The 115,343-nt window shown below is 31.9% G+C and carries 86 protein-coding genes and 1 CRISPR repeat array (2 of these 87 running past the window's edge); of the genes, 51 read left to right on the forward strand and 35 right to left on the reverse strand.

Going from position 1 to position 115,343, the window contains the following annotated elements; all coding sequences use genetic code 11:
- The 4 genes from Q4Q40_RS00810 to Q4Q40_RS00825 form a co-directional block, all read left to right on the forward strand.
- Positions 1-413, forward strand: the 3' end of a protein-coding gene (locus Q4Q40_RS00810) for a TonB-dependent receptor (RefSeq protein WP_303299770.1). The gene continues 2,443 nt to the left of window position 1, outside the view; 413 of the gene's 2,856 nt are visible here — the last part of the coding sequence; the start codon falls outside the window, past its left edge; the stop codon is at positions 411-413.
- 1 nt (position 414) lies between these two features.
- Positions 415-1,530, forward strand: a complete 1,116-nt coding sequence (locus Q4Q40_RS00815; RefSeq protein ID WP_303299771.1) for a metallophosphoesterase — start codon at positions 415-417, stop codon at positions 1,528-1,530.
- Positions 1,531-1,593: 63 nt separating this feature from the next.
- Entirely contained in the window at positions 1,594-2,919 is a 1,326-nt protein-coding gene (locus tag Q4Q40_RS00820) for a helix-turn-helix transcriptional regulator (protein WP_303299772.1), read from the forward strand.
- A 211-nt stretch (positions 2,920-3,130) separates the two neighbouring features.
- On the forward strand, positions 3,131-4,918 hold the full coding sequence (locus Q4Q40_RS00825) for a YCF48-related protein (RefSeq protein ID WP_303299773.1): 1,788 nt from the start codon (positions 3,131-3,133) through the stop codon (positions 4,916-4,918).
- A gap of 438 nt (positions 4,919-5,356) precedes the next feature.
- On the opposite strand, the gene Q4Q40_RS00830 is transcribed toward Q4Q40_RS00825, so the two are convergent.
- Genes Q4Q40_RS00830 through Q4Q40_RS00840 form a run of 3 tightly spaced genes read right to left on the reverse strand, consistent with a single transcriptional unit; the run spans position 5,357 to position 10,186 of the window.
- A complete protein-coding gene (locus tag Q4Q40_RS00830) occupies positions 5,357-6,616 on the reverse strand; it encodes a T9SS type A sorting domain-containing protein (RefSeq protein WP_303299774.1) in 1,260 nt (419 codons plus the stop codon).
- Positions 6,617-6,646: 30 nt separating this feature from the next.
- Positions 6,647-8,044: an HmuY family protein gene (locus Q4Q40_RS00835; RefSeq protein WP_303299775.1), complete on the reverse strand. Its 1,398-nt coding sequence runs from the start codon at positions 8,042-8,044 to the stop codon at positions 6,647-6,649.
- Positions 8,045-10,186 (reverse strand): TonB-dependent receptor plug domain-containing protein, encoded by a 2,142-nt coding sequence (locus Q4Q40_RS00840; protein ID WP_303299776.1) that lies wholly within the window; start codon positions 10,184-10,186, stop codon positions 8,045-8,047. It abuts the gene before it with no gap.
- A 94-nt stretch (positions 10,187-10,280) separates the two neighbouring features.
- On the opposite strand from Q4Q40_RS00840, the gene Q4Q40_RS00845 reads away from it, so the two are divergent.
- The 6 genes from Q4Q40_RS00845 (at position 10,281) to Q4Q40_RS00870 (ending at position 16,326) form a co-directional block, all read left to right on the forward strand.
- On the forward strand, positions 10,281-11,186 hold the full coding sequence (locus Q4Q40_RS00845) for a DUF6607 family protein (protein WP_303299777.1): 906 nt from the start codon (positions 10,281-10,283) through the stop codon (positions 11,184-11,186).
- 42 nt (positions 11,187-11,228) lie between these two features.
- Positions 11,229-12,719, forward strand: coding sequence for an ankyrin repeat domain-containing protein (locus Q4Q40_RS00850; RefSeq protein ID WP_303299778.1), 1,491 nt, complete (start codon positions 11,229-11,231; stop codon positions 12,717-12,719).
- A 37-nt stretch (positions 12,720-12,756) separates the two neighbouring features.
- Positions 12,757-13,221: a DUF2271 domain-containing protein gene (locus tag Q4Q40_RS00855; RefSeq protein ID WP_425555889.1), complete on the forward strand. Its 465-nt coding sequence runs from the start codon at positions 12,757-12,759 to the stop codon at positions 13,219-13,221.
- A gap of 12 nt (positions 13,222-13,233) precedes the next feature.
- Entirely contained in the window at positions 13,234-15,426 is a 2,193-nt protein-coding gene (locus Q4Q40_RS00860) for a PepSY domain-containing protein (RefSeq protein WP_303299779.1), read from the forward strand.
- Positions 15,427-15,604: 178 nt separating this feature from the next.
- Complete coding sequence (locus tag Q4Q40_RS00865) at positions 15,605-15,958, forward strand: DUF6686 family protein (protein WP_303299780.1); 354 nt, start codon at positions 15,605-15,607, stop codon at positions 15,956-15,958.
- Between the two features lie 5 nt (positions 15,959-15,963).
- Complete coding sequence (locus Q4Q40_RS00870; protein ID WP_303299781.1) at positions 15,964-16,326, forward strand: hypothetical protein; 363 nt, start codon at positions 15,964-15,966, stop codon at positions 16,324-16,326.
- Between the two features lie 130 nt (positions 16,327-16,456).
- Here the strand turns inward: Q4Q40_RS00870 and Q4Q40_RS00875 are convergent, their stop codons facing one another.
- On the reverse strand, positions 16,457-16,813 hold the full coding sequence (locus Q4Q40_RS00875; protein ID WP_303299782.1) for an arsenate reductase family protein: 357 nt from the start codon (positions 16,811-16,813) through the stop codon (positions 16,457-16,459).
- Positions 16,814-16,976: 163 nt separating this feature from the next.
- Between Q4Q40_RS00875 and Q4Q40_RS00880 the strand changes: the two genes are divergently transcribed.
- On the forward strand, positions 16,977-17,441 hold the full coding sequence (locus Q4Q40_RS00880; protein WP_303299783.1) for a DinB family protein: 465 nt from the start codon (positions 16,977-16,979) through the stop codon (positions 17,439-17,441).
- Here the strand turns inward: Q4Q40_RS00880 and Q4Q40_RS00885 are convergent.
- Entirely contained in the window at positions 17,421-18,092 is a 672-nt protein-coding gene (locus Q4Q40_RS00885; RefSeq protein ID WP_303299784.1) for a DUF3298 and DUF4163 domain-containing protein, read from the reverse strand. The genes Q4Q40_RS00880 and Q4Q40_RS00885 overlap by 21 nt on opposite strands.
- Before the next feature lie 136 nt (positions 18,093-18,228).
- Here Q4Q40_RS00885 and Q4Q40_RS00890 point away from each other — a divergent pair, with 136 nt between their 5' ends.
- Positions 18,229-19,368 carry a cystathionine gamma-synthase gene (locus Q4Q40_RS00890; RefSeq protein ID WP_303299785.1) on the forward strand — a complete coding sequence of 380 codons (1,140 nt, stop codon included), beginning with the start codon at positions 18,229-18,231 and terminating at the stop codon, positions 19,366-19,368.
- 140 nt (positions 19,369-19,508) lie between these two features.
- Here the strand turns inward: Q4Q40_RS00890 and Q4Q40_RS00895 are convergent, their stop codons facing one another.
- A complete protein-coding gene (locus Q4Q40_RS00895; protein WP_425555890.1) occupies positions 19,509-20,276 on the reverse strand; it encodes a THC0290_0291 family protein in 768 nt (255 codons plus the stop codon).
- Between the two features lie 409 nt (positions 20,277-20,685).
- Between Q4Q40_RS00895 and gdhA the strand changes: the two genes are divergently transcribed.
- The gene (gdhA, locus tag Q4Q40_RS00900) at positions 20,686-22,029 is read left to right on the forward strand and encodes an NADP-specific glutamate dehydrogenase (RefSeq protein ID WP_303299787.1); all 1,344 of its coding nucleotides are present in this window, start codon (positions 20,686-20,688) and stop codon (positions 22,027-22,029) included.
- Positions 22,030-22,208: 179 nt separating this feature from the next.
- Here gdhA and Q4Q40_RS00905 read toward each other — a convergent pair whose 3' ends face one another.
- Complete coding sequence (locus Q4Q40_RS00905; protein ID WP_303299788.1) at positions 22,209-23,630, reverse strand: FAD-dependent oxidoreductase; 1,422 nt, start codon at positions 23,628-23,630, stop codon at positions 22,209-22,211.
- Positions 23,631-23,869: 239 nt separating this feature from the next.
- The gene (locus Q4Q40_RS24185) at positions 23,870-24,580 is read right to left on the reverse strand and encodes a hypothetical protein (protein ID WP_425555840.1); all 711 of its coding nucleotides are present in this window, start codon (positions 24,578-24,580) and stop codon (positions 23,870-23,872) included.
- 739 nt (positions 24,581-25,319) lie between these two features.
- On the opposite strand from Q4Q40_RS24185, the gene porZ reads away from it, so the two are divergent.
- The 3 genes from porZ to Q4Q40_RS00925 are packed head-to-tail and all read left to right on the forward strand — an operon-like array spanning position 25,320 to position 30,791.
- Positions 25,320-27,656, forward strand: a complete 2,337-nt coding sequence (gene porZ, locus Q4Q40_RS00915) for a type IX secretion system anionic LPS delivery protein PorZ (protein WP_303299790.1) — start codon at positions 25,320-25,322, stop codon at positions 27,654-27,656.
- Positions 27,656-28,375, forward strand: a complete 720-nt coding sequence (gene recO / locus Q4Q40_RS00920; RefSeq protein ID WP_303299791.1) for a DNA repair protein RecO — start codon at positions 27,656-27,658, stop codon at positions 28,373-28,375. Before porZ ends, recO begins: the two co-directional genes overlap by 1 nt.
- A 4-nt stretch (positions 28,376-28,379) precedes the next feature.
- Positions 28,380-30,791, forward strand: a complete 2,412-nt coding sequence (locus tag Q4Q40_RS00925; RefSeq protein WP_303299792.1) for a TonB-dependent receptor — start codon at positions 28,380-28,382, stop codon at positions 30,789-30,791.
- A 2-nt stretch (positions 30,792-30,793) separates the two neighbouring features.
- Here Q4Q40_RS00925 and Q4Q40_RS00930 read toward each other — a convergent pair whose 3' ends face one another.
- Positions 30,794-33,070, reverse strand: a complete 2,277-nt coding sequence (locus Q4Q40_RS00930; RefSeq protein WP_303299793.1) for a DUF8693 domain-containing protein — start codon at positions 33,068-33,070, stop codon at positions 30,794-30,796.
- A gap of 84 nt (positions 33,071-33,154) precedes the next feature.
- Between Q4Q40_RS00930 and Q4Q40_RS00935 the strand changes: the two genes are divergently transcribed.
- Complete coding sequence (locus Q4Q40_RS00935) at positions 33,155-33,631, forward strand: regulatory protein RecX (protein WP_303299794.1); 477 nt, start codon at positions 33,155-33,157, stop codon at positions 33,629-33,631.
- 689 nt (positions 33,632-34,320) lie between these two features.
- Here the strand turns inward: Q4Q40_RS00935 and bioB are convergent.
- From bioB to Q4Q40_RS00975, 8 genes are all read right to left on the reverse strand, one after another.
- Positions 34,321-35,415, reverse strand: coding sequence for a biotin synthase BioB (bioB, locus tag Q4Q40_RS00940; RefSeq protein WP_303299795.1), 1,095 nt, complete (start codon positions 35,413-35,415; stop codon positions 34,321-34,323).
- A 309-nt stretch (positions 35,416-35,724) separates the two neighbouring features.
- Positions 35,725-37,152: a flotillin family protein gene (locus Q4Q40_RS00945; RefSeq protein ID WP_303299796.1), complete on the reverse strand. Its 1,428-nt coding sequence runs from the start codon at positions 37,150-37,152 to the stop codon at positions 35,725-35,727.
- Entirely contained in the window at positions 37,121-37,753 is a 633-nt protein-coding gene (locus Q4Q40_RS00950; RefSeq protein ID WP_303299797.1) for a hypothetical protein, read from the reverse strand. The genes Q4Q40_RS00945 and Q4Q40_RS00950 overlap by 32 nt, the downstream gene beginning before the upstream one ends.
- A 41-nt stretch (positions 37,754-37,794) precedes the next feature.
- Positions 37,795-39,024 (reverse strand): beta-ketoacyl synthase N-terminal-like domain-containing protein, encoded by a 1,230-nt coding sequence (locus tag Q4Q40_RS00955; RefSeq protein WP_303299798.1) that lies wholly within the window; start codon positions 39,022-39,024, stop codon positions 37,795-37,797.
- A gap of 22 nt (positions 39,025-39,046) precedes the next feature.
- Positions 39,047-40,312 (reverse strand): adenosylmethionine--8-amino-7-oxononanoate transaminase, encoded by a 1,266-nt coding sequence (gene bioA, locus Q4Q40_RS00960; protein ID WP_303299799.1) that lies wholly within the window; start codon positions 40,310-40,312, stop codon positions 39,047-39,049.
- Positions 40,313-40,397: 85 nt separating this feature from the next.
- Complete coding sequence (gene bioD / locus Q4Q40_RS00965) at positions 40,398-41,006, reverse strand: dethiobiotin synthase (RefSeq protein WP_303299800.1); 609 nt, start codon at positions 41,004-41,006, stop codon at positions 40,398-40,400.
- On the reverse strand, positions 41,003-41,416 hold the full coding sequence (locus tag Q4Q40_RS00970; RefSeq protein WP_303299801.1) for a putative signal transducing protein: 414 nt from the start codon (positions 41,414-41,416) through the stop codon (positions 41,003-41,005). The genes bioD and Q4Q40_RS00970 overlap by 4 nt, the downstream gene beginning before the upstream one ends.
- Positions 41,413-42,558 carry an aminotransferase class I/II-fold pyridoxal phosphate-dependent enzyme gene (locus Q4Q40_RS00975; protein WP_303299802.1) on the reverse strand — a complete coding sequence of 382 codons (1,146 nt, stop codon included), beginning with the start codon at positions 42,556-42,558 and terminating at the stop codon, positions 41,413-41,415. The genes Q4Q40_RS00970 and Q4Q40_RS00975 overlap by 4 nt, the downstream gene beginning before the upstream one ends.
- Positions 42,559-42,668: 110 nt before the next feature.
- On the opposite strand from Q4Q40_RS00975, the gene Q4Q40_RS00980 reads away from it, so the two are divergent.
- From Q4Q40_RS00980 to Q4Q40_RS01005, 6 genes are all read left to right on the forward strand, one after another.
- Complete coding sequence (locus tag Q4Q40_RS00980) at positions 42,669-43,196, forward strand: DUF2975 domain-containing protein (protein WP_303299803.1); 528 nt, start codon at positions 42,669-42,671, stop codon at positions 43,194-43,196.
- Between the two features lie 3 nt (positions 43,197-43,199).
- Positions 43,200-43,406: a helix-turn-helix domain-containing protein gene (locus Q4Q40_RS00985; RefSeq protein WP_303299804.1), complete on the forward strand. Its 207-nt coding sequence runs from the start codon at positions 43,200-43,202 to the stop codon at positions 43,404-43,406.
- A gap of 53 nt (positions 43,407-43,459) precedes the next feature.
- Positions 43,460-43,909, forward strand: a complete 450-nt coding sequence (locus tag Q4Q40_RS00990) for a DUF3157 family protein (RefSeq protein ID WP_303299805.1) — start codon at positions 43,460-43,462, stop codon at positions 43,907-43,909.
- Positions 43,910-44,011: 102 nt separating this feature from the next.
- Positions 44,012-45,268, forward strand: coding sequence for a Y-family DNA polymerase (locus Q4Q40_RS00995; RefSeq protein ID WP_303299806.1), 1,257 nt, complete (start codon positions 44,012-44,014; stop codon positions 45,266-45,268).
- A complete protein-coding gene (locus Q4Q40_RS01000; protein ID WP_303299807.1) occupies positions 45,265-45,705 on the forward strand; it encodes a LexA family protein in 441 nt (146 codons plus the stop codon). Before Q4Q40_RS00995 ends, Q4Q40_RS01000 begins: the two co-directional genes overlap by 4 nt.
- A gap of 11 nt (positions 45,706-45,716) precedes the next feature.
- The gene (locus Q4Q40_RS01005; RefSeq protein ID WP_303299808.1) at positions 45,717-46,271 is read left to right on the forward strand and encodes a GNAT family N-acetyltransferase; all 555 of its coding nucleotides are present in this window, start codon (positions 45,717-45,719) and stop codon (positions 46,269-46,271) included.
- Positions 46,272-46,484: 213 nt separating this feature from the next.
- Here Q4Q40_RS01005 and Q4Q40_RS01010 read toward each other — a convergent pair whose 3' ends face one another.
- The 7 genes from Q4Q40_RS01010 to Q4Q40_RS01040 all read right to left on the reverse strand — a co-directional run bounded on the left by Q4Q40_RS01010 (position 46,485) and on the right by Q4Q40_RS01040 (position 57,540).
- Positions 46,485-46,763 (reverse strand): F0F1 ATP synthase subunit delta/epsilon, encoded by a 279-nt coding sequence (locus tag Q4Q40_RS01010; protein WP_303299809.1) that lies wholly within the window; start codon positions 46,761-46,763, stop codon positions 46,485-46,487.
- Positions 46,764-46,835: 72 nt separating this feature from the next.
- Complete coding sequence (gene atpD / locus Q4Q40_RS01015) at positions 46,836-48,344, reverse strand: F0F1 ATP synthase subunit beta (protein ID WP_303299810.1); 1,509 nt, start codon at positions 48,342-48,344, stop codon at positions 46,836-46,838.
- 167 nt (positions 48,345-48,511) lie between these two features.
- Positions 48,512-50,008: an SGNH/GDSL hydrolase family protein gene (locus tag Q4Q40_RS01020; protein ID WP_303299811.1), complete on the reverse strand. Its 1,497-nt coding sequence runs from the start codon at positions 50,006-50,008 to the stop codon at positions 48,512-48,514.
- A gap of 11 nt (positions 50,009-50,019) precedes the next feature.
- The gene (locus tag Q4Q40_RS01025) at positions 50,020-52,860 is read right to left on the reverse strand and encodes a TonB-dependent receptor (RefSeq protein ID WP_303299812.1); all 2,841 of its coding nucleotides are present in this window, start codon (positions 52,858-52,860) and stop codon (positions 50,020-50,022) included.
- A gap of 205 nt (positions 52,861-53,065) precedes the next feature.
- Positions 53,066-54,913, reverse strand: coding sequence for a glutamine--fructose-6-phosphate transaminase (isomerizing) (gene glmS, locus Q4Q40_RS01030; RefSeq protein WP_303299813.1), 1,848 nt, complete (start codon positions 54,911-54,913; stop codon positions 53,066-53,068).
- 132 nt (positions 54,914-55,045) lie between these two features.
- On the reverse strand, positions 55,046-56,704 hold the full coding sequence (gene bamH, locus Q4Q40_RS01035) for a BamH family beta-barrel-assembly machinery protein (protein WP_303299814.1): 1,659 nt from the start codon (positions 56,702-56,704) through the stop codon (positions 55,046-55,048).
- Between the two features lie 26 nt (positions 56,705-56,730).
- Entirely contained in the window at positions 56,731-57,540 is an 810-nt protein-coding gene (locus Q4Q40_RS01040) for a glycogen/starch synthase (RefSeq protein WP_303299815.1), read from the reverse strand.
- Positions 57,541-57,738: 198 nt separating this feature from the next.
- Between Q4Q40_RS01040 and panC the strand changes: the two genes are divergently transcribed.
- The 9 genes from panC to Q4Q40_RS01085 all read left to right on the forward strand — a co-directional run bounded on the left by panC (position 57,739) and on the right by Q4Q40_RS01085 (position 71,990).
- On the forward strand, positions 57,739-58,590 hold the full coding sequence (gene panC / locus Q4Q40_RS01045; protein ID WP_303299816.1) for a pantoate--beta-alanine ligase: 852 nt from the start codon (positions 57,739-57,741) through the stop codon (positions 58,588-58,590).
- 13 nt (positions 58,591-58,603) lie between these two features.
- A complete protein-coding gene (gene panD, locus Q4Q40_RS01050) occupies positions 58,604-58,954 on the forward strand; it encodes an aspartate 1-decarboxylase (RefSeq protein ID WP_303299817.1) in 351 nt (116 codons plus the stop codon).
- A gap of 4 nt (positions 58,955-58,958) precedes the next feature.
- On the forward strand, positions 58,959-59,927 hold the full coding sequence (locus Q4Q40_RS01055; RefSeq protein WP_303299818.1) for a lysylphosphatidylglycerol synthase transmembrane domain-containing protein: 969 nt from the start codon (positions 58,959-58,961) through the stop codon (positions 59,925-59,927).
- A gap of 88 nt (positions 59,928-60,015) precedes the next feature.
- Entirely contained in the window at positions 60,016-61,164 is a 1,149-nt protein-coding gene (locus Q4Q40_RS01060; RefSeq protein WP_303299819.1) for an alpha/beta hydrolase, read from the forward strand.
- A 45-nt stretch (positions 61,165-61,209) separates the two neighbouring features.
- Positions 61,210-62,568, forward strand: a complete 1,359-nt coding sequence (gene radA, locus Q4Q40_RS01065) for a DNA repair protein RadA (RefSeq protein WP_303299820.1) — start codon at positions 61,210-61,212, stop codon at positions 62,566-62,568.
- Between the two features lie 519 nt (positions 62,569-63,087).
- Positions 63,088-66,993 carry a DUF8693 domain-containing protein gene (locus Q4Q40_RS01070; RefSeq protein ID WP_303299821.1) on the forward strand — a complete coding sequence of 1,302 codons (3,906 nt, stop codon included), beginning with the start codon at positions 63,088-63,090 and terminating at the stop codon, positions 66,991-66,993.
- Between the two features lie 466 nt (positions 66,994-67,459).
- Entirely contained in the window at positions 67,460-70,885 is a 3,426-nt protein-coding gene (gene ileS / locus Q4Q40_RS01075) for an isoleucine--tRNA ligase (protein WP_303299822.1), read from the forward strand.
- A 6-nt stretch (positions 70,886-70,891) separates the two neighbouring features.
- On the forward strand, positions 70,892-71,272 hold the full coding sequence (locus Q4Q40_RS01080; protein WP_303299823.1) for a TraR/DksA family transcriptional regulator: 381 nt from the start codon (positions 70,892-70,894) through the stop codon (positions 71,270-71,272).
- 61 nt (positions 71,273-71,333) lie between these two features.
- Positions 71,334-71,990 (forward strand): lipoprotein signal peptidase, encoded by a 657-nt coding sequence (locus tag Q4Q40_RS01085; protein WP_303299824.1) that lies wholly within the window; start codon positions 71,334-71,336, stop codon positions 71,988-71,990.
- A gap of 23 nt (positions 71,991-72,013) precedes the next feature.
- Here Q4Q40_RS01085 and Q4Q40_RS01090 read toward each other — a convergent pair whose 3' ends face one another.
- From Q4Q40_RS01090 to rimK, 5 genes are all read right to left on the reverse strand, one after another.
- Positions 72,014-72,577, reverse strand: coding sequence for a 5-formyltetrahydrofolate cyclo-ligase (locus Q4Q40_RS01090; protein ID WP_303299825.1), 564 nt, complete (start codon positions 72,575-72,577; stop codon positions 72,014-72,016).
- A gap of 69 nt (positions 72,578-72,646) precedes the next feature.
- The gene (locus Q4Q40_RS01095; RefSeq protein WP_303299826.1) at positions 72,647-73,057 is read right to left on the reverse strand and encodes a response regulator; all 411 of its coding nucleotides are present in this window, start codon (positions 73,055-73,057) and stop codon (positions 72,647-72,649) included.
- 1 nt (position 73,058) lies between these two features.
- On the reverse strand, positions 73,059-74,492 hold the full coding sequence (locus Q4Q40_RS01100; protein WP_303299827.1) for a PAS domain-containing sensor histidine kinase: 1,434 nt from the start codon (positions 74,490-74,492) through the stop codon (positions 73,059-73,061).
- 241 nt (positions 74,493-74,733) lie between these two features.
- The gene (locus Q4Q40_RS01105; RefSeq protein WP_303299828.1) at positions 74,734-75,708 is read right to left on the reverse strand and encodes a succinylglutamate desuccinylase/aspartoacylase family protein; all 975 of its coding nucleotides are present in this window, start codon (positions 75,706-75,708) and stop codon (positions 74,734-74,736) included.
- Entirely contained in the window at positions 75,708-76,586 is an 879-nt protein-coding gene (gene rimK, locus Q4Q40_RS01110; protein ID WP_303299829.1) for a 30S ribosomal protein S6--L-glutamate ligase, read from the reverse strand. The genes Q4Q40_RS01105 and rimK overlap by 1 nt, the downstream gene beginning before the upstream one ends.
- Positions 76,587-76,672: 86 nt before the next feature.
- On the opposite strand from rimK, the gene uvrC reads away from it, so the two are divergent.
- From uvrC to Q4Q40_RS01165, 11 genes are all read left to right on the forward strand, one after another.
- The gene (uvrC, locus tag Q4Q40_RS01115) at positions 76,673-78,466 is read left to right on the forward strand and encodes an excinuclease ABC subunit UvrC (RefSeq protein ID WP_303299830.1); all 1,794 of its coding nucleotides are present in this window, start codon (positions 76,673-76,675) and stop codon (positions 78,464-78,466) included.
- On the forward strand, positions 78,463-80,691 hold the full coding sequence (locus Q4Q40_RS01120; protein ID WP_303299831.1) for a patatin-like phospholipase family protein: 2,229 nt from the start codon (positions 78,463-78,465) through the stop codon (positions 80,689-80,691). Before uvrC ends, Q4Q40_RS01120 begins: the two co-directional genes overlap by 4 nt.
- 253 nt (positions 80,692-80,944) lie before the next feature.
- Positions 80,945-82,099 (forward strand): homogentisate 1,2-dioxygenase, encoded by a 1,155-nt coding sequence (locus Q4Q40_RS01125; RefSeq protein WP_303299832.1) that lies wholly within the window; start codon positions 80,945-80,947, stop codon positions 82,097-82,099.
- A gap of 113 nt (positions 82,100-82,212) precedes the next feature.
- Complete coding sequence (hppD, locus tag Q4Q40_RS01130) at positions 82,213-83,373, forward strand: 4-hydroxyphenylpyruvate dioxygenase (protein ID WP_303300706.1); 1,161 nt, start codon at positions 82,213-82,215, stop codon at positions 83,371-83,373.
- A gap of 637 nt (positions 83,374-84,010) precedes the next feature.
- Positions 84,011-84,790, forward strand: a complete 780-nt coding sequence (locus tag Q4Q40_RS01135; protein WP_303299833.1) for a DUF3108 domain-containing protein — start codon at positions 84,011-84,013, stop codon at positions 84,788-84,790.
- A 10-nt stretch (positions 84,791-84,800) separates the two neighbouring features.
- Positions 84,801-85,718, forward strand: coding sequence for a tryptophan 2,3-dioxygenase family protein (locus tag Q4Q40_RS01140; RefSeq protein WP_303299834.1), 918 nt, complete (start codon positions 84,801-84,803; stop codon positions 85,716-85,718).
- Positions 85,676-86,998 (forward strand): M23 family metallopeptidase, encoded by a 1,323-nt coding sequence (locus Q4Q40_RS01145; protein ID WP_303299835.1) that lies wholly within the window; start codon positions 85,676-85,678, stop codon positions 86,996-86,998. The genes Q4Q40_RS01140 and Q4Q40_RS01145 overlap by 43 nt, the downstream gene beginning before the upstream one ends.
- Positions 86,999-87,001: 3 nt before the next feature.
- Complete coding sequence (gene pgi / locus Q4Q40_RS01150) at positions 87,002-88,639, forward strand: glucose-6-phosphate isomerase (protein WP_303299836.1); 1,638 nt, start codon at positions 87,002-87,004, stop codon at positions 88,637-88,639.
- Between the two features lie 170 nt (positions 88,640-88,809).
- Positions 88,810-91,365 carry a TonB-dependent receptor gene (locus Q4Q40_RS01155; RefSeq protein ID WP_303299837.1) on the forward strand — a complete coding sequence of 852 codons (2,556 nt, stop codon included), beginning with the start codon at positions 88,810-88,812 and terminating at the stop codon, positions 91,363-91,365.
- 334 nt (positions 91,366-91,699) lie between these two features.
- Complete coding sequence (locus Q4Q40_RS01160; RefSeq protein WP_303299838.1) at positions 91,700-94,387, forward strand: TonB-dependent receptor; 2,688 nt, start codon at positions 91,700-91,702, stop codon at positions 94,385-94,387.
- Between the two features lie 97 nt (positions 94,388-94,484).
- Positions 94,485-94,922 carry a hypothetical protein gene (locus tag Q4Q40_RS01165; protein WP_303299839.1) on the forward strand — a complete coding sequence of 146 codons (438 nt, stop codon included), beginning with the start codon at positions 94,485-94,487 and terminating at the stop codon, positions 94,920-94,922.
- A 481-nt stretch (positions 94,923-95,403) separates the two neighbouring features.
- On the opposite strand, the gene Q4Q40_RS01170 is transcribed toward Q4Q40_RS01165, so the two are convergent.
- Positions 95,404-96,408, reverse strand: a complete 1,005-nt coding sequence (locus tag Q4Q40_RS01170; protein ID WP_303299840.1) for an endonuclease/exonuclease/phosphatase family protein — start codon at positions 96,406-96,408, stop codon at positions 95,404-95,406.
- Positions 96,409-96,564: 156 nt separating this feature from the next.
- Here Q4Q40_RS01170 and Q4Q40_RS01175 point away from each other — a divergent pair, with 156 nt between their 5' ends.
- The 3 genes from Q4Q40_RS01175 (at position 96,565) to Q4Q40_RS01185 (ending at position 102,129) form a co-directional block, all read left to right on the forward strand.
- Positions 96,565-99,387 carry a carboxypeptidase-like regulatory domain-containing protein gene (locus Q4Q40_RS01175; protein ID WP_303299841.1) on the forward strand — a complete coding sequence of 941 codons (2,823 nt, stop codon included), beginning with the start codon at positions 96,565-96,567 and terminating at the stop codon, positions 99,385-99,387.
- Positions 99,388-99,395: 8 nt separating this feature from the next.
- Positions 99,396-100,829, forward strand: coding sequence for a DUF5689 domain-containing protein (locus Q4Q40_RS01180; protein WP_303299842.1), 1,434 nt, complete (start codon positions 99,396-99,398; stop codon positions 100,827-100,829).
- 319 nt (positions 100,830-101,148) lie between these two features.
- The gene (locus tag Q4Q40_RS01185; protein WP_303299843.1) at positions 101,149-102,129 is read left to right on the forward strand and encodes an IS110 family RNA-guided transposase; all 981 of its coding nucleotides are present in this window, start codon (positions 101,149-101,151) and stop codon (positions 102,127-102,129) included.
- 305 nt (positions 102,130-102,434) lie between these two features.
- On the opposite strand, the gene Q4Q40_RS01190 is transcribed toward Q4Q40_RS01185, so the two are convergent.
- Both Q4Q40_RS01190 and Q4Q40_RS01195 read right to left on the reverse strand, forming a co-directional pair.
- A complete protein-coding gene (locus Q4Q40_RS01190) occupies positions 102,435-102,701 on the reverse strand; it encodes a sigma factor (protein ID WP_303299844.1) in 267 nt (88 codons plus the stop codon).
- A gap of 1 nt (position 102,702) precedes the next feature.
- The gene (locus Q4Q40_RS01195) at positions 102,703-103,038 is read right to left on the reverse strand and encodes a hypothetical protein (RefSeq protein ID WP_303299722.1); all 336 of its coding nucleotides are present in this window, start codon (positions 103,036-103,038) and stop codon (positions 102,703-102,705) included.
- A 965-nt stretch (positions 103,039-104,003) separates the two neighbouring features.
- Here Q4Q40_RS01195 and Q4Q40_RS24025 point away from each other — a divergent pair.
- On the forward strand, positions 104,004-104,246 hold the full coding sequence (locus tag Q4Q40_RS24025; protein WP_367892775.1) for a helix-turn-helix domain-containing protein: 243 nt from the start codon (positions 104,004-104,006) through the stop codon (positions 104,244-104,246).
- A gap of 111 nt (positions 104,247-104,357) precedes the next feature.
- On the opposite strand, the gene Q4Q40_RS01200 is transcribed toward Q4Q40_RS24025, so the two are convergent.
- Entirely contained in the window at positions 104,358-104,777 is a 420-nt protein-coding gene (locus Q4Q40_RS01200) for an avidin/streptavidin family protein (protein ID WP_303299845.1), read from the reverse strand.
- A gap of 426 nt (positions 104,778-105,203) precedes the next feature.
- On the opposite strand from Q4Q40_RS01200, the gene cas9 reads away from it, so the two are divergent.
- Positions 105,204-109,490 (forward strand): type II CRISPR RNA-guided endonuclease Cas9, encoded by a 4,287-nt coding sequence (gene cas9 / locus Q4Q40_RS01205; protein WP_303299846.1) that lies wholly within the window; start codon positions 105,204-105,206, stop codon positions 109,488-109,490.
- Positions 109,491-109,597: 107 nt separating this feature from the next.
- A CRISPR array of direct repeats spans positions 109,598-110,948; the repeat unit is 36 nt; unit sequence GTTGTGGTTTGATCAAAAATTGGAAAACACGATATT.
- Positions 110,949-111,053: 105 nt separating this feature from the next.
- Here the strand turns inward: cas9 and cas2 are convergent.
- On the reverse strand, positions 111,054-111,383 hold the full coding sequence (cas2, locus tag Q4Q40_RS01210; protein WP_303299847.1) for a CRISPR-associated endonuclease Cas2: 330 nt from the start codon (positions 111,381-111,383) through the stop codon (positions 111,054-111,056).
- Positions 111,374-112,258, reverse strand: a complete 885-nt coding sequence (gene cas1, locus Q4Q40_RS01215; protein WP_303299848.1) for a type II CRISPR-associated endonuclease Cas1 — start codon at positions 112,256-112,258, stop codon at positions 111,374-111,376. Before cas1 ends, cas2 begins: the two co-directional genes overlap by 10 nt.
- Before the next feature lie 698 nt (positions 112,259-112,956).
- On the opposite strand from cas1, the gene Q4Q40_RS01220 reads away from it, so the two are divergent.
- From Q4Q40_RS01220 to Q4Q40_RS01230, 3 genes are all read left to right on the forward strand, one after another.
- Entirely contained in the window at positions 112,957-113,823 is an 867-nt protein-coding gene (locus Q4Q40_RS01220; RefSeq protein ID WP_303299849.1) for a hypothetical protein, read from the forward strand.
- Positions 113,824-114,055: 232 nt separating this feature from the next.
- Positions 114,056-115,078 (forward strand): hypothetical protein, encoded by a 1,023-nt coding sequence (locus Q4Q40_RS01225; RefSeq protein ID WP_303299850.1) that lies wholly within the window; start codon positions 114,056-114,058, stop codon positions 115,076-115,078.
- Positions 115,079-115,138: 60 nt separating this feature from the next.
- Positions 115,139-115,343: the 5' end (the start) of a DUF1444 family protein gene (locus tag Q4Q40_RS01230; protein ID WP_303299851.1), read on the forward strand. Its footprint extends 518 nt past the window's final position; only the first 205 of its 723 coding nucleotides appear in the window; its start codon is at positions 115,139-115,141; the stop codon falls past the right edge of the window.

The following is a 115,343-nucleotide window of genomic DNA, read 5'->3' on the forward strand; positions in this document are numbered from 1 at the left end:
ATGTTACCTTGTTGGATTCTGAATTATCAAACTTCACGACGAGTTTAAGTAATACAGTAAGTACAAATTTAAGAGGCAACGAAAAGAGGAATTTAGCAGACACAGCAGATTTTACTTATAATGTGTCTTTAAGTTACAAGGCTAAAAAGGTTGAAGTAACAGCTTCATACAACTCAACCTCCGAATTTATTGATAGCTATGGTATTATTGCGATACAAGATGAATATGAGGATAAAAAGTCGTTTTTAGACCTTAATGCCAGTTACAGTATAAACTCCAATTTAAATATTTTTTTAGAAGCAAAAAATCTAACCAATCAAGCCCTACGAGAATATGTTGGGGAAAGACAAATTTTACAAAGAGAAGAATATTATGGCGCTCAATATGTACTTGGATTTAATTACAAATTTTAAAATGAAAAAGAAAATACTTAATAGCCTCATAGTCTTGTTTTTTGTGAGCTCGATAGCTATAGCACAAACTACCGATGGCCCGTATTTGTTTTATAAGAACGATAGCATTAATACAATAAACATTGTTAATGTTGTACCTAAGGACTCTCTCAATAAAGATTTTGATATTCAGTTTAGACAAGTTCAAAATCTAAAAAAAAATGAAGTGCTATCTTTTACAGTTGTACCTTTTTCATCTAATGAAAAGGACTCCTTCAAAGTACAAACGCAAGCACAATTTGTAAAGCAAAAATCGATATATCCAGAGCCTAAAAAACTTGTTGCCATATCTGATATAGAAGGTAATTTTTATGCTTTTAAAAAAATATTGATTGGTGCTAAAATAATGAACAACAACTACGAATGGATTTTTGGAGAAGGTCATTTGGTATTTGTTGGCGATATTTTTGACAGAGGTAACAATGTAACACAGTGCTTATGGCTTATTTATGAATTAGAACGTCAAGCTGAGTTAAATGGAGGAAAAGTGCACTTCGTCATGGGAAATCATGAAAATATGAATTTAAGAGGTAGCACAAAATACGTTAAGGATAAGTATCTGGACCTTTCCAAAAAATTGAAATTGCCTTATAAAGAAATGTTTGGGAACAATACAGAATTAGGACAATGGTTAAGAACTAAAAACACAGTTGTGAAAATTGGATCAACCCTTTATGTTCATGCAGGTATAAGTATAGATATCATAAACGAAAAATACACTTTGGATGACATTAATAGTATTGCGAAAAAATATTATGGCAACCCTAATAGAAAAGAAATACGAGAATCTTCATTAGTATTTGACACCAAGAGGGGCCCATTATGGTACCGGGGGTATTTTAAAAATGATATAGGAAATAAAGGAATCTCAAAGATTCTTGAGCACTTTAATTCAGAAACCATTGTGGTAGGTCATACGGTACAAAATAAAATTAAAACGTTCTTTAAAAATAGAATCATTGCTATTGATTTAAAACATCCTAGAAACTCTAGAGATGGTGTAGTAAAGGTTTTATTGAAGGAGAATAATATTTTTTACATTGTTGATGAAAATAACAATCATGAAAAATTATTTTAATAATGATCATGAGGGTTCTTTAATTATTTTTTATCTTTAGTTCCTAACTCAATGTCATTCTAAATGATTAATTCTCTCTTTAAATTAATATTTAGCCTAACTTTCTTTACACTCTATTTAACCCTATGTCATACAAGCCAATTATATGCTCAAGAACAAAAAGATATTAAACAAAATATCATAAGTAAAGGAGATGAGTGGAGTTATCACGATGAAAATTATTTAGATAATAAAGATTGGATCGAACAACAATTTCTTCCAGTATCCGACTGGAAAACGGGTAAAGCACCGTTAGGTTATAGTATGGACGATTTAGGTACCATTATAGGCTTTGGGAAAGACTCTGTAAATAAAACGCTTACGTCTTATTATCATAAAACATTTTTCATAGAAAGGGCATCAGATTTTTATGCTTATAATCTAAATATAAGAAGAGATGATGGTGCTATTGTATACCTTAATGGTAAAGAAGTGTGGCGAACTAACATGCCTAATATTAATAAAATAGAGAATACAACAAAAGCAGCAGAAAGGGTAGAAGGAAGTAGTGAGCATGAATTTCATAATAAAGTTTTATTTCCAAATAATTTCTTAAATGGCATAAATATTATTGCAGTAGAAATTCATCAAATAAAAGGAAGGACATCAGATTGTGTTTTTGATTTAGAATTATCTGGAACCAATGATATAAGTTATTTAAAAGCGTTTTTATCCAATCAAGACAACCAAAATATAGAACTTAAAAATGAAATAAAAGACCTCAATTATAAAATTGAGATTGAAAAACAGGATAAAGAACTAAATAGCTTAAAAACAAGAAAAACTATAATAGATATCATACTTATTATTGCCATAGTAGTATTGCTAATTGGAGCTATATTTATAATATTATTAATTAAAGATAAAATTAAAGCTAAAGACAATATCCGAGATTTAAAAGAATCAGTCATGCTTAAAGAGAAAGAATTATTAAACCTGTCTTTAACTAATATTCAAAGTAAACAACAATTAGAACTCATACACGAAGATTTAAACGCAATCATAAAAAAGAATGAAACCCTTGATAATAAAAATGTGATATCTGGTTTAAAAACCTTAAACAAAATGATCGATCAGAATTTAAATCAAGAAGATGAGTGGTTAGAATTACAAAGACATTTTAATTTAGTGCACTCAGGTTTTTTTGATCGCTTAAACAAAGAATATCCTTCATTAGCACAGAGCGAACTAAGGCATTGTAGTTTGATAAAACTGCATCTTTCAACTAAAGAAATAGCAAAGTACCTTCATGTGAGTCCAAAATCTGTACAAGCTTCAAGATATAGGATAAAAAAGAAAATGCAGCTTGATGAATCTGAAGATTTAAAAAGCTATTTACTAAACTATTAAGCCACTAATGTACCGATACATAAAAGGTGTTTCTTATAGGTTTTAAAATAAAATTCTTTATATAATCCTGTTTTATTTACATAATTTTATAAGACGAGTAGCTTAATAGTACTAAAATAAAAACTGATAGGAGTTATATAACCCATATTGCAACCTTGTTATTTGCATTTAGTTCGACATTTGTAATTGACTCACTAAAAATCAATACAATATGAAAAGTAATAAAATACAATTAGGGTTTATAGCAATAGGAGTGTTCCTTTTTGCTTCAATTTTGTTTTCTTGTTCAGACGACAATAATGATTTTGTCCCAATACCTGTTATATTAGATTTTGCTCCCGATGCAATTACTCTAGGTGATACAATTAATCTGATAGGAGGCAATTTTAAGCAAAATATATCTGAAAATAAAGTAAGCTTTTCAAGTGCATTAAATGGAACGTCATATACTATAGACGCGGTTGCAGAAGTATTAGAAGCACAAGCTAATGTGCTAACAGTTATTGTTCCTATTGATGCAATATCTGGCCCTGTTACAGTAACAGCAGGCGGTAAAACAGGAACAAGTAATATATTAAATATAGACATTCCTAATTTAACTATAACATCTATAAACCCACCTGCAGCTAACAGAGGTGATACCGTAACAATCTCTGGTGTAGATTTTGGCGATACAATAGATGATAATACCATTTTATTTGGTACAGAAGCCGCAACTATTGTATCTGCTTCATCAACTGAAATAGAAGTTATTGTACCAGAAAATATTTCAGTTGGACCAATAACAGTAACATTAACCGTTGCAAGTATAAATCAAGAAACTACAGTAGACTTTGAAGTCACTGATATTGTTGCAGTAACTGTAACATCATATAATCCACCAGCAGAAAGCATAGGTGCAGAAATCACCATTTTTGGAACAAATTTCAGCGAAGTAATTTCAGAAAACCAAGTGTCTTTTAATGGTGTAGATGCCACTATTTCGGTCGCTACATCAAATGCGTTAACAGTTATTGTGCCTGATGGAGCTACAACTGGACCTATAAGTGTGACTGTTAATAGTGAAACCGCAACTGGTCCTGATTTTACAATTTTATTTGGTTTTACAGAGTTACTTACTATACCTGGCGTGGATTCTGGTGCAGATTTTACTAGAGTGTTTTGGGTAGATAATTCAGTTGTATACATCACTGGAGAAGATGGAATTTTAATAAAATCTACCGATGCTGGTGCAACTTGGACGTCGATAACGACACCATTAGCCGAAACTTTATGGGATTCTTTTTGGATTAATGAAATGACTGGTTGGATTGGGCAAAGAGATGGAACCATTCATTCTACAACAGATGGTGGAAATTCTTGGAATAGTTGGGTAGATGTAGGAGGCATAGCTAATGGAACATACATAGGAGCCCTGTCATTTGTTGATGCCAATACAGGTTGGGCTTCTGGAGATAATGGAATTATCTTAAAAACAACTGATGGAGGTGCTAATTGGTCTCTCCAAGCTGGTGGTCTTTATAACACTATAGATTTTGATAATATTTATTTTATGGATGCGAATAATGGATGGGCTGTTGGAGAACTTGGTACAGTTATAAGTACAACTGACGGTGGTAATACCTGGACCGACCAAACAATAACTGATTTGCAAACTGCTGGAATTGATTTAAAGAGAATTAGGTTCTCAGATAGTATGAACGGTTGGTTAACTGGAGAAGGGCTAACAATATACAAAACCACAGACGGAGGAGCTACTTGGAACTCAGCAGCAATTTCTGGCACTTATTCTGATGATTTAAATGATTTAGTAATCGTTAACGATCAATTAATAATTGCTGTAGGAGATGATGGCGGAATAGTTAGAAGTGTTGATGGTGGAGCATCTTTTACTGCTTCAGTATCTACTTTTACAGCTGAAAACTTTGATGGCGTTGGAGCTTCACCAGATGGGACAAAAGTTATTGCCGTTAGTGATTTGGCAACTATACTTAGGTAACACTATAAATCTACATGCTTATTAATAAGTGCTAAATCATTTTTTTGATACCCTGTAGTCCTCGTATACACTAGCGCTACGCCTTTGAAGAGTGCTGTGTCGAGTAAGCTATGAAAACTAATGGAAGCCACATTTTAGAGATAGAATGTGGCTTTTTAGTGGGTCTATTTTTAATCATGCACAAAAGTTGTATTTAAGCAAAAGTCTAGTTAATCTGAAGAAGAAGAATTCTATATTTTTGACACTTCTGTATTGGGCATTCAAGACTTTAATTGACCATAGAATAACTGTTTTTACTTCAATTAAAACAGTTTCGGAGTTTTAGAAAACATATTAAATGTTTTCTCTTTAAAGAATCAATGATACTAAGAAAAAAGAGGCTGTATGAAAAGTCAAGACAGCCTCTACAAGTAAAAATAGATTACTTTCTTTTATATTTTAATTCAAAACCAATCTTTTAGTTACAGAATAGTTACCAGAACTAAACTTTAAAAGATAAATGCCATTTGATAAAGATGATAAATCAAGGTTTTTATTATGAAAGCCTGAATTTTTATTTAATGAATTATGAAACACTTTTTGTCCTGTTATTGAGTAAATAGAAACTTGATTATTGGCAGCATCTAATTTATTTATATCATAAATTAAATTAATTTGTTTATCTGTTGAAGGGTTAGGATAAATTCCAAAAGACACAGCATCAGACACATCATCAATACTTAATGAAGCTGTTACATTTTCAAATTTGAATGTTAAATCTCCAGAGGTACTTCCTGAAAAATCTGTAAAATATAATCTGTAAATAGTACCATCTTCATATTTCACATAAAACGCTTGGGTTTGATCTACATCGTAATCAATGGTGTTAAAGGTTTTCCAATCGTGACCAATAGTATTGATTTCATCAGAATAGGTTAAACTTGGATTTGTTGGCATGCCAGAAGATTCTTCGTTTTGGGCAACAGAAACTTCATCACTGTGTAACACACCTGTAACTAGGTAGTATAAAGAACCATCGCCATGAATATCTGTAGTATATCTTGTGAATTTTAAATCCCAATTTCCTATTCCTGGTTCTACAACAACAGCTTGATTATTCTTTAATGAATAATAATTAAATTTATTGTTTGCGTTATCTGAATTCGGAATAATTACTGTAGTATCTGCGCTCCAGGTAGTCCCACTCCAACTAGAATATTTAAAAGTGTAACCATTAAAATAATCTTCACAAAAGAATTTAATGTAAGTTCCATCCAGATATTTTAAAACAAACACGACATCTCCAGTAATATGATGATCAGCAAAGCTATAATTACCCCAACCATAAGGATAAGCACCATCTGCCGAACCTGTATCGAAAGCGCCAGTATCCCAGCTAGTTTCATCATTTTGCAATTTGGTCCAGCCATTTCCATTTGTTACATCAACAGAATTCCAGTCAGCTGGGTCATTTGATACATCAAATACTTGAATTCCAGCACCACCATTAGCTCTTAACGAAAAAGACCTTGCGTCGGTTCTTAAAAAAGCAATATCCCAATCATTTCTTGAATACGTATTGGTAGCTCCATTACTTAATTTGTAAAATACATCATTAGCATAACCTGTGCCCATACTAATATTTGCTGTTGTTTCTTGTGCATAAACTATAGATACGGTTAGCATAAAAGCGATTAATAAATGTAATTTTGTTTTCATTGTATTTTGGATTAAAAAATTTATAAATAATTATTGTAAAAGTTTGTATTCAAATTCTGGATAACCGCGTTCACCATTATCATTTGTTATGGCTAAAAATTTTATTTTGTAAATATTTCCGTTTGGATCTTTAAGGATATAAAACCTGTCAGAAAATGTACTTCGGCTAAATACATCACGCCAATTGCTTCCAATTGTAGTTTGATCTAATGAGAAATTAGATGCGTTTACATTATCAAGAGAAAAATCATCATAATCAAAAGCACTTGTATCTACTTGATAGGTTTGCGTATTTGCTTTTCTGTTTTGGGTAACATAATCTGAAAAACCATAGCTCCCTGCGCCATCAATAAAATTGGTAAATACTGTAAAACTAATGTCCCATTTTTCTTTTTCTGGTTCTATATTTACCAGACTATTTGAGTTAAAACTGAAATGATTGAAATTATAATTAGTGTTTTTTGTAATGGTTTTTTCTTGATATGTAGTATCATCTAAATTGGCATATTGCAATACGTAATTGTCTCCATCTTTTAAGATTCTAATTTTTTTCCAACCTCTGTGATTTCCAGCAATAGCAGCACTACCTATAGTTGGTGTAGATGTACCAACTTCATACCCAAGATTTACAAGATATACTGGGTTTTCATTATCATTATCTGAAATTTCAGCAATAGCGGTTTCTAAAATATTGCCATTTGGGGCATCAATATAAGCAACATTATCAGGGTTAAAAGTTCCTACAGCTACCTCGGTTTTTAAACTTTCTACACTGGTTTCTGTAACCTCATTAATATTATAAACATCTAGAGCTTTAGTGGCCATGTAAATAGACCCATTTATAGCTACTCTAAAGTCATTACCATTGTAAAAGCCTAAATCCCAAGAGTCTCTTTTTGCAAATGATGTAGTTTGCATGCTTAAATCCACAAATACTTGATTGCCTTGATTTGGTCCACCAACTTCAACTTGAATACTAGTACCTCTTGCGGCAGATGAATTAATTAAAAAATTACTATAGCCTTGAATGTTAGAATTTATATAATCTATAGATGTAATACCAAATTCAATATTTGTAGTTTCAAATAAATTTGCGTTTAATTTTAGAAATGTAATAGCGTTTTGCAGTTCTCCATTTAAGATTGGAAGTGTAATTATATTACCTATAGCTTCTGGAACAGTTTTAAAATCTTGACCATAAATCGCATTTTCAGATTTTATTTGAATGGAAACCGAACCATTTTCTAATGCCATTTCAGAATAAACCAAATCAATTGAAGTCTCATTTTCAATATCCATTAAGTTTTTAGATAAACTTTCAAAAGCAACAACAAAAGGGTCGCTTATTAAAATTTCATCTTCACTACAAGAATTAAATAGTATTATAAATGCACTAAAAAGTATGATAGTATGTTTTATTTTCATCATTTATAAGTTTAAATTATAGGTCAGTTTTAAAAAATAAGACCTTCCGTAACCTAAAAGTAAATTGGTAGGAGGCCCATTATGAGCGCCGCCAGAAAAGGCAGTTGTATTAACAGAAGTAACATCCAATAAATTTCTTATGCCTATACTTGTTTCTATTCTTTTATCTAAGAATGTTTTTCTTAGAGTTAAATCAAACCAGCTAAAAGCATCTGTTACACCCCTTTGAAATTCTTGATTGCCTTCTTCATTTGTTTTTTGAACGAACTGTTGTTCTTTACCCACATGCTTAAAATTGAGAGCGAAAGTGGTATTCCAATTTGGGATGGTATAATTGATATTACTGTTTAGTTGGAAATTTAGAAGAAAGTCATCTTCAGAATTGGTTTCACTGTTTAATACTTTTGAAATACCAAGTAAGGATGCTCCTAATTGAAATCTAAATTGATTATACTGAAATGCATTTTCTGAAAACACTCCAAAAGATTTGTAAGTGTCAATATTATTATATTTATCCTCTCTAGGACTAATGTTTACAATAATGAGTTCAATACGGTTTTTTACATTAATATAAGAGCCACTTATTCTACTTTTTGCCTTTATCTTATCATTTGCTAAAGTGTATTTTTTCTTTAAATGAACAAATGCAGAAAAACCTTGTTCTGGATTTAGATTTGGATTTCCTTGAACATTATGATTTATATCAACTAATCTGCTGTAAAGCTCATTGTAATTTGGCGTTCTATTTGCAGAACCTACAACACCTTTTAATTGCCAATTGTTCTTTAAATTGAATTTAGAACTTAATGAAAATGCATACTGATTTTCAAACAGGTTAGTGAAAGACACACGAACCCCTGGTCTTAATGATAGTTTATCTGATATTGTGATTTCTGATGAAGCAAATACATCATAACTATCTAAACGTTGTTTTACTGTATTTTCATCATCAGGACTTACAGTAATTGCCAATGGCGAACCAAAACCACTTTCGTTTGTAAGCTCATAACCCGCTTGAAGATTAAATTTATTAGTATAAATTAAATTGCTAAATGTTCCTCTGGATAAAAAAGCACGTCTTGATAAATATTCAGATTCTTCAATATTTGTTTTTTCGTCTTTTCTTATGCGATAGGTATAGGTTTCTAAATCTTTAGTTTGTTCTTGATATGAGGCAGAGACATTATAACGAACTTGCACACCTAAATATCCTGTGGCGTTTAAATGATGTATGAACCTGTTGTTTTTAAATAGTCTATCTGAGCCCAAAGGGTCGTTAGTGTCGGTCGATGAATTATGGTTTAAATCAACAATAGTATCGTATCTATTAATGCGCTCGTTTAAATAATCGAATTTGTAAAATACATTATGCTTGCCTTTTTTGTGGTTCAATAAAATTTTTATGTTTTGTTGGGCTTTTGGCAACCATACATGCCCCCGTAAACCATCATCTATATCATAAACTTTGCCTTGTTTATTATCCCAAAAACCTGCAAAATCGTTCCTTAAATACGAGACCGTTCCATAAATTTCATTGGTAAAATTATGCCCTACTTTAAGAGATTGTATGTGTCTGCCTTTATCAAACCATTCATATTCAGTACCCACAGTTTCTTCTTGTACAAAGGCATTTATTTGTGTTTTATATTTAGAAGATTTTTTAGTGATGATGTTTATAACCCCTGATATGGCATTGGCTCCATACTGTACACCCATGGCACCTTCAATAATTTCAATTTGTTGTACATCATCAAGGTTTATAAGTGTTAAATCAACATTATTGCCTACACCTTCTTCATTAATAACTGGAATATTATCAATCAGTATTTTAAAGTATTGCGCATCTAAACCAAAAAGACTCACACCAGACTTGCCAGTAGAAGTATTTGGTGTAATATTTATGTTGAGACTTTGATTTAAAAGGTCGGCTAAGTTATTTACGGCACGGTTTTCAATTTCTTTTCTATTAATAACTTTTACTTCAAAAACAGATTTATTTACAGATTGCAGGTTGTATTGACCTGTAATAATCACTTGTTCAAGCCTTTCAACGGTTAAAGAATCTTTAGTAGTTTCTTGAGAAAATATCAGGCAAGAAAAAAGAATTGAAAAATAAATGAAGAAATAGTTTTTATTTAGAATCATTCTTAATTAAATTTGCTACAAATATATATCTTATTTTAATTCAGTCTAAATAAGAACAGATAAATTTTAAACAACTAAATATAAAACTCTAAAAATGAAACGATTAACTATTTTATTACTGTTGATTTTAACATTTTCAATACATGGAAATGCTCAAAACAAGAAAAAAAAAGATGCAAAAGCCATTAAAAAAATGTGTGGATGCTACGAGGTGACCTTTAATTTTGCAGAAACTTTTAATTACAGCAAAGACTCTCTTTATAAGCCATCTATAACAAAAACAGATAAAGGTTTGGAGTGGGCACAGTTGGTTGAGGACGATAAAAATAAAGTTTCTATACAACACATTCTTCAAGTAGGAAATCCGTCTAAGCCACACATTGTAAAGCATTGGAGACAGGATTGGCTTTATGAGAATACTAATTTTTACATGTTTAATGGCAACAACAAATGGAAATATGTTTCTAAGCCCAAACCTGAAGTTAAAGGGCAATGGACTCAAAAAGTATATCAGGTTGACGACAGTCCAAGATATGAAGGCACTGCAACTTGGGTGCATGTAGATGGTAAAAGTTATTGGGAAAATATAACCGATGCCCCTTTACCAAGACGTGAATATACTAAACGAAGCGATTACAATATAACTGTTAGAGGAAATCGCCATGAGATTACTAATAATGGTTGGGTACACGATCAAGATAATGCTAAAGTGATTCGAGAGGAAGGAAAGCCAGATGTAATCTTAGCAAAAGAAAAGGGTTATAATACTTATGTAAAAGTAGATGATAGTAAATGTGAAGTTGCAGCAAATTGGTGGAAAGAACATCAAGAAAAATGGGCTTTAGTTCGTGCCAAATGGTCTGAGGTTTATAACAGAAATAAAAACTTGACATTAGAACCTAAGGTTGAAAACAAACAACTTTATAAATATCTGTTTTCTGATGATTACAAGAAAGCTGATGACATCAATAAAGTTATAGAATCTTTTGTAATTAAATAGATTCCAAAAAGTAATCAATCAAATTTTAGAAATGAAAAACATATGAAAACAATTAAATTTCTTGCAATATACCTCCTGTTTGTAACTGTTTTACAAGCACAAACAGAAAATATTTTTTGGAATAGAGATTTCTGGAAAACAAATCCAACAGTAGCCTCCATAGAACAAAAAATATTAGAAGGTAATAACGCTACAACATTAAATCCTTACGGGTTTGATGCTGTTGTGTATGCCATTTTAGCTAAAACACCTAATGAGGTTATAAAGTATTTACTTTCTAAAAAAGGGAACGATGTTAATAAATTAACGCACGACAAACGAACCTATATATTTTGGGCTGCATATAAAGGTAATTTTGAGTTAATGACATATTTAATATCTAAAAATGCCAGAATGGATTTAAAAGATTCACATCATTTTTCTGTTTTAACATTCGCAGCGGTTGCAGGTATAACGAACCTAGATATTTATGATTTGTGTATTGAAAATGGGATAGACATTACTACTGATAAAAATGAAGATGGCGCTAATGCCTTGTTACTATTAATACCTCACCTTAAAAATTTTGAAATAGTTGACTATTTTACGAAAAAAGGGTTGGGTATAGATAGCCAGGATAAAGATGGTAATGGAGTATTCAATTATACGGCTAAAGCAGGAAATAAAGCCATGCTTGAAAAAATAATAGAAAAAGGGACGCCTTATAATAAGCTAAATAACAATGGGGGCAATGCCATGTTGTTAGCAACCCGAGGTTCGAGAAGCGGGTATAATTCACTAGCGTTTTTTAAATATCTGGAAAGTTTGAGAGTTACTCCTAATATTACAAATAAAGATGGTGTTACACCACTTCATAATCTGGCTTATGGAAATAAAGACTTAGGCACATTCAATTACTTTTTAAGTAAGGGGGTTGATGCAAATCAGGTTGACAAAAAAGGAAATACAGCACTCATTAATGCATCTGGTAGAAATTCATTAGAAATCATTACAAAACTTGCTTTAAACACAAAAAATGTTAGTCATGTCAATAACAACGGACAGTCTGCTTTAACAAAAGCTATAAGTAATTCCCCAAAAATCGTTAGCTTTTTGATTAAAAAAGGAGCAGACGTCCATGTTGTTGATACCAAAGGAAATAATCTTGTTTACTACCTAATTAAATCTTTTAGTGAGGAAAATCAAGAAGCATTCAACCAAAAAATAAAAGCGTTATCGAGAAACGGTCTTAATATTAAAACGGTTCAAAAAGACGGAAGTACTTTATTTCACTTGGCTGTAAATACAAATAATTTAGAATTGCTAAAATATGTAAACACGCTAGGGGTTGATGTAAATGCTAAAAATAATGATGGTTTAACAGCTTTACATTTAGAAGCTATGAAGGCTAAGCATTCTAAAACTTTAAAATATTTACTAGCTATAGGTGCTAATAAAGACATTAAAACTGATTTTGATGAGTCTGTTTATGATCTAGCTAAAGAAAACGAATTGCTACGCAAAAACAATATAGATATCAATTTTCTAAAATAATATGATGAGAAATACATTAGCTTTTAAAATGGCTCCTATGCTAGCGGTAAGCATATTTGTTTTATTTGGATTTGTAAATGAACCTGTAAATACATCATCCTATAAATGCATGATTCAAATGACTAACTATTCGGGGGAAGGTGCTTACATAAGCATTTCACTATTAAACCCAAACGGGGACTATGAAAAAACTTTATACGTACAAGGTGATGATGATGAGTGGTATTTTGATATTACTGAATGGTGGAAATTTCAAGGAAAAGTACGAACCAATATTGATGCTATAACGGGTGCAACAATAGGTGGTGGCGGGCGAGCCATAAGTATAATTCAAATAGATGATAACAAAATAGATAAAGGCTACAAAATCCGTTTTGAATCGGCAGTCGAAGATCAAGAGTATTACAAAGATGATGTTGAGTTCGAATTGACCTCAGAATCTGTAAAAAGTAAAGTAGAAGGACATGGTTTTATACGTTATGTACGTATGATGCCGCAATAAACCCTCAATATAATGACCATTTCTATATGGAGATATAGCCATCTTACATTGGCTATATTTTCTTCAATATTCATATTATTAGCTGCCTTAACAGGTGCTGTTTTAGCGTTTGAACCTATTTCAAATAAGCTACAACCTTATGCTGTAAAAAATGCTAATACGCTTTCACTTTCTAAAACCATAGAAAATCTAAAAGCGGAGTATGATGAGGTGATAAGTATAGAAACAGATAAAAATGATTTTGTGGTAGCTTCGGTTTTTACAAATGAAGGGAAAAGCGATACTTTTTATATAAATCCGTTTACCGCTAAAAAAATAGGAGATATTATTGAAAAAGCACCCGTTTTTAAGTTTGCTACCAATTTACATAGATCGTTATTTTTAAAGTCTACAGGGCGAGTTATTGTTGGTTTTGTATCCTTTTTACTCTTTTTAATGGGAATTACAGGTGTGCTTTTAATTATAAAACGACAAGGAGGAGTAAAACAATTTTTTTCAAAAATAATTAAAGAAGACTTTAAACAGTATTACCATATAATTATAGGAAGATATACTTTAATTCCTATTGTTATTGTGACCTTCTCAGGGGTTTATTTATCCTTAGAAAGATTCTCATTAATACCATCTGAAAAAAGATCACATGTTTTAATTGAAGAATTTGGAGCTGACATTCCTAAAACAAAGATTCAGGATTTTACTCTTTTTAAAACACTTACTTTAAATGACATTCGGCGTGTTGAATTTCCTTTTTCTGATGCTATGGAAGATCATTTTGTTTTAAAGTTACATGATAAAGAGTTATTCGTAAATCAATATAATGGAAATATAGTAAGTGAAAAAAAACAAGGTTTGGTTGCTTTGGCTTCAAGTTGGAGTATGGTATTACATACAGGCCAAGGTACCATAATGTGGTCTGTTGTTTTACTATTAACCTGTATTGCTATCTTATTTTTTATGTATTCGGGGTTTGCAATGACACTAAATAGGAGAAATAATAGCATAAAAATTAAAAACAAGTTTAATAAAGATACTGCTGAATATATTATTCTAGTTGGCTCGGAAACAGGAAGCACCTTTGGTTTTGCGAAAACACTGTACAAAGCACTAATGGCACAAGGTAAATCGGTTTTTGTTTCAGAATTAAATAAGTATTCGAGTTATAAAAAAGCAGAGCACCTGGTTGTATTTACATCTACGTATGGTGATGGCGAAGCACCTGCAAATGCAAAGAATTTTAAAAAATTGATTGATCATATTCCTCAACAAAATACACTTCAATATTCTGTTGTTGGCTTTGGCTCTTTAGCTTATAAAGGGTTTTGTAACTATGCCATTGTAGTTGATTCTTTGTTACAATTGCATCAAAAATTTATTCCAAATTTATCGCTTCATAAAATAAATAATCAATCTTTTAATGTTTTTAGTGATTGGGTTGCCTCATGGAGTAAAAGCAAAGGATTAGATCTAAAAATTGAAAAACATATAAACACAGCTAACACTGAAAACTCAAAATTATTTAGAGTGGTTCGTAGATCTGTAATTAATTCTGATAATTCTTTTTTACTTGAATTGGAACCTACCCAAAAATTAAAATTCACCTCAGGAGACCTGCTTAGTGTTTATCCAAAAAATGAGCAAATAGAACGCCTATACTCTATTGGTAAGGTAAATAAGAACATTGTTTTAAGTATTAAGAAACATCTGTTCGGAATATGCTCAAATTATTTTAGTGAACTTAAAGAAAACGATATGGTATTAGCAAATATAAAGCCGAATAAAGAATTTCATTTTCCTACTTCAGCAAAAGAGGTTGTAATGATATCCAACGGAACAGGAATTGCTCCGTTTTTAGGAATGATTAACAATAAAAATCCTGAGCCTGTAAAGTCATATTTATTTTGGGGAGGACGCACAAAAGATTCTTATAAAATGTATTCAGAACAAATTGATAAAGCTTTTTATAACAAAAAACTATCGGGGCTTTACATTAGTTTTTCAAATGAAGAAAGTCAAAAAAAATATGTTCAAAATTCAATTATGGAGAAGAGCGATCTAATATCTCGCGTATTAACAAATAAAGGCGTTATTATGATTTGCGGCTCAATAGCTATGCAAAATGGTGTTTTGGAAATATTAAAAAATATTTCAGCATCTAAATTAAATAGACCTTTAAACTTGAGTCAGATTAAAACAGATTGTTACTAAATAGTGTCTGGTTGGAAACACAGCACTATTAAATATGTTTCTTTTCGCACTCTTTTTATTTGTTTTTAATTGACTAACGCTAAGGCATCAACTTATAAAAAGTAACTAAAAATGATATCAAAAATAATTCAAATTATAAAAATAGTCTGTTTACATCCAGACACTAAATAGAAAACGTATGTGTAATAGTATAAAAACTATATCAAAAGTAAAAAGTGGCGAGTTGGCTATATGTTGTGAGTGTTATATGTATCATCTTGAATTCAATAATATATACCTTGAATTAAACCAACGAGAATTTGAACAATTTAGATCCTACATTCTAGATATTGAGATGGACTATTGGGAGCATAAATATGCGGATGCAAAAGTTAAAAGAAAAATACCCATCCCGTCTATGCAACAAAATTTGGTTTTAATGTTTAAACGAGAAGAAATAAAAGAATTACAAACACTTTTTACAAAGACGGCAGATGTCTTTACAACTTTGTTAAACACAAAAGATATTGACTATGCTTTAATTTTAAACTAATTATTATGAAAGATATCAGCATTATTTGCTACAATGATTTCGGTATAACTTTTAGATGGAAAAGGTGTGCTGTAGAAGATTTTAATAAAGTTCAATTAGTGTTTGAGAATATAAGATTATTTCTAAAACAAAACGAGCTAATTCAATTTTCAAAGAATGTTGAATTAGCATTAGAAAGAGCAGACCCAAGTAAAAATAACAAAGCGTATGATCCTTTAGAATTGTTTCTTTTAGAAGGCCCTAATCCGCAAGTGAGTTTTGCAATTAGTTACGTAGAATTAGAAAAAATGCAAGATTTAGTTTGTAACACTTTATTTCAATTAGGGTTGGATAGATTTTTGGGAAAACAAAAAATAAGCTATAATTAAATATTTTCCTTTTATTAATCTCAAAGGAGTTAAAACTATGCGTATTGCTTTCAGTTTCTAAAAACTTTTGACACGAATTTTATAGGAATTCATTTTTACAAATGTTTATTAGTCCAGACTTATTGTGGGTTTATTTAGAATGAATAGCTTCCTTTGCTGCTTCAACAGTGTTTTTAGAATTACCAATAAAAATCTGATTCCCATTTATTATAACAGGTCTGCTTAAAAAAGTGTAGTGTTCCAGTATATAATTCTTAAAGTCGCGCTCTTCTAATGATTGGTTTTTTAAATCCATTTCTTTGTAAAGCTTAGAACGTTTACTAAAAAGTGACTCATAACTCCCCGAGAGCTCTTTCATCTGTTCCAATTGCTTCACTGTTATTTCCTCTGTCTTAATATTTTGTAAAACAAATTCAGAAGGCAGATTTAAATCTTTTAAAATTCTAATACAAGTACTACAAGTTTTTAAATAATATACTTTTTTCATGTGTTTGTATTTGTTCTTTAGCTGTTAAATGTAAGATCCATATAGATATGCCTTTGTGTGATAATATCTTAAATTATGGATCGTTTTATTTTCTAAAATTATTTTCAGCAAAATAAAAAGAATTATATCATTTAAAACTATATTTATCCAAAAAATAAACGGCATGACATTTATATTCGAAGTATTATCCAATACAAGAAATTCTCTTAAAAATATTATAGAGAAAACAAGTTTAGAAGATTTAAATAAAATACCAGAAACATTTAACAATAATATTATTTGGAATATCGGTCATATTATAGTGAGTGAGCAACTTTTAGTTTATAAACTCTCAGGGTTACCAACTATGCTATCTAATGAAATGATTGATAAATATATAAAAAACAGTAAGCCAGAAGGTTCAGTAACAGAAGAAGAGGTTAATGAAATAAAGGAGTTATTGTTTGCCACTATAGAAAAAACAGAAGCAGATTATAAAAATAAAATCTTTAAAAGTTATAATGAATATACTGTTTCTACAACTGGTAATACTTTAACCAATGTAGATGATGCATTGCAATTTGCGTTTTTTCACGAAGGATTACATATTGGATATATTTTAGCGCTTTTAAAAGCTATTAAAATATAAAAGCGAGCTAACGGCTTCAAAAGGGATTGTAAACTCAATAATGTCTGTGGCATATGGTGCTATTTCATAAGTGTTGTAAAGTAAAATAACACCCACTTCATTGTAAGCTATATTAGCTGGTAATTTGAAGGTGGCAATATCTAATACAGCGTCTTTGTTTTTTACAGCTTCATCAAAATGAATTTTAGCTACTTTTTTAAAGCCTTTAAGGTCTTTAAATAACTTATTATTAGGGATTAGATTCCCTGTTTCAGTTTCAAAATTTAAGAAAGAAATATTTAATGTTCCGTGTGCACCACCTGTATTAACATAGGATGTAATGGCAATACTTATAATGTCTGGTGATTGATATATAACCTCTCCATCAATTTGTGCTTCCCATTGTTCTAAAGTTTTAGGAAAGTCAGTTTTAAATGTTTGAAATTCATTATTAAATAAAGTAATACTTTCTTCAATAGATTTTGAAGTGATACCATCTGAATCTCCAATGTGTAATGACGCTATTATATTTTTTGTTATTATTGAGTTTATTTGCTTAGTAACGTTTTCGTTACCACTAGCATTCTGAATGTTTACTTCAACAAGCTTGTTGTTGCTAGTTGAAACATTGATTTCTGAAAATGACAGTTGTACTTCATCTTTACAAGCCATAAAAATGAAAAGGGAACATATAATTAAAAGGTGTTTATGGTGTAACATATACTAGAGATAACAATCAGCATTAAAGATAATTATAGCATTTGAATACACCGAATTAAAACTTACCTTTGTGTTAAATTTTTTAAAAATGAAATTTAACACAAAGGTAATCCACGGAGGTCAAGAACATGATGCAGCTTATGGTGCGGTAATGCCTCCAATTTATCAAACGTCTACGTATGCTCAAACAACTCCAGGAGGGCATAAGGGCTATGAATATTCCAGAACACATAATCCAACTCGGAATGCTTTAGAAAATGCTCTTGCGAGTATCGAAAATGGAGAATATGGACTGGCTTTTGGTTCGGGATTGGCTGCTATTGATGCTATTATTAAGCTTTTGAAGCCTGGTGATGAGGTTATCTCTACAAACGATCTATACGGAGGTTCTTTTCGACTGTTTACAAAGATTTTTCAAGATTTTGGAATAAAGTTTCATTTCATAGGTATGCAAAATGCTTCGAATATTGAAACCTATATAAATACAAACACTAAGCTAATCTGGGTTGAAACACCAACCAATCCAATGATGAATATTATTGACGTTAAAGCTGTTTCTGCCATTTCAAAAAAGCATAAAATTTTGCTAGCAGTAGATAATACATTTGCTACACCATATTTACAACAACCTTTAGATTTAGGTGCAGATATTGTAATGCATTCTGCCACTAAATATTTGGGAGGTCATAGCGATGTTGTTATGGGTGCTTTAATAGTTAAGGATAAAGAACTGGCAGATAAACTATACTTTGTACAAAATGCTAGTGGTGCTGTTTGCGGGCCTCAGGACAGCTTTTTAGTGTTAAGAGGAATAAAAACATTGCATATTAGAATGCAACGCCATTGCGAAAATGGTAAAGCAGTTGCTGAGTTTTTAGCAAATCACCCAAAAATTGAAAATGTATATTGGCCTGGTTTTGAAAATCACCCTAATCATGATATTGCTAAATCTCAAATGAAAGATTTTGGTGGTATGATCTCTTTTACTACCAAAGGAAATAACATGAAAGAATCGATTAGAATTGTTGAAAATTTGAAAATTTTCACTTTAGCAGAATCTTTAGGAGGTGTAGAATCGCTTTCGGGGCATCCAGCAAGTATGACACATGCAAGTATACCAAAAGAAGAAAGAGAAAAAACTGGTGTTGTAGATTCTTTGATTAGATTAAGTGTGGGAATAGAGGATGTTGATGATTTAATTGCTGACCTGGAGCAAGCTTTAAAATAAACTACTTTATTTGTCGTCCACGCTTATTGCGTGGCAGAAAAACTCAATTTAGAGAAATTTGCAAAGCGCTTTTAAAATTGTAAGCTGAACAAATCTTTGTTTTAGTGTGTGAGATGTATTGCTTTGAGGTTTAACTTTTATTAATCTAAATAGAAAATATAACCAACATTAAGCCATAATAGCCAATCGCTGCTTTTGTTAAAATCCAATTGATGATTAAGACCGTCAACCCAATCATTAAAATAGTATTGAAATCTTAAATCAAGCATTAAATCTGAAATTTTAGTAAGCTTGTACCTTACACCTACACTAGAAACTAAAGACCATGTGCTACCTGGAGAGGCGTCTACCGACCCAGGATCCCATTCAGAATAAAAATTACTAGGCTCAAGAACATTTCCAGTTAAAAGGGGATCAGGGTTTTCGTAAGTGGTGCTAACTTCTGGAGTAAAAGCTGTATAATGAATTCCTAAACTTCCAAAAGGAGCGAATCTATAGCCAAAAGATTGAAAAGAACGAATGCTAAAAGGATAGAATTCAAGTTGTGTACCTATGTCTAAATTTTGAGAAACACCTTTATGACCTCTTAATTGATCTGCATTTACACTTGTTTTACTAGGATCAACAAACTCTCCAAAATGTTCAAGCTTGGTTTTATTCCAAGATATTTCATTTCTTAATTTAAAATGATCATTAAAAAAAGTATCAGTAGTATAGCAGTTACAATCTGATCTATAAGAGAAGTTTATATAATGAACAACTCCTATTCCAAATCCAGAATTCCCAAGATTAGTTTTTGTATCCTTTCGACTTCCAAAATCTGATCTAAATTGTATAGGGCCAGTAATAACGCCAATTTCATGAGAAAAACCTAGTTGAGCACTGACTGTTTGAAAGATAAGAAACATGCAAAAAGCAGAAACCAAATGTTTTATGTTAAGCATAGCAATGTTTTTGTTTTTTTTGAGGCATTATCGACAACAAATATAGAAAAACTCGTTAAACAAACAAATATTATCGTTAAACAAACAAAAATTAATAGATTCTTCCAGCTAAATTGAAATAAAACAAATTAATAGAGAACTAATATAGAAAAACCTGTTAAACAAACAAATATTATCGTCAAACAAACAAAAATTAATGGATTTTTCCAACTAAATTGAAATAAAACAAACTTAATAGATAATTAAATATTCCTAGAAACATGTTGGAATTATTTATTGCGAATTTCAAAAAAAAACAATGTAATTTTTAAAGATAACGTATATTTGCATCCTGAAACACCTATTTAATAAATAATAATACAATTTTGTGTGTATGAAAAGTAATATTGAATCATTTTTAGACTTAGTAAAAGAAAGAAATGGTCATGAACCAGAATTTTTACAAGCTGTAGAAGAAGTTGCAGAAACTGTTATCCCATATATTATTAAGAATGATATATATTATGGTAAAAATATTCTTTTAAGAATGGTTGAGCCAGAACGTGTTATAACATTTAGGGTTTGTTGGGTTGATGATAAAGGAGAAATACGAGTTAATAGAGGGTATAGAATTCAAATGAATTCTGCTATAGGGCCTTATAAAGGAGGATTACGTTTTCACCCGACTGTTAACATGAGTATTTTAAAGTTCTTAGCATTTGAACAAGTGTTTAAAAATAGTCTTACAACTTTACCAATGGGTGGAGGAAAAGGAGGAAGCGATTTTGACCCTAAAGGAAAGAGTGACAACGAAATTATGCGTTTTTGCCATGCCTTTATGAGTGAGCTATTTAGGCATATTGGACCTAATACAGATGTGCCAGCAGGAGATATTGGTGTTGGAGCAAGAGAAATAGGTTTTTTGTTCGGGATGTATAAGAAATTAAGAAACGAGTTTACTGGTGTTTTAACAGGTAAAGGTATGTCTTGGGGTGGTTCGTTAATTAGGCCAGAAGCAACGGGTTATGGTACTGTTTATTTCGCACAAAAAATGCTAGAGACTAAAGGAGACAGCTTTAAAGGAAAAGATGTTGTAATCTCTGGATCTGGAAATGTTGCGCAATATGCAGCAGAGAAAGTTATACAATTAGGAGGTAAAGTTTTAACACTTTCTGATTCTTCAGGTTATATCTATGATGCACAAGGCATAGATATTGGAAAATTAACTTTTGTAATGCAATTAAAAAATGAAAGACGAGGTAGGATAAGTGAGTATTTAGAAACATATCCTAATGCAAAATTCGTTAAAGGAAAAACACCTTGGGAAGTTAAATGTGATATAGCATTACCATGCGCAACCCAAAATGAACTTAAAGAAAACGATGCGAATACGCTTTTAAATAATGGCTGTATCTGTGTAAGTGAAGGTGCCAATATGCCTTCAACTAAAGAAGCAATAACTGCATTTCACAAAGCTAAAATATTATTTGCTCCAGGAAAAGCATCCAATGCAGGTGGTGTAGCTACATCTGGATTAGAAATGACTCAAAACTCATTAAGGTTTAATTGGACTAGAGATGAGGTCGATTTAAAACTGAAAGATATTATGTCTAATATCCATGATGCTTGTATAGAATATGGAAAAAATGAAGATGGATACATAGATTATGTTAAGGGAGCTAATATTGCTGGATTTGTAAAAGTAGCAGATGCTATGTTGGCACAAGGTGTTGTGTAATAAATCTATTTATAATATTATATTTTAAGAGGCTGTCTAAAAAGTGATGAGCTTTGTTATCCAGAATAAAGAAGATGCTTCATGCATTCTGAAAGACACTTTTTAGACAGCCTCTTTTTTGTGTAAATCAACCAAACATTGCTGTTTTTTGCAAACGATTATAGTCTAAGAAACAGTATTTAATAAGCTAAAACATCTTTTATTTTACCGTCTTCTTGATATTCCGTATCTGTATTGATTTGCCATAAGTCTACCTGACTATTATTCGTAATCTTATTGGCAGCTAATAGTCCCATCAAAATAGAATGGTCTTGATTATTATATTTAAAAGCACCATAACGACCTATTGGAAAAAGGTTTTTTATATTTTTTAAAAAATCTATAGTTGTATTTAGATTTTCCTGATACCCAGTTTCATATACGGGGTAGCATTTAGGGACTTTAATAATTTTAGAATTAATAATTTTAATTTCTTTAGAAATCAGATTGATATGAGAAAGTTCTTTTTTAGCTAAATCAATCGTTAAATTGTCGGTTTGAGTCCAAAGATCATCTTTTTCAAAACACCAATATTCTAATGCTAAAATTGTAGTATCCTTTTTTTTAGTAAGACTTGGGCACCAATTTCTAAAATTTGTAATTCTTCCAAGCTTTACTTCAGGAGAATGAATATATAGCCAATTATCATCGAACAGGTTTTTTTTATCAATTTCAAAATAAACTAAAACGGTATTTCTAAAATAAAGAGAATCAATTGCTTTACTAACCTTTAAAGGTGTATTCTTAATCCCTTTCACTAAATAGGTTAAAGGCATAGTAGATACAATGTGATCGGCTTTAATAATTGAACCATTATTTAATTCTACACCATGAGCATGATTATTGATATCATCAATTAAAATTCGTTGTACTGGAGTTTTAAGAAAAATTTCTCCATTTTGTTTTTTGATAGCTTCAGCAGCCTTTTCATATAATGTTCCCGTGCCGTTTTTGGGATATGCAAATTGATCAACTAATGTTTTGTGCTTATTACTTCTATTATTAAATAATGCAGAGATTACAGCTTGAATTAAGGACAACGTTTTAATTCTTTGGGCTGCCCAATCTGCATCAATTTGGGTGCATTTTATTCCCCAAAGTTTTTCGCTGTAGTTTTTAAAAAAAATAGTATAAAGTTTTTCCCCAAATCGGTTACTTATCCATTCTTCCAGATTTTTCGGATTTTTTATTGGATTAATTATTTGAATTAAGTAGTCCCAAAGAATTTGAAAAATGGTGATCAACGATAAGTTTTTCATAACATTACCAAACTTTAGTGGGTATTGAAAATACTTACCGTCATAAAAAATGCGAGTTTGCCTATTTACTAAAGTGAAATCATCTTTTACTAGCTCTTTAAAAAAAGAATTAACCTCTTTTTGTTTTGAAAAGAAACGATGGGGACCTAAATCTACTCTTTGTCCCCATAAGTCAAAACTTCTAGACATACCGCCTATTTGGTCGCTTGCTTCAAAAACAAGTACTTCTATTCCTCTTTTGCTTAACTCGTATGCACAACTAAGTCCTGCAGGTCCAGCTCCAATAACTATGACTTTTTTCATTTAATCTAAAAATTCTCCGACCCTTGGGTCGAGGTTTCCAATTTACCTCTCTCCAAAGGAGAGGTCAGAACTGCCTTTTTTTGCAGTGCTGGGTGTGGCAAAATCAAACTAACTACCCTTGCCTCGACCAGCTTGTATCCAACAAAGGCAGGGAGAGTTAGTTTCAAGATTTTTTTATTAGCTTTATCTTTATTGAGATAATAAAAATTATCAATATACAACATATATTCATTGTCAATTTAAGTAGGATAGTATTGTGGTCTTTTAAATTTAATCAAAGGCTTTTTCGTTGTATAGCCTATGGTAGAAAACAATAAGTATATAGGTAATAATGGAACTAGAAATCTTGAAGTTCCTATTATTCCTGTTAGAGCTGCGAAATAAATTATAATAAACAGCATAAACCAGCATAAACTAGATGTTGTTTTATAGTGCTTGATCCAAAACAATACAAATCCTATTATTTTAAACATATTAAATAATAATATTAAGGGAAGAAGAATAATGATAATTAGAGGCTGTTCTTTAAAATACTGGTAAGCACCTTTAATACCATCCCTATTTAGATGTTTTAAAAATCCGACTTTATGAGGGTTTTCAAATTCAAAGAAATTGTAAATATCAAATCTTCCAGGATCAAGAAACATTTTAATACTTCCTTTTAAATGAGCTATTGAATAGCTTAAAAAATCTTTTTTTATGTATTTTAATGATAAATTCCTGATCTCATTTTGCTGATCAACATAAGTGTGTTTTTTTTGGGCTTGATTTGAAATTGTAGAGTCTATTTTATGAGCATGATTTTCACCATATTTGCTCATATTAAAATAGTACAAATTGTACCCTTTTATGTTTATATTTTGAATACTAGAAAAATCAGAACTTCCCGTTCTTTGGTAGTTCCAATTCATATAAAGAGCACATGCGATTATGGGTAATAAAGAGAACATGTATGCGCGATTTATATACTTTGTAAACCAAATGCATAAAACAATATTAGGTATTACGAATAAATAAAAAACAGGTTTTGTTAAGAATAATAAGATGACTATAACTTGGAAATATAAAAGATGAGATAGTTTCTTTTTTGTAATAATCTGATGAAAAAAATAAAACAAAATAACTATTAAAAACTGAAATAGTATTTCACTCATTATATAGTTGGAATAAATAAATTGGCTTATTGAAGTCGTTAAGAAAACTATTAGAATTTTTTGATTTATCTTATTGTAATAACTTTCAAATAGTTTTATGCACAAAAAAATACTTATAACGGATAGGATGTTTTGTGCGATTAGAATTGTAATCTTTGAGTTTAATAAGAAGGAAAAAAATAGAATAAAAATACTATAAAAAGGAGGTCTTTTAGTATAATGTTCTAGATCTATGGTTGATGCATTAATATCTGCAGAATAAAATTCAAAATAGTTTTTTATGTTTTCTGCTAAACTGTAATACTCATAAGAATCTACTAAGAAAAAATTGCCTAATGACAGTTTAATGATAAAAAATAAACAGTGTATCGATGAAATAATTATTAATAATTTAATCTTAGAGCTATGTAATGTCAAACTATGTTTTAAATTAGATTAAAATTTTTTTCAATATAATGTAAAATTAGAGCATTAATATATATTATTTTGAGAATTTATCGTTAGATATAAATATATTTGAATTATAAAAATGCTTATGATTAAACGAGTCATCTTATCTATAGTATTATTAATTCCATTATCTCAATTTGCTCAAGATTTTTCTGGACTTTGGGAGGGACATTTTTCATATAACAATATAAAGGAGGTCGTAAAAGGAAATAATAAGATTTATGCTGCTTCAGGGAGTGCTGTTTTCATTTTAGATACGCAGACAAACGAAATGGAAGAACTTACCACCGTTAATGGGTTGTCTGGAGAAACAATTTCAACTATTAAATATAGTGAAGACTATGAACTTTTGATTATTGGTTACGAAAATGGGTTGCTTGAAGTTGCTTTCGATAATGATGAAGATATTTTAACTATAGTAGACATTGTTGATAAAACAACAATAGCTCCGACAGAGAGAAAAATAAATCATTTTAATGTTTTAGAGAATATTGTTTACATTTCAACAAACTACGGGATCTCGGTTTTTGATCTAGAAAGATTAGAGTTTGGAGATACCTACTTTATTGGTAATGGAGGAAGCCAAATTCAAGTGAACCAAACCGCCATTTTTGATGATTATATTTATGCTGCTTGTCAGGATGGAGGCGGGATTAGGAAGGCTCTAGCATCTAGTTCAAGCCTTATAGACTATCAAAATTGGCAAGTAGTTACTTCAGGGGATTTTTTGGCAGTCGAAGCTTTGGACAATAAATTATATGTTTTAGGAACAAATAGAAGAATCTATGAAGCTGTAAACGATGTTTTAAATGAATTGTTTTTATATAGCGATGCTCCAATTAAAATTATTGCTGTAAACGAAAATTTAGTTGTTACAACAAAAAATAATGTGTTTGTATACAATAATAACTTTAATTTAATTTCTAAGGCTGAAGTAAGCTCACTATTTGATACAGAATTTACTTCGGCAAGCATAGATTCAGAATATACTTATGTCGGAACAAAGGATTTCGGTATATTAAAAACCTCACTAATAAATCCATTAGATTACCAAGAACTACACCCTCAAGGACCACTTCTAAATACTCCTTTTTCCATTCAAGCAAGTCCAGATAATCTTTGGGTTACCTATGGAGACCACGATTTGTTTTATAATCCGTATCCATTGAATAATTTAGGCTTTAGTCATTTAAACTCCGAAGGCTGGATAAATACTACTTATAATGAAGCTTTAGAAGCTAAATGTTTAAATACTATAACAATAAACCCGTTTAATACGAGTCAAGTATTTATAAGCTCATTCTTTAGTGGTTTGTTAGAATTAAATGAAGATACTCCCCTAATTTTGCATAACGAAACAAATAGTGGTTTAGAGTCTTTAATTGTACCAGGAAGACCCAATTATGTTGATATACGTGTTGGTCCTTCAGCTTTTGATAATAATGGTTTATTATGGACAGTAACAAGCCTGGTGGATAAACCGCTTAAATCGTTTAATCCTTCAAATAATGAATGGGAGTCTTTTGATTTTACTAGTGTTATACCAGATATAAATTTAGGCTTTGGCGATATAGCAATTGAAGACAATGGTGTAATATGGATAGCAAGTTATAAGTATGGGCTTATTGGATTTAATAAAAACTCAGGAAGTCCATTATTAAAAAGCATTAAAGAAGAAGAACAAAACATACCATCAGTTTATGTAACGACATTAGCATTAGACAATCGAAATCAATTGTGGATAGGTACTTTTAGAGGATTACGTGTGTTGTATAATACGTCAACCTTTTTCGATAATGATGTTAGTGTAGAAGACATTATTATTGAAGAAGATGGCATAGCAAAAGAATTATTATTTCAGCAGCATATAACAGATATTAAGGTAGATGGTTCAAATAATAAGTGGATTGGGACTTCAGATTCAGGATTGTTTTATTTCTCCTCAGACGGACAGGAAACAATATTTCATTTCACTAAAGATAATTCACCATTACCTTCAAATAGTATTACAGATGTTTCGTTAGATAGTGCTAATGGTATTGTTTATATTGCGACAAGCAAAGGTTTGGTGTCCTTTCGTTCAGGAGGCTCTAGTTCACTTGAAAATTTAGAAAGCGCTCATGTGTATCCAAACCCAGTAAGACCAAAATTTAATGTCGTAGATGAGAAAGTTAAGATTAAAGACATCTCAGAAAATGTAAATATTAAAATAACAGATATTGAAGGGAATTTGGTAGCCGAAGCTCAATCTAATACCAATCAAAGATATGGCGGATATAACCTCGAAATAGATGGAGGAACCGCTTATTGGAATGGAAAAAATATGAGAAATAATGTTGTTGCTTCAGGGGTTTATTTAATCATGCTTTCCGATTTAGATTCGTTTGAAACTAAAGTTTTAAAATTAATGGTTGTTAGATAATGCTAATTACAACAAACGCCATCGTTTTATCTAAATTAAAATATAGAGATAACGACTTAATAGTTAGGTGTTATACGCAACAATTAGGTGTGGTTAGCTTCTTGTTAAGAGGCGTTTTGAAAAGTAAAAAAGGAAACTCTAAAGTAGCTTATTTTCAGTTGCTTTCGCAGTTGCAATTAGTTGTTGTATATAAGAATAATAGATCATTGCAAGCTATAAAGGAAACGAAGTTGAACACGATCTATACAAGTCTACATTCAAATATTTTAAAGAGTTCTATCGTTATGTTTCTATCTGAAGTATTATCGAATACATTAAAAGAAGAAGAAAAAAATGAAACACTTTATAGTTATATAGAAACGACGCTATTGTGGCTTGATACACATTCTGAATATTCAAACTTTCATTTGTTATTTTTACTTAATTTAAGTCGGTATTTAGGATTTTATCCAGACACAGAAAATATAGATTACCCTTTTTTTAATTTAAGAGAAGGTAAATTTGAAATAAAATCGCAGGGTAGATATACGATCTCCAGAGAAAATTTAACACTTTTAAAAAAGCTATTAGGCACAACATTTGATGAGCTTTCTGTTGTGGAAATTAATGCCACGCAAAGACAATCATTTTTAAGTATGATATTGCTATATTTTGAATTACATTTGGGTAGTTTTAAAACGCCAAAATCGTTGCAGATATTTAATCAAGTTTTTAATTAATCGCATGAAATTTTTTTATACTATTTTCTTCCTTTTACTTGTTTCTTTATCTTCTCAAGGTCAAAACATTAAGGTTTTTAGTGAACATACAAAAGAACCCATTTTTGGGGTCGCTATTTATAATGTAGACAAATCTGAAAGTGTTGTTACCAATTTTAGAGGTGAAGCAGATATAAGTAACTTTACGGATACAGAAATAATTTATTTTAAACATTTATCACACGTTTTAAAAAAAATAACGAAACTTCAGTTAGGAAATTCAAATAGATTGTATTTAAATTCCAACACGCAAGGGTTAGAAGAAATTGTTATTTCAGCTTCAAAGTTCGAACAAAATAAAAAAGACATTCCGCAAAGAATAGTTAGTATAAATGGTGCTAGTATTCATTTTTCAAATCCGCAAACAAGCGCCGATCTGTTAGAGAATACAGGAAAAGTATTCATTCAAAAAAGTCAACTTGGTGGAGGAAGCCCTATGATTAGAGGATTTTCTACTAACAGATTGTTAATTACTGTTGATGGTGTAAGAATGAATAATGCTATTTTTAGAGGTGGAAATTTGCAAAATGTTATTGCTATAGATCCGTTTTCTGTTCAAAACACAGAAGTTACTTTGGGTTCTGGTTCTGTAATCTATGGGAGTGATGCTATTGGTGGGGTTATGAGTTTTTATACCCAGGAACCTAAATTGTCTTACTCAGACTCATTATTATTTACATCGAATATTATAACAAGGTATTCATCGGCTAGTAATGAAAAAACAGGCCATTTCGATTTTAATTTGGGATATAAAAAGTGGGCGTTTGTAACGAATGGTAGTTATACCAATTTTGGAGATTTAAAAATGGGTAAAAACGGACCAAGTGACTATTTAAGGACAGAATTTGTTTCGATAACTAATGCAGGAGATGTTATCACAGAAAATGAAGATCCTTTGGTTCAAAGATTTTCTGGATACGATCAATTAAATATGATGCAAAAGGTACGTTATGAACCTCATGAAAATCTAATTTTTGATTTAGGACTTTACTATACTAAAACATCAGATATCCCTAGATACGACCGTTTAATAAGATATAGAGATGATACGTTGCTTTCTGCGGAATGGAATTATGGTCCCCAAGAATGGTTTATGTCTAACCTGCAGGTTACTAAACTAAGTAGTAATTCTAATTTGTACGATAAAATTAAAACAACTTTAGCATATCAAAATTTTAAAGAAAGTAGGATAACTAGAGATTTTCAATCTACTGCAAGAAGTATTAGGGAGGAAGCAGTAGATGCCTATTCCTTTAATTTAGATTTGGAAAAGAGGTTGACTTCCAGAACACAGTTTTTTTACGGACTAGAATATATTTATAACAAAGTGATGTCGCATGGAAGAGAAGAAGATATATCTAGCAATATAAGCACACCATCAGTTTCGAGATATCCAAACGGATCTAGTTGGCAATCGGCAGCGATATATTCTAGTATTAAATACAAACCAAACTCTAAGTTTGTTTTTCAATCTGGTTTGCGTTATAATCTTGTTGTTTCTAAGGCCGATTTTAAAGAAAATAATGTCTTTTTAAATTTACCTTTTGAGACGTCTGAAAACAATGCAGGAGCACTTACAGGAACAGCAGGGATAAGATGGTCGCCAAATAATACCATACAATGGAAGTTTAATGCGTCTACGGCTTTTAGAGCTCCTAATATTGATGATATTGGTAAGGTATTCGATTCCGAACCAGGCTCGGTTGTCGTTCCTAACGATAATCTTAGACATGAGTATGCCTATGGAGGTGAATTAGGAGTAAAACTAGATTTTGATAAAAAGGTGGTGTTAGATATGAGTACGTATTATACGTATTTAGACAATGCTTTAGTGCGTAGAGATTATAATTTAAATGGTGAGACAGAGATTATTTATGATGGTGAGTTAAGTAATGTGCAAGCTATTCAAAATGCATCAAAAGCCTGGATCTATGGTTTTGAAGTTGGTTTAAAAGCAGCAATTACGAATCAAATTTATTTGACTTCTCAATATAGTGTCCTTGGAGGAACAGAAGAAGAAGATGACATAGAAGTGCCTATTCGTCATGTGGCACCTAATTTTGGAAACACGCATTTGGTTTGGACATCTAAAGATTTAAAATTGGATATGTTCGCAAATTATAATAATGAACTTTCTTTTAACCAATTAGCGCCTTCTGAAGCAGAGAAAGACTATATCTATGCACTTGATGCTAATGGAGATCCGTATAGTCCTTCTTGGTATACACTTAATTTTAGAACACAATATCAAATAAGTAATTCAACCTCATTGACTGCCAGTTTAGAAAATATTACAGATCAACGCTATAAAACATATTCTTCTGGAATTGCAGCAGCAGGAAGGAACTTTATTTTGTCTTTAAAATATAGTTTGTAAAATTACTTTTTAATCGCTTTTTTAGTAATAATGGCACCGTTAGATAATGCTACTTTAGCAATGTAAATAGCACTATTAAAATTAGAAAGACTATAAGTTTCAGAATTACTAGTGCCTTTTAAACTATAAATCTGTCTTCCTAATAAATCAAAGATGTCTACCGTTTTTATGGTTAGATTATTTGATGCGTTAAACTGGACACGATTCTTACCAAGATCAACAATTTCAAGTGATTTAGAATCTAAAGTATTCGTTTCAGTAGATAAGGCGTTGGCGTTAAATACAATTTCAAAACGACTATTAAACTCACCAACTTCTGATGTAAAACTGTAATCTGATGCAGATAAATCATGTAATTTATTTAATAAATTATCCTTTAAATAAATAGGGTTATTAGTTAGAAAATCACCTTGAAAATCTGCAATAGATAATTTGTATAAAGTAGCGATATCAATACTTGTTTTAAAACCGAGTTTAATAGTTTCATCACTATCTAGACTATTTATTGCTTTTCCTTGTACAACAAAAGGTTTAGTTGAATTTTCAATTTTTGAATATAAAATAGCAGCTTCATTTGATAAAAGCTTAGGAGCATCATATTTTAAGCCATCATTTTCATTGGTTGCACCAGGAACATAACCAATTAGGATTTGGTTAAATACACCATTATCAGAGGTTAAATTAATCCATAATTTATTGGCAATTGATGAAGCGTTCTTTTTTGAATTGGAGTTCTTAAAAAACTGAGTATTACTTGTAGCATCTGCCATACGCATGGCATTTGTAAAAGTAGCATTTCCAGAGGATAGACTTGCTATAAAGAAGCCTTGTCCAGAAGGGATGTATTGAGTTGGGGTAAAGGTACTAGCTCCTGCAGTTCCACCGGTACCTACAACATATGTAGCATAATCATTGCTACTGAAATTTATATTTTGATTTCCAGGGTTTGCAGCATCTGGAGGTGAAGCTTGAGACCAAAAATAAGCAGTGCCATCAATAACGGTAGAATTTGCTGCTTGAAAAGCAATAAAATCTACAGCAGAAGGATAAGGGTTTCCAATTAAGTTCCAACTACCTGTAATGTTGGATCCATTATACGAAATACTTGTTATGATATCTCCAGTATTAAAAGGGCCTGTAAAACTTGCATTATCAGAACCAGGATACAAACCTAATCGACCAGAAGCAGCAGTGTAACCAACACCAGGACTCATAACATCACCTCCTAAGGCATAAGTCCAACCACCACCATTATCATCAACACCATCACCATTAAAGTCTTCATAATTTGAAGCATCAAACCAAAAGCGTCTATCACCATCTACATTTGGAAAAGCGTCAGCGATGGTTTCTCCAGAAACAGGAGAACTCCAATAAGTATAGTAATACCAATTTTGTTTAGTGGCAGTTGTTTTATTTACAAAAGCAGTACCAGAAGGATTTACTGTAAATGTCCCACCACTATCATTTTGTACAAAACTACCTTGGGTTTGTACTGATAGAGTCCCGTCTACTATTACATCGTTTTCAATTTCAATAAAGCCAGTATTTGCAACGTCTAAAATAAAACCAGTATTAACAGTTAAGCTACAAGCACTAAAGCTTGTTATATTATTTACACTATAGTTGCCATTTATTATAGCTGGCATTGTAATGTCTGGTGCACCGTTATCCCAAGCAGAACCATTCCAAGTTGTTGTTGTTCCTGCACACGTAGGAAGAACAACAGTTCCGTTAAAAGTAAAACTATTGATGCTAAAAGTATTGTTAGCGTCACCTGCTCCCCAAGCATAGAACCTAAATGTAATGGCAGAGGTAATATTTTGGTAGGCCGTGTCAGATAAATCTATAGTGGCTCCATTAAATAATGGTGTTCCAATATCAGAAGTGTATCCGTCAATACTAGATCTAAAGGCAAAATTAGATATGCTTGTATTACTTCTTTGAGAAGTATAAACAAAATTAGAAAAGTCAATTTCATATCCAGAGTTAGGAGTAATTGTAAATTCAAAATATGCCGTAAGATCAATTGAGCCTGAATTCCAACTACGGGCATTATATCTATTACTAGCATTATTGCCAGAAATTCCAGCACCTCGACTTATTCCCGAAACGGTAATATTCGCATCAATTGTTTGTCCTGTTGTATACGGGTTGTTAGTGTTGGGATTTGTTCCTGTAATTGGGTTTGTGAAAATGCTTTGCCCATACCCAAAAGTAACCACACAAAAACATGCAATTAAAAAAGTAAGGGATTTTAATGGAGTAATTTTTTTCATGGTGTTAAGTGCTAAAATCTAAGATTTGGTTTTTATAAATTTTTATTCTTATTGTTAATGTATCTATTGTTATTTTTGAAAACTATGCAGTCATCAAAAAAAACATATACGGTACAAGATGCTACTAGAAAACTAGAGCATTATTGTGCGTATCAAGAACGTTGTCATCAAGAAGTTCGAAAAAAGCTAGAAGGAATGCACATGATACCTGAGGCTATCGATGTGATCATGGTTCACCTTTTGGAACATAACTTTCTTAATGAAGCACGTTTTGCCAAAACATTTGTAAGCGGTAAGTTTAGAATCAAGAATTGGGGGCGACGTCGTTTAACTTATGAACTTAAGAAAAAAGACGTGGTCAAAGTTAATATAAATCAGGCACTTAGAGAAATAGGAAATGAGGAGTATATCGAGGTTTTCAATGATTTAGCCGAAAAAAAAATGAATTCAATTAAAGAAACAGACAAGTTTAAGAAAAGAAAAAAATTAATCGCCTATTTATTATATAAAGGATGGGAATCACATTTAGTGTATGAAAAGGCTAATGAGATTATACCATAATATAGCTGTTTTGTGTGTTCTTGCAATAGTTTGTTCCTTATTTTCAATCAATCTATTTTGACTAAGCTGTATCTTGGGTTTATCCTGAGGTCGAAGGGGTGATGTCGTTAAGGGTTTTTAGCACCCCAATTCCCAATTGTTTGTTCGAGCCTTTCGGTTACGTTCAAGACAGGCTAAAGTCGAGAACTCTTTATTTTTTAGAATGGTGAGTTCTCGACTGCGCTACCATTGATGGTTTTTATAAATAATTAATTTTTAGTTGTTTGTCATCCAGAGCACAGCGAAGAATCTTTATCATTAATCTCTAAAGATTCTTCAGTCGTAAGCTTCGATTATATCTTCAAACAAAATATATTTTGTTTTCGATAGCCTTCTGAGTGACACCTCAATTACGTCATTTCATCCGCTAGTTAAAATTTTTAATACAGATCTCGAACAGACATAAATTTCCTTAATGACATAGCCCGTAAGGGGTAAGATGGTCTCAAATGAACATGTAGTTAAAGCTATGTGCTTTTAGAGTATTTAGCTTTCAGCTTCTAAAAATTTTTGACACAAATTCACAAGAATTCAGTGTTACCAGGATTATTATTTTATGTTGGGTATATCACGAAGCCGACTTTCAGTCTGCCAAAGCGTACGCACGGATTTCCAGTCCAAATAGGAGTGGTTTATTTAAAAAAGTAAAATTATTTTAAAGTTTTAGCTTTTGTTTTAGCAGCTTCATTACGCTCAATAGTATGTTCTGGTCGTGTCCATTTTGGTTTTTCACCTAATGCTTCATATTGAGAGTTATTTGCTTCCACAGTTTGAGGTTGTTCCTTTTTAGTAAACGGTTTTTGTGGGTTCATACCTAGTAATTCAAACATTTTCATGTCTTCATTTACATCAGGATTAGGAGTCGTTAATAACTTGTCTCCAGCAAAAATAGAATTAGCGCCAGCAAAGAAGCACATAGCTTGTCCTTCTTGAGACATTTGGGTTCTACCTGCACTTAAGCGTACTTGTGTTTCTGGCATAACAATACGTGTGGTAGCAACCATACGAATCATGTCCCAGATTTCAACTGGTTTCTCGTCTTCTAAAGGAGTGCCTTCAACCGCGACTAAGGCATTTATTGGCGTAGATTCTGGTTGCGGATTTAGTGTTGACAGTGCTACTAGCATACCAGCACGATCTTCTACGTTTTCTCCCATACCAATTATACCACCACTACAAACTGTAATACTGGTTTTGCGTACATTATCAATGGTATCTAATCTATCTTGATATCCGCGTGTTGATATAACTTCTTTATAATATTCTTCAGATGAATCTAAATTATGATTGTAGGCATATAAACCAGCTTCTGCTAAACGTTGCGCTTGATTTTTAGTAATCATTCCAAGCGTACAGCATACTTCCATGTCTAGTTTGTTAATGGTACGTACCATTTCTAAAACTTCATCAAACTCTTCACCATCTTTTACATTACGCCATGCGGCACCCATACATACACGGGAGCTTCCTGTAGATTTAGCACGTAAAGCTTGTGCTTTTACCTGCTGTACAGACATTAAGTCATTCCCTTCAATATCTGTATGGTAACGAGCTGCTTGCGGGCAATAGCCGCAATCTTCTGAGCACCCCCCTGTTTTTATAGACAACAAAGTTGATACTTGTACAACATTTGGGTCATGATGCAAACGGTGAATGGTTGCTGCTTCGTAAAGCAATTCCATTAAAGGTTTGTTGTAGATCTCTATAATTTCTTCTTTGGTCCAGTTGTGTCTTATCTCACTCATAAATCAAGTTGATTTTCAATATCAAAAATACTAATTAAATAGGATATACTTTCAATATTTTCTAATTAATATGTCTAATTCTGAGGGCTATTTTTTTATAAAATTAATAATTCTGTATTACTCAAAAAGAACGGATCATAATTTGAAACAATAGCGTTCTGAATTTTTTTGAAATGACTATACGTAACGTGGGGCATTGAAAAATAAGCATATAAAGAATTTGGAGGAAGAATTAAAAACTAAGGCAAAATAAAAAACCTGCTAATAGTTTCTATTAACAGGTTTTAATAATGGTGTTATTAAAGATTATTATTCAGCATCTTTTGTACCTTCAATAGTTTTATCTGTAACGTTACTATTTTCTACATTTTTTCCTTTTAAATATTCGGGTAGTTCCATACCAGCCATATTAAACATATCTTGTAAAGGTGGCACAGATTTATACATACCAGATAGGAAATTTGCGGTAGACGATTTCCCATCTTTACCACTTCCTCCATTTTCCCAAACAGTTATTTTATCAATTTTAATATTTTTAATGGCTTCGGCTTGTGTTTTAACTAATTCTGGTAATTTATCTGCGATTAATAATAATACCGCATCTTTAGAATTATTACCAGCAGCTTTTACAATTTGGTCTAAACCAGCAGCCTGTTTGGTTAATACTTCATATAAACCTTGAGCTTCGGCTTGTGCTTTAAATAAAATCCCATCAGCTTCTCCTTTAGCACGTCTTCTTATCTGTTCAGCTTCAGCCTCTGCATCAATTTCTACTTTCTTTTTATCAATTTCTGCGGGTACAATAACGTCTGCCATTTGAGAAGAGCGCTCTCGTTCTGCTCTAGCAGTTTCCGCTTCTTTTTCAGCAGCATAAGATTCTTCAAGTGCTTTTGCAGATTGTACTTTTTCGGAAGCTATAGCGACACGTTCTGCTTCGGCTTCACGCTGACGACGTAATGAATCTGAATTTGCAACCGCAATTTTTGCCGTATTCTCACCTTCAACAGCCTGGGCATTTGCAGCAGCAACTTGAGTTCTTTCATCTTGTACAGCATTGGCTTCACCAATAGATCCATCTCTCGTTTTTTCTGCTACCGATTTACGAGCTGCATTAATGGCATGAGCCGCAGCTTCTTTACCTAAAGCTTCAATATATCCGGATTCATCAACAATGTCTGTAATATTTACATTGATTAATTTAAGACCTACCTTTTTAAGTTCAGATTCAACACTTTGAGAGATGTTAGTTAAAAATTTATCTCTATCTGAGTTTATTTCTTCAATGTCCATAGATGCAACAACTAAACGAAGTTGTCCAAAAATGATTTCTTGAGCTAATTCTTGAATTTCATTTTGTCCTAAACCCAAAAGTCTTTCAGCAGCATTCTGCATAATCCCAGGTTCGGTAGAAACTCCAATGGTAAATCTAGAAGGAACATTAACACGAATATTCTGTTTAGAAAGGGCATTTATTAAGTTTACTTCAATCGAAATAGGTGTTAGTTCCAGAAACTCGTAATCTTGGATAACTGGTAGGATAAAAGCTGCACCACCATGAATACATTTGGCAGATTGTCCGCCGCCGACTTTTCCGTAAACGACTAGAATCCTATCCGAAGGACAGCGTTTATAACGTTTAATTAATACTATTAAAAAAAGGAATATAAATAATACTCCAAAAATAAGGGTCATAGGAAATCCTAGGTTAAGCCCTTCCTGAATGATCAGTAATTTCATAAGTGTGTTGTTTTAAAGGTTCTATTGGTTTTCTTGTTTGGTCGACGATTAAGATTCCATTTGTGGTAACGTCGACGACTTTTATTATGGTTCCAGATTTTAATTCTACTAACGAATCTGTGAGGGCATCAAGTTCGCGCATAGTGCCTTGAACTCTAACGCTTACTTTTCCCATTCTAGATCGATCGGCACCAATGGTAAGGTATACTTCACCAATGGCATCAATCGCATTTTTATAGTTTAAAGTACCACTATCTGCTAATTTCCCCATGAAATAGAACATGGAGGCCATAATAGTCATCATTACTAATCCACAGAATATAGAAATGATAATCGTTACAGGTATAGGTAATCCAGCATCTATACATGCAATGCCGCTCCATCCAAAAATGGTAAAAAATCCAACTAAGTTTTTAAAGGTGATAAATTGAAACCCAATGCCTGTATCGCCACTAGTTTCAGAATCTATATCTTCTATTCCATCAGCATCACTACCTGTAAAAGATAATATCATTACGATCGTGAAAATTAGTGACCCAATGATGGCAATTAACCAATATATTTTTGGAAATAATTCTAAGTTTGAAAACCATTCTAGCATAGTTAGAGAATTAAAAATTAATGATTAAATGTAAGATTATTTTAAGTCATCTTACACTTTTTTTTTGAAAGTAAAATAGAAACAGCATTTCCCCCAAAACCGACGGCATTTACAAGAATATTTCTTATTTTTTTAGGAGTATTTTTGTTTTCTATATAAGGCACACCAATAAATTCTTGATGCTGTAACATTAAAACAGCAAATTCAATACTTAAAGCTCCGGATGCTCCAAAGGTGTGTCCTATCTTCCACTTATTAGTAGTTAAAGCAGGTGTTTTGTTACAGAATATTTTTTCAATGGCTTTATATTCGCTTAAATCACCTTTTATGGTTCCTGGTGCGTGCATAACAATAACGTCAACATCATTAGGGTTTAGGTTTCCTAATGCCATTTGCATCGATTTTTGAAAGCATTGTGCATCGCTTGAAATAGAAATGTTATGCTTTAAAATTTCGGTAGCATAACCAGCGCCTTTTATAATAGCCAAAGCATGATCTTTTTCGCCTGCTTCTAAACAAGTTACAGATGCGCCTTCACCTAAAACCATCGTGTTTTGCTTTTTGTTAAGATCTAAAGCAAGACAAGGAAAAGATGCTTTGATACTTCGACTGCGCTCAGTACTGGCTTTCTCAGAATGACTGTCATCATTTAATTTGGCTTTCGAATATATTTTGAGGGCTTGCATTTGCGCTATGGTAAATGGTGTTAGAGGCGCTTCGCTACCTCCAACTAAAAATTTATCGCACATACCAGAATTAATCCATGCAATGCCATTAAGCATAGCATGTAATGCGGTTGAACAAGTTATAGAATGGCTAATTTCTGGGCCTTGAGTTTGTAAATCGTGAGCTACCCAAGATGAAATGTTACCTAATGTTGTTGTTGGTGAGCTTAATGTTTTTGCTTTATTTTTCTCAAGAAAATCTTTATGGTAGGTTTCAAAAAGTTGTGTGGCGCCTCGAGACGACCCAATATTAATTCCGAAATTATCTGAACCGTTCCAATTAGCTTGTTTTATAGCTTGCCTGGACGCATATATTGTAAATAAAACGGTAGGGTCTAAAGATTTGTATTTAGGATCTGATTCACGTAATAATTTAATGGCTTCCTTAGCATTTTTAGGAATCTCAGCAACTAAAGTGTTTCCACTGCCAAATGATTTTTCTGTAATACAATGCCGATTGTTTTGGTAGCTTTTCCAGACATCATCTAAAGATTTTCCTAGTGGAGAAATAGATGAAATAGCGGTTATTGAGATTAATTTTTGCAAAAACTTTATTTTGATTACAAATTTAAACTATTGACAATGCTTCTTCGATAGTTTTATAAACTTTTTCTAATTGCTTTTTAGTTATTACATAAGGTGCCTGAATGTAAATGGTATTTCCTAAAGGACGAAGAAAAACGCCACTGCCTAAAAAGAATTTAAAAAGGGTGTCTCGTAAATTACCATAGCGTTTCATTTCGATGTTTAGATCCAGAGCAAAAATCACCCCGGTTTGTCGTGTGGATTTTACTTTCGGATGATTTTTTATATGTTCGTTAAATGCTTTATGAGAAGCAATAATTGTTTTTATATTTTGTTGCATGGTTTCAGACTGTAATAACTCTATGCTGGCTAAAGCTGCTGTACAAGCTAATGGGTTTGCCGAATATGTATGTCCATGGAACAATCCTTTACTAATATTGTCGCTATAGAATGCCTCGTAAATTTCTTCAGAACATGTTGTAAGTGCCATAGGTAACAGGCCGCCAGTTAAAGCTTTACTTAAACATATAATATCTGGTTTTGTATCTATATGATCTGATGCAAAATATGTTCCTGTTTTTCCAAAGCCAGTCATAACTTCGTCGGCAACAGTTACAATATGATGATCTTTACAAAACTTTAAAATAGCATTTAGTCCGTCTGAATTATACATTTTCATGGCTGCTGCACCTTGCACTAAAGGTTCGTATATAAACCCAGCTACTTTATTGGTTTTTATGATGGTATTTAAAGTGTTTAAAATAACGTCATTGTTTTTTCCATTTGGAGTTGGAATCCGTTTTACTTCTAAAAAGAAATCTTCAAACGGACCATTGTAAACGGACAGTCCAGAGACACTCATGGCCCCAAAGGTATCTCCATGAAATCCATCTTCAAAAGCAATAAGTGTGTTCCGTTTTTCATCTTTATTAAAATGAAATTGCAACGCCATTTTTATACCAATTTCAACAGATGTAGAACCATTATCGCTAAAGAAAATTTTATTCTGATTATCGGGTAGAATTTTAATCAATGCTTCCGATAGTTTTATGGCTGGTTCGTGAGTAAAACCACTAAAAACAATTTGATCTAATTGCTGCATTTGGGTTGCGACACGACTGGTTATATATTCGTTACAATGCCCATACATACAGGTGTACCAAGAAGCAATAGCATCAATATATTCGTTGCCATCTTCATCATATAAAATACATCCTTTTGCTTTCGTTATTGCAATGGCTTCTGGATGCAATTTATGTTGTGTTAATGGGTGCCAGAGGTGTTTTTTGTCGCGGTCTTTTAAGGTCATGGTCTTTTGTCATTCCTGCGAAGGCAGGAATCTATTTTTGTGATTTTAGATAGCTTGTGGATTCCTGCCTTCGCAGGAATGACAGTTACAATCTATCTTTAAATAATTCAGCATATTCTTTTACAACATTTTTATCAAAATAAGGTTCTTCATTAATACGTCCGATAACGGAAACTTTTGTCATTTTTTTAATAATATCCTCAGTCGTTTTATGTTCATTTCCACTAAAAATAAGAGCCACATCAAATCCTTTTTCTTTTAATGTATTTACCGTTAGCAGGGTGTGATTAATGCTTCCTAAATAATGTCTGGAAACGACAATTACTTTATAATTGAGTTTAATAAGGTCTAAAACAGTTTGAGTATCATTTAAAGGCACTAATAAACCACCAGCGCCTTCAATAATTAAATGGTTTTTCGTTTTGGGTTCGCTAATTTGTTTAATGTCAATTGAAACACCATCAATATCTGCTGCGGCATGAGGGCTCATAGGTGTTTCTAAGGCATAACTATTTGGATGAATTTTTGACTTGGTATTGCTAATAAGATTTTTAACGGTGTGTGTATCGCTATGCGCTAGTTCGCCTGCTTGAATCGGCTTCCAATAGTCTGCTTGCAGGGCTTCAGTTACTATAGCTGAGGCAATGGTTTTACCAACATCTGTGGATGTTCCTGTAATGAAAAATGTCTTCATTTTAAATCGAATTCTGTTTTACAATCTTCACATTTATACTTGTGTTTTGTATAAAAAGGAAGAGAAGAAAATATAAAACCAAAAATAAACCAGAATAATGATTTAGCATCTTTTATTGTAGAAAATAATGCTACTTTTTCACTTTTACAATTAGGACAATTGATGGTGTTACCTACATCATCAATGGAATATTTTTCAATAGAGCTAAGGATATGTTGCGCCTTTAATGCCTGGCGGGATAATACTTTTAGTTTTACACCACCAATGGCATTACTTACCAGAGGATCTGTATCTATAGTTAGATGATCTGATAAGAAGACTTGAATGCCTTCAGCTTCTAGTCGGCCTTTAATAATCTGTGCTTCAGATGAATATTGGAATCTAGCTATCGTTTTAAATGTATCGCTCATATGTGTACAAAGGTAGCGAGTAGTTTTAATACGTCTGATATGTCGCCTTCGGAATTGAAAGCATGTAAGCAGAAGCGTAATCGTTCTTGTTCTTTTGGGACTGTTGGGGATAATATGGGCTTTATATTAAAACCTAGCTCTTGAAACTTTTGGGCAATTCGTTTCACAGTGTCATTCCCTGAAATGATACAGGAATGTATCGCAGAATGACTTTCTATAAAATAGTTTTGGAGTCCGTTTTTAATAATCTCATTTTTAAAATGAGCCATATTTTTATGAAGTTGTTCTCTATTCTTGGTTATAATTAATTCATGATAAGCCGAGTGAATATTAGATAAAGTATGGGGAGGTAAAGCGGTTGTGTAAATAAAACTTCGAGAAAAATTTACTAAATATTGTTTAAGAGATTCACTTCCTATAATAACAGCACCATGTGTTCCGATTGCCTTTCCAAAAGTAATGATTCGGGCAAAAATGTTCTTTTCTAATTTTAAATGTTGCACTAAGCCAGCTCCGCGTTCTCCAAAAACACCAACCGCATGCGCCTCGTCTATAATTAAAAAGGTATGGTGTTTTTTACATAATTGTACGATGCCTTTTAAATCTGGCGAATCCCCATCCATTGAGAAAACAGATTCTGTAACAATGTAAATGTTTGTTTCTGGTGAGTGTTCTAGGCCTCGCTCGAGGTGACTTCCCAAATCCTCTAAATTATTATGCTTAAACTTATAAGCTTTTGCGTTAGAAAGTTTTATGCCATCCCGAATGGATGCGTGAATATACTCATCATATAAAATAATATCCCCTCGTTGTGGAATGGATGAAAAGAATCCCACATTAGCATCGTAGCCAGAATTAAAAATTAACGCAGATTCACTGTTATGAAAATTGGATAATAATGTTTCAATTATATTGAAAAGGGAGTGGTTTCCCGAAAGTAAGCGAGAGCCTGTTGCGCCGTTATGGGTTATGTTATGTCCAATTAAAAACTCGTGAGTACTATTAAAAATAGTTTTAGATTTTGAAAAGCCTAAATAATCGTTGGACGAAAAATCAACTAAATTACATTGTGTTCCTAATTGCCGTAAGGCATTGTTAGCTTTACGTTCTTCTAGTTTTTTATGTAATTTTTTAGGAAACATGAGGCAAAGATACAAAGACCTGTTAGGTTTTTGAAATATCTTTTTTTGATAAAATATTATTGTTTATCAATAATTTTAATATATTTGTTATCGTTAAACAATAATAAATCATGAAACAATTAGCTTATATTTCATCGAAACTACTCTTTTATATATTTTCAATCTTATATATTTTTATAATGGTGTTTTCAATACTCTCTTATTTTGAATATAAATTTGATATACAAATTCCATTTGTGGAGGTTTTTGAAAACCATTCAAAAATTAAGGTTCCTTTACTAGGGTTGAATATAGGTGTGCCATTTAATTATTCTATTCTTATTATGTGGTCTGCAATGTCATATTATGCTGTTTATTTCTATTCATTTAAAGAATTTCTAAAGGTATTTGTTAAAAAAAAGATGTTTGAAACAAAATCTTTAAAACGATTACAACTTTTCTTAATATTAAATGTAATTCCTCTTATTTATATCATAATATTTATTATTTCTTTTTTAATAAGAGGAGCGGCTTTTCGTCTTGTGGATGATTATTTTATTGTATTTGCTCATTTAGTAATAGCTTTTTTAATATACTTATACTTAGATGTTTTGAAAAAGGGTAAGTATATACAAGAAGAAAACGACCTAACAATTTAACGTATGCCAATAATTGTAACCCTTGATGTTATGCTTGCTAAGCGCAAAATGAAAAGTAAAGACTTAGCAGATATTATTGGTATAACCACAGCAAATCTTTCTATTTTAAAATCAGGAAAAGCTAAAGCGGTTCGTTTTTCAACTTTAGAAGCTATTTGTAAAGCTATGGATTGTCAACCGAGTGATATTTTAGAGTATGTTGAAGATTAGGTTCGTATTAAAAAATGTATTTTTGAAGTGTTAATTCTATTATTAATATATTTATGAAAACAGCCTTCTTTTTTTTGTTATTTACGATTTCTTTTATTGGTCTTGCACAAAATAATCATATTGTAAAAACGGAAGACGGAAGACGTGTTCTACTAAAAGCTGATTTTACTTGGGAGTATATCGATGCTGAAGGATCTGTTGAAAACATTCCTGTTACTAATATTTCTAAGTCAAAAGAAAATACGAAATGCCATTTGGCAGAAGATTTTGTTGAGCCTAAATTAAACAATAAAATTCAGTCACAACTAAAAAAGGGACGCGCAACTATTGGGCATATAAAAAAGAAAGTAGCTAAAGATTATAATTGTAATGTTGATGATGTTTTATTGTTGTCATTTTCAGAACAAAAGTCAAAAGGCGTTTATCATTTTTGTGCTAGTGGTACTAAAGTTGCTTATAAACGTATTGGTAATTCTATCATAAAGAGCGGGAAATTGTTTTAATACAATTGATTAGTCTAAATATGCCATTTTACCTGTTTCTTTAGATGCTTTTTTATTGATCCAAGACTTTTCATAAAGAGAGAAATCTGTATATTTACTATTATGTATGCCTTAGTAGATTGTAACAACTTTTATGCGTCTTGTGAACGTGCTTTTAATCCTAATTTACGTAACAAACCCATTGCTATTTTAAGTAATAATGATGGTTGTGTTATATCGCGTAGTGATGAAGCAAAAGCATTAAACCTTCCTATGGGTGCTCCTATTTTTAAATGGGAAGCGTTTTGTAAAGCGAATAATATTCAAGTATTTTCTTCTAATTATCCGTTATATGGTGATATGAGTAGTCGAGTGATGACTATATTAGAGCAGTTTACCCCAGATGTGGAGGTGTATAGTATTGATGAGGCGTTTGTAGAATTTAAAGGCTTTGAAGATTACGATTTTAAAGATTATGGATGCCAAATTAGACAACGTATTTTAAAATGGACTGGGATTCCTACTTGTGTAGGGATTGCTCCAACAAAAGCTTTGAGCAAAGTTGCTAATAAAATTGCCCGTAAGTTTCCAAACGAAACCAAAGGTGTTTATGTAATTGATTCTGACGAAAAAAGAATTAAAGCTTTAAAATGGGTAAAATTAGAAGCTGTTTGGGGTATTGGTCGCCGATTGCAAAAACGATTGCATACAAAAGGTTGTAAAACAGCTTTCGATTTTGTAGAACTTTCAGATGAATGGGTTCGTAAAAATTTTTCGATTACCGAATGGAAATTAAAAAAAGATTTGGAAGGTATTTCTAAATTAAAGTTAGATGACATTCAAACAAAAAAGGCGATAGCCACTACGAGAAGCTTTGAGTATACCTTTTCTGATATTGATAATATTAAAGAACGAATTTCGACCTTTGCAACAAGTTGCGCCGAAAAATTACGCAAACAAGGCTCAAGTTGTCATATCATCTATGTGGTTCTGAGTAGTGATAGACATAAAAAAAGCTTAGAACAGCATAGAGCAAGTAAAATAATAAGCTTACCTTTTCCAACAGATTCTAGTTTGATAATTGGTGGAGAGGCCGTTAATGCCGTAACGCATATTTTTAAAAAAGATATAAAGTATAAGCGTGCGGGTGTTATTGTAGCGGGGCTGGTACCAACAAGCAATCATCAATTGCATTTATTTGAAAGCGAGAACCCAAAACATAAACCGTTAATGGGTGCTATAGATAAGCTAAATGCGAAATATGAGACTTATAAAGTAAAGCTAGGAAATCAAGATTTGAAGCGTACTTGGAAAATGCGGCAAGAGCGGTTGTCTCCAAGATATACAACTAATATTAATGATATTATTAAAGTAACATGATACTACACAAATCACAGGGTTTAACGTTCTTTACTCCAAAAGTAACAAATAACTCAGGAGCTCCTTTTTTTGATACAGGAATTTCTGCAGGATTTCCTTCGCCTGCTGAAGATTTTAAGGAACAACGTTTGTCTTTAGATAGAGAACTCATTAAAAACAAGGAGGCTACTTTTTTTGCTAGAGTAAGTGGGCAATCTATGATTGGTGCTGGATTAGATGATAATGATTTATTAGTTATAGATAGAAGCTTAGAACCTGCAAATAATAAAATAGCAGTCTGCTTTTTAGATGGAGAGTTTACAGTAAAACGCTTAAAAGTAGATAAGGATGAGGTGTGGTTACAACCAGAAAATCCTAACTACCCAATAATTAAAATTACTAACGATAATGATTTTGTTATTTGGGGTATTGTAACTAATGTGATTAAAAAAGTGTAGTTTGTAATGTAATGAATCAATTTGTTTATAAACGTGCTGAAACAAAAGAAGAGTTACAGCAAATCTTAAATCTACAGGATGTTAATGCTAAACCATCATTATCTAATGAAACTCTTAAAACCGAAGGATTTGTTTCTGTAAAACACAGTTTTGATGTTTTAAAGCGCATGAATGATGCCTGTCCGCATGTTATAGTTACACATAAGGGAAACGTTATTGGCTATGCCTTATGCATGCTTAATGCGTTTAGAAATGATGTGCCTGCACTCATACCAATGTTCGATTATATGGATCGTATTATTGCATCTAAAAACTTATCGAACCTTCATTATTTAATTATGGGACAGATCTGTATAGATAAAGAGTATCGTAGGCAAGGGATTTTTAAAAAGCTGTACTATTTCTTTAAGGATGAACTAGAGTCGGATTTTGATGCTGTAATTACAGAAGTTAACTCTAAGAATACTCGCTCTTCTGAAGCGCATCGAGCCGTAGGGTTTAATCTTTTAGATGCCCATACTGAGGCTGGTGAAGATTGGGAGTTGATTATTTGGAAATGGCTCTAACACCTTTTCTCTTTTGAAATAACCTTAATAAAATGCTCTTTTTGCTTTCTGTTTCAATAGAAATAAACCGTAAGCTTAGTCAAGATTTTATGTTTTGTATAAAAAAATGAGGGCAGGCTATTTGTTTTGCAGTAATTTCAAACAAGAAATAAATGGTATAAAAAAACGCAAAGCATATGCTTCGCGTTTTAAATATATTTTATAAAAAGAAATTTAGTCTGCTAAAACAATAATTTTATTGTCTTTCATTTCTATAGTTCCAGAACTTATTGATAATAAAGTGATGCCTTTATCTCCTTTAGTGAATTTGTCTTGAACAGTTTCATCTAATTCAATATTTCCTGAGATTTTCACAACACCTTCTTTTAATAGAGATATAATAGGTGCGTGATTATTTAACATTTCGAAATCTCCATTAACTCCAGGAACGGCAACACTAGTTACTTCTCCACTAAATAAGGTTGCTTCAGGTGATACAATTTCTAAATACATAGTTTTCAGTTTGCAGTCGCAGTTTGCAGTTTGCAGTCACTGAAGACTGAATACTGTTTACTGCCAACTATTTTACGCTTCAGCTAACATTTTATCTCCAGCTTCTATAGCTTCTTCAATGGTTCCTTTAAGGTTAAATGCAGCTTCTGGTAAGTGATCTAATTCACCATCCATAATCATGTTAAACCCTTTAATAGTTTCTTTAATATCAACTAAAACACCTGGGATACCTGTAAATTGTTCTGCTACGTGGAAAGGTTGTGATAGGAAACGTTGTACACGTCTAGCTCTACCTACAGCCAATTTATCTTCTTCAGATAATTCTTCCATACCAAGAATAGCAATAATATCTTGTAATTCTTTATAACGTTGTAATAGCTCTTTTACTCTCTGTGCACACGCGTAATGTTCATTTCCTAAAATATCAGCAGTTAAGATTCTAGATGTAGAATCTAATGGATCTACCGCAGGATAGATACCTAACTCAGCAATTTTACGAGATAATACGGTTGTTGCATCTAAGTGAGCAAAGGTTGTTGCAGGAGCAGGATCTGTTAAATCATCTGCAGGTACGTAAACTGCTTGTACAGATGTAATAGAACCTCTTTTAGTTGATGTGATACGTTCTTGCATCGCACCCATTTCTGTTGCTAATGTTGGTTGGTAACCTACCGCAGAAGGCATACGACCAAGTAATGCAGATACCTCAGATCCAGCTTGTGTAAAACGGAAAATGTTATCTACGAAAAATAATACATCTTTTCCTTGTCCTTCACCAGCACCATCACGGAAATACTCAGCAATAGTTAAACCTGATAATGCCACACGAGCACGTGCTCCAGGAGGCTCATTCATTTGTCCGAATACGAAAGTTGCTTTAGATTCTTTCATTTTAGATTTATCAACTTTAGATAAATCCCATCCGCCTGCTTCCATAGAGTGCATAAAATCATCACCGTAACGAATAATTCCAGATTCTAACATTTCTCTTAAAAGGTCATTCCCTTCACGAGTTCTTTCTCCAACTCCAGCAAATACTGAAAGTCCACCGTGTCCTTTTGCAATATTGTTGATCAACTCCTGAATCAATACTGTTTTACCTACACCAGCACCACCAAATAAACCAATTTTACCACCTTTTGCATAAGGTTCAATTAAATCGATTACTTTAATACCTGTAAATAAAACTTCAGTAGAAGTTGATAAATCTTCAAATTTAGGAGCTTGACGGTGAATTGGTAACCCAGCATCATTTGCTTTAGGTAAATCTCCAAGACCATCAATAGCATCTCCAATTACATTAAACAAACGTCCGTAAACATCATCACCAATCGGCATTTGTATAGGAGCACCAGTAGCAGTAACCTCAGTACCTCTACTCAAACCATCAGACGAATCCATAGCAATCGTACGAACCGTATCTTCACCAATGTGAGATTGTACTTCTAGTACTAATAAAGAACCATCAGGTCTTTTAATTTCTAATGAATCGTAGATTTTTGGTAGTTCTGAACCAGCACCGAATTCAACATCGATAACTGGACCTACTATTTGTGCAACTTTACCTGTAACTTTAGACATTACTTATATGTTTAATATTATGCGATTTAATTGTGTGAAAACAGTTTTAGTTTTCGCGTGCAAAGATATATTTTTTAATTTAAAATAAAAGTTGTTTTAGGAGCTTTTTTACAATAAAAAAACACCTTCTGCCAGAAGGTGTTATGTAACGATATTTTATTTTAAAATTATTGTAATGTAGGCGAGTAATTTGTTAGGTAATCATTTGCCTTGGCAATATTCCCCGATTCAATAAAGTTTGACCCAAAAGCAGCGTCAATAGCTTCTAAAAATTTGTTTGCCATAAGTGCATAACCTCTGGCTGTTAAATGTATACCATCTAAACCTATAGCACCTCCAGTAACTAGATCTGCATTGAGATTAAAACCATCAAAATCGATACCTGTGCTAGCAGCTTCACTAAGAATAGCATTGAGATCTACGAGTGCAATAGCATCATTGGTGTTTGCTATAGCTGCTATCGCTGTATTATAAGAATCTGTTGCTTCTTTAATTTCTTCTTGTTCTTCTGGAGTTAATACCCATTTGTCTGCCAATGGAACAGCAACACCATTAACTCCGAGAGCTCCCTCTGTTCCTATGAATGCCGATGAAGGTAGCACAAATAAATCTTCAGCAGTCGCTTGTCTCATGCTTACTAAATCTTCGTTTAATCCTGTTAAGTCTGTTAAGCTTTCATCCAGAATTACAACAGCATTATTTTCTGAAGCTTCAAAGGTTATTGTTCTTTTTGCAATTTCAATATCCGCTAATTCTTGAGTTAAAGGTGTGTTTGCAACTAGAAAAGCAAATGCTCCTTGGATACCAGCATTATAAGCACCATATGCAGCAGCACTGTTTAAAAATTCTGCTGTTGCTGCGTCTAAAGGAATAGGGTTATGAGGCACTGTTGTAAAATGTGGTAAATCTGTAATATAAGGAACATTAGTTACGACTCCTTTAGCACCGCCTGAAGTTAATCCAGTAATAAGCGCATCAAGTGCATCATTAAAAGTAGCACTATCTGTAATTGGATTAGAACCATCTCCTCCAGATGTTGCATATCCTAGTACATCATTACCTCCAACCTCAGATAGAGTGAAAAATGTTGGATTCTGTGCTATGGCATCAGCTAAAACTGTAGCCGTTGGAGCAGATGCAATACGAGCGTAATATGGATTTAAACTTGCATAGCCTGGTGTTATTAAATGCCAGCTTTTAGCACCAGGAATACCAAAATTATTAAAATCGCTACCAATACTTATACCAGCTTCAGTTGTAATGGAAGGAACAGGAGCTCCTAGCTCTGTTAAAAAGGCATCTAGCGATTGTGGTCCAGGAATGTCACTATTAAATGTTAATCTGTAACCACTTACTACACTGCCAGCTACTAGAATACCTCCTGTATTATCACTCATTAAAGGTTGTGTAAAAGCACCACCTCCAACTTTTGAAAATTCTTTTGATAAAATATTTGGGAATGAATTTTCTTGTGACGCTATAAATAAACCACCATCTGTAAAACCTGATGTGAATGAAGCACCTAAGGCTACATAGTTTGAAAAATCTGCGGAACCTGCTGTTAATTCTGGTAAAATGACTTCCTCTGGTAAAATGTTATCATCTTCATCGCAAGCAAAAAATCCTAGAATAAGGACAAAAAGGTATATATATTTAATATTCATAATGATCTTTTTTATAAGTTATTAATAATCCATGAAAGGTAAAACTGCGAACCTATAAAGCCAGTACCTACAGCTGTAAAATATTCATCACCTAAAAGATTAGAGGCACCCGCTTTAAATGTAGATTTTAAAGATGGTACACGTAAATTTATTTGTGCATCTACAACATGGTAAGCAGGAACTTCTGCTGTAGCAAAAGAGGCTTCCCAAACATAATTATCACTCCACCTCCAAGCAACGTTGAATCCAAAGTTTTTAAATAAATCAGTATTACCAAAGGAGGCTTTTACTTTGTGTTCTGGTGTATTAAAATTTGTTTGGAAGTCTGGATTAGCATCACGATCAAAATCTAATTTAGCATAGGTGTAATTCATACCTAAATCATAGTTGTTAAATATTTTAGTAGTTACAGCTAAAGCTGCTCCATAAGAATTAACGTCTGCTGTCGTATTTGTGTAAGCTCTATATGCTTGAAAATCGCTATTAGCTAAAGCAATTATAGATAAAGGTGTTTGTGTTCCATTTACAGGAGTTGTCTGAGTGAATTCCACATCTCCATAATATGGATTAACAACATCTATTGTCGTAATAAAATCTTGATATTGATTTAAATAAGCACTAAAATCAATAATAACCTTATCTAGTTTTCCACGGTAACCAACTTCAAAAGAACTCACTTGTTCTGGTTTTACTATGCCAGGGTTTGCTATTGTTAAATCTGCGGGATTTTGCGAAGCAGCAAATGCTGCTACCGATGTTCTTGTAAATGAGTTATTATAGGCTCCAGTACCATCATAATCAAAGCTAGTACCAATAATACTTTGTCCAATGGTTGAAATATTGTCTCCGCTAACAGTTCTTAAGTCTCTTTGAGGGTTGTCTGGTGCACTACCTAACAGGATGATACTCCCTACATTAAAACCAATGTATAAAGCTTGCGTATCGGGATTTCTAAAACCTGTTTGAAAAGAGGCTCTTAAATTATGGTTATTGTCATCGCCTAAGTTATAACCAACCGATAATCTTGGAGAGAAAAAGGCATCGAAGAGTTCCGATTTGTCGTAACGTATAGACGCTGTTAGTTTTAAACGTTCATCTTCTAAGAATTTCTTTTGAATTTGTGTATAGAGACCAACTTCGGAATATGGAATTTCTTCTAATTTATCTGTATAGATTGAACCAAATGAATTTAAAACGTATTTTCTGTATGACCCACCAACTTGAATTTCGGCAAAATCGGTTAGGTGACTGAAGTTATAATTAGCATCGGAATGGTAGATTTTAGATTCATCTCTAAATTTACTGCCAGTTAATACATCTGGATCGTTTATTACTGTATTGAAAGCATTTTGAAATTCGGGGGTCCCAGGTTCATATCTTCCTGTATCTGCTATTTGTCTTGCATTAGCATGTGCTTCGTTAGCATTTAATCCAGCCAATGTGCCTTCTATAAAAGCACCAGTATATTCGCCAAACCAAACATCGTCTGCTTTCCATTGTCTGTTTATATTTACACCTGTAAATACCATATCGTAAGAGTCCCCTGCGTTGTCTGCCGTAACATAACCTCTTAAGAAAAAGTTATCGTTTTTTATTTCTAACTTATGTTGTTGTAAAAAGAAATTCTTTATAGAATATCTATTGGAACCTTGATATACAGTAGATCCAGAACCTATTTTACCTACATATTGAATTTCAAAATCGTTTTCCCACGGTCTAAAATATAAGCCCCAATCTGTTTTTATACTTTTAGCATCATAATCTGTTAAATCTGCTTCGTCGTATCCTGTTCTACTTACATTTACAGATGGTACTAAATTAGCTAAAGCAGGGTTAGGTAACCGTCCTAGTTCTGCTAACCTATCTGCAACAGTTTTGATATTAATTGTAGCAATATCACCATATACGTTTACACCATCATAATCTATATCGTTTTCTCTGGTGCTATTACTTTCTACAAAAGTAGTATTTCGATCTTTCCCTCTTGTATCGTTAGCGACCCAATCGGTTCCTTGTAAATAACTGAAATTAACTTTTGCTGCAAATTTTTCGCTGAATTTGTGAGCAACACGAATACCATAATCTTTATAATCATTATCTCCTGCGGCTTCTTGAGATGTAATACCTTGTTTGTAGTAAGCACTAATCCCAGTATGATCAAAAGCACTTTTGCTTCGCATGAATAGTACGCCATTAAATGCATTAGCCCCATAAAGAGCAGATGCAGCTCCAGGTAAAAGTTCTACGCTTTGTACATCTGTTTCTATCATTCCTAATAAATTTCCTAAAGGAAAGTTAAGTGCAGGTGCCGCATTGTCCATACCGTCTACCAATTGCATAAAACGTGTATTTGCAAATGTTGCGAACCCTCTGGTATTAATAGATTTAAAGGTTAAACTATTCGTATTAATATCAACTCCTTTTAGGTTTTCTAATCCATCGTAAAAGTCTGAGGAAGCTGTGTTTTTAATTTGTTTTAACCCAAAACGCTCTACGGTAACTGGTGATTCAAATATGCGTTCTGGCGTTCTTGATGCAGAAATTACAACTTCATCTAATGATGTTCCTTCAATAAGGATAAAACTTAAGGTTTGATTGTTTGACGTTACTTCTTTGGTAACGGTTTCAAAGCCTACACTGCTCGCTTGAATGCTAAACGGAGGGTTTTGGTCAATAGTAAGAGAGAAATTACCATCAAAATCTGTTACGGTACCTGTTGATGATCCAACAACGATAAGATTAGCTCCAGGAATGGGCTGGCTATTATCGTCAACAACAGAGCCAGAAATAGTTGTTTGAGAGTAGGAAAAACCACAAAACAACAGCAGTAAAATTGATAAGATTGTCTTCATTTAGTAAGAATTAGTTTATATTTTGAATAAGCAATATAAAGATATTAAATGTCACTTTAGTATAAAAATATAAAAAAATTATGCACGCATAGTATTTTTTAACAAAAAACCATGTGTAAAAATGATTAATATGTAAAAAAAATGAAGATTTATTGAATATTATCATTATACCTTCAAAAGGTATAATGATAATATTAAGTTAAGATTATTCTACTGTAACAGATTTTGCCAGATTTCTTGGCTGATCTACATTTTTACCTAACATCACAGCTATATGATAAGATAATAATTGAAGTGGAATGGTAGTTAATAAAGGAGAAAGTGATTCGAGTGTTTCTGGGACTTCAATAACATGGTCTGCCAGTTCTTTGACTTGTACATCGCCTTCGGTAACAATACCAATAATTTTTCCTTTACGAGATTTTATTTCTTGAATATTACTAACTACTTTTTCGTAGTGCCCTTTTTTTGTAGCAATAACTACAATAGGCATATTTTCATCAATTAAAGCAATAGGACCGTGCTTCATTTCGGCAGCAGGATATCCTTCGGCATGTATATAGGAAATTTCTTTTAATTTTAAAGCGCCTTCAAGTGCTACAGGGAAGTTGTAACCTCTTCCTAAGTACAAGAAATTACTGGTATCTTTATAGGTTTCAGATATCTTTTGTATATGTTTATCAGATTTTAAAGCTTCTTCTACTTTTTTAGGAATCATTTCTAATTCTAATAAGTGATGACGGAAATCTGAACTGCTAATAGTTCCTTTTGCTCTAGCTAATCGCAGTGCTATTAAGGTTAAAACCGTAATTTGAGTTGTAAAAGCTTTTGTTGAAGCAACACCAATTTCTGGGCCAGCATGGGTATAAGCTCCAGCGTGAGTTTCTCGGGCAATAGATGAGCCTACTACATTACAAACACCAAAAACAAATGCCCCTTTAGACTTTGCTAATTTAATGGCTGCTAATGTGTCTGCAGTTTCTCCAGATTGAGAAATAGCAATAAGGACATCTTTTTCTGTAATAATCGGGTTACGATATCTAAACTCAGAAGCATATTCAACTTCAACTGGCACTCTTGCTAAATCTTCAAATATATATTCTGCTACTAAACCAGCATGCCATGAAGTACCACAGGCTACAATTATAATACGATCTGCATTTAAGAACTTTTTCATGTTATCTTCAATGCCTGCCATTTTTATAATAGCTTCATGTCTAAGGAGTCTACCTCTATAAGTATCGGTAATCGCTTTAGGTTGTTCATGAATTTCTTTCAACATAAAATGATCGAAACCACCTTTTTCTATTTGCTCTAAATTTATTTGAAGTTTTTGAATGTAAGGATCTACTAAAGAATCGTCTTTAATTTTTCTAATTTTTATGCCTTTATGAAATCTAATAATGGCCATTTCTTCATCTTCTAAATAAATGGCATTTTTAGTATATTCTAAAAAAGGAGAGGCATCGCTAGCAATAAAAAATTCGTCTTCACCAACACCGATAGCTAATGGACTTCCTAAGCGTGCAATAACAATTTCTTCTGGTTTGTTTTTATCGAAAACAGCAATAGCATATGCGCCTACTACTTGATTTAATGCAATTTGTACAGCTTTACCAAGTTTTACGTTTTCTTGTTTTTTTACATCTTCAATCAAATTGATTAATACTTCTGTATCTGTATCTGATTTGAAAGTGTAACCTCTTGAGATTAATTCTTTTTTAAGGGATTCATAATTTTCAATAATTCCATTATGAATAATAACTAATTCTCCAGAATTTGAAATATGAGGATGAGAATTCACATCGTTAGGAACACCATGTGTTGCCCATCGTGTATGTCCGATACCAACACTTCCATATTTAGTGATTTCTTTTTCAGAACGTGTTTCTAAATCTGCTACTTTTCCTTTGGTTTTAGAAACTTTAAGATCTTTTCCATCAAATAATGCTATTCCAGCACTATCGTAACCTCTATATTCTAAACGTTTAAGGCCTTCAACTATAATTGGATAAGCTTCTCTGGGGCCTATATATCCTACAATTCCACACATAAATAAAAAATTTGTTTGGTTTAATTTTTAGCTTTGGCAAATATGAAAATAAATTTCGAATAATAATTATTTACTACACAAAGACAGTGATTTATACGATGAAATTCATTTTAAATCTTAGAGAAGAATATATTAATTGTTTTCGGGCTCTGTATAAAACACTTCTAATTTCATTTTTCTTTTTTTTCTTTCTTCGTCGTTTTCATCAGATATATTTGTTCCGTGTAAAACAGTTCCTCTAGGTGTAAATATTGCTGCTTGTGGTATAGCAGTAACAGCATCTTCACTTTCTAATATTAGCGCATTACTTGTAACATTAACATTAGTTGATAATACTAAACCTATTTTTGTATTAGTAGAATCTTTTAGTAAAATATTATTTAAGTGTTCTGTAATACGTATTTTATATTGTTTTAGATCAGAATCACGTTTACCTAAGTGAATCACTTTAGAATTCAAGGGGTCATTGTCATTCTCGAAAGGATCAATGCCGTAATCAATAATAGGTATATTGTTTTTAACGTCGTAAGCATAAATTCTATCATTTTCATGATAATCGTCGTCAGAAGAAGTCGATAATAATTCATCTTCGTAAATAACTAATTGTGCTTCGTTAATGAGTCTCTTTAATATAAAGTTTCCTGTAGTGGCATCTTTTATATGGTTGCCATCATCATCAGAAAGTCTAAATTCATTTATAAAATCCTCCAGAGCAATATCGTTTTTACCAAATAAATCTACAACAGCCATTGAACCTTCTGTCCCTTTTAAATAGAGTGTTTCATCCCCTAAATCAGAGTCTCCGTCTTCTAATGATATATAATCATTTATAAAGGTATTAAGTCTGATGCCATCAAAATAAAGAGAGTACTCGTCTTGGATTCTGGCATTTTCTTCTCCTTTTGAATAATGTATAGTAATGTTGGCAGCAGTAGAGTCAAGATTTAATAAAATCATATTTCCTTCTCCACTAGCAGCTTCAACTTTAAAATAGAGCCCTCTAAAATAATCATAAAAATTATTAATATTACTTAATTCAGATAGCCCTTCAAGATCTATAATGGCAGATTTCCAAAAAGCGTTATCAAGAGGAGCTCTAAAAGCAGGAACACTTCTTGTTGTAACCGCATCGTCTCCTTCTCCAACGGTTGTTATAACTGCAGCAGCACTAGGAACAAATGTAGTATCCTTTATTATAGCACCGACATGGGCATCAAAATTTATAATGCTGTTTTCAGTAAGAGCAAAATTATTGGTAGTATTACTATTGCTGGCGTTTGAAAAATAATTTTGAGGACTATCAGCATCATTTGGATTAAAACTGCTTAAAAAATAATTATTGCGATATATCGTTAATTTAATTGCTTTAGTAGCATCTCCATATAAAGAATCCTGAATAGTATATGTCGTGTTACCTTCATCATCAAAATCAATAGGTCTACTAAAATAAGGGATGCTTAAAATAACGGAATCAATAACAGGGTTTTCACCAAAATCAGGGCTTAGAGACGTCGGAGTTACTTGAGCCACTATACTAGCAGTGGTTTGTCCAAACGCTGGATCATTAAAAGAACCAAGTAAATTAGCTTCTAAATCATTAATTTTCAGAGAATCAAGTTTTTTATTATATGCAATTAAAGGGATACTCAGAGATTTTGTTTCAAAGTTTGAATTTTCTTTTCCTAAAACATCACTTTCTATAATGTTAAAATCTTTATCACATGCGATAAAAGATGAAGTTACTAATAGAAAAAGTATAAAAAATTTAAAGGCTTTAATCGAATTTTTCATATATGATTGTAATGAATATAAGGTTGTTAGCTTAAAACGCTGTTATTGAAAAATGTTGTGTAAGCTTCACCAAATTCATCTCTATTTTTGTATTCTAAAACAGGTTTGTTAGATGCTTCTAAATAGGATTTTAATTCTTCAGGAATACTTTCTGAACCTACAATTAGTGCATCAGAATAATCAATAGCAACTTTCATTAAGTTATTGTATGTAGGTTCTTTAAGTTCACTTACAACATCTTCATTTATGTTGTCAAATTTAATCTTATTAAGCATGTCTTTATTTAATGTATTGTTAAAACTTTGGTCATAAACCGAAGTAACAATTTTGCTTTCATTAAATAAAGGCTCGTCTTTATAGTATTCTTTTAAATATAAAGGCAATAATGATGCCAACCAACCATGAACATGAATGATATCTGGAGACCAATTTAATTTCTTAACGGTTTCAATAACACCTTTAGCAAAGAAAATAGCGCGTTCATCATTATCTGAAAACAGTTTACCACTTTCATCAGTTAATGTCGCTTTTCTTTTAAAGTATTCATCATTATCAATAAAGTAAACCTGTATACGCTCTTTAGGAATAGATGCCACTTTAATAATAAGAGGCATGTCTAAATCGTTTATTACCAGATTTATCCCAGACAATCTTATAACTTCATGTAATTGGTGTCTACGTTCGTTTATGTTGCCGTATCGAGGCATAAATATTCTTATTTGTCCACCTTGTTGATTCACCAATCTAGGTGCTTCAAAGGACATGGAAGAAATTTCGGTTTCTGGTAAATAAGGAACTACTTCAGATGATACATATAATATCCTCTTATCTTTCATATGTTTATTTTTGTTGACTTTTTAAAGTCAAGTATGACTAGCAATTAAAGGTCTTTTTTAAAGAGAAATTTAGTAAAGCTTGTTTTTTTGATGGTCTCGCTTTTGAAAATTCAAAATAAAAAACAAGCAAAAGTACAAAAATTTATGCAAATTGCTTGTAAAATCTTAAGTTTGCACCCGTTAAATTTTTATTAAAAAGTGGAATTTCATTCAGAAAAACAGCAAATTACGGTAGCAATAGATGCTTTAAAAACAAAAGGGCTAACATTAGGATTGGTTCCTACCATGGGAGCTTTGCATGAAGGGCATTTACAATTGGTAAAAAAAGCCATAGATGACAATGATAAAGTGGTCGTTAGTATTTTTATTAATCCTACACAATTTGATAATAAGGAAGACTTGGAGAATTACCCAAGAACTCTTGAAAATGATATGAATTTGCTTAAAACTGTTAGTAAAGACAAAATCATAGTTTATGCACCTACAGTTGATGATATTTATGAAGGAAAAGCGGTTTCCCAAAGTTTTGATTTTGATGGCTTAGAATTTGAAATGGAGGGTAGATTTCGTGATGGACATTTTGATGGAGTTGGAACTATTGTGAAGCGTTTTTTTGATATTGTAAAACCACATAATGCCTATTTTGGAGAAAAAGATTTTCAACAATTACAAATTATAAAAAAACTAGTTGAGAAGCTTCATATTCCAATTCATGTTGTTGGGTGTAAAATACACCGGGAAACTAGCGGTTTAGCAATGAGTTCGCGTAATACCCGACTAAAACCAGCGTATAAAAAAGCGGCTCCTTTTATTTATAAAACTTTAACAACTGCCAAAAAACGTTTTGGCACAAAAAGTGCTAATAATGTATTGAAATGGGTTGAAAAACAGTTTGCAAAACATGATTTATTAGAATTAGAATATTTTATTATTGCAGATGTAAAAACGTTAAAACCAGTTAAACGAAAATCAAACAAAAAAACATATAGGGCGTTTATAGCAGTATATGCAGATGATATTAGACTTATAGATAATATCGCACTAAATTAATTATCTTTGCCTCATGCAAATTCAAGTAGTAAAATCTAAGATTCATAGAGTAAAATGCACAGGTGCAGAACTCAATTATATAGGAAGTATCACTATAGACGAAGATTTAATGGAAGCCGCCAATATTATACAAGGAGAAAAAGTTCAAATTGTTAATAATGATAATGGTGAGCGTTTAGAAACGTATTGTATTCCTGGACCACGTAAAAGTGGCGAGATTACACTTAACGGTGCTGCCGCCAGGAAAGTTTCGATAGGAGATACGCTAATTTTAATTACTTATGCCTTTATGGATATTGAAGAGGCAAAAGTATTTAAGCCCTCATTAGTTTTTCCAGATGAAGCAACAAACTTGTTAAAATAAAGGTTTGAACCAAAAAATAAAAAGAATACTTAAGATTACACTCCCATTATTATTGGGAGTTTTTTTGGTTTGGTATTCACTGTCTCAAATTTCTATTGACGAATTAGTTGAATATTTCAAAAAGGCAGATTATACATGGATTGTTTTAGGTATGTTTTTAGGACTCTTGAGTCATTTGTCAAGGGCTTATCGTTGGCGTTTTCAGCTTGAACCAATGGGGTATCGTGTTAGGTTAGGCAATAGTATTATGGCTGTATTTGCTACCTATTTAATAAACTATACCATACCTAGAGCAGGCGAAGTTGCCAGAGCTTCTATACTTACAAATTATGAAGATGTGCCTTTTGAAAAAGGTTTTGGAACTATTGTGGCAGAGCGTATTGCAGATATGATTGTTATGTTGGGCATAATTGCCGTTACGCTTTTTCTTCAGTTTGATTTTATATATGGGTTTTTAATTGAAAAATTCGATCCAACTAAAATCATTATTGCCTTTATTGCGGGTATCATACTAATGGTATTCTTTTTTAGGTTTATAAAGAAAAGTGATTTCAAAATAGCGATAAAAATAAGAACATTTATTAATGGCTTAATTGAAGGGGCATTTAGTATTTTTAAAATGAAAAAGAAGTGGGCATTTATTTTTCATACACTATTTATTTGGGGAATGTATGTGCTTATGTTTTATGTTACGACCTTTTCTTTTGAGCAAACTCAAAATATTCCTTTTGCGGCAATATTAATTGGTTTTATAGCAGCAAGTTTTAGTATTGCAGCAACTAATGGCGGCATAGGTTCTTATCCTGAAGCTATTGTACTTGCTTTTTTATTATTTAATATTCCAGAAGACCCGAGTCGTGCTTTTGGTTGGATCATGTGGGGGTCTCAAACACTTATGATTATTATCTTTGGAGGCCTGTCATTAATCTATTTGCCAATTTATAATAGAAAAAAATCAAATTCGAAAGTTTAAAAATTCTGCAAAGCTTAAAAAACTTTGCTTTTAATCTCTCCCATTATTTATTACCTTGCCAATATCAAATTTCAAATCGTTATTAAAAATGAAGCAACTACTTTACGTTCTACTGTTTGTATTATCAATACATTTTGCAGAGGCTCAAGTTAAATATAAAACCATTGAATCTTCAAAATTAGAAGAATCTAGAGAGCTAAAAATTCAATTACCAAGAGGATATAATAGTAATGAAAATAAAAGTTATCCATTATTTATTGTGTTTGATGGTGATTATCTTTTCGAAGCGGTTGCTGGAAATGTAGATTATTATTCCTATTGGGATGACATGCCAGAATCTATTATTGTAGGCGTTAATCAAGTTGATAAACGATATGACGATTGTATGTACTCTGAGCAAAACTCTTTACCAATTGACACAGGGGCTAGTTTCTTCGAGTTTATTGGGCAAGAGCTTATTCCATATATAAAAAAAAACTATAGAACTACTAATTTTAAAGTAGCTGTAGGTCATGGAGAAACTGCCAATTTTATTAATTATTTTTTATTAAAGCCCCAACCGTTATTTCAGGCCTATATTGCAGTTAGTCCAGAATTAGCTCCAAATATGATAGACTATCTTCCTAAACGTTTAAATAGTTTACAATCTAAATTATTTTATTATTTAGCAAATACTAAAAATGATGGAAGCTCTATAAGGAAAATGACAGAAGCTTTAAATGAAGATATTTCGGCTATAGATAATGATAATTTATCTTATAGTTTTGATAGTTTTGAAAAACCATCTCATTACTCTGCTCCTTTGCATGGGCTGCCAAATGCTCTTGAAAATATTTTTAAAGTATTTCAACCTATTAGTAAAAAGGAGTATAAGGAGACTATATTAGAATTAGATACGTCTCCAGTAGCATATTTGGTTGAAAAGTATAAGACTATTAATGATGTGTTTGGTCTTAAAAAACGAATTCTAATTAATGATTTTAAAGCTATTTCGGCCGCTATTGAAAAAACCGAACAGTTTGAATTTTATGAACAATTAGGTAAAATTGCTCGAGATGCATATCCAGAAACGCTTTTAGGAGGTTATTATTTAGCGCGTTTTTATGAAGAGGGAGGCGAGCCCAAAAAGGCAATGCGAACGTATCAATCTGCATATACATTAAAAGGAGTTGCTGGTCTTACAAAGGATTTAATGCTTGAAAAAGCAGATTTAATTAAAGAGGATTTCGGTTATTAAAGTAATGAAATCTCAAACCTCAAACTCTAAATCCCAAAAAATTAAATGGCAAAAGTAAAAACAACTTTTTTTTGTCAAAACTGCGGGACACAATATGCGAAATGGCAAGGACAATGTAATGCCTGTAAAGAGTGGAATACTATTGTTGAGGAAGTTATTCAAAAACCAGAAAAAAGCGACTGGAAATCCCCAACAGCAACCGTAAAAAAAGCATCAGTTCCATTACGAATTAAAGATATAGATGTTTCTAAAGAACCACGGCTAAACACATTTGATGGAGAATTTAATCGCGTACTGGGCGGTGGTATGGTGCCAGGATCTTTAACATTGTTAGGAGGCGAGCCTGGGATAGGGAAAAGTACTTTATTACTTCAGATTTCATTAAAATTACCATATAAAACTTTATATGTTTCTGGTGAAGAAAGCCAGAAACAAATAAAAATGCGAGCAGAACGTATTAATCCAAATAATAATAACTGTTATATTTTAACAGAAACTAAAACTCAAAATATATTCAAACAAATAGGAGCTTTAGATCCAGATATTGTTATTATTGATTCTATTCAAACACTGCATAGCGATTATATTGAGTCTTCTTCGGGAAGTATTTCACAGATAAAAGAATGTACCACAGAGCTTATAAAGTTTGCTAAAGAAACAGCCACTCCAGTTTTATTGATTGGTCATATTACTAAAGATGGAAATATTGCTGGTCCCAAAATTTTAGAACACATGGTAGATACTGTGTTACAATTTGAAGGGGATCGTAACCATGTATTTAGAATTTTAAGAGCCCATAAAAATCGTTTTGGTTCTACAAACGAATTGGGGATATACGAAATGCAAGGCTCAGGACTACGTGAGGTTACTAATCCATCAGAGATTTTAATCTCTGAAAAGGATGATGAGCTATCAGGAAATGCTATAGCAGCGACTTTAGAAGGTATGCGTCCATTAATGATAGAGATACAAGCTTTGGTTAGCACGGCAGTTTATGGAACTCCGCAACGTAGTGCTACTGGTTTTAATGCAAAACGTCTCAATATGTTATTGGCAGTTTTAGAAAAACGTGCTGGATTCCGATTAGGAGCAAAAGATGTCTTTTTAAATATTACAGGAGGTATTACGGTTGACGATCCTGCTATTGATTTGGCTGTTGTGGCTGCTATACTATCTTCTAATGAAGATGTCGCATTGCAAAAAGATTTTTGTTTTGCTGCAGAAGTTGGATTATCTGGAGAAATACGTCCCGTACAACGTGTAGAACAACGTATTTTAGAAGCCGAAAAACTAGGGTTCTCCACCATTTTTGTATCGAAATACAATAAAATCTCATTAAAAAATACAGTAATTAAAATACAACTCATTTCTAAAATTGAAGATTTGGTTGAAATTCTTATTTAATCTAAAAATTCTCCGACCCAAGGAGAAGACTCGAATTACATTGCTCCCTGGAAGCCATCTGAACTACCAAAAAAGGAAGTTTTGGGTGAGGTAAAATAAAAAAAGGTTTTGGCTCTAAGGACAAAATGAAACTGACGAAATACCTCTATGGCTTGTCTTGTGGATAGTGAGTTTCAATATTTTTTTAACAATTTAAATGTCTTCTAAAAGCGCAATAAAAGCGTTTTGTCGTAAAAAAAATGCACTTTATCTGGTTTTTGTTAGTTTTTGTCGGTTTTTTAGAGTATTATTGTAGCGTATTTAAGACAAATCATAGAATTAATGATTTTGTTAATAAAATATCATTCCCTCAAGCTTAATTTTAATACGAATAATTTTACAATATATTAATGAAAGTGCATAAATAGTGTGCATTTCATCGGTTTTATTGTATTTGATAGAAAAATTTGAGTTTTTAACGAAAAAAACATGTAACTATTTGAATATAAGATAATTTCGATTTACCCAAATCTATTAATTATGAAAGCAAAACTACTTTTTAGCCTGCTTATGGCTTTGTTTGTGTTTAACTTTTCTTTTGCACAAGATTCTGATGGAGACGGTGTGCCAGATTCAGTCGATATAGATGATGATAATGATGGTATTATAGATACATACGAATGTTCTGCGGCCATTCAATTTGATAATGCGTCATTATTAACAGCTACAGATTTAGATGATGTGAAAGCTGGAGAAAAGGTGGTGTATTCCAATGCAATTCTATACCAAAATCAATATTACGACATTATTTTAACCATTATAACTATTAATGGGTCTTATACAGTAGATTGTAATAATGAACTAAGAGTTAGTGGTTTTGATTCAAGTAATGATGATTACGTAACATATTCGTTTGATTTGGTTGAAGCTGGAAGTGCCACACCAGCAACTCCTATTGGAATACCAGCAACGCTTTACGATATTATTTTAGAGTCACGAGATATTGATACCAGATCTTCCAGAGATTTTACAGAAATAGCAGGATTTAATCCTTCAACAGTTACATCAACAGTAACTGCATCTTTAAGTGCTACCACAAAATTAGAGCAAGCAGGTTTTAATAATGGACCAGATCCGTCAGGGTATACTTTATATAGATTAGACCCAACACTTGTTGCTCCAAATACAGATTGGGTAAACGAACCAGATGATGGAGGTACACATGGTGATGATCCAGATTTTTATTTATATATGGAATTTGATAAGTTTTCTCATGTTGATTTATTATATGGAGCTACAGGAACTCATACAAGTACAGGTACTAGATTAACAAATTTTGGAGTAAGTTCTAAATGTGATTTTGATGATGATCTTGTTTTAGATACTATAGATATAGATAGTGATAATGATGGAATACCAGACAATGTGGAAGCACAGCCTACTATTGGCTATATTCCACCTAGTGCGCCAGGTAGTAGCATTACAGATGCTAATAACAATGGATTGGATGATGTATATGAATCTGCGATGGGTGGAACAGATTTAACCAATATAGAGGATACAGATGGCGATGGATTAAAAGATTATTTAGATAGTGATACAGATAATGACGGTACACCAGATATTCAAGAGAATGGTCAGGCAAATACCCTTAACAATATTGATATTGATAGTGATGGTTTAGATGATAATTTAGATTCTGTAACAGGTTCTTTAGATGTTAATGATGAAGTTTCTGTTGGAGATATTGCAGACCTTACAGCCTCTTTTGGAGATGTTGATAGTGATGCCACTTTAGGAGGGGACTTAGATTACAGGGATTTGTTTGATATCAACCCCCCATCTATTGCTTCCATAGATTTTGATGGCATAAATGATTATTTATCTAGAGCTTCGTTTATTGATGGGTTAAACCATGTAACGGTAATGGCTTGGGTAAAATCTGACTCTGGAAATTCTACTAACATGACTATTTTAGGAGAAGATATTGGTTGTAAACTATGGTTGCAAAATGGAAATACGCCATCATTTACTGTTAAAACATCAGGGAATTCTCAAGAAACAATAAGTTGCAGTGCTATTAATTTTGATGAGTGGCACCATATAACCGCAACCTATACTAGCGCAACAGGGTTATTGCAACTCTTTGTTGACGGTTCATTATTGAGTTCGACAAATGTTGGAAGTACAGGTGCTTCTATTGAGAATACAGATGATTCTAACGAAAACTTTGAAGTTGGTAGGTTTTCAAGCGATGTAACTAATAAAGAATATTTTAAAGGAGATATTGATGAGGTAAGAGTATTTGATGTTGAACTTACAGCAGAACAAATAAAAAAGATGGTGTACCAGGAAATTGAAAATAACTCTGGAGATACTATAGGTTCTATTGTAGGGAAAAATATTGAAGATACAGCAACAAGTAATACGGTGCCTTGGGGTAATTTAATAGCCTATTATCCAATGACGGATATTAAAAAAGGAACAACTACAGATTATTCAAGTTATGATAAAGAATTGTATCTAAATTATATTAATACCATTCAAGATCAGACAGCTCCAATGCCGTATGTTTCTTCAAATAATGGTAATTGGACAGCACAATCAACATGGCAACATGGTGATGTTTGGGATATTGAAAATACTGCAAACAATAAAGATTGGTGTATAGTGAAAATAGGGAGTGATGTTTCTGCTTGCCACTCAATTAATATAGCAGGTTTAATAATTGATGCAGGTAGTACTTTTACAGTTCATAGTGAAAATGTTGTTGAAAATTCCTGGTACTTAGAATTAAATGGAACCCTTAACTTAGAAGATGACTGTCAGTTAATCCAAACGGTAAATAGTGATTTAGTGACCTCAGCAACAGGTAAACTATTAAGGCGACAAGAAGGCACATCGAATGCCTATAGATATAACTATTGGTCGTCACCAGTGGGAACTTTAGGAGCTACTCCTTTAACGAATAATAATGGATTAACCAATAATACAAATAATACACCATATAACTTAAATATGATAAAAGATGAGGCAGGAATTAATTTGTCATTTACTTCTGGCTACGATGAAGTTGGAAAAATTAGTACCTATTGGATGTATACTTTTAAAAATGGTTTAACATATTGGGATTGGGCAGTGCTTTCGCCAAGTACACCGCTAGAAGTTGGTGTAGGTTATACACAAAAAGGAACCGGAAATGCAGGTCTGGAACAACAATATATTTTTGAAGGCAAACCAAATAACGGCACCATATTAGTGAATGTGACCGATGTTGGAGGGCCGGGATCAGTTACATCCGTATCAAAAACAAACTATTTATTAGGAAACCCATATCCATCAGCTCTAGATGTTCATACATTTATTGATGATAATGTAGGCGTTATAGATGGTACCTTGCATTTATGGCAACAATGGAGTGGAGATACACATTATCTTGATGAGTACAAAGGAGGCTATGCCCAAGTAAACAAACTGGGGTCTGTAAGAGCCTATCAATTTGTAGGTCTTTATGGGGACGATAATGGCTCACAAGATGGCACAAAAACACCTTCAAGATACATTCCTGTTGCTCAGGGATTTGTTGCAGAGATTATAGCCGATGGAAGTGTCGAATTTAATAATGGACAGCGTGTATTTATTAAAGAGACGGATGCAGATGACACTTATAATAATGGATCCACATTTTTTAAATCAAGTAATGAAAAATCTAAAAATAGTGTCGTAAGTTCAAAAGAAGATGACGACAATGGAGCCATGCAAAAAATCCGTTTAGAGTTTAATTCGGTAATAGGGCCAGCAACAAGAAGAGAGTTGCTTTTAGGTTTTAGCGAGACTACCACAGATGAATTTGATTATGGATATGATGCAAAAAATGATGGTTCTAACAATAACGATCTTAATTTAAGCCTTGAAGGCGTAAACATGAATATGCAAGCGTATGCTCCAATTACTACAGATAAAGTAATACCTCTAAACTTTATATCTTCAGGAGATAATTCATTTGAAATTAGAATTACAGAAACAGAAAACCTAGACGAAGACCAGGAAGTGTATTTAAGAGATCATTTAACGGGAGGCTATTTTGATTTAGCTGGAGGTGAAGCTTATAGTTTTAGCTCGGAAGCAGGAAAGTTTAACAACAGATTTGAAATTGTTTTCCAAAATGAATCCCAAACCTTAAGTGCAGAAGAGGCAACATATACTGAGAATTATATTTATTATCAAAATAAAACAAATACACTATTTGCTAAAAAATTAAAAAGTCAAGTTAAAAAACTGGCTTTAATTAACATGAGAGGACAAACAGTTTTAGAATTAGAGAATGTGTCAACAGAAAGTTTAGAGCATGGTTATAGATTTGATAATTTGTCAACTGGTTCATACGTGGTATGTTTGAGGACAGAAATGAATGAGGTACTTACTAAAAAGATTGTTTTTAATTGATTTAGGTTTTATAAATTAAAGAGGAAAAGAGCCAAAATATCTATTTTGGCTCTTTTTATTCGTTGTCAGTGATTTACAGACAGTTAAAACGTTAATGACTAGTCAGTAATTCAAGACGTAAATGTTTATAAATTAGTGTTTAATGATTTAATTTTCATTAATAGCGTTTAAATAATGAAAAGGTAATTTTAATTCTTTGTGTAACATTCATAATTAGTTCTTTTGATTTATTGGGTAATGCTAATAGAAGAAAATGAAAGCTGTAAATGAAGCGTTAAAAACCTTACTTCAAGTACTTCCCGTTTCAAAAACAATTGAAATCATTTTAGGTAGAAATAATGTTTCGAAAAAGAAATAATAATATGAGAATATTGAGATAAGATTTTTCGATTATCAAAAATCATTTTTAACCTTACTTTTTTGCCAAAATTCCTTAAATTCGCTTCCTTATTAGAATATAGAGTAAATGAGCACTAAATTTCCTGAATATAAAGGACTTGACTTACCAAATGTAGCAAATGAGATACTACAATATTGGCAAGAAAATAACATTTTTGAAAAAAGCGTTTCTACCAGAGAAGGTAGTGAACCTTATGTGTTTTATGAAGGACCACCATCTGCAAATGGACTTCCTGGAGTGCATCACGTTTTAGCACGTGCTATTAAAGATATTTTCCCGCGTTACAAAACCATGAAAGGATACCAAGTAAAGCGTAAAGCTGGTTGGGATACACATGGTTTGCCTATTGAGTTAGGGGTTGAAAAAGAATTAGGAATTACTAAAGAGGCTATTGGTAAAACTATTTCGGTAGAAGATTATAATGCAGCCTGTCGTAAAGCAGTGATGCGTTATACAGATGTTTGGAATGACCTAACACAAAAAATGGGGTATTGGGTAGATATGGACGACCCATACATTACCTACGAACCAAAATACATGGAGAGTGTTTGGTGGCTTTTAAAGCAAATATATAATAAGAGTTTATTATATAAAGGCTATACCATACAACCTTATTCACCAAAAGCAGGAACAGGATTAAGCTCACATGAGTTAAATCAACCTGGAACGTATCAAGATGTAACAGATACAACAGTTGTTGCTCAGTTTAAAGCGAATCCAGATTCACTACCAGATTTTTTACAAAATGAAGGGGATATTTATTTCTTAGCTTGGACAACCACACCTTGGACATTGCCTAGTAATACAGCATTAACCGTTGGACCAAAAATTGATTATGTTTTAGTCAAAACTTATAATCAATATACATTTGAACCTATCAATGTGATTTTAGCTAAGAAATTGGTTAACTATCAGTTTTCAGGAAAATTCAATCAAGTAGAAGATAAGTCGGAATTATTAAACTATAAATCTGGTGATAACCTACCTGCCGGCAAGGCAGGAAAAATACCATTTTATGTTGTTAAAGAGTTTGTTGGTAAAGATTTAGTTGGTGTTACTTACGAGCAATTAATGCCTTATACATTACCAAACGATAATCCAGAAAATGCCTTTAGAGTCATTTCTGGAGATTTTGTAACGACAGAAGACGGTACAGGGATTGTACATACCGCACCTACTTTTGGAGCAGACGATGCCTTGGTTGCAAAACAGGCTAAACCAGAAGTCCCACCTATGCTAGTAAAAGACGAGCAAGATAATTTGGTACCCCTTGTAGATTTGCAAGGACGTTTTAGACCAGAAATGGGGACGTATGCTGGAAAGTATGTAAAAAACGAATATTACAATGATGGAGAAGCACCAGAACGTTCTGTTGATGTTGAGATTGCTATCAAATTAAAAGAAGAAAATAGAGCCTTTAAGGTTGAAAAATACAAGCACAGTTATCCAAATTGTTGGAGAACAGATAAGCCAATTCTTTACTATCCGTTAGATTCTTGGTTTATTAAAGTGACCGATGTTAAAGGGCGTATGCATGAGCTTAACAACTCGATTAACTGGAAACCAAAAAGTACAGGAGAAGGGCGATTTGGTAATTGGTTGGCAAATGCAAACGACTGGAACTTATCGCGTTCTCGTTATTGGGGAATTCCGTTACCAATTTGGAGAACCGAAGACGGTAAAGAAGCCATTTGTATAGGTTCTGTTGAAGAACTAAAATCTGAAATGGGTAAAGCCGTTTCAGCAGGCGTTTTAGCAAAAGACATTTTTGAAGATTTTGAAATAGGAAACAATTCGGAAGAAAACTACGCTAAAATAGATTTACATAAAAACATTGTTGATGCTATTGTATTAGTATCGCCATCGGGTCAAAAAATGTTCCGCGAAAGCGATTTAATAGACGTGTGGTTCGATTCTGGTTCTATGCCTTATGCGCAGTGGCATTACCCATTTGAAAACGCCGATTTAATTGATAAAGGAACAACTTTTCCAGCAGATTTTATTGCAGAAGGTGTCGATCAAACAAGAGGGTGGTTCTATACGTTACATGCTATTGGAACCATGGTTTTTGATTCAGTAGCCTATAAAAATGTAGTATCTAATGGATTGGTATTAGATAAAAACGGACAAAAAATGTCGAAGCGTTTAGGGAATGCTGCCGACCCGTTTGAAACCCTAGGAAAATATGGTGCCGACGCTACACGCTGGTACATGATTAGTAATGCAAACCCCTGGGATAATTTAAAATTCGATTTAGAAGGTATTGAAGAAATAAAACGCAAGTTCTTTGGAACCCTTTATAACACGTATTCTTTCTTTACACTATATACTAATTTAGACAAGTTTAGTTATTCAGAAGCCGATATAGTTTTAGAAGAACGACCAGAAATAGATCGTTGGATTTTATCCGAATTGCATACATTAATAAAGAAAGTAGATGCCTTTTATGCCGATTATGAGCCTACAAAAGCAGCGCGCGCTATTTCCGATTTTACTCAAGATTATGTAAGTAATTGGTTTGTACGTTTAAGCAGAAGGCGTTTTTGGAAAGGAGATTACGAACAAGATAAAATTTCGGCATACCAAACACTTTATACCTGTTTGGTAACCATTGCTAAACTGGGAGCACCAATTGCACCTTTCTTTATGGATAGGTTGTATTTAGATTTAAATTCGGTTACCAAAAAAGAATCATTTGAAAGTGTACATTTAGCAAGCTTTCCTGTTTATAATGAGGCTTTTATAGATAAGAGTTTAGAGCGAAAAATGGAAAGTGCTCAAACAATATCATCGTTAGTTTTGTCGTTAAGAGCTAAGGAAAAGATAAAAGTGCGCCAGCCGCTTCAAAAAATAATGATTCCTGTTGATAATAATCAACAAAAAGAAGAGATATTAGCTGTCTCGGAGTTAATAAAACATGAAGTTAATGTTAAAAGCATTGAACTTTTAGATGAAGCTTCAGATATTTTAGTAAAGCAAATAAAACCTAATTTTAAAGCACTTGGACCTCGTTTTGGGAAGGAAATGAAACTAATTGCTAACACAATTAAAGCACTTAATTCTGCCGATATAAAAAAAATTGAACAAAATGGTGTTTTAGATGTTGAAATTAATGGAAAAAATATTACTTTAGAGATTGAAGATGTAGAGATTACATCGCAGGATATTGAAGGTTGGCTGGTTGCTAACGAAGGATCGTTAACTGTAGCTTTGGATGTTACAATATCTGATGGTTTACGAAGAGAAGGTATTGCGAGAGAACTTATTAATCGTATCCAGAATTTGCGTAAAGATTCAGGATTTGAGGTAACAGATAGAATTGATGTGGTGCTTCAAAAAGATGATCATGTTATGAATGCGGTTGAAGCAAACATGACATATATAAAAACAGAAACTTTAACTAATGAACTTGAAATTATTGATAAATTAGACAATGGTATTGAGATTGCTTTTGATGATGTAAATACAAAATTGTTTATAAAAAAACATTAAAAAATTATGAGTACAGATGCAAACGTAAGATATTCGGATAAAGATTTGGCTGAATTTAAAGAGCTAATATCAGATAAAATAGAGAAAGCACAGCATGATTTAGAGCTTATAAAAAGTGCGTATATGAACGACCATAATAATGGGACCGAAGATACATCACCTACATTTAAAGCATTTGATGAAGGAAGTGCTGTTATGAGTAAGGAGTCTAATTCACAATTGGCAATTAGACAGGAAAAATTTATCCGAGATCTTAAAAATGCGTTAATTAGAATTGAAAATAAAACATATGGCATATGCCGTGTCACAAAAAAACTAATTAATAAAGAACGCTTAAAATTAGTTCCTCATGCAACGTTAAGTATTGAAGCAAAAAATATGCAATAATTATAAATTACACCCCCAAGCGTCTCGATTTAAAAAGAGGCGCTTTTTTGTTTAAAAAGTTATGTCCTTAAAAAAATCTACCCTCATTATCGTTCTTATTTTGCTTCTTGACCAAATAAGTAAAATATATATAAAAACCCATTTTAAACTTCAAGATAATATTGAGGTATTCAGTTGGTTTAAAATATTTTTTATTGAAAATGATGGCATGGCCTGGGGCACAAAAATTAGTGACTTCACTTCATTTATATCAGATAGAACAGCAAAAGTGATATTAACATTGTTTAGAGTTGTTGCTATTTTTGCGATAGGTTATTGGCTGTATAATGAAACAAAAAAACAAAATTCCAAAATATTAATATTGGCCATTGCCTTAATTTTTGCTGGAGCCTTAGGTAATATTCTAGATTCTGTTTTTTATGGCGTTATGTTTGATCATAGTTATGGTCAGGTAGCGGCGTTTTTACCAGAAGGCGGTGGTTATGATAGTTTACTTCATGGAAAGGTGGTAGATATGCTGCATTTGCCTTTGTATAATGACTATTTACCTGACTGGGTTCCCTTTTATGGTGGTGAATTTTTTACATTTTTTGAACCTGTTTTTAATATTGCCGATGTGGCGATAAGTGTAGGTTTCATTATGCTTATAGTTTTTAATAAGAAAGCATTTCCAAAGGTGAAGAATGAAGAAGAGCGTAATGATAATGAGGATTTATAAAAAGTGTAATATAATATAAGTAACTAAAGTGTATAGATTGTTTTAGGCGTCACGCAAAAATCCAATTTTACATCACTTTCAAAAACATCAGTAACGCTGTCTTCAGCTTCAAAAAAAGACAGACCAATTTTAATAACTTCAGGCTTACAATTAGTTAAAAAACGATCGTAAAACCCTTTGCCATAACCAACTCTGTTCCCCACTTTATCAAAGGCTAAAAGGGGGATGAAAACAACATCAATTTTATTATTTGAAATGTCAATTCCATCAACAGGTTCGGGAATATTATAGGTGTTTTTCTTAATTTTTGTATTATCGGCTAAGAGGAAATGGGTCATAAGCCTTGTTTTAAAATCACTTTTCGAAATGACAATATTTTTATCCTTTCCTGATAAAATATTGAGAATATAATCTGTATTGACTTCTTTTTGTTCTTCTATAGAAAGAAACGTATGGTAAAAAGTGTGTTCCCAAATAGGTAGTTTTAACACTTGATTTGCAATAGAAATACTTAAATCGTCAATTTGAGAAAGCGATAAATCATTTCGAAGTGCTTTGTGCTTTTTTCGCAATTCAGATTTAATCATAATTGATCTTTAAGTTTTATGGAATAATTAAAAGGGATAAAAATAAGTAAACCACGTCATAATTAAAAATCAAGCACTTTTAAAAATATTCTCTAATTCATTTATAATGATTGGTTTTACTAGATAGCCTTCGATACTGTTTAAAGATTTTGCCCGATCAATATCCACGGGGTTTATAGAGGAACTTACAATATAAAGCGTAATAAGCTTATTAAACTTGTTTTTTATTTTGGTAAAGTGTTCAATAAATTCCCATCCATCCATAACAGGCATATTCAAATCTATAAAAATAATGTCTGGAATTTTGTCTTCTTTAAGGTTTAGAAGGAGTTCTTCGAAGTAGTCTATACTTTGCTTGCCATTTTTAAAAATGATAAGGTTTTCACAAAGTTTTTTTGTTTCAATTACACGTTTTACTAAATTGATGTATATATCATCATCATCTATAATACAAGCAAGTTCTATTAGTTTCTTATTCATATTAGAAAGTGATTTTAAAAGTTGTGAATTTTTCAACTTCACTAAAAACATTAATTTCTCCGTCCAATGCGTCAATTTGATTTTTTGTTATAAATAAACCAATTCCGATTGCATCTTTATTGTAATGAAATGTTTTATACATTCCAAAAAGTTTATCTCCAAATTTTTCTAAATCAATTCCAATTCCATTATCAGTAATTTCTAATATGGTTCTAGAGTTTTCTACATAAGACTTTATCTCTATAATTGGATCTCGTTCTGGATGCTTGTATTTAATCGAATTTGTTATTAAATTTAATAAAATACTTTCAAGATAAGCAGGGATATAATCGATAGTGTCGATTTTTGAAAAATCTGAGTTTATAATGGTTCTGCTTTTTGTGATTATTTGTCCTATGGATATCTTTACACGTTTTAATGATTTGCTAAATTTAACTAGAGATTTGCTTTTATTTGTGCTAGTTTGAATTGTAACAACCTCGTTTAAATGTAAAATGGTATCATTTAAACTAGATGCTATATTTTCTACACTATTAATTAATTCTAACTTTTCTTCTTTGGATTCAGTAGAGTTTAATAATTCTACAACGAGTGATAAATTACTAGTGTGAGATCTTAAATTATGTGATACTATATGAGCAAAATTAAAGAGTCTTTTGTTTTGAGCAGCAATAATATTTGAAGTTCTTAGTAAGCTTAATTCTTTGGCTTTTGTTTCATCAATGTCTTGAAAAATACCACGTACGCCTATAATTTCTTTCTTGTCATTAAATACAGGCTTTCCATTTGCTCTAACCCAAAATTCACGATTGTTTTTGGTTAACATTTTAGTTTCTGTACTAAATGCTTTACCATCAATAGAACATTTTAAAAAGAGCCTTTTAACTTGTTCGTAAGATTCTTTTGGATAATAAGAAACGGATTTATTTATAGAAGGCTTATAATCTTCTGAGTATTCTAAAATTCGTCTTGTTTGTTGGTCCCAGTAACTTTTTCGTTTTATTAAATCCACATACCAACTACCAATCGATGTCATTTCAGCAGCTTCTTTATAATAAAACTTATGCTTATTTACTTTTTTATTAGTTTTAAACTTACGTTTATTGAAAAAGAGAAATTTTGACTTTGTATTATTGTTACTAAGGTTAGCTTGGGTATGACTTGTTGTGCAAACAAATTCCTTGTATTTTCCTTTTTTAGATTCAATTAGGAGACTTTGTCTAAAGTCTATATTGTTTTTAATAAAACTAAAATAATTATTTCTAAACTGACTGCTGTCGTCTTTATGAATAAGTTTGTTTAAAAAGAAATCTAAACTAATTTTTTTGTTTTTTGCAATGTATCCAATATCAGATAAAAAAACCTTTGAGCAGTAAATGGTGTCGTTTTTTAATTCCAAATACCCAATATTATTTTCAATTGGCTTTGATGGCATTTTGATTTGAGTCATGGCGTTAGAGAGACTGATTTTAATTTTTTGATGACGTAAACATAACATTAATTTGGCAAAAAAACGATAAAAAACGCATTTAATCGATAAAATCAATCATTTAAACGATTTTTCGGACAGATTCTAGTTGTTAATTTTGCTTTTCTTAAAAGAAGATTTCTATAATTAAAATTCGAAAAGGGAAATATGGTTTTTGAGAGTGTAACAAGAGTTAAAGTGTTGATTTTCAGGTTTTAATATTTGTGGTTATACGAAAAAGGGCATCTCCTTGATATACAATAGGAGATTCATTTACATTTATAATATAACCGTTATTTTGAGCCTTAACAAAATAATTAAATTTACCATAAGGATCGGTAATATTTCCTAAAATATCCCCTTTTGTTACTTGAACACCAATAGTTATAGAGGCTTTAAACATACCAGAGTAGTTAGCGCGAATCCATTTGCTTTCATTTATAAAAACACAATTATTTTTAGGAGCGGAGACTTTAAATTTTGAAGATAACATTCCTAAATGATGTAAAATACGTTTAGAACCGTTAACACCAGAATTAGTTATAACATCATCAATATGAAAAGATTTGCCCCCCTCAAAAAGCAATAAAGGTTTGCCTAATTTATAACAAATAGTTCTAAAAGACTTAGATAGATTTTTAGAATAAAGTACAAAAGGAGCTCCAAATACTTTTGCCAAGTCGTTGGGTATTCTATTGCCTTTAGAATACCGAAGCTGAGGTGCATTAAATCTGCCAGAGCCACCTGTATGAAAATCTATAATGTATTCCACATGGGGTATAATCTCATGCACTAGTTTATAGGCGACTCGACTGGCTAAAGAGCCATCTTTACTTCCAGGGAACACACGATTTAAATCACGTCCATCAGGAAACTCACGTTTTAAATTTATGAAACCAAAAACATTAATAACAGGAATACAGATAATAGTACCGCATTTAGGTTTATTAATGCCTTTTGCAATAAGCTGTCTAACAATCTCTACACCATTAACTTCATCACCATGTATCCCAGCAGTAAACAACACAATGGGACCAGGTTTTTTAGAGCGTTCAATAATTACTGGAACATTTACAGGAGTAGATGTGTGTAAATTAGCAACATCAAAATTAGCCTCTTTTCTTTCTCCAGGTTTTATAGACACACCAAGAATAGTTAATATGTCGTTTTTAGTATGAGCCATTAATTGTGTCTATTTCTTTCTATGTAAGTAATAATGATTTTAGCAATGTTTTTGCCTGTGCCAGTTTCAATACCTTCTAAGCCTGGTGTTGAATTTACCTCTAAAAGCAAAGGGCCTCTTGTAGATTGTAACATATCTACACCACAAACAGGAAGTTTTAAAACTCGGGATGCTTTCATGGCGACTTTTAATTCGGCTTCATCAAGTTTTATAACTTGTGCTGTACCACCTCTATGTAAGTTGGAACGAAACTCCCCTTCTTTACCTTGCCTTTTTATGGCACCTACCACTTGTCCGTCTACCACTAAAGCCCTTAAATCGGCGCCTTTAGCTTCCGCTATATATTCTTGTACCAGTGCCCTTGCTTGCAATCCGTTAAATGCTTCTAATACAGATTCAGCTGCATTTTTAGTTTCGGCTAATACAACCCCTAGCCCCTGAGTTCCTTCAAGAAGTTTAATAATAACGGGCGTTCCTCCTACATGTGCAATAACTTTTTCAACATCTCTGGAATAATTAGTAAATACTGTTTTTGGCATGCCAATTCCAGCTTTAGAAAGTCTTTGGAAGCTTCTTAATTTATCTCTCGACCTTATAATGGCATCTGATGTTACCGAAGTGAATACATTCATCATTTCAAATTGCCTAACAACAGCACAACCAAAAAAGGTTGCAGAAGCTCCAATTCGAGGAATAATGGCATCTACATAATCTAAATAACGGTCTTTGTAATAAATAGTGGGCTTCTCTTTTTCAATAATAAGATCACACTTTAAAGGATCAATAACTTCCATGATATGTCCCCGTTTTTCACCTTCAACAACAAGGCGCTCGGTTGAGAATAAATTAGGATTTCGCGAAAGAATGACTATATTCATTAAAATAGTTTAACCCAGTACTGCAATATACTAAAAAAGGCAAACGAATTTTTACAATATCTAGAATTTAATATACCTTTGAGTTAATGGATGTACCTGCATTAGAAATACAATTAAAAACCTTGCCAAATGCCCCTGGCGTATACCAATATTTTGATGCTAATGATACTATTTTATACGTAGGAAAAGCTAAAAATTTAAAGAAACGGGTTAGCTCATATTTTACAAAAACTCATGATAATGGTAAAACCAGAGTGCTTGTAAAAAAAATAGCAAACATAAAACATATTGTAGTAGAGACAGAAACAGATGCTTTGTTGTTAGAGAACAACCTCATTAAGAAGCATATGCCTCGTTATAATGTGATGCTTAAGGATGATAAGTCCTATCCTTGGATTTGTATAAAAAAAGAACGTTTCCCAAGAGTATTTTCAACACGTCGAATTTTTAAAGATGGGAGTGAGTATTTTGGACCTTATACGAGCATGAAAACAGTGTCAACCTTGCTAGATTTAATAAAAGGTTTGTACCATTTAAGAACATGTAATTATCACTTATCCCAAGAGAAAATAGAAGCAGGTAAATACAAAGTGTGCCTGGAGTATCATTTAGGGAATTGTAAAGGTGCTTGCGATGGATTAGAAACAGAAGAGGAATACCATAACAATATAAAAGCAATCAAAGAGATTTTAAAAGGAAATTTTAAAGATTCGCTGTCACAATTTAAAACGCAAATGAAACAGTTTGCGGAAACCATGCAGTTTGAGGAAGCTCAAAAAATAAAGGAAAGAATAGAAGTATTAGAAAATTATCAAGCGAGATCTACTATTGTAAACCCAAAGATTAGTAATGTTGATGTGTTTTCTATAATGAGTGATGAGAGTTATGGTTATGTTAACTTTTTACAAATTTCGTATGGATCAATAATCCGATCGCATACCTTAGAGGTGAAAAAGAAGTTAGACGAAACGGATTTAGAACTTTTAGAGCTTGCTATTATTGAAATCAGGCAGCGTTTTAATTCCAATTCAAAAGAAATTTACGTGCCTTTTAAAGTTGATTTGGGTCATGATATTAAAGTAACTGTGCCAAAATTAGGGGACAAAAAGCATATTTTAGATTTATCACTTCGAAATGCTAAGTATTACAGAATGGAGCGTTTTAAGCAAGATAAAATTGTTGACCCAGATAGACATGCCAATAGAATTATGGCACAAATGAAAGCAGATTTAAGGCTTTCTGGTGAGCCAAGACATATTGAATGTTTTGATAATTCGAACATACAAGGAACAAATCCAGTAGCTGCATGTGTGGTTTTTAAAAATGGGAAGCCTAGTAAAAAAGACTACCGTCATTTTAATATTAAAACCGTAGTTGGACCAGACGATTTTGCATCTATGGAAGAAGTGGTATATAGGCGATACAAGCGTTTGGTTGAAGAACAACAACCCTTACCACAACTTATAATTATTGATGGAGGTAAAGGGCAATTATCTTCAGCTTTAAAAAGTTTAGACGCTTTAAACTTAATAGGGAAAATAGCTATTATTGGAATAGCCAAACGTTTAGAAGAATTATTTTATCCAAACGATCCTATTCCATTATATTTAGATAAGAAAAGTGAAACCCTGAAAATTATACAGCAATTGCGTAATGAAGCGCATCGTTTTGGAATCGAGCATCATAGAAATAAACGAAGTAAAAGTGCGTTAAATACAGAGTTAGAAACTATCCCTGGTATAGGAGATAAAACAATTGTAGAATTGTTAAAACATTTTAAATCTGCTAAACGTGTAGCGAATGCAAAGTTAGACGAGTTAGAAGATGTTGTAGGCGTATCGAGAGCAGAAAAAATATATAATTATTATCACAATAAATGAAGTACATTTTAATGTCTATCTTAGTTTTTGTTTGTTTTGAGGGATTTTCTCAAGATATAGAAAACGATGATGTTAAAGTTGGTTTAGTGTTAAGTGGTGGTGGTGCAAAAGGGTTAGCGCATATAGGGGTTCTAAAAGTTATTGATAGCTTAGGTGTAAAAATTGACTATGTGGCTGGAACAAGTATGGGGGCTATTATTGGGGCATTATACGCATCTGGATATTCAGGGAATCAATTAGACTCTATCTTTAAAGAAGTCAACTTTGATAATATTATAAATGATAATTTACCTAGAGCATCTAAAGTGTTTTATGAACGAGATAATGATGAGAAATATGCCATAAAACTTCCTTTTAATGATTTTAAAATTAAGTTACCGTCGGCACTATCCAGAGGACAAAATACCTATAATTTACTTTCAAGACTAACACTACATGTTAATGAAATAAAGAATTTTAACGAATTGCCCATTCCGTTTTTTTGTATTGCTGCAAACATTGAAACAGGGAAAGCCGTTATATTAGATAAAGGGAATTTAGCCCAATCTGTTATGGCCAGTGGTGCATTACCTTCCATATTTCAACCAGTAGTTATTAATGACCAAGTTTTAACAGATGGTGGTGTTGTAAATAATTATCCGATTGATGAATTGAGAGCCAAAGGGATGGATGTTATTATTGGAGTAGATGTTCAAGACGGATTGGTTAACCGTGAAAAATTAGTTTCTGCACCAGATGTTTTACTTCAAATTAATAACTTTAAGACTATTAGGGATATGAAGCTAAAGATCCCTAAAACAGATATTTATATTAAGCCAGATATTAAAGAATTTAACGTAGTATCTTTTGGTGAGGGATTTAAAATTATTGAAATAGGTAAGCAAGCTGCCTTGAATAATGCAGAGGCTTTACAAGCTTTAATAAAAAAAGATTCAAAAGAAAAAAACAAACCAAAAGTAAAAATACAAGTACAAGATAGTATTGTAATTAACAGGATATCAATTGAGGGAGAAAAAAATTATACAAGAGCTTATGTTTTAGGTAAATTAAAGCTTGCTAAAAAAGTAAGTTATAAAGATTTTGATAAAGGTGTAAATAGTTTAGTAGCAACAAATAATTTCGATTCGTTCCAGTATGAATTTAAAAAAACAAAAGGAAAAGATGGCTACGATTTATTTGCAACATTAGTAGAAACAAAAAACAGTGCTTTTTTAAAGGCAGGGATTCATTTTGATGACTTATATAAAAGTGCCATACTTGTTAACTTAACTAAGAAACATTTATTGTTTGATAATGATGTGGCATCATTAGATCTCATCCTGGGAGATAATGTTAGATATAATTTTGAATATTTAATAGATAAAGGGTTTTATTGGAGTGTTGGGGTAAAATCTAGATACCACCAATTTCATAAAAATATAAGTGCACAATTATTACTTGAAGATGATCAGATTACAATTGGAGGATTAAATAAAATAGATGTAAAATTACAAGATCAAACCAATCAATTTTATGTACAAACACTATTTAGAAAAGATTTTGCACTTAGTCTAGGAGCAGAACATAAACGTTTGGAATTTAAATCTGAAACGATCTTATCTACTGATCCTGATGAGAAGTATACATTTGAAAATACCGATTATCTTAGTGTTTTTAGTAATTTAAAGTTAGATACTTATGATAATAAATATTTTCCAAAAAGAGGATTCTATTTTAACAGCGACATACATCTATATCTTTATGCATCAAGATTTAATGAGAATTTTGAGAGATTTTCGATAGCCAAAGCAGATATTGGTTCTGCTTTTAGTGTTTCAGATAAATTAGCATTCAATTTTCAATCAGGTGTCGGGTTTAAATTGGGTGACAGATCTACCCAAGCATTAGATTTTGCACTTGGCGGTTATGGTAATAATTTAATAAATAACTTTGTACCGTTTTTAGGGTACGATTTCATTTCGCTTATAGGAAATAGTTATGTAAAAGCACATGCTGTTGCCGATTACGAAATTTTTAAAAACCATCACATTACTTTAGAAGGAAATTGGGCAAATGTAGATGACAATATTTTTGAGACAGGAGAATGGTTTACACTTCCAGATTATAGAGGCTATGCTTTAGGTTACGCCATAAATACTTTTATAGGGCCTATTCAAGGAAAATTTAGTTATTCACCAGAACAGAGAAGTAGTATTTGGTTTTTCAATATAGGTTTTTGGTTTTAATAGGCTGTTTTGTCATTCTCACAAAGGAGGTAATCGTTTAAAACAACGAGAGATATAATTAAAACTCCAAAAAAATCACGATATTTGTATTGTTATGCAAAATTTTTGGCAAGAACTCTTAGTATTCTTACACTATCTTATCAAGAGAAATCCTGAATAGGCAGGTTTATTGTATCTTTAATATACCATGCTAAGGTTTAAGGGGTTAGTCCTGTGAACTTTATAATTTTTTAATCTTTAAATTTTAGAATCAATGCCTTTTTATCATAAATTAGGAAGTATTCCGCATAAACGTCATATTCAATTTAGAAAACCAGATGGCAGTTTGTATTACGAGCAGTTATTTGGTACTGTAGGGTTTGATGGGATGTCTACAAATAGTTATCACGAACAACGTCCCACCCAAGTAAAAGAAATCAAGAAGCAATATAGTGTAGCTCCAAAAATTGCTTTAGAAAATAATATAAAATCGTATCGTTTAAAAGGGTTTCAAATAAAACCAGAACAAGACTTTTTAGAAAGTAGAAAAACTGTCCTAGTAAATAGCGATTGTGCTATTATATTGGCAGCACCTAAACAATCTACAAATGATTATTTTTATAAAAATACAGACGCAGACGAGCTTATTTTTATCCATAAAGGAACAGGGAAATTAAGAACGATGCTTGGCAATCTCAATTTTAAATATGGAGATTATTTATTAGTGCCAAGAGGTGTTATTTATAAAATAGATTTCGATACAGAAGATAATAGATTGTTTATAGTAGAGTCTCATAGGCCTATATACACACCAAAACGTTATAGAAACTGGTTTGGTCAACTATTAGAACATTCGCCGTTTTGCGAACGAGACATTCGCAGACCCGAAGAGTTAGAAACCTATAATGAATCTGGAGATTTTTTAATAAAAGTAAAAAAACAAGGAGACATTATAGAAATGGTTTACGCATCGCACCCTTTTGATGTGGTTGGGTACGACGGATATAATTATCCGTACGCCTTTTCAATTCATGATTTTGAGCCTATAACAGGACGCATTCATCAACCACCACCAGTGCATCAAACCTTTGAGACAGATGCTTTTGTGGTGTGCAGTTTTGTACCGCGCTTATACGATTACCATCCAGAGTCTATTCCAGCACCTTATAATCACAGTAACATAGATAGTGATGAGGTATTGTATTATGTAGATGGCGATTTTATGAGTAGAAATGATATTGACGCTGGTCATATATCATTACACCCAGCGGGCATCCCCCATGGGCCACACCCAGGAGCTGCCGAAAGAAGTATTGGTAAAACAAAAACCGATGAACTTGCTGTTATGGTAGATACGTTTAAACCCTTAATGGTTACAGAAGAAGCTATGAAAATAGCCGATGAAGATTATCATAAATCTTGGTTATAGTCCCTAAACCCCCAAAGGGGACTTTCAGGGCGTTTAAAAATTATATTCATTAAAGTACTCAAAATCCGTCCAGTTTTGAGTTCCTTCCCTTTGGGAAGGTTAGGATGGGCTTTATTATGAAAGACATAAAATCAGTAAACTACGGTTTAGAAAAAATATTTGAAGGAGCACAAGACTTTTTGCCCCTTTTAGGAACAGACTATGTAGAATTCTATGTAGGTAATGCAAAACAATCGGCTCACTTTTACAAAACAGCATTTGGATTTCAATCTTATGCTTATAAAGGTTTAGAAACAGGCTCTAAAGATTCTGTGAGTTATGTGCTTAAACAAGATAAAATACGTTTGGTTTTAACCACACCGCTAAATAGCAAATCGCCAATAAACGACCATATTGTAAAACATGGAGATGGTGTAAAAGTAATAGCACTTTGGGTCGAAGATGCCAGAAAAGCATATCAGGAAACAACAAGCAGAGGTGCAAAATCATACATGGAACCAGTCGTGGAGAAAGATGAGCACGGTGAAGTTGTTAGAGCAGGTATTTACACTTATGGAGAAACAGTGCACATGTTTGTAGAACGCAAAAATTATAACGGTGTATTTTTACCAGGTTTTCATGAGTGGAAATCAGAGTATAATCCAGAACCTGTTGGACTTAAATATGTAGATCATATGGTGGGTAATGTAGGCTGGGGAGAAATGAATACCTGGGTAAAATGGTACGAGGACGTTATGGGGTTTGAAAATTTCTTGTCTTTCGACGACAAACAAATCCATACAGAATATTCCGCTTTAATGAGTAAAGTGATGAGTAATGGAAACGGACGTATAAAATTCCCAATCAATGAACCTGCTAAAGGAAAGAAAAAATCGCAAATAGAAGAATATTTAGATTTTTATGAAGGATCAGGAGTTCAACATATAGCAGTTGCTACAGATGATATTATTTCTACGGTTTCTAGTTTAAGAGCTAGAGGTGTTGAGTTTTTATCCACGCCGCCAGAAGCATATTACAGAGCAGTACCAGGAAGATTAGAAGAGCATAGCCATGAATTAAGAGAAGATATTGAGGCATTAAAAAGTTTGGGTATCATGATTGATGCTGATGAGGAAGGCTATTTATTGCAAATTTTCACCAAACCAGTTGAGGATAGACCAACATTATTTTTCGAAATTATTCAGCGTATGGGAGCCCGTGGTTTTGGAGCGGGGAACTTTAAAGCACTTTTCGAGTCTATTGAAAGAGAGCAAGCTAATAGAGGTACTCTATAAATATATTTATAAGATTTTAAATAAAAACGTCATCATTGTATTTGATGACGTTTTTTGTGTCTTGATCTTATCTTGACTTTATTTAAGCGAAAAATCATGCTTTCGTTTCTAAATGAAGTCTTTTTTGTTTGTCATAAATATAGCTACGATGCCATAGAGATATTAAGCCTGGACTCTGCTAAAACAAGAGTAGGTCTGCAACTACAAAGGCGTGATTCAACTTATATTTTTAGTTTAAATTCTCCGATTCTAGGGTTGGGGTTTTCAATTACATCACTTCTTTAGAGCTATCAAAATTGCTTTTTTTGCAGTTTTGGGTGAGGCACAATAACGAAATTTGGCTTGTCTCGAGGATAGTCAGTTTCAAGAATTTTTTTATTGCATCTTGCAGATTTCTCAAAATGAAGTTTTCCAACCTTGCAATAAACGTGGACCAATAAAAAGAGAAAATAAGAGAATAATATGGGAATTTTGTGGTGAATTATAAAAAATTAAGATCGTTTATTGTAACGAAATAGTGTTAAGCTCTTCTTATTAATAACAAGAAATTTTTTACTTTTGGAACAGTAATTGTAATTTCAAGGATACAGCAATAAAATGTGCATTAAGAAGTTACATTATTTAATGACCCATAAAAATGAAAAAAGCACTACTTATATTAATAGGAATATTAGCCATGCAAATGTCTTTTTCTCAACAAGAACCTGCGTTTGGGAATGGTGAATGGTTTAAATTTAAAATGAGCTACAGCGGCTTTTTAAAAGCAGGAAACGCAACACTTACTGTTAAAGATTCTAAATTAAATAATAAAGATGTTTATCATGTGGTTGGAAAAGGCTGGACCACAGGTATGATAAAATGGTTTTTTAAAGTAAAAGACAGATACGAAAGTTACTTTGATAAAAAAACGATTATGCCTTACAAATTTGTTAGAAATATAGATGAAGGCGGACATACCAAAAATCTTGAAATAGATTTCGATCAAGTAAATAATAAAGCATACGTAAACAATAAAAAACACAATAAAAAAACAGTAATTGATACGAATCCTAATATTCAGGATATGGTATCAACATTTTATTATTTGCGTAACAATATTGATATTAGTGAGTTAAAACCTGGTCATGAAGTGAAAATAGATATGTTTTTTGATGAAGAAAATTATGGATTCAAATTGCAATATCTTGGCGAGGAAACTATTGATACGGAATTTGGCGAAGTTAAATCTTTAAAATTTAGACCATACGTGATGGCTGGCCGTGTTTTCAAAGAAGAAGAAAGTTTAACACTATGGGTGTCAAAAGACAAAAATAAAGTACCTTTACGCATCAAAGCAGATTTAGCAGTTGGCTCTCTTAGAGCAGACCTTGAAGCTTTTAAAGGACTAAAACACCCTTTTAAAATAGTAGTTAGATAATTAAGAAATTTTGGATTCAAAAATAACCAACCAACTAAAGGAAAAATACGAGGCAATAGACCAGGATTACGAGACTTATTTAGAAGGATTACTACATAGCAAGCCAATTAATTACTGGGATTACATTCAAACAGATGCCTTATTAAATCTTCAAATACAGCGTACTGTTTTTCCAGACGAAATGGTGTTTATAATGTACCATCAAATTAATGAACTTTTGTTTAAAATGATACTTGGTGAGATCGATCAAGTAGCAAAAACGAAGGAAGTAGATACAACTATGTTTACTTCAAAATTAATGCGTATTAGTCGTTATTTCGATATGCTTACCTCTTCTTTTAGTATTATGAAGGATGGTATGGATGTCGATCAATATAATAAATTCAGACATACTTTAACACCTGCTAGTGGATTTCAAAGTGCACAATATAGAAAAATTGAATTTGCATCCACAGAGCTTATAAACCTAATAGATAAAAGGTTTAGAGATACTATAGATAGAAATTCGTCTTATGAAAATGCTTTCGAACATTTGTATTGGCAAGCAGCTGGAAAAGATTATAAAACGGGTAAAAAAAGTTATCTATTAACAGTTTTTGAAGAGAAATATAAAGATGAATTTATTAGATTTACAAAATTTTATTATACTAATAATCTTTGGACAAAGTTTAAAGCACTGCCCGAAGAAACCAGAAAAGATAAAGAATTAATAAAAGCCATGCGCCATTACGATTACACAGTAAATATCAAATGGGTGATGGCACATTATAATACGGCAAATCATTATTTAAATATAGGTGGTAAAACGGCCGAAGCCACAGGAGGAAGTGAATGGGTAAAATACATGCACCCAAAATATCAAAAAAGAATATTTTTTCCAGAATTATGGTCAGAAAAAGAAATACAAGATTGGGGAACAAATATTTAATAATACTAGTAGTAGCAATCTCTTTTATTGCTTGTAAAAATGATCCTAAACCAGTTTTACAAGAAGAATTAGTTGTAGTTGAAAAAATTCCAGAAGATATTTATGAATTTGGTTTTAACCTTAATGATTATGTTGTTAAGCGAGATACCATAAGAAGTGGTGATACTTTTGGTATAATCCTAGAACGTAATAATGTGGGTTATCCTAAAATTTTCAATATTGCAGAAAAAGCAAAAGATACTTTTGATATTAGCAGAGGGTTGCAAGTAGGTAAACCTTATACACTTTTGTGTGTTAAGGATTCTTTAGAAACGGCAAAATGCTTTATCTATCAGCCAAATTTGGAAGATTATGTAGTTATCAATTTTCAAGATTCAATTCAAGCTTATAAAAGTAGAAAGCCTATTAAATATGTTGAAAAAGTAGCCACGGGTGTTATAGAAGAGAATATTTCACTTGCACTTGAACAACAAGGGTTAAGTCAACGGTTAGCATATAAAATGGCAGATGAGATTTATGCATGGACTATAGATTTTAGACGGCTTCAAAAAGGAGATAAATTCAAAGTGATTTATACCGATAAGTATATTGACGATACTATTTATACTGGAGTTCATGATATAAAAGCGGCATACTTTGAGCATAATAAAGAACCGCTTTATGCTTTTGAATTTGAAACAGATTCCGTTAAAGGTATTATTGATTATTTTAATGAAAAGGCTAAGAATTTACGGCGTGCATTTTTAAAAGCACCTGTAAAATTTAAACGTATTTCTTCTAGATATAATTTAAAAAGAAGAATTGCGGTTTATGGCTATAAAGTACGTCCACACAAAGGCACCGATTTTGCTGCATCCATTGGTACACCAATTATGGCGACTGCTAGTGGAACCGTTACTAAATCAAGTTATACCAGAGGTAATGGGAATTATGTAAAAATAAGACATAATGCTACTTACGAAACCCAATACCTTCACATGCAAAGACGAAATGTAAAAGTTGGAGATTTTGTTAAACAAGGAGAGATTATTGGCTGGGTAGGAATGACGGGAAATACAGGAGGTCCCCATGTGTGCTATCGTTTTTGGAAAAATGGCAGACAAGTAGATCCATTTAAACAAAAATTACCAGAGGCAAAACCCATTTCCGACTCTTTAAAAATTAAATATTTAGACTTTATAGCACCTATAAAAAAACAATTAGATAGTATTCCTTTTAGAGATGATATTTTAGAAGAAACACTAGAAAATAAGAATAATCTAATTTCACTTAAAGATTAATTAATGGCCTTACCAAATATAAACCCTACAACTACCGATTCTTGGAAACGATTACAGGAACATTTTAAAACAGTAAAAGATGTTCATATGAAAGATTTATTTGCTCAAGACAAAGAGCGAGCAAATAAGTTTACTATAAAATGGGATGATTTCTATGTGGATTTTTCAAAGAATAGAATAACAGAAGAAACCTTTAATTATTTATTGGAATTGGCAGATGCGGTTAAATTAAAAGACGCTATTAAAAGCCAATTTTCTGGAGAGGTTATAAATCAAACAGAAGGAAGAGCTGTTTTACATACTGCATTACGAGCTCCAAAAGATTCAGAATGCCATGTAGATGTTGTTAATGTTATCCCAGAAGTTTACCAAGTAAAACAAAAAATAGAAGGTTTTACAAATGAAGTTGTAAATGGAGATAGAAAAGGTTTTACAGGAAAAGCATTTACAGATGTTGTAAATATTGGTATTGGAGGATCCGATTTAGGACCTGCTATGGTGGTAGACGCTTTGCAGTATTATAAAAACCATTTAACAACACATTTTGTAAGCAATGTAGATGGTGATCATGTAAATGAAGTTATTAAAAAACTGAATCCAGAAACCACACTATTTGTAGTTGTTTCAAAAACATTTACAACACAAGAAACACTGTCTAATGCGAATACGCTTAAAGATTGGTTTTTAAAATCTGCAAGTGAAGATGCTATTGCAAAACATTTTGTAGCAGTATCAACAAATATTCAAAGTGTGAAATCATTTGGAATAGATGAGAATAATATTTTCCCTATGTGGGATTGGGTTGGTGGTCGTTTTTCGTTATGGAGTGCGGTTGGTTTAACTATAAGCTTAGCTGTTGGATATACTAATTTTGAAAGCTTGCTTCATGGGGCTAACAAAATGGATGATCATTTTAAAAACGAAGATTTTAAAACCAATATCCCTGTAGTATTAGCTTTAATAAGTATTTGGTATAATAATTTTTTTAAGGCAGAAAGTGAAGCCGTTATACCGTATTCTCAATACTTAAATCAATTTGCTACCTATTTGCAGCAAGGTATTATGGAGAGTAATGGTAAAAGTGTAGATAGAAATGGGGATTCTATTGATTACGAAACGGGGACTTTAATTTGGGGAGAACCAGGAACGAATTCACAACATGCTTTTTTTCAACTAATACATCAAGGGACTAAATTAATTCCAGCAGATTTTATTGGCTTTACGAAGTCTTTACACGGTAACCAAGATCATCAAGACAAGCTTATTTCTAACTTCTTAGCACAAACAGAAGCGCTTTTAAATGGAAAAACCGAAGATGAGGTTTTAAGTGAGTTTAAAAATCCATTAGGAGAAGAGTCTCAAAAACTATTGCCTTTTAAAGTTTTTAAAGGAAATAAACCAACCAATACTATTTTTATAAACAAACTATCTCCAGAAAGTTTAGGTAAATTAATAGCTATGTACGAGCATAAAATATTTGTACAAGGTATTATTTGGAACATCTTTAGTTACGACCAATTTGGTGTAGAATTAGGAAAACAATTAGCAAGCAAAATCTTAAAAGAATTTAACAATAGTACTATTAGTAACCATGATTCTTCTACTACTAACCTATTAAATTATTATAAGGATTTAGTATAGAAAGATGTAAAACTCTTAGTAACATCACTTAAAAAGCACTAATATTTTAATATTAGTGCTTTTTTTTTGCTGCAAGTGTTAAATTTTTTAACACTTGCATAATAAATTATGTCTTATTATACGTACTTTTACTTTGACTAATTTCAAATAATTAATTCATTTTTTAAATCATGAAAAAAACTAATCATTTTTTTTTAATGACTGTGGCCCTCTTTTTTACTACAGTTATTATGGCGCAAAGCACGGTTACAGGTGTTGTAATTGATGCAGAACTTAATTCCCCGCTTCCTGGTGCGAATATTGTTGAAAAAGGAACAGCTAATGGTATTTCTTCAGACTTTGATGGAAAATTTACTTTAGAAACAGAAGCTTCATCGGGAGAAATAGTAATTTCTTATGTGGGGTATAATTCCGTTACCGTATCATTTAATGGAAATACACATATAGAAAGTATTAAATTGACTCCAGACAACTCGCTTGATGAAATTGTTATTACTGGTACAGGTGTTATCGATTTAGCTGAAAACAGAAATACACCGATTGCAGTATCAACTATTAAAGCTGTTGAGATTCAAGAAAAAGCAGGGAACTGGGATTTACCAGAAATACTAAAATCAACACCTTCAGTACAAAATATAAAAGGTGGAGGATTTGGTGATGGACAAATGTTTTTACGTGGTTTTGATCAAACGAATACAGCATTTATGTTAAACGGGCAACCGATTAATAGTCCAGAAGATGGTAGGATGTTTTGGTCTAACTGGTCAGGCGTATTAGATGTTGCAAACGCAGTACAGGTGCAGCGTGGTTTAGGGTCGTCAAAGTTAGCTATTTCGTCTGTAGGAGGAACCGTTAATATTGTAACAAAAACAGTCGATAGACGTGAAAGAGGCTTTTTTCAACAAATGATTGCTAATGATAATTACACAAAAACGACTGCGTATTACTCTACAGGTTTAATGGAAAATGGTTGGGCTTTTTCTGGAATGTTGGGGCATTGGCAAGGAGATGGCTATGTTAATGATACCGACGGACAAGGGCAAACTTATTTCTTGTCGTTTGGTTATAAGCCAAATGAAAATAATTTATTTAACTTCTTAATTACTGGAGCACCTCAATGGCATGCAGCAGCTGGAAGTGGGAGCATAAGTGATTTTTTAGAGAATGGGAGAAAATATAATTCATGGAATTATGAAGGTGTAAGTAGTTCCAATCTATTACAAAGTGGAAAATATCCAGCAGGTAGAAATGTTTACCATAAGCCTGTAGCAAACTTAAGCTGGGATTTAACTATTAATGAGAATTCATCTTTATCTACTGTTTTATATGGGTCTTTAGGTAGAGGAACATTTGCATTTGTTATAGATGATAGCGATGACATACCTTTATATGCCAGAGGATCTAATAATAATCATAACTGGTATGGTTTGGTTTCCAACTATAATAATCAGTTAAATGAAAATTTAAGCCTAAATTTTGGTGCAGATGTGCGTTTATATAATGGTATTCATTTTAGAAGCGTTAACGAATTTTTATCTGTAAATAGCGTTAGTGCTTCTAGTGTTTTCAATGGAGGTGATTATGAATTAACTAAAGTTTTTGGAGGAATTAACCCATGGGATTTAACGTTTAATGTGAATGATGAACACAATCAGCGCTTTGGCTATGATTACGAAGAGCAAATAAATTATCTTGGTGTTTTTGGTCAATTAGAATATGCAAAAGACAATTTTACAGCATTTTTCCAAGGTTCGGCATCAACACAATCTCATGTTAGAACAGAGTATTTAAATGCTTCTAATGAAGGCCAATCTGAAGAATCAAATAAAGTAAATAACCCTGGCTTTAATGTGAAAGCAGGCGGTGCTTATATCATTAATAGTAACCATAAAGTGTTTGTTAATACAGGTTATTATTCTCGTCAACCATTTCATAGTGACTTATTTTTAAACGATAGAAATGGAAATGAGTTAATTATGCCAGAAGTAGAAAATCAAAAAATAACAGGTTTAGAAGCTGGTTATCAATTTGGAAGTGAAAAGGTTTCTGCTAATTTAAATATATATTACACTATTTGGGATAACAGAACTCTATTAGATGACAATGGTGAAGATCAAGGCGATCCTGCTTTCAGATTATTTCAAACCCAAGGCGTAAAACAGATACATTCTGGTATAGAATTAGAAGTGTTTACACGTCCTATGGATAATCTTAGAGTAAATGGTTTTCTAGCTATTGGTGATTGGAAGTTTGATGGAGATGGATTGAGAAGAACGTTTGATGAAGCAGGTACTATTACTGACCCTGGAACTTTAGTGAATCTTGATGGTGTAAAGGTAGGTGGTGCAGCACAGTTTACTACAGGAGTTTTTACTTCTTACGAATTTTTACCAAGATTAAGTGTAGACGGAACTTGGAATCTTTATAACGATTTATATTCTCAAGGAGAAACAACAGTAAGCAGTCCTCCAATTGAATTACCAAGTTATGATACTGTCGATTTAGGTTTATCTTATAGATGGTTAGTAGGGGAAAATGATAAAAACTCATTACAGTTTAGAGTAAATATTAATAATGCTTTTGATGAGGTTTATATAGAATCTATAAATGGAAATACAGCTGCTTCAACCAATCCATCTGAAAATTATAAAGGCGTTAATACTTCCAACAGAGGTCGTTTTGGCTATGGTAGAACTTGGAATTTTAGTATGCGTTTCAATTTCTAATATTATTTAAAATACATTATAATAAGACCGTTTCTGAAAAGAAGCGGTTTTTTTGTTTTCTAACATAACTTTAAGTTAATGTTTAAGTAACGAATACTATTAATTTTATTAAAACATAACGATGCCATAATAGGAGTTGTATGATTTTATGTTATTTAAAAAGGGCGATTTCCTTACATGCCGCAATTTTAAAGCATTTTGTTTTTTTGTTTCTCATGTCTTTGAAATTTAAAAACTGGTCTTTAATAAATATTTGATAAAACTTAGTTAATAAAAAGCATTAATATCTTCAATTAATTTGTATGACTAATTCAATTAATCTATTAGAAATATTATGAAGAAAATTACTCCACTTTTATTAATAGTTGTGGTCTCCTTATTTACTGGAGCTACAATGGCACAAAGTACTGTTACAGGTACCATATTAGATGCCGAATTTAATTCCCCTCTACCAGGAGCAAATGTCGTTGAAAAAGGAACAGCCAATGGTGTTTCTTCAGATTTCAATGGGAAGTTTACTCTCTCAACTCTAGTTTCATCTGGAGAAATTATCATTTCGTTTGTAGGGTATGAGTCTATAACCGTATCGTTTAATAATAATACAGATTTAGGTAATTTACAATTATCTCCAAATAACGCTCTTGAAGAAATAGTAATAGTTGGTACTGGCGTTATCGATTTGGCTGAAGGTAGAAATACACCTGTTGCCGTATCAACCATTAAAGCACAAGACATTCAAAACAAAATAGGAACACAAGACATTACAATGACATTGGTTAATACGCCTTCTATTTATGTTGCTGGGCAAGCAGGAGGTTTTGGAGATTCAAGAATAAATGTTCGTGGATTCGACCAAACAAATGTTGGTTACTTATTAAACGGGCAACCAATTAATGGTATGGAAGATGGTAAAATGTATTGGTCAAACTGGTCTGGAATTAATGATATTGCCAGTGCTATTCAAATACAAAGAGGATTAGGTGCTTCTAAATTAGCGATCTCATCTGTTGGAGGAACAACAAACTTTGTAACAAAAACAACAGATAAAAAAGAAGGAGGCTACTTATACGCTGGTATTGCAAATGATAATTATATTAAAAATACAGTTCAATATAGTACTGGGAAATCTGAAAAAGGATGGGGTGTTAGCTTTATGTTATCTCATTGGCAAGGAGATGGTTATAATGAAGGTAATTTTGCAGCGGGCGAAACTTATTTTTTATCTGTAGGATATACTCCAAATGAGAAGCATAATTTTAATTTTTTATTAACTGGAGCGCCTCAGTATCATGATCAAAATTTTACTAAAAGTATTTCAGATTATTTGGAATATGGAAGAAAGTACAATAATAACTGGGGTACATACGGAGGGCAATATATGACGGAAAGACGAAATTTCTATCATAAACCTGTAGCTAATCTAAACTGGGATTTCAATATTAATGATATTACTAATTTATCAACGGTATTGTATGCGTCTTGGGGACGTGGTGGTGCCACTGGAGATCGTGGTAATAGAATTAGAACAGCAGAAGGACGCATTGATTATGATGCCATTTATGCGTTCAATAATAGTGTGGTTGATGGTGCTGGTGGTTATTTTGCTGCTGGTAATGGGTATGTAACTCGTTCTTCAATGAATTTACACAGTTGGTATGGAATGGTTTCTAATTTAGAAACTAAATTAGGTGAAAATATAACTTTAAATATTGGTTTAGATTTGAGAACATATTATGGTAAACATTTTAGAATCGTTGAAAATTTTCATGGACTTAATTCTTGGCAAGAAAACATAAAGTTGAGAGACCAAAATAATAACCATGCACAGTACGGTGATTTCGGAACATATAAAAATGTGATTACTTCAGAAGATTTATCTGCGAACCCTTGGGCAGTATTATTTCACGATTTTAAAGAAGAAGATAAAATAGCGTATAGTAATGACGAGCGTATTTCTTATGGAGGTATTTTTGGACAATTAGAATATTCAAAAGAAAAGTTTTCTGCATTTTTTCAAGGAGCCGCATCAAACCAATACCATCAAAGATTTGATCATTACCAATATGCAGACCAATCACTTATTAATGGAACATCATCTCAATGGACGGGAACAGCTTTACCATCAGGAATAACAGATGGTGTAGATTCCGAAAAAGTATCTAATTTTGGATTTAATGTTAAAGTAGGAGCTAATTATAAAATTAATAATCAGCATAATATCTTCTTTAATACAGGGTATTATTCTCGTCAGCCTTTTCATGATACTATTTACTTAAACTTTACAAATCAATTAAATCCTTTAACTCAAAACGAAACTATTTTTGGTTTGGAAGCTGGTTATAGTTTTTGGAGTCAATATTTTTCTGTTAACCTAAACGTATATAGAACATCCTGGACAGATAGAGTTGGTACAACATCAGATATTGTAAATGATGTACTTCTGTACACACAACAAGAAGGATTAGACCAAATTCATACAGGAGTTGAGGTTGATTTTAATGCTAAAATTTTACCTCAATTTAAGCTGAAAGGATTTTTATCAATAGGAGATTGGATTTATGATGGTGATACATTTGTAACTGTTTCAGACGAAGATCAGAATGTCCTTAGTACAGAAACCGAAGATATAGATGGAGGTAAAGTAGGTGATGCTGCTCAATTTACTGTAGGGTTAGGCTTCGATTATAATATATGCGATAATCTTTCTTTGGATTCAGATTGGAGAGCTTATGATAATTTATATGCCAATGTTGGTGGTACTAAAGATAATTTAAAATTACCTTCTTATAACTTGGTTGATTCGGGCATTTCTTATAAAATGATTTTAGGACAAGAAAAAGATAAAACTTTAAATCTTAGATTTAATATGAATAATGTATTTGATCAAGTTTATCTTTCTGAGTTAACAACAAATAATAGCGTTGAAACTGGTGATGAAACCTATAACGGAGTTAATGTTTCAAATCGTGGTTATTTTGGTTTAGGTAGAACATGGAACGTAAGTTTACGATATAATTTCTAAGTTAAACATTTTGTGTTAAAAAACCGCTTCTTTTAAGAAGCGGTTTTTTTATGCTTTTATTATTACATTTGTTCTATAAAATTTAAATACTTAATTCATGTATAATATTGTAAAGACATTACATTCTTATTGGGCGTATGTAGTACTTCTTGTTTTAATACTAGCGACTGTTAACGCTTTAATAAAAACATTTGGAGATAAGGAGTATGAAGCCAAAGATTTTAGAAAATCACTATTTACTTTAATAGTATCGCACATACAGTTATTAATAGGGTTAGTATTATATTTTGTCTCTCCTAGATTTGAGTTATGGGGAGAATTAGGCGGTAAAGTAATGAGTAATTCCCTGGCAAGATTATACCTTGTGGAACATCCTCTAATAAATATTATAGCAGTAGCTTTAATAACTATTGGATATTCTAAACATAAGAAGAAACTAACATCTAAAGCAAAATTAAAAACAATAGCTGTTTTTTATACCATAGCTTTGGCCTTGTTTTTATCCCGAATTCCTTGGAGTTCTTGGATGGGTTAAAAATAAAGAGGTCTAAAAAGTGATAAAATTTGTCATTCAGAGATCTGTGTTAAAAATTTTAACTAGCGTATAAAATGACGTAATTGAGGTGTCATTCAGAGGCATTAGACCAAAAATTTCTCAAGTGGAGAGAATGACGTAATTGGGTGTCATTCAGAAGGAGGTACGACTGAAGAATCTTTAGAGATTAATGATAAAGATTCTTCGCTACGCTCTGAATGACAAACGATTGAAAATTAAGTACTTATAAAACACGTCAATGGTAGGCTATCGAAAACAAAATATATTTTGTTTGAAGATATAAGCGAAGCTTACGACTGAAGAATCTTTAGAGATTAATAATAAAGATTCTTCGACTCCGACAATTATCGGAATGCTCTGATGACAAACAATTGTAAATTAAGTATTTATAAAAAACGTCAATGGTAGCAAAGCGAAGAATCTTATTTAAAAATCAAATTTTTATTTAAATTACTTTAAATCACTTCACTTCTTTGATAACATACACATAAACAGGGAAATGATCGCTAAAACCATCGGTGAATAGTCCGTTAGAAAAGCTTCTAAAAGGGTACCCTTTATAGCGACCATCTTTATGGAATAAATAATTTTTATTAAAAATACCAGCTTTATAAAACCTAAAAGAATCATAATCTTTTTCAAGTAATGGTTTAGTAATCATAATTTGGTCAAATAAACTCCAGGTATCTCGATACGCAGTTGTGCCTAATCCGTTTTTATAAAAACTTTCAAAAGGATTATAAATACCTTTCAAACGCACTTTTTTCTTGTCTTTTTTAGCTTCTAAAACAGTTTTGATACTTGCGTTTGTAGGGTCATCATTTAAATCGCCCATAGTAAAAATTTTGGCATAAGGATTTATTACTTGAAGCGAATCAATTAAGTATTTATTCAATTTAGCAGCAGCTACCCGTTTTGGTCTGCTTCGAGCTTCACCACCACGGCGAGAGGGCCAGTGATTAATTATTATATGTATCATTTCTCCTTCTAAATTACCACTTACTAATACTTGGTCTCTGGTGTAAATACGTTTTCTGTTATCATCATAAATTTTGAGTTCATGTTTGCTGGTGTAAATAGGAGCGAATAATTTTTTTTGATATAACAAACCAACATCAATACCTCGAATATCTGGAGAGTCAAAGTGAACAATACCATAATTTGCATTCCTTAGTAAAGAATCGTTAACAAGATCCTCGAGTACTTCTCGGTTTTCAATTTCAGATACTCCAATAATAGCTGGTTTGTTATGAGTTGTTTTATATCCAATATCAGCAATTACGCGAGCCATATTTTGTACCTTCTTTTTATATGCCTTTGTACGATTTGTTTTTAAGTCCATCATAGGACTAAATTCATCAAACTTATTAGGATCATTAATAGTATCAAATAGGTTTTCTAAATTATAAAAGGCTATAGTATGAATTTTGAATTTTCGTTTTTGTGCATAAACGTTTGATATCATAATAGATATAAATAAAAAAATAAATATTATAGGAATTTTCATACTAATTTGTAATGAGTTGTTGTGAAGTATATGTCAAAAGTATATATTTGCCAGCAATAAATAGTAAGAAATATCTTCAATAATATATTTTTAGAAAGCAATGTATTACAATTAATGATAAAAAAAAGATCATTGCCCTTTACTTTTTTATTAGGAATCTTTAGCATTTTTTCTATACATGCACAACAAACTTTAATAAAAGGAAGTGTAAAAGAAGCACATTCTTTCGAACCCATACCAGAAGTTAGTATTACAATTGAAGAAACCCATCAAGCTACTAAGACAAATCTGTTAGGGTTATTTGAGTTTTCTAAAAATGTGCCGTTAGGCGAACAAGTTTTAAGAGTTTCAAAAACGGGTTATATAACAAAGAGGTATCCAATAATAGTAAATGAAAACGAAACAGTTAATATTACAGATATAACTTTAGAAGTTGATGCATCTGAATCTCAAGATTTATTTACTGTTATACTTTCTGATGATGAATTGGATGATGATACCATTGGTTCAGACAATATTTCAGGTTTATTATCATCTTCTCTAGATGCGTTTCAGCGCACGGCTGCATTCGAATTTAGCGCCTCATTTTTTAAGTTAAGAGGTTTAAATTCCGATCATAGTTCTATTCTAATAAATGGTATCGAAATGAATAAAATCTATAATGGACGTCCACAATGGAGCAATTGGGGCGGGTTAAATGATGTGATTAGAAATCAGGAATTAACTTTAGGGTTAACATCATCAAGCTATAATTTTGGAGGCATTTTGGGAACTACCAACATCAATACAAGAGCCTCTCAAAAACGATCTGGAGGACGGGTAACCTATTCCTCTTCTAATAGAAGTTACTCTAACAGACTTTTGGCTACTTATGCAACAGGCATTTTAAAAAGCGGATGGGCTTACACCTTGTCTTTAGGGAGGCGTTGGGGCAATGAAGGATATCAAGATGCTACGTTATACAGTTCTAATTCAATTTTTACTTCCGTAGAAAAAGGGATTAATGATAAACATAGTTTGAGTTTTACAGGGATTTATGCTCCAAATAGAAGAGGTAAGTCATCACCAAATACTCAGGAAGTTTATAATTTAAAAGGGATAAGGTATAATGAATATTGGGGATGGCAAGCAGGTAAAAAACGTAATTCGCGCATTAAAGAAGTAGATGAGCCTATTGTTATGTTAAATCATTATTGGAATGTAAATAGTAAGACAACATTAAACACCAATATAGGATATCAATTTGGAAAATTAGGAAACAGTCGTTTGGCCTATGGCGGTGCTAATAGAATTGAAAATACTAACGAAACCATCGTTTTTGAAAGCGGAGGAAGAAACCCGAGTCCAACCTATTATCAAAAACTCCCAAGTTATTTTGAAAGAAACTTTCCTAACGATTTAGAGTTTGCTTATAATTCACAACAGGCGTTTTTAAATAACGGACAAATTAATTGGCAACAGATGTACGATGCAAATTTAATTAGTGCGACTCAAGGAAGAAACGCAACATATATGTTGTATGAAGACAGAGTAGACGATAACCAATTAACTATAAATACTATTTTAAAAAGGGAGTTAAACGAACACGTTTTATTTAATGCATCTATTAATTACAAGAAACTAAAATCTAAAAATTATGCTCAAGTTTTAGATCTTCTAGGCGGGACAGGTTTTTTAAATATAGATAGTTTTGATGGTGTTCAATTCGATTTAAATAACCCAAATACCATTGTTGGTGTTGGGGAGATTTACGGATACCATTATAATATGTTTGCCAATATTATTTCTGCATATACACAAGCACAGTTTAAATATAATAGATTGGATTTTTTTGTGTCTGGAAATATAATCAATACAGAATACCAAAGGGAAGGTTTGTTCCAGCACGAAAATTTTCAAAATAACTCGTTTGGTAAAGGAGACAAATTATCTTTTATAGGATTAGGGGTTAAAGCAGGTGCGACATATAAAATTACAGGAAAGCATCTATTAGATGTAAATACAGGTTATATTACAAAAGCACCTTCCATTCGTAATAGTTATTCTAACTCTAGAGCGAACCATAATATAGTTCCGAATATTTCTGAAGAAAAAATAATGTCTTTAGATGCGAGTTATATTTTCAGGTCGTCTATTGTAAAAGCAAAACTAACAGGGTTTTATATAAAACTCGAAGATGCTAACGAAATCTCATTTTTCTTTGCAGATGGCATAGGGCATGTTATTGCCGAATCTGGAACACAACAATCAGGTAATGATGATACAGAGTTTATTCAAGAGATACTACAAGGAATAGATAAAAACCATTTAGGAGCAGAATTTGGCATTGAAGCCCAGGTAACACCAACTATTAAATTAAAAGGAGCCGCTTCTATTGGGCAATATACGTATGCTAATAACCCAGATTTATATTTGTCTTCAGATAGGTTCGAAAATGCTTATTTAGGAACCTCGAAACTTAAAGATTACAAATTGGCAGTAGGGCCACATCGTACTTATTCTGTCGGGTTTGAGTATCGCGATCCAGGCTATTGGTGGTTTGGTGCCACTGCTAATTTTTTCGATAAAACTTATTCAGACATTAGCCCACTAACCAGAACCGATAATTTTTTCACAGATGTTGATGGTTTACCATTTGTTGATTATAATAAAGATGTTGCTAAAGCATTACTCAAACAAGAAATTTTCGATGATTACATGGTTGTAAACCTTGTGGGAGGTAAATCGTGGCGTGTTAGTCGGTATTACATTGGAATTTTTGCAAGTATAAATAATGTTTTAGACGAAGTTTTTAAAACAGGAGGTTTCGAACAAGGCCGACAAGCTAATTACAGACAATTAAGAGATGATCAAGCTTTAAATAAACCAGTTTTTGGATCTAAATATTGGTACGGAAGAGGCGCTACATATTTTCTAAATGCATATGTTAATTTTTAAAAAGGGTTATGAATTATATAAAAAGGCTTTTAATTTTAAGTATTACAATCATGGTTTTTTCCTGTGTAAATAATGATGATTATAACATCCCGATTCCTGCTGATTATATCGAAAATATTGTAATTCCAGAAAATCAATTAACCACGTTTAAAGCCGTATACGAAAGATATGAGCAAGCAGTAAATAAAGGAAATCCTATAGCAATTATAGACGAAGATTTATATATTGAAGGTTATGTTATTTCAAACGATCAAGCAGGGAATTTCTTTGAAGAACTTATTATTCAAAATAAAACGGATGCCAGTAATCCAGATAACGACCCTCGGTTGGGTCTTAAATTAGAAATTAATGTGGGGAGCCTATCCGATACTTACGAGTTTGGAAGAAAAGTGTATGTAAAACTTAAAGGCTTAACCATTGGCGATTCTAATGGTGTTTTAGCTATTGGCAAAGGAGAAGATTCGAAGATAGAGCAAATTCAAGATTTTGAGTATCGAAATATTGTTTTAAGAACATCTGAAGTAGCAACAATAACACCAAAGATTAGTTCATTAATTCATTTAACAGAAGCCGACGAAAACACATACATTCAATTAGATAACATGCAAATTAATAGATTTGATTTAGCATTAACATTTGCAGGAGAATCGATTGATGCATTTGATGGTTTACGAATTTTAGAAAACTGCGATTTGGGAGCTTCTATTTTATTACAAACAAGCACGTTTTCAGATTTTAAATCGTTGCCCCTACCACAAAATAAAGGAAGTATTCGAGGGGTGCTTAGCAGAGATTTTAAAGATGATTTTAATGTGTTTGTACTAAATAGTTCGTTGGATATTACTTTTAATTCTGAGGAGCGATGCGATCCTATAGAATTAGGTTGCGGATTGGCAGCCTCATTCGGAACCATGAATTTATTTTATGAAGATTTCGAATCACAGAAAAACAATAAACTAATTACAGGAAACGGTTGGACTAACTATATAGAAGCTGGTAGCGAAGGCTGGGAGGCATATTCCTCAACATCAACAAATGCCTCTTTAGGAAGGTCTGCCAGATTTAAACCTGCAAGTTCTGGAGACGATAGTAATATTGGGTGGTTAATAACGCCTGCTATCAATCTGGATACTCAAGAAGGAGAAACTCTGCGTTTTAAAACATCCAATAGTTTAGCAGATAGTAGTTATTTAGAAGTGCTATATTCTTTAGATTGGGATGGCACCGAAGCAAACATTACTTCTGCAACCTGGGGCGTGCTATCTGCGGCTTATATTGTAAAAGATACCGACTCTTTTGTGCCTTGGTTTAATTCTGGTAATGTGGATCTGTCTTGTGTTACAGGTACTATGCACATCGCTTTTAAATATACAGGTAACGGACATGAGACTTTTGATGGGGTTTATGAGTTGGATGCTGTTAGTATTGATTATTTGCCTTAGTTTAAACTATTCCGTTTATATGTTTATAAATAAAATAGTTTCAGATTCTTCAGTCGTACCTCCTACCATTGACATGTTTTATAAACAACTAACTTTCAATCACTTGTCATCCTATGTTTGTAAAAGGATTGAATTTAAAATAATTAATTTAGACGAATTAATAAAAAAGGAGAAAGAACAAGACAATATTTTGTCATTAGTTAAAAAAACAGTTCTGAATGCTTGTCCCTTTCTCCTAGTGCTTAAATTTTGAACAGTTCATTAGGCTTCGAGCCTGTATTAAGGATTGATAAAACAAAAGCACATTTAAAAATTTGTCATGAGTAAAATTATAGGAATAGACATTAGTAAACAAACATTTGATGTTCGTTTTTTAGAAAAAAAGAAATTATCACATGTCATTTTTGACAATAATCTAAGGGGGTTTAAAAAATTCTTAAATGCTATAGAGGATAAAGAAAATGTAATAGTTGTGATGGAAGCCTCTGGCCCATATTACGTTAAATTAGCTAGTTATTTGCATACAAGAGAAATTAAAGTATCCGTAGTAAACCCTTTAATTATAAGGAGGTTCAGTCAAATGAAGTTTTATCGCGCAAAAACAGATAAGAAAGATGCTGGCATTATCAGGGAGTACGGGGAAACAGAAATGAAATCACTTAGATTGTGGCAACCAGAAACAAAAGGAGCTCTAAGTTTAAAGCAAATGCAAACTACTTTAGAGTTATTGCAAAAACAATTACGCCAAAGCAAGAATCAATTATTAGCTTTTAAGAGCTCTGGTACATTGAACAATCATGTGGATAAAAGTTTAAAAAGCATTATAAAGGCTATAGAAAAGACAATAAAAAAGATAGAGGATCAAATGCTAAATCTCTGTAATATCTATTATAAAAAAAGTTTAGAATTATTAACATCTATACCTTGTATTGGTAATAAAACAGCAATAATGCTCATTGCTATTACAGATAATTTTAGCAAGTTTGAACATTATAAACAATTGATCGCCTATGTTGGTTTAGCTCCTAGAATTTTTCAATCAGGCACTAGCGTAAGAGGAAAAGGACATATTTGTAAAATGGGGAAATCACAGATAAGAAAATTACTTTACATGTGTAGTTGGACTGCTAAACGTTACAATAAAAGCTGTAAAGAAATGTATGAAAGATTGCAAGCCAAAGGAAAGCCCGAGCGTGTAATAAAAATAGCCATAGCTAATAAACTATTAAAACAAGCTTTTGCTGTAGCTACTACAAAACAAAAATATATAGAAAATTATCAACCAAATATTTGTTTTTAAGCACAGTTCATTCAGAGCGCAGCGAAGAATCTTTATAATTAATCTCTAAAGATTCTTCAGTCGTAAGCTTTGCTTATATCTTCAAACAAAATATATTTTGTTTTCGATAGCCTTCTGAATGACACCCGTATTACATCATTTCATTCGCTAGTTAAAATTTTTAACACAGATCTCTGGATGACATAGTTACTCCATTTTGTTTAAAAGGTTAGTGTCATCCAGAGCATTCCGACAATTGTCGGAGTCGAAGAATCTCTCTATACTTTACATCAAATTCCAAAAATAAAACCCCAAAGCCCAACCGTTCATTTGAATGTTTGGGTTTTACTTTTTAGAAAATTAAGACATGCATTCTTCACAGCCTTATAAAAATAACTTATAGTATGGTTTTCATTTTCAAAAACAATTCCATCTTCCCATACATTAACAAATACTTCTTCAACGAGATCTTTTGAGGATTCTAAATCATTGAGGTATTTATATGCTAACTCACAAAGTTGCGGATACAAGCCCTCAAAAAGATTCTTGTAATCTTCCAGCGTTAATTCATTTCTATCTTCTTTGGTAGTCATATTACTCACAGTTTATATGTACCAGATCTTCTGTACTAATACATAATTGAATGCTTTTAATAATCAGATCTGTAGAGATTAATTCCCGATTGCTAAAATAGGCTTGAGGAAATAACTTAAAAAAGGCATCGAATTCTTTACCTATTAAGGGAGTACGCTCTGTCTTATAAGCAAAATCAGCACAGATAAGAGCAATAATCTTTAATCCCATTTTACAATGCTCTTTAACGGCGCTGGTTAAGTGTGATTCTTCGATTAACGAAGTTATTAAGGCTATATTAATATAACGAGGCAGTAAATAATCGTACGGTAATTCTTTGGTTTCTGTTTCTGTCATAAATAAAATTTTAAGGTTAGGAAAACTTAATTTTGAGGCTCCCGATTTTACATCGGGAACACTCAAAATTGTAAATGGAACTTACCAGTTCTGAACTTTCAAGTATTTCAGTATCTGGTAAGATCTGGATATTAATTCAAGCTGACTAAAACAAGATAAATACCCCATAAAACCTTTTGTGCGTGGAAACAAAAAAGGCGTGGAACTCGACTTACTGAAAAGAGACTTAGTATACCTTGTAGTGATAAGAGAGCCTACGCCTAGGTCGTGAGCTTATCTATTTATCACCTCGCTGCAAAAAATTACTAGTTTTCTATTCGAGATTCAAAGCAATAGCTTCAATATTTTCTATTTGAAGAATTGCAAAACATATGTATTAAGCTACAAATGTAATTAAAATATTTACAAATGCGCATTTTCGTACGCATTCTTTTAAAAAGATTCTTTTTTATTTGTTATGATGACCCAAATAAACTACATAGTCTGTGCGTACATATACAAAAGTTGGGTAGCACCATATAAGTCCCAACGTTCTTTTGCTTTGGATCATAATATAGAGGAAAGTATTGTTCGCAAAATTAAAAATACGGCAAATAAAAAAGGGAATACTGATTATAATATACCAGTTAAAACACTTATTAAAATATGTGAGTCTCGAAATTTGAAACTTTCAGAATTTTTCTTTGAGTTAGAAAATTGGAGTCCTTAAAATTAAAAAATTATGAAGATAGTCTGAATTTTAGACAATCAACATCTGTTGTAATATAGAATAGTGATATTAGTAAAATTGAAAAAGGTATATTCAACTATCTTCATTATTAGAATTATCCAAAAGCTTAAGTATATACCCCAAAGAATTGTTTGAGTTTGATTCTAATATGGAATAATTAAGTTAAGTAGAATAGGTCTTACGAAATGTGAGCCACACACCGCGTTTTTTGTTTTTCTAATATATTTTTTTGTTGATGGTGAAATACAATGAGTACATATATGGCTATATAAATTATCTATGGGAAAAATCTCGTCTCTCAAAAAGAAAATTTGCAATTAACCACAACATAGAAGAAAGTACTCTTAGAGATATAATTAAGGGAGGAAATTACCAAATTTCTTTGCCTACTATTTATAAAATTTGCGAATCCCGTGATATTAAACTGTCTGACTTTTTTATAGAAGTTGAGGTATGGAGTAAATCTGCAAAAAAATAAAGGGCATTCTCTGCTTCATTCTTATGTAGCGAGTATTATTTTCAACTGTTAAAATTAAACGGCAATAGTGATAAAATATCCTTATCGCCGTTTTAACTTATACTTTATGAGTTATTTTCTTTTAGGATGAGAATACTTTACTCCCTTGTTGAGTTGTTTCTGTACATCTTCCTCCGAGGGGGGCGTTTTTGTAAAGATGTCCTTATTAATTATTGTAGACGACCAATCATCATCAGGGTTTGTTTCCTGTGTTAACAACCAAGTAGTTACAATGGTGTCTACCCCGTTAATAATTTGATATTGTCCACTCCAAGCAGTTACAGAATCAGAACTACCATATCCATTCTGCCAAACAACTACAAAACCTACTGCTTGACTAGCATCATTGTCCGTATCCGTTCGTCCTACTAGATCATAAATTCCAGAAGCATCACCAACTGCCGTTTGGTATGTTCCAGTTAAGCTGTTTCCATTGGTCACAAGAGTCATGCTAGATCCAAGTTCGTTGTACCACGTACCATTTAAATCCATAATATAAAGTTTAGTTTATTAATAATTTATCTTCTTAAGTATGTTAAGTTTCATATGGTTAACATATAAATGTAATACTTATCTTTCAAATGTAGGAAAATAAATCGATTTTTAGCACCTTATGATGTCGGCAATTCGCTTATTTTAGAGTATGCTCTATTATTTGGGTGTTTACCATATTTGGGTTTGATCGTAATGAGGAATAGTTAAGTTACGCTAGATCTTAAATAGCTATAAAAAAGTCCCACCGAAGCAGGACTAAAGATTTTCATCTACGGCATATAGCCTTATTGTGATAAGATCAAAAATTGGAAAGTTTAATCTATTCAAATATACTAAAATAATCTTCATATAACAATATGGTTTTCCGTAAGAAAAATACTTATTGTTTTTTGTATTTTTAGGTTTTAAAGAACACATGGAATTATGTCAAGAATTTTAGGTTTAGATCTAGGTACTAATAGTATAGGTTGGGCAATTGTAGATAAAGAGAAAAATGAAAAAGAATTCACATTAGTGGATAAAGGAGTTAGAATATTTGCAGAAGGTGTTAACATAGAAGCTAAAACAAGTAGTGAAAGTTCAAAAGCAGCACAGCGAACAGGTTATAGAAGTGGAAGAAAATTAAAATATAGAAGGAAACTTAGGAAACTACAAGTACTCAAAATTTTATCAGACAATAATCTATGCCCACATTTAACAGATGACGAACTAAAACTTTGGAGGTATAAAAAAATATATCCTAAAAATGATGCCTTTAGATTGTGGTTAAGTACAGATAACCAAGATGAGAAGGTAGAGCGCAATAAACAGATTAAAAACCCTTATAGTTTTAGATTTAAAGCTTCTACCAAAAAATTTGATTTAGATAAAATATCAGATAGATATGATTTAGGCAGAGCTTTTTATCACATGGCTCAAAGACGTGGTTTTTTGAGTAATAGATTAGACACATCAGACAATTCTATCATTGAAGAAAAAAATAGTGACATTGAAGATATTATTCATAAAGCAAATAATCAAACAGAATTACTTCAAATGTACAATGACTTTCTAGAGTCATACGATAAAACAGAAACAAGCAGTAAGGCATTATTCACTTTACAAAGAGCATTTAAGTTAATCGTCAAAGAAAATATAAATGTTGAATTTGATAGCGTAAAGGAAAAATTATTAGAAAGGCTAAATAGAAAAGAATTTTTAGGTAAAGTAAAAACCGCCATTAGTGATTTAACAAATAGAATTGAAGCAGCAAATTGTAATACGCTAGGCGAGTATTTTTATGGCTTACATAAAGAAGGATTAAAAATAAGGAATGAATATACGCATCGCGAAGATCATTATTTACATGAGTTTCATACTATTTGTGATAAACAAAATTTACCAGTAGCTATAAGAGAAAATATTAAGAATGCTATCTTTTTTCAAAGACCTCTAAAATCGCAAAAAGGATTGGTGGCAAAGTGCCCTTTAGAAAACGATAAAACTCGTATACCTATATCGCATCCTGCTTTCGAAGCATTTAGAATGTATAGTTTTTTAAATACTATAAAGATAAAACCAAAACATGAAGATACGCTAAGATATTTAAATACAGACGAGAAAGCACTAATAGAACCACTGTTTTATAGAAAATCTAAAGCCCATTTTGATTTTAGCGACATTGCAAAAAAATTAACGCCTAAACATTTAAAATCTGGATATTATAAAGATAAAAATGCTCAAGGTTTTGATGTTTTGTTCAATTATGGATTTTACACAAATATTAGTGGTTGTCCTACAATTGCAAATTTAAGATATGCTTTTGGAGAAGACTGGAAAACCTATTTGGTTCGAAATTTTAATAAAAAGAATAAGGATGGTTCTTTAAAAACTGAAAATCAAGTTATAGATACCATCTGGCATGCCCTTTTTAGATTTGATAAAACCGATAAGCTAAAACAATTTGTAATAAATTACTTGAATTGTGATAATGATACTGCCGATAAATTTTCAAAAATAAAGCTAAAACAAGATTATGGGGCTTTAAGTTTAAAAGCGATACGTAACATTTCTCCATATCTGGAAAAAGGGTTGCTTTACTCGCATGCCGTATTTTTAGCAAATATGAAAAATGTATTGCCAACTGAAATTTGGAATAATGAAGAACATAAAAAGGTAATACAGAATGAGGTGTTTTCTATTATTGATGATTACAAAGACTATAAAAATAGTATTGATATAGTTAACGGGTTTATAAAGAAAAACCGAGAAGGTTGGAGTCCTGAAAATACATTTGTTATTGAAGCCTATAAAAAAGACTTTCTTAAAACTATTGAAGATTATTATGGTTTAAAACGATGGAATTCATTCCCAGAAGTAAATAAAGAAGAAATAATCAATAATAGCTTTAGGCTTTTTTCTAATCAAATGCAATTGAATTCTGGCAGAGGCAAATTCGTGAAAAAAGAAACATTAGATGAACGCATAAAAGAATTTTTAAGAAATCATTTTAACATTGATGAGGGAAAATTAAAGGAGCTGTATCATCCATCTGCTATTGAAGTTTATGAAAAGGCAAAACGTAGCAAAGCAGATGGGAAATTGTATTTAGGTAGCCCTTTAATATCATCTATAAAAAACCCTATGGCAATGCGTGCTTTACATCAATTACGTAAAGTGATTAATCAACTTATTAAAGATGATATTATAGACGAAAACATTATTGTACGTATAGAAATGGCAAGAGCGCTTAAAAGTACTAACGAAAGAGCCGCTATAAGACAATGGCAAAATGATTTACAAAATAAGCGTAAGAGTTATATTGATGACATAAAAAAACTATATAAAGAACAATGTGATTTAAATATTGAACCTTCTGCAGATGAGGTGTTGAAATATCAATTATGGATTGAACAAAATAGAACTTGCTTATATACAGGAAAAACTATAGGTATTTGCGATTTTATTGGATCAAATCCAAAATTTGATATAGAGCATACAGTTCCCAGAAGTAAAAGTCTAGATAATTCTCAAATTAATAAAACGCTTTGTTGTTCGATTTATAATAGAAATAAAAAGAAAGACAAAATACCTACAGAATGTTATAATCATGACGAGATTCTTCCAAGAATAAATCATTGGTATGCAAAATATAAAGGATTAGAGACTCAAATAAGAGACATTACTAAAAAAGTAAGAGTCGCAACAATAAAAGAAAGTAGCGATAAATATATTCAGGAACGAACCAAGCTTAAATTTGAGTACAATTACTACAAAAATAAATATAAAACATTTACAATGGAAGAAATCCCCAGAGGGTTTAAAAATAGCCAGTCTGTAGATATTGGAATTATAAGTAAGTACGGAAACTTGTTTTTAAAGTCGCTTTTCACAAAAGTATATACTGTAAAAGGAAAAACAACTTCTAATTTAAGAGATATTTGGGGGGTAGACAAAAAAGAAAGAACACATCATACACATCATACAAAAGATGCTGTGGTGGTAGCATGCTGCTCTAAAGACATTAATGATGCTTTAGCCGAATATTATCGTAATTACGAAGCATATAAATTTTATGGCAAGCCCAAACCATCTTTTAAGCATAGAATTCCATGGCAAGGTTTTAATAAGGATGTAAATAGCTTTAGTGAAAATACATTGGTAAGTCATCATGTACCTAATATTTTACCAATACAAAGTAAAAAGGCTATTCGTAAACGAGGGATTATTCAAAGAAATGAAAAAGGAGACATAAAATACAAACAAGGTGACACAGTACGGGGAGCTTTACATAAAGAGAGTTTTTATGGGGCTATAAAGAGAGAACAAACTAATAAAGAAGGAGATATAGAAGAGGTTATTAAATATGTATTAAGAAAACCTCTTAGTAGTTTTTCAGACACCGATTTAAAACATATAGTTGATGATAAAATTAAAGAGATTGCTATCAATGCACGTGAAAAAGAAAAACAAATTAAAAAAGAAATAGATACCTTAAAAAAACAAATTAATAAAGTAGATGACATTGAGGAACAAAAATTAAAACTTCAAATAAAAATGTTGTCTGAAAAGATTGAAAAGGAACTTTATGTATTGCCAAATAAAAATGGGAACTCAACACCAATAAAACGTGTTAGGTATTTTACAACAGATGTAAAAGTACCATTAGAAATAAAAAAACATAGAGATGTTTCCAGACATGAGCACAAGCAACATTATTTTGCGAAGAATAACAGTAATTATTGTATGGCTATTTATGAGAAAACTAATGGAAAAGGAAAAACAAATCTTTTAATTAATAATTTAGAAGCTGGCAAGTATTACAAAAAAAGTAATTCTAATAATAGTTTATATCCAATAGCGCCAGAGAAAGATGAAAATGGCAACCTCCTAAAGTACATTTTAACTAAGGGCAAAATGGTACTTATTTATGATAAAACGCCAAATGAATTATTTGATATGGAAAGTTCTCAATTACAAGAACGTTTATTTCAAATTACACAAATAGATGTAGAAGCATCGTGTATTAAACTTTTGCACCATATGGAAGCGAGAGAAAAGAAAGAATTGACATCATTTATGGGGTTAAAAAGTGGCATGAAGGGAGGAAAAAATTTAAGCGCATACAACAAATTTCCTTGGATTAAAATTAGTGCTAATAATTTTGATTGTCTTGTTGAAGGATATGATTTTAAAATATCTGCCTCGGGAAAGCTTAATTTTATCCAGTAAATAATAATAGTTCTTTGACATTATAGATAATTTTTAAAAAAATGAATGGTTTGATCAAAAATTGGAAACACGATATTAAAAATTAATCCTTTTGAAGTAAGTTTCAAGTTGTGGTTTGATTAAGGATTGGAAAACACGATATTAACATTTCTTTCAATATAGTTTTAGTTGTAGTTGTGGTTTGATTAAGGATTGGAAAACACGATATTTAAAATAAATAGTATCGCTAAAACAAATGGTTGTGGTTTGATTAAGGATTGGAAAACACGATATTTAAATATTTACACAATTTACCACCCTATTGTTGTGGTTTGATCAAAAATTGGAAAACACGATATTAGATTTCTTGTCGTCTTTTGCAACGGTTAAGTTGTGGTTTGATTAAGGATTGGAAAACACGATATTTAAATATGATACCCTTTTTAATCTCCACTTGTTGTGGTTTGATCAAAAATTGGAAAACACGATATTTAGACGACTCCATTTACCTTATATTACTCAGTTGTGGTTTGATCAAAAATTGGAAAACACGATATTAAAACTAGCATTATTATTACCTAAAGAAAGTTGTGGTTTGATCAAAAATTGGAAAACACGATATTATAGTGGCACACTATATTTTTTGGTAAGTAGTTGTGGTTTGATCAAAAATTGGAAAACACGATATTGAGTTAGTTTTCTATGTGACAATGGAAATTGTTGTGGTTTGATCAAAAATTGGAAAACACGATATTAGGGGCAAATAGAGTAACAATAGCCGAGAAGTTGTGGTTTGATCAAAAATTGGAAAACACGATATTTATAAGAGTTTATAACGATGATCATGGCTCGTTGTGGTTTGATCAAAAATTGGAAAACACGATATTTGAAACTTCTACAACTGATATTACTATTGAGTTGTGGTTTGATCAAAAATTGGAAAACACGATATTTATGATGGTGTCTGTGGTGGCCAGGGAGAGTTGTGGTTTGATCAAAAATTGGAAAACACGATATTAACATATTTTCAACATCCTCGTTCGCTACTGTTGTGGTTTGATCAAAAATTGGAAAACACGATATTGCTAAACCGTCTTGGTTAACATGGTTGTCTGTTGTGGTTTGATCAAAAATTGGAAAACACGATATTTCTCTATCTGCCCGTATGTAATCGTACGATGTTGTGGTTTGATCAAAAATTGGAAAACACGATATTAATGCTAAGTATTAATGCTGCTTATGAAGAGTTGTGGTTTGATCAAAAATTGGAAAACACGATATTGCCTATAGAAATGTAAAGCCCATACAAGAGTTGTGGTTTGATCAAAAATTGGAAAACACGATATTCACGCTCCTTTATTTTATTATAATATATCTGTTGTGGTTTGATCAAAAATTGGAAAACACGATATTAAAGCATCGAAAAACCACGCTTTTAATTAAGTTGTGGTTTGATCAAAAATTGGAAAACACGATATTAGTTGGCTTGTTGTCTTTTGATATTGAGGTGTTTAAGCTGAAATGTCGTTAAAAAAAATGCTTCTTTTTTGCAGTGATAAGGCAAGATTGAAGCATTTTTTTATTTTAAAAGAGTTCTAATTGGGTTGGAGGAGGTTCTTTAGGGACTTCTAATTTTCCCCAAAAATTCATGATATTTCCAAATTGCTTATCTGTTATCCTAAGTACACTTACTTTACCTAAAGGAGGGAGTAGTCTTTTAATACGTTTTTCATGCACATCTGCACTTTCACTGCTCGCACAATGCCTTGCATATACAGAATATTGCATCATGGTAAAACCATCTTTAAGAATGTTTTTTCTAAAACCAGAAGCATTTTTTCTGTCTTTAGCAGTACTGGTTGGTAAATCAAAAAATACAAATAACCACATAATTCTATAACCATTTAGTTCCATAATTTAGGGTACTTAATTTTCTTCCTTTTTCCAGAATAGCATTGTTGTAAGGAACTTGCTGTTTTTTGGAGCGCCACCATTAACGGACTCTTTTCATCTTTAAAATAGACGGTTCGTGTTAGCGTTTGAAGAAGTAATGATTTTATTTCTGTATTTAAATCTTCCTCATTATAATGTTGTATTATCGTGTGAACAGCTTCGTCTATAATGGGTCTAAAGGGTTCCATAATATCATCTGCCAATGCAAATGCGTTGTATTTATTTTTATGGTGAATGCCTAGAGTATTTAACAAACCACTACCAGATAAAGCTCTGGCTGTAGCAGCCCTTAAAATAGCATAGCCATAATTCAAAAAGTTATTAGGGTAGTTGCCAAAACGTTCTCTTTTAAAGCTCATTTCAAAAAAGGATTTCCAGTAAAAATTAGCTGCTACTGCTTCCATATTTGTGGTGTCTCCGCTTGATACTTTACTTGCTAAATACTCGAATTTATTTTTAGAACTAGTTATTTTTTCTAGTAACTTACCTTGGTTTTTAATTTTTTCTATAATTGTTTGCTGCCATAATTGTTTTTTTAATGGTACACTGGCCTCTATTTGGTATTTAAATATTTCTTGTTGTATATGGTGACTGTTTAGATTTAAAAACATGCCATTGGGCAAATGTGTTTTGTTGCAAATAATTACAGACGTATTATTTTTAATAAGTAGATTTAAAGCGGGAATACTTATATATATTTCAGGATTATCAATTACTAGAAATCCAATGTCTTCTATAGGAATAGTCTTGTTTCTTGTTTCAGATTTAATAACTAATTGTTCAAGTTTAGTCGTGATTGAACATTTATTGGAGAATAGTAGTGTCTTTTTTATCATTACTAATTGAAATTATTAGAGAATAATTAGCTAATTAATCCGATTTAAAGGGGAGTTAATAGGAGTAGTCACAATAGCCTTTAATATTTTTTACTTTTATGGGGTTAATATAGTGCGTTATTCAAATTGTGAAGTTGATTATGCGATTACTTAAAAGCTATGAAATATTCTTTTAATTTCTTGAGTAAATCCAGAATAAACTAAGAAAAGCAGCATTAAGGTTAAAAATTTATTCATCTAAATTGTTTTAAAATTTATTGGATATTATAATATATCTGTAATATAAAAATATAGTACATGTATAAAATACGGATATCTGTAAATGCTGATAATTAATTAGATAGAGTGATGTGTGAATATGTATTTTAAATAAAGCAAGAAATAGATTACGTAATTTGTAGCCATGCTCAATTATAGAACGTTTGTTAGTTCTAGCTAGTGGAGCAAAGAGTAAGAAAAAGAAAAGCCCTGATACTGTTTTATAAAACTTGTGTGATTGCTTTAAAATTAATTATTCAAATTAGTTATTGTAGTCTAGTCTAGACTACAGTTATTTATATAAAAATCTTATAATCGTGCGATAACTCTTTGTGTGTTTTTAAATAAACACACTATTTTAGCTATTCACATAATGGAAATATGGTTACCATGGTAACTATATCCAATTGTTGGTAATAATTTGAATGAGCAGTAAACTTATGAAAATATATTTAATATTATTTTTAGTAATAGTACTTTATGGATGCAACAATAGTCCAAAAATTAGTCTTACAAATCCAAGCTGTGATGATTTAGAAGGAATAGAATTAAACAATACTTTAATTTTTTTCGACTCAAAAGGTTACCTAAACAATGAGGACTACCTCGGATCTCCTAGCAAAAAGTTAAAAGAAGAAATACTAAAAGACAGTGTCCTGATTAGTGAAATTAACAATAAACTAAATTTTATTGTTATTACCTATGAATGCGAAAATGCAAAAAAAATTATCTCTAAGTATGAGATTACTAACTTTCCTACCATTATAAAAACAGATAATAAAAGTAATGAGATTTTTAGGAATATAGGATTAACAACTTCTTCTAGTCTAAGAAGAAAGTTATTTGAGAAAAGTGACAAAGAAAGACCAAAAATAATTTATCGTGTAAGTTATCCCAAAGACACGGTAAGCTGGAGTATCTACGAACCGCTTTCGGATTTTTGGGAAATAAAATCAGGCTCTATAAACATTTTTAATATATCGATTGACGATAATGAATTTATCTACTTTAATTCTTCAGGTTCATGGGGCTATGGGGATAATTACGAAACAAGGAAAGAACAATATGTAGATATCGTTAGACATCGGAGAGTATTGAACACGTTTGATTTTTACATTGATAAAAAAAATAATATCACTTTTAGAAAATTAATTTATAAAGATGAAAATGATAATTTGCTGAAAAATATAGAATACGAATCTGAAGTTTTTCATTTTAAAACTATTAACAAGAATGAAATAAAAATTTATGATGAATCAAAAGAGCTAGTTTTAGTTCGAGATACGTTGGACAATTGGAAAAAATAAAAAACTATTGCCAATACGGGTGACTGTTGCACAACTCAAAATTTTTAGGAAATCATGTGTTTTTAATTTTTAAATAATTGGTAAGTTATTGATTATCAATGCTTATTGTTTTTGAAGTTCCCAGAAATAACCTAATTCAGTCAGAAAAAGTAGTTTTGAAACAGCCACACTATGTAAACTGCATTAAAACGCAGTTTACATTAAACGTTAGTAGCAACTAAAAAGAACATGAATGAAAGAAATAAAAAAACAAGACTTAATAGAGGGATGGAATGATGAGAGCCAGAGTGAATTTTGGAAGGCTTATTGTAAAAAACGTAACAAACTGGATTTTGTTTCGAGAACTGCTAATCAATTAATAAATGAACAACAACAACAAGTAGCAATCAACTTACTTTCATGCATTGTAGAAGATTATAATCAAAATAAAGATCAGATTCTTTCCAAGGAGAAATACCCCAGTTTGTATAAGTCTGATATATTGAAAATTTGTATACGGATAGCTAAAATGTTTAAAGAACTTGACAACACTGATTTAGCTGAAACATACTTCGAGAAAGGAGAAGCGTTTTATTTATCTAAAGAAAAAATAAAGAGTTTAGACCCTAAGGCTGCATGGGAAGGTTACTTATCTTGGGCTCAGTTTTATATTGATTCTGGAAATTTAGATTTAGCTTCAAAAACACTTGATAAATTCGAGAAATGTCATTCGAATCATGGATCTTATGGTGTTTTTATGAAACTACATATTCAACTAGCTAAATTGACAAACGATTTTTCTGAATCTGACAGGATTCATTGTGAAAGAAGAAAATGGAATGGTCTTTCAAGTTATGAGGATATTGAAAATATGGATTATTTGAATAGCCTTGAAGAAATTTTAAACGATCCCATAGAAGCTGCTGAAGGCATAATAGTTTATCATCATGTTGACTGTGAGGAAATATATGCTAAAGATAGATTAGCATTACAAAAACTTGACATGCTTTTCAATAGTAATGACGAGTATTTGATTTCAGACTATCAGGAAGAGTTTTTAAATAGTAAAATGATACCCGAATTAGGATCGTATTTAGGAGAGGTTTTAATTAATTCTTTTAAAGGACAATGGATACGAGCTGATAAATTGATGAAATTTAGAGTACGTATTACTGATAGGATAATAAATCCATTTTTTTATGCCTATAAAGTTGCTCATTATGGGCATAGATTAATTGAGGATTTTTATAATAAAGAAGCTACTAACAATGTATAAAAAATATTGAAACGACTTTTTTACACTAACCGTTAGGTGTCATAACAAAAAAACAAAAACATGAACTTATTCAAAAAACTTTCTGGAAAATCGAAAGAAATCGAAAGAGAAAAACCTACAATTCAAAGCCCAAAAGATGAGGAACAGGTCGATAATCAAAAACAAGTATCAAAAAGCAAATCAGTTAGAATACTCCCAAGAATCAAAGTAAATTATTTACACGAAATTTATATTGATGATCAATCAAAATCATTTACAGGGAATC

Origin of the sequence: Flavivirga jejuensis, assembly GCF_030540765.1 — a bacterium.
Lineage (GTDB): Bacteria > Bacteroidota > Bacteroidia > Flavobacteriales > Flavobacteriaceae > Flavivirga > Flavivirga jejuensis.

Bases quoted from the DNA above. Each gene is read 5' to 3' on its own strand.
- Q4Q40_RS00815 (WP_303299771.1), top strand. From the start codon at position 415: ATGAAAAAGAAAATACTTAATAGCCTCATAGTCTTGTTTTTTGTGAGC.
- Q4Q40_RS00820 (WP_303299772.1), top strand. From the start codon at position 1,594: ATGATTAATTCTCTCTTTAAATTAATATTTAGCCTAACTTTCTTTACA.
- Q4Q40_RS00825 (WP_303299773.1), top strand. From the start codon at position 3,131: ATGAAAAGTAATAAAATACAATTAGGGTTTATAGCAATAGGAGTGTTC.
- Q4Q40_RS00830 (WP_303299774.1), bottom strand. From the start codon at position 6,616: ATGAAAACAAAATTACATTTATTAATCGCTTTTATGCTAACCGTATCT.
- Q4Q40_RS00835 (WP_303299775.1), bottom strand. From the start codon at position 8,044: ATGATGAAAATAAAACATACTATCATACTTTTTAGTGCATTTATAATA.
- Q4Q40_RS00840 (WP_303299776.1), bottom strand. From the start codon at position 10,186: ATGATTCTAAATAAAAACTATTTCTTCATTTATTTTTCAATTCTTTTT.
- Q4Q40_RS00845 (WP_303299777.1), top strand. From the start codon at position 10,281: ATGAAACGATTAACTATTTTATTACTGTTGATTTTAACATTTTCAATA.
- Q4Q40_RS00850 (WP_303299778.1), top strand. From the start codon at position 11,229: ATGAAAACAATTAAATTTCTTGCAATATACCTCCTGTTTGTAACTGTT.
- Q4Q40_RS00855 (WP_425555889.1), top strand. From the start codon at position 12,757: ATGCTAGCGGTAAGCATATTTGTTTTATTTGGATTTGTAAATGAACCT.
- Q4Q40_RS00860 (WP_303299779.1), top strand. From the start codon at position 13,234: ATGACCATTTCTATATGGAGATATAGCCATCTTACATTGGCTATATTT.
- Q4Q40_RS00865 (WP_303299780.1), top strand. From the start codon at position 15,605: ATGTGTAATAGTATAAAAACTATATCAAAAGTAAAAAGTGGCGAGTTG.
- Q4Q40_RS00870 (WP_303299781.1), top strand. From the start codon at position 15,964: ATGAAAGATATCAGCATTATTTGCTACAATGATTTCGGTATAACTTTT.
- Q4Q40_RS00875 (WP_303299782.1), bottom strand. From the start codon at position 16,813: ATGAAAAAAGTATATTATTTAAAAACTTGTAGTACTTGTATTAGAATT.
- Q4Q40_RS00880 (WP_303299783.1), top strand. From the start codon at position 16,977: ATGACATTTATATTCGAAGTATTATCCAATACAAGAAATTCTCTTAAA.
- Q4Q40_RS00885 (WP_303299784.1), bottom strand. From the start codon at position 18,092: ATGGCTTGTAAAGATGAAGTACAACTGTCATTTTCAGAAATCAATGTT.
- Q4Q40_RS00890 (WP_303299785.1), top strand. From the start codon at position 18,229: ATGAAATTTAACACAAAGGTAATCCACGGAGGTCAAGAACATGATGCA.
- Q4Q40_RS00895 (WP_425555890.1), bottom strand. From the start codon at position 20,276: ATGTTTCTTATCTTTCAAACAGTCAGTGCTCAACTAGGTTTTTCTCAT.
- gdhA (WP_303299787.1), top strand. From the start codon at position 20,686: ATGAAAAGTAATATTGAATCATTTTTAGACTTAGTAAAAGAAAGAAAT.
- Q4Q40_RS00905 (WP_303299788.1), bottom strand. From the start codon at position 23,630: ATGAAAAAAGTCATAGTTATTGGAGCTGGACCTGCAGGACTTAGTTGT.
- Q4Q40_RS24185 (WP_425555840.1), bottom strand. From the start codon at position 24,580: ATGTTCTCTTTATTACCCATAATCGCATGTGCTCTTTATATGAATTGG.
- porZ (WP_303299790.1), top strand. From the start codon at position 25,320: ATGATTAAACGAGTCATCTTATCTATAGTATTATTAATTCCATTATCT.
- recO (WP_303299791.1), top strand. From the start codon at position 27,656: ATGCTAATTACAACAAACGCCATCGTTTTATCTAAATTAAAATATAGA.
- Q4Q40_RS00925 (WP_303299792.1), top strand. From the start codon at position 28,380: ATGAAATTTTTTTATACTATTTTCTTCCTTTTACTTGTTTCTTTATCT.
- Q4Q40_RS00930 (WP_303299793.1), bottom strand. From the start codon at position 33,070: ATGAAAAAAATTACTCCATTAAAATCCCTTACTTTTTTAATTGCATGT.
- Q4Q40_RS00935 (WP_303299794.1), top strand. From the start codon at position 33,155: ATGCAGTCATCAAAAAAAACATATACGGTACAAGATGCTACTAGAAAA.
- bioB (WP_303299795.1), bottom strand. From the start codon at position 35,415: ATGAGTGAGATAAGACACAACTGGACCAAAGAAGAAATTATAGAGATC.
- Q4Q40_RS00945 (WP_303299796.1), bottom strand. From the start codon at position 37,152: ATGAAATTACTGATCATTCAGGAAGGGCTTAACCTAGGATTTCCTATG.
- Q4Q40_RS00950 (WP_303299797.1), bottom strand. From the start codon at position 37,753: ATGCTAGAATGGTTTTCAAACTTAGAATTATTTCCAAAAATATATTGG.
- bioA (WP_303299799.1), bottom strand. From the start codon at position 40,312: ATGACCTTAAAAGACCGCGACAAAAAACACCTCTGGCACCCATTAACA.
- bioD (WP_303299800.1), bottom strand. From the start codon at position 41,006: ATGAAGACATTTTTCATTACAGGAACATCCACAGATGTTGGTAAAACC.
- Q4Q40_RS00970 (WP_303299801.1), bottom strand. From the start codon at position 41,416: ATGAGCGATACATTTAAAACGATAGCTAGATTCCAATATTCATCTGAA.
- Q4Q40_RS00975 (WP_303299802.1), bottom strand. From the start codon at position 42,558: ATGTTTCCTAAAAAATTACATAAAAAACTAGAAGAACGTAAAGCTAAC.
- Q4Q40_RS00980 (WP_303299803.1), top strand. From the start codon at position 42,669: ATGAAACAATTAGCTTATATTTCATCGAAACTACTCTTTTATATATTT.
- Q4Q40_RS00985 (WP_303299804.1), top strand. From the start codon at position 43,200: ATGCCAATAATTGTAACCCTTGATGTTATGCTTGCTAAGCGCAAAATG.
- Q4Q40_RS00990 (WP_303299805.1), top strand. From the start codon at position 43,460: ATGAAAACAGCCTTCTTTTTTTTGTTATTTACGATTTCTTTTATTGGT.
- Q4Q40_RS00995 (WP_303299806.1), top strand. From the start codon at position 44,012: ATGTATGCCTTAGTAGATTGTAACAACTTTTATGCGTCTTGTGAACGT.
- Q4Q40_RS01000 (WP_303299807.1), top strand. From the start codon at position 45,265: ATGATACTACACAAATCACAGGGTTTAACGTTCTTTACTCCAAAAGTA.
- Q4Q40_RS01005 (WP_303299808.1), top strand. From the start codon at position 45,717: ATGAATCAATTTGTTTATAAACGTGCTGAAACAAAAGAAGAGTTACAG.
- Q4Q40_RS01010 (WP_303299809.1), bottom strand. From the start codon at position 46,763: ATGTATTTAGAAATTGTATCACCTGAAGCAACCTTATTTAGTGGAGAA.
- atpD (WP_303299810.1), bottom strand. From the start codon at position 48,344: ATGTCTAAAGTTACAGGTAAAGTTGCACAAATAGTAGGTCCAGTTATC.
- Q4Q40_RS01020 (WP_303299811.1), bottom strand. From the start codon at position 50,008: ATGAATATTAAATATATATACCTTTTTGTCCTTATTCTAGGATTTTTT.
- Q4Q40_RS01025 (WP_303299812.1), bottom strand. From the start codon at position 52,860: ATGAAGACAATCTTATCAATTTTACTGCTGTTGTTTTGTGGTTTTTCC.
- glmS (WP_303299813.1), bottom strand. From the start codon at position 54,913: ATGTGTGGAATTGTAGGATATATAGGCCCCAGAGAAGCTTATCCAATT.
- bamH (WP_303299814.1), bottom strand. From the start codon at position 56,704: ATGAAAAATTCGATTAAAGCCTTTAAATTTTTTATACTTTTTCTATTA.
- Q4Q40_RS01040 (WP_303299815.1), bottom strand. From the start codon at position 57,540: ATGAAAGATAAGAGGATATTATATGTATCATCTGAAGTAGTTCCTTAT.
- panD (WP_303299817.1), top strand. From the start codon at position 58,604: ATGCAAATTCAAGTAGTAAAATCTAAGATTCATAGAGTAAAATGCACA.
- Q4Q40_RS01060 (WP_303299819.1), top strand. From the start codon at position 60,016: ATGAAGCAACTACTTTACGTTCTACTGTTTGTATTATCAATACATTTT.
- radA (WP_303299820.1), top strand. From the start codon at position 61,210: ATGGCAAAAGTAAAAACAACTTTTTTTTGTCAAAACTGCGGGACACAA.
- Q4Q40_RS01070 (WP_303299821.1), top strand. From the start codon at position 63,088: ATGAAAGCAAAACTACTTTTTAGCCTGCTTATGGCTTTGTTTGTGTTT.
- ileS (WP_303299822.1), top strand. From the start codon at position 67,460: ATGAGCACTAAATTTCCTGAATATAAAGGACTTGACTTACCAAATGTA.
- Q4Q40_RS01080 (WP_303299823.1), top strand. From the start codon at position 70,892: ATGAGTACAGATGCAAACGTAAGATATTCGGATAAAGATTTGGCTGAA.
- Q4Q40_RS01085 (WP_303299824.1), top strand. From the start codon at position 71,334: ATGTCCTTAAAAAAATCTACCCTCATTATCGTTCTTATTTTGCTTCTT.
- Q4Q40_RS01090 (WP_303299825.1), bottom strand. From the start codon at position 72,577: ATGATTAAATCTGAATTGCGAAAAAAGCACAAAGCACTTCGAAATGAT.
- Q4Q40_RS01095 (WP_303299826.1), bottom strand. From the start codon at position 73,057: ATGAATAAGAAACTAATAGAACTTGCTTGTATTATAGATGATGATGAT.
- Q4Q40_RS01100 (WP_303299827.1), bottom strand. From the start codon at position 74,492: ATGCCATCAAAGCCAATTGAAAATAATATTGGGTATTTGGAATTAAAA.
- Q4Q40_RS01105 (WP_303299828.1), bottom strand. From the start codon at position 75,708: ATGGCTCATACTAAAAACGACATATTAACTATTCTTGGTGTGTCTATA.
- rimK (WP_303299829.1), bottom strand. From the start codon at position 76,586: ATGAATATAGTCATTCTTTCGCGAAATCCTAATTTATTCTCAACCGAG.
- uvrC (WP_303299830.1), top strand. From the start codon at position 76,673: ATGGATGTACCTGCATTAGAAATACAATTAAAAACCTTGCCAAATGCC.
- Q4Q40_RS01120 (WP_303299831.1), top strand. From the start codon at position 78,463: ATGAAGTACATTTTAATGTCTATCTTAGTTTTTGTTTGTTTTGAGGGA.
- Q4Q40_RS01125 (WP_303299832.1), top strand. From the start codon at position 80,945: ATGCCTTTTTATCATAAATTAGGAAGTATTCCGCATAAACGTCATATT.
- Q4Q40_RS01135 (WP_303299833.1), top strand. From the start codon at position 84,011: ATGAAAAAAGCACTACTTATATTAATAGGAATATTAGCCATGCAAATG.
- Q4Q40_RS01145 (WP_303299835.1), top strand. From the start codon at position 85,676: ATGGTCAGAAAAAGAAATACAAGATTGGGGAACAAATATTTAATAATA.
- pgi (WP_303299836.1), top strand. From the start codon at position 87,002: ATGGCCTTACCAAATATAAACCCTACAACTACCGATTCTTGGAAACGA.
- Q4Q40_RS01155 (WP_303299837.1), top strand. From the start codon at position 88,810: ATGAAAAAAACTAATCATTTTTTTTTAATGACTGTGGCCCTCTTTTTT.
- Q4Q40_RS01160 (WP_303299838.1), top strand. From the start codon at position 91,700: ATGAAGAAAATTACTCCACTTTTATTAATAGTTGTGGTCTCCTTATTT.
- Q4Q40_RS01165 (WP_303299839.1), top strand. From the start codon at position 94,485: ATGTATAATATTGTAAAGACATTACATTCTTATTGGGCGTATGTAGTA.
- Q4Q40_RS01170 (WP_303299840.1), bottom strand. From the start codon at position 96,408: ATGATATCAAACGTTTATGCACAAAAACGAAAATTCAAAATTCATACT.
- Q4Q40_RS01175 (WP_303299841.1), top strand. From the start codon at position 96,565: ATGATAAAAAAAAGATCATTGCCCTTTACTTTTTTATTAGGAATCTTT.
- Q4Q40_RS01180 (WP_303299842.1), top strand. From the start codon at position 99,396: ATGAATTATATAAAAAGGCTTTTAATTTTAAGTATTACAATCATGGTT.
- Q4Q40_RS01185 (WP_303299843.1), top strand. From the start codon at position 101,149: ATGAGTAAAATTATAGGAATAGACATTAGTAAACAAACATTTGATGTT.
- Q4Q40_RS01190 (WP_303299844.1), bottom strand. From the start codon at position 102,701: ATGACTACCAAAGAAGATAGAAATGAATTAACGCTGGAAGATTACAAG.
- Q4Q40_RS01195 (WP_303299722.1), bottom strand. From the start codon at position 103,038: ATGACAGAAACAGAAACCAAAGAATTACCGTACGATTATTTACTGCCT.
- Q4Q40_RS24025 (WP_367892775.1), top strand. From the start codon at position 104,004: ATGGTGAAATACAATGAGTACATATATGGCTATATAAATTATCTATGG.
- Q4Q40_RS01200 (WP_303299845.1), bottom strand. From the start codon at position 104,777: ATGGATTTAAATGGTACGTGGTACAACGAACTTGGATCTAGCATGACT.
- cas9 (WP_303299846.1), top strand. From the start codon at position 105,204: ATGTCAAGAATTTTAGGTTTAGATCTAGGTACTAATAGTATAGGTTGG.
- cas2 (WP_303299847.1), bottom strand. From the start codon at position 111,383: ATGGAACTAAATGGTTATAGAATTATGTGGTTATTTGTATTTTTTGAT.
- cas1 (WP_303299848.1), bottom strand. From the start codon at position 112,258: ATGATAAAAAAGACACTACTATTCTCCAATAAATGTTCAATCACGACT.
- Q4Q40_RS01220 (WP_303299849.1), top strand. From the start codon at position 112,957: ATGAAAATATATTTAATATTATTTTTAGTAATAGTACTTTATGGATGC.
- Q4Q40_RS01225 (WP_303299850.1), top strand. From the start codon at position 114,056: ATGAAAGAAATAAAAAAACAAGACTTAATAGAGGGATGGAATGATGAG.